This is a genomic window from Sulfurospirillum diekertiae (assembly GCF_002162315.1).
Lineage (GTDB): Bacteria > Campylobacterota > Campylobacteria > Campylobacterales > Sulfurospirillaceae > Sulfurospirillum.
The window spans coordinates 2,704,502-2,819,844 of record NZ_CP021416.1; the positions used below are offsets into that span (position 1 = coordinate 2,704,502).

Genomic DNA, 115,343 nt, shown 5'->3' on the forward strand with positions numbered 1-115,343 from the left:
TCCCGATGCCAAACTCGCACTGTATCAATTAGATTCGGCACGCGAAAGTATCGGTATAGCACAAGCCGCTACGTATCCCGAGCTAAGTCTTAATGCAGAATATTATCCCACAAAAACGCTCGTTTCGCAAAATAGTGGCAGTTTTGTAACCAGAGATCATTTTTCAACACATGTCGATGTGACACTGACCTATACCTTGTGGGATTTTGGTCGAACACAAAAACGCATTGATGCGGCACAGCAAGATGCAGAGTCTGCTTTAGCACTGAATGAAAATGCCAAAGCATTGCTGGGCGAAAGAGTCTGGCAAGCGTACTATTCACTCGCATACCTTCAACGCGTCAGCACAGCTAATGCCCTCTCGCTTGCCTTTTACCAAGCACTGTACGATCAATCGCGTCAAATGAAACATGTGGGATTGAAAACGGAAGCCGATAGCGAACGCTTTTATGCTTCGTTACTGGACGCTAAAGATTTACTGGAAACCAGTCGCAATGAGGAGCGTAAATTTACCCATTTGCTGAGCATGCTCACCGGTTTTTCGGAACAGGACATTAGCATTGAAGATGATTTTACAGCACTCTCACACACCACGTTACCTTCTTTTCCTGATGCACAATGGCGACACATGCTCAAAGAACATAACGCTGAGCTTGAAGCATTGGGCGCTAAAATAAAACAAAGTCACGCCTTATACGAATCATCGAAAGCAGAACACTATGGCACCATCCTCTCCGCAGGTTCGCTAGGAAGTGATACCTCCATCTCCTCTTATTCAAGCAATCAAATTGGCATTAAGGCCTCTATCCCTCTCGTAACAGGTGGTAGGATTTCCCATCAAATCGAAAAAGATAGAGTCAGTATTTTAATGGCAGAAGAAGCATTGCGAGCGCGTGAATTAACCCTTTGGCAAGAGTTGTATGAAGCCATTTTAGATACAAAGCGCTTGGATGCGACCATTCAAGCCAAACAGATGGCAGCACTCGCACTTGCCAAGACCGTTGCCATTACCAAAGGGCGTTACAAAGAGGGGTTAGCCACCTACATTGAAGTGCTTGAAGCCCAACGCGCCTATGACAATGCTTTGATTGCGCAAAGTGCTGCTATGTTGCAAAAAATAGCCTCTTTAGCCCATATTAAAAGACTCATTCCCAAAGGAGCTTCCCTATGAACAGGGCGTCTGTTATGAAAAATACATTGATTTTAGTGGTGGTGATGGCCATTGGAAGCTTTTTTTATTTCAAAGTGTATCTGCCGAAGATCACATTTGCTTCGATCTCGCCTATTTTCCAAGATGTCAATGAAACCGCTTTTGGAGTCGGAACGATTGAAGCGAAAGAGATGATCGTGTTAGCGCCTAAAACAACAACAAAAGTGCTCTCCCTTTTTGCCGATCAAGGCGAAATAGTTGTGAAAGGAAAGATTCTTGCGGTGATGGATCCTTCTGATCTGCTTGCATCCAAGGAAGAAGCCTTGATGGCGATGAAAAAAAGCCAGATGTCGCTTCTTTCCCAACAAAGTCTCCTGAAAGATTTGGAAGCCAAATATCATTTAGCACACACGACACTGACACGCTATCAGCATCTCATTTCGGAAGGTTTTGTGGCACAAGCGGAGTTAGATACGGCATTTTCCGTAGAACAAAGTGCCAAAGCTCAAGTGGAAAATGCAACGTGGCAAGTGAACCTTATGCAGGCCGATATCGCACGAAATGAAGCTCTTGTGAAAAGCAACAACGCCAAAATTGAGGATCTTACGTTAAAAGCTCCTGAGAATATGGTGGTTCTTTCTCGTGATGCCGAAGTGGGAAGCACCGTTCTTTCGGGCTCACCTGTCTTTCGACTGATCAATCCAAACTCCATTTGGGTTAAAATCTATATCAATGAACGACAAAGTGGAACTTTACATGTAGGAGCGTCTGCGTCTATTACATTGCGTTCACATCCTTCCACGCCTTATCATGGACATATCGCTCGAATTGGTTTGGAAAGCGATCGAACCACAGAGGAGCGAGAGGTCAACATTGCGTTTGATCAGCCACAACACCCTCTTTACGTGGGCGAACGTGCGGAAGCGACGATTGCGCTGGCACATCACACCCATGTCTTAACCCTTCCGCTCTTAGCGCTTGCAACACACAAAGGTGAAAAAGGCGTTTGGCTCGGCAATGAAGGTCATGCACATTTTAAACCACTGAGCTTTCAGTCCATCAGCGCCGATGGTCTCATCATCATAAAAAATGGCGTAACGGAGAAGGATACGATCCTTTTACCAGCAGGACGTGACATAACGGAAGGTATGCGGATTAAATTATGATCAGTTTAGCACAAAGAGACATCGCCCATTCTCTGGGTAAATTTCTCACAACATCGATGGGCATTGGGATGCTTTTAGGCGTTGTTTTAATTATGATTGGTGTCTATCGGGGATTGGTGGATGATGCCAATATTTTGCTCAAAGACACCCACGCCAATTTATGGATTGTGCAACAAGACACCCTAGGCCCTTTTGCGGAAAATTCGCGCCTGCATGAAGACATCAAGTACCAAATCAAAGCCTTTGAAGGCGTGAAAGATGTCTCAGCCCTCACCTTTCAAAACCTTCAACTTTACCGTAACAATCAGCCGATTAGGGTTTTTGCGATGGGGTACGATATTGGCTCCTTTTACACGCCCCATCATCTCGTAGAAGGAAGACCGATTCTTGCGAATCATTTTGAAATGATTGTCGATAAAAAAACGGGATTTAAATTGCATGATGAAATTTTGATTGGAAGAGATATGTTTAACGTCGTCGGCATTACGAAAGACGCTGTCTCTTCCAGTGGCGATTTGATGGTCTATTTTTCGCTTCCCGATGCACAAAAACTTCAATTTTTATCGAGCAATGAGCAAATTCGCAATGACCGTGCCAGAGGCACTAAAGCAACCGATACAACAACCATCAACGCGATCATCGCGACGGTGGAAGAAGGGGCGGATCTTAAAGCAATCGGGCAAGAAATCGAACGATGGAAACACGTTAAGGTCTTTACCCAAGAGGAACAATCCTCGCTCTTAACCAAAAATCTCATCGAACGTTCCGCCAAACAGATCGGTATGTTTACGGTGATTTTATTGCTCGTCGCTTCCGTGATTATCTCACTCATTATTTACACCATGACCATGGGCAAACTCAAGGAAATCGCCATTTTAAAACTCATCGGTGCTTCGAATGGGGTGATTATAAAAATGATTGTGCAACAGTCCGTGCTTTTAGGCATCTTATCGTTTATAGCAGGCAATCTCTTCTCACACAGTTTAATGGACTTATTTCCCAAACGCACTATTTTGATGAGCGCTGATGCGTTCAGTCTTTTGGAAATTGTCATCATCGTGAGTATCCTCGGTTCGCTTTTTGGCGTGCGTTCAGCACTCAAAATTGACCCCGCTAGCGCCATTGGAGGGTAATATGAAGCCATCGCATCAAAGTGTCATTAAAGTAGAGCAGCTTGCAAAAACCTATGGAAAAGGTGAAAATGCTGTCATGGCCATTAAAGCGTGCTCGTTTGAAATTTTCAAAGGCGAAACCGTTGCGCTTTTGGGCCCTAGTGGTTCGGGAAAAACAACGCTCATCACCATGATAGGGTGCATCACCGAACCAACACAGGGGAAGTTGTATCTGGATGGGGAACTGATTTTTGATCAACACTGGTGCATCAGCGACACACGGAAATTACGCCGTCAAAAGATCGGCTTTATCTTTCAGTCGCACAATCTCATCCCTTTTTTAAACGTCGAAGAGAACATAACACTCGTTCCGCTGATGAATAAAACCAACCCCAAAGAAGCGACTCAAAAAGCGAAAGAGTTGTTGGAGTATTTGGGTGTGGGGAACAAACTCACCGCGATGCCCTCACAACTTTCAGGCGGACAAAGTCAACGCGTGGCCATCGCAAGATCGCTCGCCAATAATCCAAAAATCATTTTAGCCGATGAACCAACAGCTGCATTGGATGGAGAACGTGCCCTTTCGGTGATGCAGTTACTTAAAAAACTTGCTACCGAACAAGAGGTTGCTATCTTGGTCGTCACGCATGATGAACGGATGATTCCGTTATTTGATCGAATTATTCGTGTGAATGATGGGGTTGTGAGCGAAGAGCTAAAATAAATATTTTGCCTTAAAAAGGTACCAAACTATGCGCATGATCTTAAGCTCCTATACTATAAAATAATTTTATCGATCATAGACAAGGAGTCCTTTTGGAAAATAACAAACATCATCTCATCGCCGAATATGAAAAAGAGCTCAAGCAATATGAGAACTTTAGTGACAAAATGGATATTTTACTCAAAGAACTCCTTGAGCAAGAGAAAATTTCGTACCACTCCATTGAAAACAGGGTCAAAGAAAAAAGCAGTTTAGCCAAAAAAATTGACGGGAAAAACAAATACCAAGACCTCAGCGAAATCACCGATATTGTGGGCTGTCGCATCATCAGCTACTTTGAAATTGATGTGGAAAAGATTGTCAATCTGATTTTTAAAGAGTTCAAAATTGACGAGGTCAACTCCATTGATAAAAAGAAAATCTTAGATCCTGATCGCTTTGGCTACCTCTCCTACCACATCATCTGCTCGATCAACGATGAAAGAGCACAACTCAGAGAGTATAAAAACTACAAAAATCTCAAATTTGAAATTCAAGTGCGAACCATTTTGCAACACGCATGGGCAGAGATAGAACATGACATCGGTTATAAGTCCAACATCGCCGTTCCAAGAGAGTTTCGCCGAAAATTCTCACGTATCGCCAGCATTCTTGAAATTGCCGATGATGAATTTAGCAGGCTCAAACTTGACATCCATAACTACGTTGAAACCATCTCCAAACAAGGGTTTGAGAACATTGACATTAACGCTGAAAGCCTCAAACTTTTCATCGAGCAATCGTATGATCTCGAAGAGATAGAAGCCTATATCATCGAAAAATTAGAACTCAAATCGGTTGCTTTTTCAGAGCAAATGCAATCGGCGAATATCAGCCTTTTTTTAAATATTATCAACACCTTTACGACCTTTAAAGAGATATTGGAGATTCAAAATTCCCTTCAAAAACACAAAGAGCTCATCAAAAAATTCATCGTCAAATGGGCACACGCCAGAGGCAAATTGCTGGAGCGATTTCGTGAAAATTTCGAGCAAAAAGATGGTTTTATCATCGGTTACGCTTTGATGATCGAGTTTTTAGAAACCAACCACAAGGAAGGGCTCGGAGCCTTTTTCCCAAGCCTTTCTATCCCTGAGAAAAATGAAGCGGTAGCATTGGCAGTGCATATTTACAAAGAAATCACAAGCAACTAAGCTGTCAAGGATGACTTCTTTATCTATCACGGACAAAATGGACGTATTTGCAGAGAATTTCACAGGGGTAAATCTGTGCAAACAAAAAATCACCAAAGCGGAATTTGACGACTGCACCTTTGTCTCCTGCGATTTTAGTGAAACCTTTTTCTCATCGTGCAGATTTATAGGGTGTCGTTTTGAAAACTGCAATCTAAGCCTTATGAAACTCACCGACACTAAACTAAACGCTGTTAACTTCTCCTCGTGCAAAATGATCGGGATTGATTGGACGATGGCAAACTGGGAGAGTCTTCTCTCTATCGAGCCCCTCCAGTTTCGAGACTGTCTTCTGGGTGACAGCAATTTTTTTGGCTTAACCTTGAACAAAGTGGTGATGAGTGAATGCCGTATCACCGAAGCTGACTTTCGAAATGCAAAACTCGAAAAATCAGACTTTCGAGGCTCTGACCTCAAAGGTACGCTCTTTGGCAACACCCATCTGGAATACGCCAATTTCACAGATGCAAGTAACACGACGATCGATCTGCGCACCAACCACCTCAAAGGAGCTATTTTTAGCCGATTTGAGGCGCTTTCTTTGCTTGAATTAATGGGAATTGTGTTGGTGTGATTGAGGGCTAAAAATCTTTACATGTAAAGGTTTGGATTAAAAATTTTACTTTTTTTCAAAAATAGATGGATATAAATCATTGATAAAAGCGATATGTCCTTTTTGAGAAATTAGTTTATCTATAACAAAAGAATCTAGTGCGCTATATGCCATTCCCATTCCTTTATAGCCACTCATCTCCTCTAGTGGTGAAATTATTTCACCGACTAGCCATCTTATAGTTTTTCCTACTTTAGAATTAGCCAAAGAAGCAATCTTGTTGCGATAATTATTTAGTTCATTTCTTATTTCTTGCTCATCTTTGAAATCTATAGTTTTTAGCCATTCCCTAAAAGCTTTACATTCAGAACTTTTTTGAATTTCTAATAACTTATGTACATCAACCTTAGCATAATCGTGGGATGTAGTGAATTTTGGGAAATCTTTAATTTCAAAAATTCTTCTTATTTGAGTTTCTTGTTTTTTAGGGGAGTGGTGTTCTTCTATAAAGTTTAACTTATCTTCAAATAAAGAAATTTCGTTCCCCATAAATCCTGAAAGAGCATTATGAAAACTCATCTCTTCAATTTTCATATTTAAAGCTCCTATACCAAGAAGTGCTCTCTCGATAATTTTATGAGAATCTTCTTTGCTTAAATGATATAAGCTTTCTAAATTACTTTCGACTAAAAAATCATCTTCATTTATTTGATGAATGCGAATACTCACATCATCTGATATATTTGTAATTTGAAACATCTGGAATAAAACTTTATTAATATGCCTCATTACTAAATCTTTCCGATGCACTTCTGATTTCATTTGCTCTATTGAAATACTTCCAAATTTTTCAGGTAAATGAGTTAAATTATCAATAACTGCATGTTTAAGTTTTATTTTTTGTTTTGTCGAAATACTTTCAATATCATCGGTAATTTTTAAACAACTACTAATATATTCCTTTTCGTCGGCAGATTGTAATGTAGAAAAAGAAAATGAGCCAAGTGGCAAAACATTTTTCCCTTGATGTGTTCGAATAAATGATTGTCCAATTTGAGCAATCGTATTTGCAGAAGCTTGAATTTTTAACACATCAGAATTAAGTAGCTCCATTAAACCTTCATATCCAAAATAATTGATTAAATATGGTATTTCTTTTAACCTAATGGAATCCAATATATGCGTATCAAACAAAAGAATTCTCTGTAAGAATAAATCGAAATCAAACTTGATCGTATCTTGGTCAATTATTTGTGAACTCCGACCAATAAGTCTATTTTGTAAACTCATATAAAGCCTTCCCTCCTAATCTTTATCATCTTCCTTCCATATTTTAGTATAATCCCAATTATTTTAAGGCAGGCGATGCAGACGATTTACGGTGATAGAGCGAAATGTTACAACTGTTACAGACCCAAAAGCTCGTGCATGTGTAGCCACATCCGCCCCATTGCGACACAGACAAAATTCATCGTCTTAATACACCCCAAAGAGTTTAAAAAAACCAAAAATGGTACGGGGCACTTGACGCATCTATCCTTACCCAACTCTGAGCTTTTTATGGGTATCGACTTTAGTGACAATGCGCGCATCAAAGAGATTATCGCAACATATGAGAGTTTTATACTCTATCCTTCAAAGCATGCCATCAACCTCAGTCATGCAAATCCTCTGGCTGAAAAAGCTTTACATGTAAAGAAGCCCATGGCTATTTTTCTTATTGATTCGACATGGGCATGTTCACTCAAAATGATGCGTGAGAGTAAGAATTTACATGGACTTTCTCACATTAGTTTTGACTCTACGAAACGTTCAGAATTTAAGATCAAAGAGCAACCCCTAGAGTATTGCCTCTCGACCATTGAGTCAACGCTTACAGTCTTGGAACTCCTGAACCAGTGGCAGATCGAAACGATAGCGCAAGAAAAATTAGAAATGTTTCTCACTCCTTTTCACGCGATGATCGACTATCAATTGCATTGCATACAAAATCCTCTGCATCAAGCCGTGAGATTCAAACCTAAAAAATCCTAACTGCGCTATAATTTTTAAAAAATAGAAGGATATTTTTTGCGCAAAATTATTCCCTTTTTGATGCTTTTACTACTCGCTACACTTCCCCTTCAAGCGATGCCAGACGATGCTGTTTTAAAAAAAAATGATAGGTCACATGCTCGTTGTTGGCTTTGATGATGCAACGATTGATGCGCAAAGTACCATCGTTAAAGACCTACAAAACTATGAACTGGGTGGGGTTATTTTATTTGATAGGTTTTACCGTGATAGAGAGCGTACAAAAAATATTAGCTCTCCCGCACAGCTGAGAGAACTTACCAAACAACTGAAACATTACGCGACAAAACCGCTTCTCATCTCCATCGACCAAGAGGGTGGCAGAGTGGCAAGGCTCAAAGCGCGTGATGGGTTCGAAGAAATTCCCTCCGCGTTTGCACTTTCTAAAATGTCGCTTGAACAGACCAAAGAGGTTTACACACATATGGCAGAAATGCTCAAAGAGCATGGCATCAACTGTGATTTCGGACCTGTGGTGGATTTGGCGTTGAACCCAGAAAATAGAGTCATCTTTAAACTAGAGCGCTCGTACGGCAAAGAGAGTGCCATAGTCGTGCAATACGCCACTGTGTTTATCAATGCGCTCAGAGAAAAAGGCGTTATCAGTGTGCTTAAACATTTACCAGGGCATGGCTCTTCCTTAGGTGACTCGCACGAAGGTTTTGTTGATGTGACTCAAACATGGAGCGAAAAAGAGCTAGAGCCGTACCAAAAGCTCATCAACACGAACAGTGTCTCTATGATCATGTCCGCGCATGTCTATAACGCAAAGCTCGATAACACTTACCCCGCAACGCTTTCTTACACCATAAACACTCAACTTTTAAGAGAAAAAATGCACTACACAGGTGTACTCATCAGCGATGATTTACAGATGGAAGCGATTGCAAAGTATTACACGCTTAAAGATACCGTGACCTTAGCAATTAACTCAGGCATTGATATGCTTCTCTTTGGAAACCAACTTTCAAAAACGAAAACCGACGAGATCGTCGAAACTATTTTGGCACAAGTCAAAAACGGTGCCATCCCACTTGAGCGTATCACTAAGGCCAATGAACGCATTGCAAGATTAAAGTTCTAAAAATAATTTTACATGTAAGGACAACCATGCGCTATCTCAAACACTTAAGCCTACTACTACTTTTGAGCTTTTTGGTAGGCTGTGCCCCCATGCCGAACCTACCGCAAAGCGATGATGAAGGCGCAACTTCGGCACTGTATGAGCGCTCTTTTGAGACGCATGTTCCCAATGTTGCCATGCTCAATCTCTTTTTCACCCAAATGCCCAAAGGTGGTGACTTGCACCACCACTATACGGGTTCTATTTATGCCGAAACGTACCTTGAATGGGTGAAAAACAAAGGTTGGTTTATCGACTCATGTACTTTCAAAATTGTTAAAGTCAAAGGCAATGAAACCTGTAAAAGTGTCAGCGTGGATGAACTCATCTCCAATGATACGCTCTATCGTAAACTGCTCACACTCTGGTCTGACAAAGACTTCGACAACCACAGCCATGAGCAACTCCCGCCCGATAGCAACTTTTTCAACACCTTTGGTTATTTTTCACCGATCTCTGATCAATATATGGACGTGGGACTGAACATCATCAAAGAGCGTGCACTCAATGAAAATGTCTCCTACATCGAAACCATGCTCTCGCGTGTGGGCGTCAATAGTGCTGAATTTTTCAGCGCCGAAGAAGCCAAAAATATCAATGCCGCCCTTCGCCATGCCACCACGCAAGAAGAGGTCAACGCTCTGTTAGATCGCATCAGTACGGTTTATACACAAAACCAATCCTTTGACGCAAAAGTGCACCATTTTGTCAGCGAGGTAGAACACCGACATGAAGGCATCGACACCGAAAACTTTACGATGCGCTTTCAAACCTATGCGGTGAGAGTGCTCGAACCACTTCAAGTCTATACCGATCTACTTGCGGGCTACAAAGCCGTACTTAGCTCACCGCTTATCGTGGGTGTGAACATCGTAGCACCAGAGAACAACACTGTGGCGATCAACGACTACACCCTTCATATGCGTATGTTCAACTACCTCGTAAGTCACTATCCACAAGTGCCTCACTCCCTTCACGCGGGAGAGCTGACCATTGGTATGGTGGAGCCAAAAGAGCTTCTCTTTCACATTACCCAAGCGCGTAAAATCGCAGGGGCAGATCGCATTGGGCATGGTGTGGATATTGCCTATGAAAAAGAGTCACTCTCGCTTCTTAAAGAGCTCAAAGAGCATGCCGCCGTGGAAATCAACCTCTCAAGCAATGAGTTCATCTTAGGCGTCGCAGGTAAGGAACACCCTTACACCATTTATGCCGCTTATGGCGTGCCTATCGTCATTTCTACGGACGATTCAGGCGTTTCGAGGGATAACTTGGCGCATGAGTATGTTCTACTTGCCAGTCGTTACCACCCAAGTTACGCCACCATTAAAACATATGTGTATAACAGCATCAATTATTCATTTTTAACACCTGCGGAAAAAGCTAAAGTAAAAATACAACTGGATAAAAAGTTTGAAGTATTTGAGAGAGAGATGAGTACGTTAGCAAAGAATTTGAAATAGAGGTTATTTTTTAAAAGAGACAAAGCTAGAAATTTGGCTTTGTCTCTTTACATGTAAAGCATTACCCAAACGCCAACCACACACCCACACCGAGCATCAAAGTACCTGCAATGCGGTTCATCAGCCTGACATTATTGCTTTTTTGCAGAAACTTACGCATGGTGCTACCGCCACTCGCGTAGATAATCAAACAGATAAATTCAAGCACTAAAATAATGGCTAAAAGCACCGACACCTGAGGAATCAGCGGCTTAGTTTGGTTGATAAAAGGCGGTAAAAGTGCGATGAAAAACGCCCACCCTTTAGGATTGGCAATGGCTGTGACAAAACCTTGCGTAGCTAAAGAAGCAGCAGAAATCGTGGCAGAACATTCGGTTTTTGAAAGTGCCATCTTGCCACGATTGAGCCAAAGTTGTAACCCCAAATAACCTAAGTAAAGTCCACCCGCGTACTTGAAAATCGTAAAGATATCAGGATGGTTGATCATAATTGCTGCCACACCAATCACCGAAGAGAGCGCTACAATCGCCACACCGACCAGTTCACCTGCCATCATATAAAACGTGCGCTTGAGCCCAATACTCATACCCAAACTCATTGCGAGTGTCATACACATGCCTGGCGTTACCGAGACAAAAAAGAAGGTGGGAAGAAAAATCGCCATAATTGAAAAATCAACTGCAGAAGCCACGTCAAATCCTTTAAAATAAAGAAGAATTATACCTCATCTTGTAACTGACCTTATACACTTAGTAAAAGTACCAAAGGTGCGTGGGCATTCCGCCGAGGAAAACTCAGTGTTAACGTAGTGTTTAGAGCTTTGCTTTAAACACGTGTTCAGAATAAAAAATGGAAGTTAATTTTAAACAGTTTCATTTAATTTCAAAAAAGTTTCGTAAAATAAATAAAACACGAAAGGGCTCTATTATGACCGTATCGGAAGCACTCAAAACACGAAAATCCACACGCGCTTTTTTACCCCAAGAGGTTTCGCAAACACTCATCGAAGCGATTTTGAACGATGCCAAACATGCACCTTCTGGTGTCAATATGCAACCGTGGCGTGTGTGTGTCGTCAGTGGAGACAAAAAACGTACATTAGAAACCAAAGTCATCGAAGCCTTTGAGCGTGGCGCCAAAGAGGTCATGGACTATGCCTACTACCCTTCCTCTTGGGAAGAACCTTATAAAAGTCGCCGAAAAGAGACAGGACTTTTGATGTACGCCACGCTAGGCATTTCCAAAGAGGATAAACAAAAGCAGATCGAGCAATGGAAACTCAACTACCGCGCCTTTGATGCACCCGTGGTATTCTACTTTTTTATCGACTCACGCTTAGAAAAAGGCTCTTATCTCGACTATGGCATGTTTTTGCAGTCCATTATGCTAAGCGCTACGGAAAAAGGACTAGCGTCCTGCCCACAAGCCGCACTTGCCGAATTCCCAAGCATTGTAAAACATGAACTTGGCATCACTGAAACTATGCTCTTACTTGGCGGTATGGCACTGGGTTACGAAGATACAAGCGCCCTTATCAACAGCTACCGAACACCTCGCATTAGTCTTGAGGAGTTTGTAACCTTTCATTCTTAAGCGCTTTGGCTGTGTCATAGACCAGTTCGTAATAGTCATTGTTATTGAACGAAAACTCTTGAATCATCTCAAGTCCAATTTTTTTCGTATGTGCGGCATAGGAGCGCGTGTTTATTTTGTTGATAAATGTCACCAAAATGGGGTACTTTTTTGACATCTGCTCTCGTGCAAAATCAAAGATGGCTTCCAGTACACCACTGCCTCGCACACTTTTATCAACACAAACGGGTCCATACTGATAGGAGTTTTCAGGTGTTATTTTTTGTCCCAAATACTCAAGATTCACTAAGTCATCCATCATGTACGCGAAAATCGGCCAAGAAGCTAAAAATTGCCATGAGGCAGACATGACATACGCCACCACCTCACCCTCGCTAATGGCGATGAAAAGCCCTTGCTCTTCGTTGATGAGTTTGGTTAACTCCTCTTTGGTGAGAGCAGTGGTGACAAAACCATCTTTTTTATCTTCCTCTTGAATCGTACTGATCTGGTATTTCGCGTGGAGTTTTAAAACGTTGTCGATGTCACTAAGTTCGGCTATTTTGAGCTGCATAAAGTATCCTTGTCTATCATTGTGCCCAAGTATAACGCAAAGTATCCTCTAGTGCAATCCAAAAATTGCTCTTTTTGAAGAGGTGTCTTCGAAAAAATCTTTACATGTAAAATGCTACAATTCCTTTATGAAAATCACCATCCTACCCTACACAGACGCATGCGCTACCGAAATCACAGACTTGCACCATGCTTGCGTGCATGCGATCGACCCACATATTTATTCACGCGAACAGCAAGAAGCATGGGCGCACACACCACCCAATTATCCCTATTGGGTCAAACGACTTGCCCTTAAAAAACCGTTTATGGCGATGGTGGAAGCAACCATTGTAGGCTTTATAGAACTCGAAGATAACGGGCATATCGACTGTGCCTACACCCATCCAGCGTATCAAAAACGTGGCGTGATGAGCGAGCTTTTTGCGTATACCCAAAATTTGGCAGAGCAAAAAGGCATAAAACGTTTATACCTCGAAGCCTCCATCGTGGCAAAACCTTTTTTTGAAAAACGAGGTTTTAAAACACTTCATCGCAATGAAATCAAGAGAAATGGGCAGATGATCGTCAATTTTTCGATGGAGAAAATGCTCAGCTGAATCTTTACATGTAAAACTATTTTAAACTCTTTTCTTCTTGTTCTTATAACGTGTTCGTACTATAATCGTCCTAACCCTATCGTAATAAGGAATGAACATGTATTTACTATTGGTTGCAAGTCTCAATGAAAATATGAAGTTGGCACAAAGAATAGAAAAAAGCCTAGAAACACTGGGTATAAAAAGTCAAATCATCAATTTAATCGATTTGAACATCACCTTGTATGACTCTTCAAAAGAGGTCAATGATGGCATTCCAAGCAAAATCCTTGAACTCTCAAACACTATGAAAACCGCCACAGGCTACATCGTCGTATCGCCCGAATACAACTACTCCATTCCACCGTCCCTTAGCAATGTCATCGCGTGGCTATCTAGAAGCGGTGAAGATTTTAGAGAACTCTTTGCACTCAAATACGTCCAACTCGCCACCCACTCTGGCGTGGGAGGAAATGATGTCTGCAACGCGATGCGTTTACAGTTTTCAAAACTCGGAGCCATCGTCGCACCTAGAGAGATTATAACGACACCTAACAAAGAAGTCGAAGAGGGAAGTTTAAAGAGAATTTTGACACAGTTTGTGGGAATTTCACAGAAATAAGGGTGGTTTTGAGATAGCAAAAGAAAGGATCAATTTTTACATGTAAAGTTGCCATTTCTTTCTTATTGTATATTTAATTGACTTATATATAATTGTCTTGACAATTATATATTCGATGGCTATAATTCATTGCAAGGAGTTACAATGAAATTTGATATGGACAATTCTCTAGGTTTTATTCTTAATAAAACTGCCCTACTTTCCAAAGTCAACTTTAATAATTATCTTAAAAAGTATGACATTTCACCTGAACAATGGTCGCTCATTTTTCGCGTTGTCGAACGTAGTGGTCTTACACAAAAAGAACTTTCAGATTCAACCTACAAAGATCAAGCGAATATCACTCGAAGTATTGATCGTTTAGAACAAAAAGGATTTTTAAAACGTATTGAAAATCCAAATGATCGTAGATCTTTTCAACTTATTCCTACACAAGAAGCCCTAACGTTAGTCGAATATGTGGCACCTCTTTCGCAAGCATTTAATCAACGCCTCACACAAGGATTTAGCGAAGAAGAAGCACACACACTCATTGTGTTACTCAAAAAAGTTCATGATAATTTAGAAGGAGAACCATCATGCTAACCAATAAAACCGTTTTAATCACTGGCGCAAACGGCGGGCTGGGACTGGCGTTGCTCAAAGAAGCGCTTGCTCACAATGCCAAAAAAATTCATGCGTGCGTACGCAATGTTGAAAATGCGACAGCATTAAAAGCGCTTGATCCTAGAGTGGAAATTCATAGCCTTGTCACAACCGATCATCAGAGCGTGCAAAATCTAGCCGATAGTATCAGCGAAATTAATATTTTGATTAACAATGCCGGCGTCAATAGTGAAAAAAGAGTTTTTGAACCATGCCGAAGCGATTTTGAAACCAACGTTTTTGGAACACTCAATATGTGTCAGGCCTTTGAAAACAAGATTGCCAAAAATGGTGCCGTGATCACTATAACGTCCATTTTAGCGTTGGTAAATTTACCCATTATGGGGTTATACTCTGCATCCAAAAGTGCGCTTCATTCGATCACACAAGCCTTACGAGCAGAATTTGCCTTAAAACAGATCGACGTTTACGAAGCATTCCCAGGGCCAATGGATACCAAAATGTCCCAAAATCAACACCTTGATAAAGCCAAACCTGAAGATATAGCACGAGAAATTTGGGCAGGATACAAAGCAAAAAGATTTGAAATTTATCCGGACATTGCATCCAAAGGCATTAAAGAAGGACTCCTTCACGATCCAGAAGCTGTTGCGGACGAGTGTGCAAAATCTCTTTTAGCATAACTTACATGTAAGGAAAAATCCTTACATGTAAAACCCTCTTACTCCTCGATTTTCTGCATCCGATAGTACAAAACAGGAATCACCAAAAGCGTCAAAATCGCCGAACTTACCACGCCACCGATCATCGGGGCGGCGATGCGTTGCATGACTTCGCTTCCGACACCGTTTAACCACATGATCGGTAAAAGTCCGCCGAGGATGGCAAACACAGTCATCAGTTTGGGGCGGACTCTCAGCACCGCGCCTTCAAAGATGGCTTCTTGCACTGCTTCTTTGGTTCTAACTTTTACATGTAAAATGGCTTCTTCAAGATAGATGATCATCACGATCGCCGTCTCCACCGCGATGCCGATGAGTGCTAAAAAGCCTACGATGACGGCAATGGAGAGGTTGAAATTCAGATAATCAACATACAAAAATCCACCTACAGCCGCAAGCGGTAAGGTCAAAAAGACCAAAAGCGCATTTTTAAACGAGCCTAGTCCTAAGTAGATGAGCATAAACGTGACCAAAAGTGTGAGCGGAAGAATGAACTGCAAGCGCTCCATAGCACTCTCTAAGTATTCGCTCTCCCCTGCCCAACCGATGTAAAAACCTGTTGGAAGCTCCACGCTCTCTTTGAGGATTTTGCTCGCTTCTTCTTTATAGGTTTTAGACGAAAAACCCTCTTTGAGTGTAATGTAGATGTAGTTGACTTTCTTGCCCATCTCAGACTTGAGCTCACTTGCCCCCACATCGTAACCAAGCTCCACAAAATGCCCAAGACGTTGAAATCCGTACGGTGTTTTGATGGTCAATTCACTGATGGCATTAATATCTTTACGACTCTCTTCTTCCAGTCTTAGCGTGATCGCATAGCGTTCGATGCCTTGGTAAAGTGTGGTCACTTTTGAACCACCGATGGCACTGTCCACAAAGTTTAGAACATCGTCTTTGGTAAGTCCATACGCGGCGATATTTTCAGGTTTGAGCGTCATATTGAGGTAGTAGCCGCTGTTCGCTTTGTCCGCAAAAACACTTTTAGTTCCCTCATAGTTGGCAAGCACACTGGCAATTTTATTGGCATTGTCTTCTAGCGCTTGGTCATTGTCGCCATACAGTTTGATGCCAAGCGGCGTTCGTATACCTGTGATGAGCATGTCGATGCGCCCACGAATCGGATATGTCCATGAATTGACAAGCCCCGTCATTTGAAGCTGTTCGTTCATCTCATCTCGAAGCTTTTCATACGTCATGCCCGCTCTCCACTGCTCTTTGGGTTTGAGCTGTATGATCGTCTCGATCATCGAAAGGGGAGCTGGGTCAGTCGCACTCTCCGCTCGTCCTGCTTTGGCAAACGTGCTTTCCACTTCGGGAAAGCTTTTGATGATCTCATTACTTTTTTGCGCGTACTCTTTGGCTAACTCGATGCTAATGCCAAAAGGAGTGACAGGCATATACATAAAGGTCTGCTCATTCAGAGGTGGCATAAACTCCCAACGCTGTTTGGTGAACGTATGATAACCGAGTACCAAAAAGCCAATGAACGCAACCATAGCGATATACCAAAAACGCATATGCAGTTTCAAAAGTGGCGCATAAACCCAGATAAAAAAACGGTTGAGCGGATTTTTATGTTCATCAAGAATTTTGCCTTTGACAAAAAAGAGCATCAAAAGTGGAACGAGCGTGATGGAAAGCACCGCGCCAATGAGCATCGCAAAGGTTTTCGTGTACGCCAACGGCTTAAAAAGCGCACCCTCTTGCCCACTAAGCGTAAAGATAGGCAGAAAACTCACCACGATCAGCAAAAGGGCAAAAAAGATCGGGCGACCGACTTGTTTGGACGAAGCGATGATGATGGCTTTGCGCTCCTCTTCGCTTTTAGGCTCGCCGTGCGAAAGCTTCTTGTGCACATTCTCGATCATCACGATACACGCATCGACCATCGCACCAATGGCAATCGCAATGCCACCCAAACTCATGATATTCGACTCCAACCCAAAAAGCTTCATCGCCAAAAAGGTCAAAGCAATGGTCAGTGGTAGAACGATGATGACGACCAAGGCGCTTCTAAAATGAAGCAAAAAGAGCATCACAACGGCTAAAACAACGATGCTCTCTTCAAAAAGAGCGCGCTTGAGATTATTGATTGCTTTGGTAATGAGATCGCTTCTATCGTACGTTGTGACCACTTCCACATCGTTTACATGTAAAGATGCCAGCTTCTCTTTTACCGCTTGAATAACCTTGTACGCGTTCTCTTTGTAACGCACCACAACGACACCACCAACGACTTCACCCTCACCATTTAGCTCTGCCATACCACTACGATACGTTGGCACGATACGCGCATCCGCAATGTCGGAAAGTTTCAGAGGAATGCCATTAACGGTTTTGATGGTGATGCCTGCTATCTCGTCCAAAGAACGCGCAAAACCTCTGGCTTGAACGATCTGCTCAAACCCATTTTCAAGCACGACTCGACCGCCGAGGTCATTGTTATTTTTGGAAAGTGCATTCATAAGATCATCGATGCTTAGGTCATATTTGTAGAGTGCATCTTGGTGCAATGTGATCTCATAGTCTTTGACATAACCACCCACACTCGCCACTTCACTCACTCCTTCAACACCAAAAAGTGCGTAACGGTAGAGGTAATCTTGAATGCTACGAAGATCCTCAAGACTGCGATTGTGAGACTTAAGTGCGTACTCAAATGCCCAACCGATGCCCGTTGCATCAGGCCCTAGCTTGATGGTCGCACTTTTAGGCGCATTTTTAGAGACATTTTGGATGACTTCATTGACCCGATCTCGTGCCCAGTAAAGGTCGGTACCCTCTTCAAAAATGATGTAAACGATGGCATTTTCATACGACGTAAAGGCGCGCACCGTTTTGGTTTTGGCTGTCGCTAAAAGCGCATTGGTCAGCTCATAAATGATCTGATCTTCGATGATTTTGGGTGACTGCCCCAAATACTTAACATTGACGATGACTTGCGGAGGGGTGAGGTCTGGCAAGGCATCCAATGGAGTTTGCCGAATCGCCCAGTATGACAGAAATGCACCAATGAGCAAAGCGATAAGAAGGAGTGCTTTGTTTTTGACACTCTTTTCAATGATGCTCTCGATCATTGCATTGCCCCGCCATTATTTTGAGCATCGGCATCAAACATAAAGAGTGCATTTGAGACAACCACATCGCCCTCTTTAAGCCCTGAGACAATCTCATACGTATCGTTGTTCAATCGTTTTGCTTCGATCTCTCGTGGTTCATATTCGCCCTCAAATTCGCCTTTGACAAACACGCTCGTTTTAGCCCCTTTGGTCATCACGGCACTTTTTGGAAGCGCTAAATACTCACGTTTGGCTGTTCCAAAACGCGCCTTAGCAAACGCATTTTCGTAGATTTCGAGGTCTTTGTTATCGATCACCAAACGCACGTCCACACTTTTGGTTTGCGGGTCAACTTTGGGGTAGATAAAATCAATTTTGGCTTTGTACGGTTTTGCACTCATATCAAAAAAGATGTCGGCCGTTTGGGTACGTTTAACAAAATCAAGGTCTTTTTCATACACTTTGACGATAAGCCATAGGTTCGTATAATCGCTGATCTCGTAAAGTTTCATCCCTTTGGGAACGAACGCACCTTGATTGATTGCTTTTTGGGTTACGATGCCACTGTAGGGCGAAACGATGGTGATGGACTCAGGCACATTTTTATCAGCCATAATCTTCGAGATGGTCTTTTCATCGACCCCTAAAAGTTTGAGCTTTTGCGTGATGCTCTGTACCATACTGTCACTTTTGATACGTAACGCGTTGATGAGTTCCAACTCTGCGGTGTAAATCTCTTGCGAATAGAGCTTCGCAAGTGGCTCACCTTTTTTTACATGTAAAAAGTTTTTGTTCACATAAAGCTGCTCGATAAACGCGTCATAACGTAAACTCACTTCTTTGACATTTTCTTCATTGGCTTTGGTATAGCCGTAAAAATCTTTGGCAGAACCTTCCAAAACTTTTTTCACTTCGATGGTTTTGACATTGAAAATCTGCTTGGCATCAAGCTGCGCACTTACGAGTAAAAGTGCTGTTAAAATAAGATAGGTGTATTTCATAGCTCGACTCCTAAAAGGGTGTAGATTTTGATGATAGACTCGTTATACGCGAACGTGTTAGCGTTGATCTGTTTTTGCGCTTCAATGATTTGCGTGAGTACATTGAGAAGGCTTAAGAGCGCGTCATTTTGAGACAATGCGGTGCTTTGGAGCACTTCATACATCTTTTCATTTTCATGTAACACCTCTTTTGCCAAAGAGATTTTGTCGTACTGCAACTTTTTGTTGAGAAGCTCGTCTCTTAGCTCAAACTGCAAACTTTTATGCACCGACTGCACACTCTGTTCGGAGGAAGCATGGGTGAGTGTGGCTTTTTGGATGGAGGCATTCTCTTTGCCGTAAATCGGAAGCGGTACAGAAACGCCTAAAAAGGCGTAGTCATCTCTTCCTTGCCTTCGATTGTAGCCAAGAGTTACCGTGACATCGGGTGTTTTATTTGCTTTTTCATAGCGTAAATTGAGCAGCTCTTTTTGGCTGATCATCATTTGGGTTTGAAGCTTCGGCGATTTTTCCAAAAGCTTCTCTTCATCGCTGAGTGTGTAAGGCAACAACCCTTCGTTTGCACTCATCTCAGGTACATGCGCTACAATGATGCTCTCTAACTTGCGCTCGATGGACGCTTTGTCACGAAGCAATGTTTTTTTCTCGATGGCTAGATTTTTTTGCAAAATCGTATTGTTCAGCGTATCGACATAGTGCGCACTCGTGGTGTTGTAAGCAAGGTGAGCATTTTTTAAGATCTTCCAACACTTTTTCGTACTTGTTCACTAAAGCAAGGTCTTGGTTGATACGAATGTAGCTTTGCTCCAACACACCAATTTCTTGTTGCATCTCTAGTTTTTTGGTTTTAAGTTCCAGCTTTTTAATCGCCAAATCTTGCAAAGCAATCGACTCTTTGATGTCGAGCTTTCCACCCATTGGTATCTTTTGAGAAAGGGAAATTGCCTCATTTTGGGCGTCTTTATCTCTTGTGAGAGGCTCATTTAAAAAGATGTCGTTGACCCCAAGAGAGAGCATAGGGTTTTCCCAAATCTTGCTTATATCAACCTCTTTTTCAAGCGCGCTCACTTCAGCTTCAAGCGCCTTTAACTCATAGTTATGCTCATACGCTAAAGAGGTCAATTCGCTTTGCGCCAAAGCGTAGCCCGCAAGGGCTACGAGTATTAAAATGACGCGTTTCATTAGAGGTTAACGCTTGATTTTAAGCGTTGTTTTTTGCCATCGCTCGTTTCAACAACGATGTTAAGCTGCCATGTACCATTCATTGAGAAAGTGACATGTGCCATATACGAACCATTGACAAACATCGCCTCAGAAGTTTGCTCCATTGCTGGCATTCCTGGCATCGCTGGCATCGCTGCCGTTACGCTTACTTTCGCATCTTTGATCTCTTTACCATTCTCTTTGACTTTGATGTTGATCATGTTCATGCCCTGAGAGAGTGGTTTCTCACTTCTGTACTCAACTTCTAATGGACCCGCCATCCCTTTTTTAGACAACGCCTCTGCCGCAAAAACAGCACTAAGGCTCAACGCCACCGCTAAAAACACACCTAAAATCTTCTTCATCACGCACTCCTTGTAAAGTTATAGGGAAAGTATAGAGGGCGTGTGTGGAATATTTGTGGAGTGGTGCATAAAAAAGTTTAGTTACAACTAAAGAGAAAATGATTATAATCTTTCAATCTTTTTAAAATAAAAGGAGCTTTAATGTCCGTTCCTATCAAAGAAGGGAAACTACTTTATCACTTAACTTCTCTGTCAAATATCGAATCAATTTTATTGAACGGCTTGCAATCTAGAGCTATTGTAACTAATTTTAAAGACATTGCTGATCCAGATATTGTCAAATTTAGGGATGAAAACAATATTTTAAATTCGGTACCATTTCATTTTTTTCTAGGGTCGCCCTTTGCAGGTAGAGCACAAATGAATAATCCTACTGAAGAATTCATTTATATTACTATTCATAGAGATACAGCAAAAAAAAGCAATTTTAAAATTATTCCTACGCATCCAAAGCATATGAATCCTTTAAAAATTTATAATTATGATGAAGGTTTTAAAATAATAGATTGGGAATTAATGGAGACTAGAAAATACGATAATCCTGAATGTAAGGAAGTATGTATGGCAGAATGTATTTCACCATCATCTGTCATTCAAGCAGACCAATTTCACTCAATAATTGTTAAATCTGATGATGTAAAAAAAGCATATTGAAAAGTCTTTTGTGAAAAAACTTTTTCAGCCATAACTGTAAAGCAAAGCTAAACATTTTTCATTAATGTTTCTAAAGAATCTTTTAAAAATGGATTTATAACTATGTTACAACTCATCACTGGGAACATCCTATCAAGCAATGCCGACTGTTTAGTAAATACGGTAAATTGCGAAGGTTTTATGGGGAAAGGGTTAGCATACCAATTTAAAAATCAATTTCCAGAGACAAATAAATCTTATATTGAAGCATGCAAACAAAATTTACTACACCCTGGAAAACTACACTACCATATCGAAAATGGGAAATTCATTGTAAACTTTCCAACAAAAGACAAATGGCGTGAAAATTCAAAACTCGAATACATTGAAAATGGTATGAAGTCCTTAATTAAGCTTATCAATTCAGAAAATATAAAATCAATAGCAATACCTCCATTAGGGAGTGGTAACGGAGGATTGCAGTGGGAAGAAGTAAAAAATATTATCTTAAATAATGTAAACCCTCTAATAAACAACATTGACATAACAATCTATGAACCTTCATTATCGTATAAAGCAACAGTCAAGCAAGTCCCTAAATTAAATATGTCTCATCTCATTTTAATGCATATAAAAAATGATTTGCAAAGATTTTCAAAATTTAGATTGCAAAAAACAGCTTTCTTCCTCAACGTTTTTAGCCACAACAATTATTTTAAATTTGAACCACATATCTATGGTCCATATTCTCATTCTTTAGAAATATTGTCTCGAGACATAAAAGAATTTCAAGAGTACCATAAGTTTAAAACAGATAAAGCATTAGAATTTGCAAAACAAACTCTTCTTAGTCAAAAAGTGGAAAAAGATTTAAAAAATTTTATACCATCGATTCAAAAAGCAACTTCTTTTATTAATAATATCTCATCAAATGAAGAACTTGAACTAATATCAACAATTTGTTTTATAGTTTATGAACATAGCAGTCTTGATAGCAACTCAATTATTGAAAAAATCCACACATGGTCAGAACTTAAAAAAGAAAAATTTTCAGACAAACAGATTAATAATGGATTATCTAAATTAACCGAACAAAATATTTTTCACAAGAATATCTTTGGTGCATTCAGCTTTAAATAATTATTTTAATCAATAATTGAGCAGAAATACTACCAAATCTATCTTTACATGTAAACCCAAAAGTGGCTATCTCTAGCCACTTTCCCCTCACAATTTTAGCTTACGCAACGGTTGGGGTTCGTTCCAGAGATAGCCTTGAAAGTAGTCGATTTTCTGCTCTTGGCATGCTTCGTAAATGTCAAAGTCTGAGACAAACTCAGCGACGGTTTCCATGCCCACTTTTTTGGCAAACGTCACAATGGCTTCGACGACGGCGCGGTGTGTTGCATTTTTGGTGATATTTCGAATCAAAGAGCCATCGATTTTGATGAAATCCGCTTGCAATTTTGCAACGTACTCAAAGTTAGAATAGCCCGTTCCAAAATCATCAATCGCGATTTTAACCCCTTGTTGTTTGATCGTCGTTAAAAACGCAATTACCTCAGGATGATTTTCGATGTGTTCACTCTCCACCAACTCTATCGTCAAGCGAGAGCCCACCGCGTAGGCATATATCTTTTCTATAATGAAATTTGCCGTCTCCTGATCTAAGATGTCGCTGAGCGTTAGATTGACCGAGAATTCCGCTTCTTTATCAGCAAAAAAGGCAAACGACTTTTCGATTACCACTTTGGTGATGCTGTTGTACAAATTGGCGCGTTTGGCTTGTTCTAAAAAATGATACGGCGAAATGACACCGCCATTGGTACTTTTCATGCGCACCAAACACTCAAATTTTTTGACTTTTCCACCTTGAATGCCCTGTGCATACACTTCAAAACGGTCTTTCAACAGTGCTTGACGAATCGCTTTTTGCCACTCCAAATCGGCTCTGGCACTGGAATGGGTTGGTCGACACAACGTGACACTGGATGAGTCATAAACCACGATGTCTTTACCGATACGTTTGGCTTGTTTGATGGCAAATTCGGCATTGAGAAACAGGTCAACATAGTCGATGGCGACACCCATACGAATCGCTACGTAAATTTTTTCCTCTTCAATCTCAATGGGCGAATAACCAAAATACCACATACACGCATTGATAGCTTGTATAAACGCCTCTTTACCGACTTCTTTACCCGCAAGAACGGCAAAATTATCGCCACCTAAGTGGAAAACAACGGAGTGTGGAAAGCGTTTTTGAAGCCTCCCAGAGATGATTTTTAAGATTTCATCACCAACGGCATAACCAAAAACATGGTTGAAATTCCAAAAGCCATTGACGTTTAAAAGGGCAAGTTTGTTGGCATTGGAATGTTTCAAGGTATTAAGAAAACGCTGTCTATCGGGCAGTTCCGTTATGGGGCTAATGCGCCCATATGTTAATTCATATTTGATTTCTTTTTTCATAGTTCTATCTCTTTACATGTAAAAACGAGTTTATCGTTAAAATGATATTGAATGGTTAGTGTAGCGTGTTAAAATGAAGGTATCAGCAGCAACGCATGAGGCGTAAAACAAGTGTAATTTTTCCATGTAGTGAGGCACTATAAACGGTCATGGTCGAACTCCTTGTTGAAAAATTGCCAAAATAATAGCACAAACACCGTTTTATGTCAACTATATCTACCTTTTTAATAATGTATATTTTTCGGGATGCGAAATTTGAATATTTATTATTTCAACAATAAATCGTTATACTTTGATAAACAAGGAATGTCATTGATGAAATGTAAAAATTTACTTTTAACGTTAGTGCTAACCGCAAGCTCTGTGTTCGCAACGGAAAATGTTCTCCAAAAAGAAGAGTACGATTTTGAGGGTTTAACACTTGGTGTTTCCTTATCTCTGTTTAATTCAACCACTAACGAATATCTTTATGATACGGATATCAATAGAAAAGTGAGTCAACTTGTATGGAAAGCAAAAAATGTCAAGCTATTAGGCGTAGAGACACGCTATAAGATTACGAATCCTTTAGAGGCTTACTTTGAATATAAAAAAAATATTTCAAGCAATAATAGTGTCATGGATGATTACGATTGGCAGGATGCTGACCCTACGATTGTATCATTGTGGTCACACCACGAAGAGACTAAAAATCCTAATGTTTCGCTTCTTGATATTGGATTGAAGTATTCTTTGAATTTCTTTGAAGATGTACCCCTCTGGGTTAGCCTTGGGTATAAAGATGAAAAGGCAAAATTTCAAAGCTATAATGGTTTCGGAATCTATAATGGGAACTATTTCGAGTTTGATAAGATAGGATACGGAGGATTACTGATCACATTTGAGCAAGAGTACAAAGGGCCTTATATTGGTATGGGGACATCGTACCAATACGATGATTTTATCTTCGATGCTAGCCTACAATACAGCCCATTTATGAACGTTTCCTATACGGATATACATCATTTACGCCCTTTTATCGAAACCAGTCATTTTGATGATACATCAATGATTTCCCTCCATCTCGGAACGACCTATCAGCTCAGTACACATCAAAACATCATTTTGTCTTATGCTTTGACCCGCTATGCTTTTGAAAGAGGTGATCGGTATAGAATCTTTACCGATGTAGGAGAGGCCTATTATTGGGAAAATATGGCTGCACTTAAGAGCAAAAATAGCCAAATCTCCTTAGCCTATCGTTACACTTTTTAGCATACACTTTGATACACATGTGAAAAAAATAGGGCTCATTTTTCAACCCAATTTTTTTTACATGTAAAAATAAAACAATGCCATAAGCCTCTGCTAGATTTCATGTATAATGCCTCTTATGAAAATCCTACTCCTTGAAGATGATCCAATTCTTAGTGAAATAATCGAAGAGTTTTTAGTCGAACATGGTTTACATGTAAAGCTCTTTTATGACGGTAAAACAGCGCTTGATGCCATTTTTGAGCATAAGTTTGACCTCTTGCTTCTTGACATCAATGTCCCAAGCCTGAATGGGTTTGAGCTTTTAAAAGAGATCAAAAATGCTCGCATTACCACACCTGTCATCTTTATAACCTCCTTAGATCAAATTAGCGATGTGAAAAAAGGATTTGCGCTAGGTGCGGAGGATTACCTCAAAAAACCGTTTGATCTTGAAGAGCTCTTAGTGCGCATTGAGCGTACAAAAAAACTTCACAACATCGATACAAACGAGCGCATCACCCTCACAAACGATCTCTTTTTTGATCCTTCCAATTACGAGATCATCACGCCCGAGACGTCGTATAAACTCCGCAAAAAAGAGGCGCAACTGCTGGAGTATTTTTTAAAACATAAAAACCGTGTGCTAAGTTTTGAAGAGATCATCGAAGAGGTGTGGCGTTTTGAAGAAGTACCGACGTATGCGACGGTGCGTACCTACATCAAAAATCTTCGCAGTTACGGACTTGAAGCATTGATCGAAAATACTAAAGGGGTCGGTTATGTCTTTAAGCCATTATGAAAAACGCTCTCTCCTTCGTTTTTTACTGATCTATCTCATCTCGATTTATACGTTTATTTTCATTCTCGCAGGCATGTTTTACAGTATCGAGAAAAAAAATCTGTATGAAAACCATTCATTAAAGATGAATACCATCGCCTCTTCCGTCTCACACAAAATCATCACAGCGCATATGATGGAAGATGAAAAGTTGGTTCATTGTCTGCATCAAGGCTTTATAGAACAGTGTTTCGATATCGAACAAGGATTTGAAATAGCGCTTTTTGGCGTAGGTCAAAAACCATTACATGTAACGTTTAGCGATGCACCTGATTTTACGAAAAAATTCTATCTCAAAGACAACAGCTTTTTTTATGTCGATGACAGCGTGCAACACCATCTTGGCGTGCAATACATTGTCATCAAAGAAAAACATATCTCACACCTTTTGAGTGCCATTTTATATGAGATTATTCTCTATCTTTTGCTCAGCCTTGCATTTGCGACACTGCTTGGGTATGTGCTTGCAAAACTCTTTTTAAAACCCATCAAAGCAGAAATTGAAACACTCGACACTTTTATCAAAGATTCAACGCATGAGCTCAACACGCCGATTACGGCGATTTTGATGAGCATTAGCACGCTTAAAGATGTAGATGAAAAGAAGCGCAAACGCATCGAACTAAGTGCCAAACGCATTGCGACACTCTATGGAAATCTTAGTTACATGCTTCTGCATGACAAGCAAAATGAAGAAAAAAATGATGTCGATGTGAAAAAACTGATCATTGAACGCCTCGAATACTTTGCAGATTTAATGGCAAGTAAACAGATCGACTTAAGCCTAAAACTGGAAGAAAAATCTTTACATGTAAATGAAGAGAGCCTCACCAAACTCATCGACAACCTGCTTTCCAACGCCATCAAATACAACCGTTTTCAAGGGAGCATCGAAGTGGCATTGGACTTTGAAAAGTTCCATGTCAAAGACAGTGGTATTGGCATCGACAACTCCAAACTAGGCGACATTACCAAACGCTATAAACGTGCCAACAGCGATAAAGGCGGCTTTGGCATCGGTTTAGACATCGTCAACACCATCTGCAAAGCCAATGGTTTTAGGCTTGAAATTCACTCCAAAGAACATAAAGGCTCAGATTTTAATATCGTTTTCTAATCAAACGCGATCACTTTTTTTTCATCAATCTCAAAGCCTATCATCTCGCCTACACTGAGCTATCATCAAAACTGTACGCCATCAGCGTTTCTTCTTCAAACGCCAAGGTGATTTCATAGAAATTGCCGTAAAACACAATCGCTTGAATGCGTGCTTGGTGGGAAAAACCCTTACCTAAAACGATGGCATCAAGTCTGCAATAGCGCTTTTGAAAACCTTGTGAAAAGCGTTGGGGTAAGATATTGATCTTGCCTAAGAAATTGGCGCAGTAAAGAGAATTGGGGCGATTGTAAATCTCTTTGGGCGTGCCGATTTGCAAAAGATCACCGCCGTCCATAATGGCAATGCGATCGGAGAGGTAAAACGCATCTTCTTTGTCGTGCGTGATGAACAGCGCTGTGATGCCAAACAGTTTGATCATCTCTTTAAGTTCGCTTCGTAAAATGGTTCGTAACTCCGTGTCAATGTTGCTCAGTGGTTCATCGAGCAGTAAAATTTTGGGCTTATCCAAGATGGCACGGGCTAACGCAACACGCTGTTGCTGACCGCCGCTGATCTCGTGCGGGTACTTGGAAGAGAGCGTTTCGATCTTGGTTTTTTGCATGACATGTAAAACTTCTTCTGAGCTTGCTTTGCTTCCAAACGCGATATTTTGAGCGATGTTTAAGTGCGGCAAAAGGGCATAATTTTGAAAAACGATGGCGATTTCACGCTGGTTAGGAGGCAGGTTTGTTTTGGCATCGTAAACAACCGTATTACCGATACAAATCGTACCACTATCAGGATTTTCAAGACCGCTAATCATACGCAAAAGGGTGGTTTTTCCACTCCCACTTCTGCCCAAAACGCTAAATATCTCGCCCTCGTTGATCGTAAAACTGATCTCATTGGCGACACACACACTGCCTTTGCAAAAACGTTTGTGCAAATGCTCAATACTTACGATAGGTTTCATCGTCGACCTCGTACAAATTTTGAATTAAGAAGTAACACCGCAATGGCGGTTGTGCCCACCAACAAAAGCGATGGTAACGCACTTTTATAAAGAATCTCGTTGCTCGCAAGCTCGTAAATGCGAATGGCTATCGTGTCGTAATTAAACGGTCTTAACAGCAAGGTTGCGGGAAGCTCTTTGGCAAGATCAATGTAGAGAATCAAAAAACCGCTCAAAAGGTAAGGTCGCATCAGTGGCAGGTAAACACGCATTATACGCTCCCAAAGACTCGTACCAAAAACCATCGTCGCATCATCGATACTTTTATCGATCTTGCTAAATCCATTTTCAACCGAGCCAATGCTGGCCGCAAAATAGCGTGTTAGGTACGCAAAAATAAGGGCAAAAAAGCTTCCCCCTAAAACGACTTTCCCCACACTTTGGTCAATAAAATTGGTAAAGAGTAAAATGCCAATACTCACAATGGCTCCTGGAATGGAGTACCCAAGGATGGAGAGTTTATGGCTGATGGCGCCCAGTCTGCTTGGGTAAAACCGAAGGGCATACACCATCATAAACGCTAGCGTGATAATGCAAAGCGCCGAGAAAATATTGAGGCTGAGCGTTCGAGAAAGATAGCTCAAAGCTCCCCAATCAAGGCTGTCCCAATCAAGATAGAACCAATATACCAACACACCTGTTGGAATCAAAAGTGTTGCCATGCAAATCAGAAGCGAAAGGCTAAAGGCTAGAACGTTGCGATAACCCTCTAAAACAATTTTCGGTGCCTTAGAAGCGCTGTGCGTTGAGCTGATAAAACGAAACCGAGCTCTAAGTCTGGCTTCTGCAAATAAAAGGACAAAAACAATCCCCAACATCACAATCGCAAGGTTGATCGCCTCACTCAAATTGCCATACCCAAACCAACTTTTAAAAATGCCCACACTAAACGTCTCGACACCAAAGTATGCCACCGTACCGTAGTCACTGAGCACTTCCATCATCGCAAGGACTAACCCCACAAAAATAGCAGGATACGCCAAAGGCAGATAGACGGTAAAAAAAGGCTTTGCAAAAAGAGAGCTGTTTGAGTGAAACGAGTTCAACCACCGTGGAAGAGATCGAAGCAAACGAAACACGCGCCAAGATAAAAACATACGGATACATCGCAAACGATAAAATCGCAACCACCCCATACACATTTAAAATATCCAGTTTTAATTTTGGAAGCGATACAAGCGTGGAAAGAATGCCATGAAATTCAAAAAAGCCCACATAGGTATAGCCAATGATGTACGCAGGAAATGCCAAAGGAAGGACAAACGCGAGGCTGAAAAAACGACTGCCAACATAAACATATCGTGCACTTAAAAAAGCACTGCTGATGCCTAAGAGCAGCACCAAAAAGGCGGTGCCTAAGAGCACAAACAGCGTGTTTTTACTGTAAAGCCATAACTCTGCTTGATTGATCGTTGCCACTCCAAAATCACTTTGCGCAATAAAATAAACGATCAGCGAAGCAATGGGAAGAAAGATGACCAGCCCCAAAAAAGGGGCTAGTAAGTAGTTGAACTTTTGCATTAGCGCCAGTTTGCTTTTGTGGCAATCTCAACGGCTTTTTTGGTGTATTTGCCCACTTCGGAAGGAGGTAAAGTGTCCTCTTTAAATGTTCCAAAGGTCGCAACCGTTCCAGAAGCCTTGACCGCAGGATTGGCAGGATATTCATAGTTCGCTTCCGCAAAAATGGTTTGCGCCTCAGCGCTGCTTAAAAACTCGATCAATTTGATCGCATTCTCTTTGTTTTTAGCATACTTCGTTACACCCGCACCACTGATGTTGATGTGTGTTCCCTCTGCCTTTTGCGCTGGGAAAAAGAGCTTTACACTTTTCGCAATTTCAACGTCTTTAGGATCTTTGCTATTGAGCATAATACCTAAATAGTAAGTATTCACAATCGCTAAGTCGCCCTCTCCGCTGGCAACCGCTTTAATCTGATCGCGGTCGTTTCCTTTAGGCTCTCTTGCCAAATTTGCGACTAACCCTTTGGCAAATTCCAACGCTTTGGCTTCACCGTGATTAGCGATAATGGAGGCTAAAAGCGATTTATTGTACGCTGCAGAAGAGCTACGGGTAAGAATTTTACCTTTAAATTTAGGATTGCTCAAATCCAAATAACTGCCCAGTTCTTTTTCAGAGATTTTTTCTGGATTATAGACAAAAATACGCGCACGCTTGGTCAGTGCGAACCATTCATGTTCATGATCTCTAAGATGCGCAGGAATATTTTCCTCCAGTGTTTTAGAAGCGATAGGCTGCAAAAGATGCGCCTCTTTGGCTTCGTATAAATTGCCAATATCAGAAGTCAGTAAAACGTCAGCCGGTGAGTTAGAGCCCTCAATTTTGAGCTTGGAGACAAGCTCTTCGGCTTTAGCGGTGATGACATTGACTTTAATGCCACTTTGTTTTTCAAACGCTTCAAACAGAAGTTTGTCACTGTCATAATGCCTGTGAGAGTAGACATTGACTTCACTGGCCATCGCAAAGCCAGACGTGATGCTAAGGCCTATAAAGAGTTTTAAAAGATGAGATGAAATGCTCATGGGTATATTTCCTTATACTAATTTTGTGAACAAAGCATACTTGAAAATCCTTTAATAAATCATAATAACCATTATCAAATAAAAAATTAAAGCTTTTTTGTTTTTGCTACACCCCAAATAATCTCACACCTAAGCAGATAAATTTATTCTTTATTTTTTCGTCTAATTTTTATCACTTAAACTAAACTTTTTGAGAAAAATCAATTGTAAATTTTATACATTACTATTCTAATAAACTTACTTGACAATACTCTACTAAAATGCTATGATTCTGAAAATTAAAAAGGAGGCAACATGGTAGAGGATAAAAAACGTAGTATCGTCAAAGCAATCTCATGGAGAACACTCGGAACGGTTGATACCATGTTGATCAGTTTTATCGTCACAGGAAGTCCACTTGCCGCCATCTCTATTGGCGGATTTGAGCTTATCACTAAAACGTTGCTCTATTACTTTCATGAGCGCGCATGGAACAAAATCGATTTTGGGCGAGAAAAAACACACTTAGAGTATCAGATATGAACCAAAACTATGAGGTAAAAGTCGCTGAAGCGATTAACACCCTTCAAGAACTTGTTGGAGCCAAAGCTCTTAAAGTCACATTGGCATTTAGCCATCAAAGTGAAGACGCCATCAACATCTCACTTGCGCAAAAAGCGGGCATTGATTTTGATATTTTTACGCTTGAAACACACAAACTTTTTGATGAATCGTTAGTATATGAAAAAGAGATCGAAGCCTTTTTTGGGCTTACCATCAAACGCTTTAGCGCAAGTGACGAACAGATCAAAGCTTTAGAAGCAAAGGTCGGAGAATTCGGCATCTTTGATGATATCAACCTTCGCAAAGAGTGTTGCCATGTACGCAAGCTCATCCCTTTAGCCCACGCACTTAAAGGGTATGATGGCTGGATCAGCGGTATTCGCATCGCGCAGTCCATTACTAGAAGCGACACAAAACTGGTCGAGTTTGATGGAAAGTTTGAGCTTTTAAAATTCAACCCTATCGCCTATTTTAGCGATGAAGAGGTGGCGCGTTATATGCGTGAAAACGCTATACCTCAAAATGCCTTATACGCCAAAGGCTTTAAAAGCATCGGCTGTAAGCCCTGCACACGCGCCATTTCTGAGGGCGAAGATATCAGAGCAGGCAGATGGTGGTGGGAGAACCCTGAACATAAAGAGTGCGGATTGCATCTGCATAAAAAGGATTGATATGGATCATTTAGACAGACTCGAAGCCCAGAGTATCTACATTTTGAGAGAAGCTTACAGAAGCTTCCCAAATCTTGCCATGCTTTGGAGCATCGGCAAAGATAGCACGGTACTTTTGTGGCTCACACGAAAAGCATTTTTTGGGCATGTGCCCTATCCGCTCGTGCACATCGACACCGCGTTTAAAATACCTGAGATGATCAAATACCGCGATGAAATCGCGATTCAATGGGACTTAAACCTCGTTGTTGGGCAAAACAAAGAAGCGCTGGCAAAGGGTGAAACCTTTGTCAATGGACTTGATCGCCTCAGCTGCTGTAAAAAGCTTAAAAGCGACGCGCTCAAAAATACGCTTGATGGAACATGGGCACGCCGTAAATGGAATCCTTACAAAAAAGTATGGGAAGATGAGCTAAACGGAGCACCGTATACGGGCGTGATCGTTGGTGTTCGTGCCGATGAAGAAGGCAGTCGCTCCAAAGAGCGTGTTTTTTCAGCACGTGATGAAAAGAGCGAATGGGATGCGAGTACCCAACCACCAGAGCTTTGGAACCAGTATAAAACCGATTTTGCACCTGGAACGCATGTGCGCATCCACCCACTTTTGGAGTGGACGGAGCTGAACATTTGGGAGTACATTGAGAGGGAAAATATTCCTATTATCAACCTCTATTTTGACCAAGGTAATGGTAAACGCTACCGATCACTCGGATGTTTTCCGTGTACGGCACCTGTGGACTCTGTGGCTCGTAATCCAAAAGAGATCATCGAAGAGCTTACCAGTGGTAAGTTTAAAGATATCGCGGAACGCTCAGGCAGAGCGCAAGATAAAGACGGCGGCGGCACACTTGAAGCACTAAGAAAAGAAGGATATATGTAATGCAAAGACTCAATATTGTCATCACAGGACACGTCGATCATGGTAAGAGTACGCTCATCGGGCGTCTTCTTGCCGACACCGACTCATTGCCACAAGGAAAACTTGAGAGTGTGAAAAAGATGTGTGAAAACAATGCACGTCCCTTTGAGTATGCCTTCTTGCTCGACGCACTAGCCGATGAGCAAAAGCAAGGCATTACGATAGACAGTGCGCGCGTCTTTTTTCAAAGTAAAAAACGAGAGTACATCATCATCGACGCTCCTGGTCACATCGAATTTTTGAAAAACATGATCAGTGGAGCGTCTCGCGCGGAGGCGGCTTTACTTCTCATCGACGCTAAAGAGGGCGTGGCGGAAAACTCCAAACGTCACGGAATGCTTCTTTCCCTTTTGGGCATCAAACAAGTGGCGATTGTGGTCAATAAAATGGACTTGGTAAACTTTAGTGAAATCGCCTTTACAAAACTGAAAGTGGAGTACAGCGAATACTTGGCGACACTTGGGATTAAAAGCGACATTTTCATCCCGATCAGTGCAAGAGAAGGTGTAAACCTCATCGAGCATGCCAAAGAGACCCCTTGGTACAAAGGACCAACGGTTTTAGAAATTTTAGATAGTTTCAAAAGCGTGGAAGAAAAAGAGAATGATGACTTTAGAATGCCATTACAAGATGTGTACAAGTTTACACGCGACAACGATGACCGTCGAATTTATGCGGGAACCGTCACCAGTGGCGAGCTCAATGTGGGTGATGAAGTGGTTTTTTATCCATCTTTGAAACGCTCCAAAGTCGCAAGCATCGAGAGTTTTAACACCGAAGTCAAAACGAGTGTTAAAGAAAGCGAAGCCATTGGCTTTACGCTTGAAACACAGATTTACGTGCGAAATGGCGATGTGGTAGCCCGTGCAGACCAGAGTGCGCCAAAAGTCAGTAACCGATTTGAAGCGAATCTCTTTTGGTTAGGCGCAAAACCGTTGGAACTGGATAAACCCTACAAGATCAAGATCGGTTCGGCGCAAAGTACCATCTATCTTGAAGAGATCAAACGCGTGATCGATGGCGATACGCTAGACCATGCCGATGAACCAAGTGTAGGTCGTCATGAAGCGGCGTGTGTCATCTTTAGAGTGCATGATCTTTTGGCAATGGAATTATTTTCCGAGAACCAAAAGTTAGGTCGTTTTGTCATCGTCGATGAATTTGACATCGCAGGTGGTGGTATCATCACTGAAGTGTTAGAGCAGTACACCACACGTCGTACAAAGTCTTTACATGTAAGCGATGTTTTGGTCGACAAAGCAAGCACCAGTGCAGAGTTTGAAGAGGAGCTTTTTGCCCTACTTCGTAAACATTTTCCACATCAGTTCCATTAAGGCGAGTTCTTGAAGAACTCTCTACACGCTTTGAGGGCAAAGCTCTCAAAGCTACGTTAACACTGGGTTTTCCTCGGCGGAATGCCCGCGCACCCTTGGTGCTTTTAAATTTGATACACAAAGGACAACCATGAAATTAACCATTAACGGCGACGTAAAAGAGATTAAGGATGGCGTTAGCTTACCTGAATTACTCATTATTGAAAATGTAGAGCAACCTGACATGGTCTCGGTACAGCTCAATGATGAATTTGTAAGACAAGACGAACACAAAAGTATTACCCTAAAAGATGGCGATGAGATCAACTTTTTATATTTTATGGGAGGTGGCGCGTGAAAGAGTTTAGCGATGAGGAATTAGAGCGTTATTCGCGCCACATCATCCTCCAAGACGTCGGTATTGAAGGACAAGAGAAGATTGCCAATTCAAAAGTTTTAGTCATCGGTGCAGGCGGGCTTGGCTCTCCTGTAGCGCTTTACTTAGCGGCCGCAGGTGTGGGTGAAATCGGTATCGTGGATGGCGATGTAGTCGATCTTTCAAACCTTCAACGTCAAGTCATTCACGCCACATCAGACATTGGTGTGCCTAAAGTGCTCTCGGCGAAAGCGAAAATGGAAGCGATCAATCCGAATGTTAAAGTGACCGTCTATCAAAAATTCTTAGACGCTTCCAACATTTTAGACATCGTCAAAGGCTACGACTTTGTCATCGATGGAACCGACAATTTTTCGGCAAAATTTTTGATTAACGATGCGTGTGTTTTAGCAAATGTCCCTTATTCTCATGGTGGTATTTTACGTTTTGGTGGACAAACGATGACGATTAAACCGCACGAGAGCGCATGTTACGCCTGTGTGTTTGACAGCCCTCCTCCTGCAAATGCCATTCCGACATGTTCAAGTGCGGGCATCTTAGGAGCGGTTGCAGGAATGCTTGGAACCATCCAAGCCGCAGAAGCACTCAAGTACATCGTGGGTGTCGGTGAGCCCCTTTACAACAGGCTCTTAACCTTTGATGCGAAAACAATGAATTTTAGAAATGTGAATTTCAAGAAAAACCCAAAATGTCGCGTCTGTGGTGGAGAGGGAATCAAAGAGATACGAGATTATGAAGCGGTTGTCTGTGAGGCAAAGCTATGATAAAAATCCCACAAAGCGTGTACGATGAGATCGTCGCACACGCGCTTAGAGATAACCCGATTGAAGCATGTGGTTATCTTGCGGGGATCAATGGCGAAGTGAAATACGCCATCCATATGAAAAATACGGATGCAAGCAATGAACACTTCAGCTTTGATCCGCAAGAGCAGTTTGACGCGTTTAAAAAGACGCAAAAAGAAGGGTTGAGACTGATCTCTGTTTATCACTCTCACCCAGAAACACCCGCACGTCCAAGCGAAGAGGACATTCGTTTAGCGTTTGATCCCAATGTCAGCTACATTATCGTCTCACTTGCAGGCGAAGTACCTGATATGAAGTCATTTATTATTAAAAACAAAACGGTTGAAAAAGAAGAAATTAACATTATTTAGAGTTATGAAGAAGGCGCGTAGAAAAAATCCGAGTAAAACACTTTGAGCCGATGGGACGAATAAGCGGAGCGTTTCGGGGCTCCCATCGTGCCTCAACCGTGTTGCAAGAGGATTTATTTCGGAAGCTGCCTTCTTCATTAAAACGTTTACATGTAACGATAAGGAGTTACGATTATGAGCCACTATATTATTCCCCAAATGGTCTACGATGACTTGGAAATTTTCAAAAAAAATCATGCCGAATTTTTAGCAGGCACACTGGATGATCTCACCTTTAAAACGATGCGCGTTCCCTTTGGCGTGTACGAACAACGTGAAGCCAATACCTTTATGGTGCGCATCAAACTGGCTGGCGGTATCCTAACCCCCAAACAACTTTTAACACTCTCAGACTTGGCAGAGAAGTACGCGCACGAGGCGATTCACATCACCACGCGTGGTGGCGCACAGCTCCACTATGTCAAGATTGAAGATATTATCAGTATTATCGAAACCTTGCACAGCATCGACCTCAGTGGTCGTGGTGGCGGAGGAAATACCGTCCGTAATGTCATGGCTGATCCACTTGCAGGCACAGCGAAAGATGAGATTTTCGATGTTTCACCTTATGCCCTTGCGATTACCTCTAAAATGCTAGAGCAAAAAGACTCGTTTGCGCTTCCTCGAAAGTTCAAAATCACCTTTAGTGGCTCAGAAGCAGACCGTGGTTATGCTACGATTCACGATGTTGGTTTTATCGCCAAGATTCAAGATGGCGTGAAAGGCTTTAAACTCTTTACGGCTGGCGGTATGGGTGCAAAATCTCGCTTAGGAACAAAGCTTCGCGATTTCGTGCCAGATACCGAAGTCTTTTTATACTCTCAAGCGATCAAACAAGTATTCGACAAATATGGCAACCGCAAAAATAAACATGCTGCGCGTCTTCGCTTCTTGTTTGAAGATCTAGGTCTTGAAGAGTTTAACAAACTCCTTGACGTGGAGCTTAAAGCGGTAAAAGCCAAAGGTGACTGGGAGATGCCAATCACTGAAATTGAACGTACGGTTGGCGACACAACGCATGAGCCTTTCGTTGTTCCTCAAAACATTAAAAAATGGTGGAACCGTTACGTTTACGCCCAAAAACAAGAGGGGCTTTACGGATGTAAAGTGCCTGTTCATTTAGGCGACATTCATTTCGAAAATGCACGCAACCTTGCCAATGCACTGCTTCCATTTGGCGAAGATGTGCTTCGTTTTACAGGAGATCAAAACCTTTACATCCGAAACCTTACAGCGCCTCAAATGGCAAGTTTGCACGACATCTTGCAAAAATTTTCTGTTGAAGTCTCTAAACCAACGCTCTTTGGCGATATGGTCGCGTGTACAGGTGCGGCAACGTGTCAACTCGGCATCGCTCGCCCCAGAGGTGCGGTGGATGCGATTCAAAAACGTCTCAATAAACTGATCGATGAGCGTGACTATGACGCCCTTCAAGGATTTAAAATCCATTTATCGGGTTGTCCGAACAGTTGTGGAAAGCACCTTATCGGCGATCTTGGATTTTTCGGAAAAGTCCAACGCAATGAGGGCTACTCCTACCCAGCGTACAACGTGGTAGCAGGCTCTCGCACGTCAGGTGATGGCAGTGTGTACGCGCAAAAAGCGGGTGATGTTGCCGCTTTTCATGTTCCTGCCTTTGTCGAAGAAGTTTTGGATACGTGGCTTTTACATGTAAAGGCTTACAAGAGTTTTGCAGACTGGATTGACGATGGCGGGCTTGCTATCATCACTGAAATCAGCAAAAAATACGTGGATATCCCTTCATTCAAAGAGGATAAAAACCCTTACTTTGACTATGATGCGGTGGAACTCTTCTCACTAAAAGGAAGAGGAACAGGAGAATGTAGTGCAGGTATGTACGACCTTATCGAAGCCGATAAAAAGGCACTTAAAGAAGCACTTGAAAAAGAGGAAAAAGACTATGAGTTGATTCGTCTTTTGGCGGCTCGTATGCTTTTGGTCACACGTGGAGAGGATGCGCGCGATAAAGCAGGCGTATTGAAAGCCTTTAAAACACTTTTTATTGACACGACACTGCTCAACGCCTATTTTGGAACGATGTTAGAGGGCGATGCCGATGAAAAATCCATCGAGCTGGCAGAAGAAGTTATCAAGCTTTACGAGACAATGGATAATACCCTTAAATTTGCCAAAGAGAAAGAGTTAGCGGCGGCAAATGCGCCTAAAGAAGAAAAATCAGCCCATTTTAAAGACCTTAGTGGCGTTGCGTGCCCGATGAACTTCGTGAAAACGAAGATGGAACTCTCTAAAATTGGAAGCGGTGAGGTCTTGGAGATTTTACTCGATGATGGCGCACCGATTGATAACGTGCCAAAATCGGTGGCAAGTGAAGGACACACCGTCGAAGCGACCACGAAAGAAGGCAATGGCTGGCGTGTCAGGATCGTGAAAAAATGAGCACTCTAGGCATCGCACTCACGCCAAAACGCACGCTTTTGATCGGGGCGGGCAAAGTCGCCGCACAAAAAGCGCGCGTACTGGACAGTCTTGATTTTGCGTACGAAATCGTCGCAGAATCAAGGCTCGATGCCTATTTTGATTCCAAAATCTTTACATGTAAAACGTTTGAGGACAGTGATGCTGAGGGTTTTGAGGTGATTATTGATGCGACGGGCAATGAGCAAGTGACCCAGCGTTTGGTCGCGCTCAAACCGATTCATCATTTTTGGCTCAACGTGGTTGATGTGCCAGAACTGTGCGATTTTTACTTTAGCGCACTCACGCGTCGTGGTGACATTCAAGTCGCTGTCAGCAGTGGCGGCAGTTCGCCCACCTTGGCACAAGTGATTCGTGATAAGATCGAGAAAATTTTACCGCGTGATTTGACTGCACTCATCGACAGACTGAAAACCGAGCGCAAAAAGCCAGACCGTGATTTGGATAAACTCAAAGAGATCGCCAAAGCAGGTGTGGGAAAAGTCTTTTTGATCGGCTGTGGAACGGGGTATGTGGGTAATCTCACATTAGATGCTTTAAATGCCTTTGAACTGCTCGATGTTGCGTTGGTGGATGCGTTGGTTTCAGAGGAAATTCGCGCCCTCATTCCGCTTACATGTAAAGTGGTCGATGTGAGCAAAAAGAAAGGATTTCACTCTAAAAGCCAAGATGAAATTAACGCGCTTTTGGTCGAATATGCCAAACAAGGACTTGTCGTTGGACGCCTTAAAGGTGGCGACCCGCTTCTGTTTGGTCGCTTGGGAGAAGAGAAACAAGTTTTGGCACAACATGGCATTGCATTTGAGGTGATCAATGGCATTACCTCAGCCCTAAGATCATGCACCGTTTCAGGTATTGTGCCCACGATTCGTGATATTTCCAAAGGGGTGACTATCGTCTCTGCGCACCTTCGTGAGACGCTTTTTAACGATGATTGGGTGAGCATTTTAAAACAGCCTTTGCATACGGTCATTGTTTTAATGGCGCACAGTTTTGCGAAAAAAATCGAAGATGCCATAGCCAAACAAAACATCGACCCCAACCTTCCTGCGGCATTTGTCTCGAAGATTGACCTGCCCGATCAAGTCACCATAGTGGGAACTGTGGGAAAATTAGATAAAATGAGCGCATTATGTGCCACACCAGCGGTCTTAATCATCGGTGAGTGCGTCGCACGTGAGAACATAGTACCCGCTGAGAATAGCGGAAAAATTATTTACATGTAAACGTAAATCAGCTATCGAAAAAACCCTTTCTCGACACGGTTGAGGCATGATGTGTTTCCCGAAACGCTCACGCTTTTCGTCCCATCGGCTCAAAGTGTCTCGTGCGGAATTTTTTCTACGCGATTTACCTACAAAGAAGGATATTTTATGGGATTTACCACCAAAGCATTGCACGCCAAACCTGCACACAAAGACCAACATGGCGCAATGCGCTTCCCCATCTACCAAAGTTCAGCCTTTGAGTTTGAAAAAGCGGAAGATTTAGAGGCTGTTTTTAAAGGTCAAAAGATGGGGCATGTCTACACACGCTCCTCAAACCCTTCCATCGAAGAGTTTGAACTCAAAATCAAAGCCATCAGTGGTGCTTTTGGGGTTATCGCTACGGCAACAGGTATGGCGGCGATCTCTAATGCGCTGTTTGCACTGGTGAAAAGTGGCGACAACATCCTCACCACTAAATTTTTGTTCGGCAACACGCTCTCGTTGTTTCAAACCCTTTTCAGCGATTTTGGAGTGGAAGTACGTTATGTCGATGTGAATGATCTTGAGGAAATCTCGAAAAATATCGATGCAAAAACACGTCTGCTTTTTTGTGAAAGCGTAAGCAATCCACAACTGATCGTGCCTGATTTTGCAGCAATTAAAAGTGTTTTAAAAGAACACAACGTTCCTTTAATACTCGATACAACGATGACACCATGGAATATTTTTGATGCGAAAAAACATGGCGCAGATATAGAGATTATCTCCGCAACCAAATACATCAGCGGTGGTGGGCATGTTTTGGGTGGTTTAATTGTCGACAATGGCACGTTTAACTGGAAAAACCATGTGAATTTGGAGCCTTTTTTCAAAAAATTTGGTCCATTTGCCTTTATGGCACGTCTTCGCAAAGAGACCTTTAGAAACCTGGGTGCTTCACTGAGCGCTCAAAGTGCTTATTTGCTCTCTCTTGGCTTGGAAACCATGGATCTGAGAGTCCAACGCAGCTGTAGCAATGCTTTGGCGGTGGCAAAACACCTTCAAAGCAAAACGGACGTCGTGAGCGTGGATTATCCATTTTTGGAAAATTCCCGCGCTTATGCCAATGCGTCCAAACAGTTCAGCGGTGGTGGTGCAATTGTCACCTTTAGTTTAGAAAATAAAGAGAAAGCTTATGCGTTTTTAAATGCTCTTGCCATCATTAAACGCGGAACTAACATTCAAGACAACAAATCGTTAGTGATTGCACCGTATCATACGATTTACGCGGAGTATACTGATGAACAAAAAGCTTCCTATGAACTAAATGAGGGCATGATTCGCCTCTCTGTGGGCATTGAAGACTTAGAAGATTTACTGGCCGACATTGACCAAGCCTTAGCACACTAAGGTTTTTGGGGAGTGAAAAAACGTTTTACATGTAAAATGGTTCATTCACTCCCCAAATGAGGATACTTTTAAAGTAATACAAGTAAACATGGGGTAAAATTTCATCGCGCTGGTGTAGCTCAGTTGGTAGAGCAGTTGATCCGTAATCAACAGGTCGGGGGTTCGAGTCCCTTCACCAGCTCCAGCCTCTTTTAAAATCCCCATGTTTTAACGCTAAACGTTTACCTTCCCTGCCTTTTTCGCTTTACATGTAAAGAAAAGTAAAAAGTTTAGCCCTGACTCCTTTTTTGATTTTTTGAGCGTAGCGTGGGCTCACTGCCGAAGTGAACTCAGCGTTAGCGTAGCTTTTAGAGCTTTGCTTTAAAAGCGTATCAAAGATTAATGGTGCCCTATTTTGGGTCAACACGAAACGTAAAGACTTTTACTCTTTAGACGTCGAAATTGTAAATAAAAGAGAACACATCTATGAAAATTGCACTCCTTATGAGCGGCGGTATTGACTCCAGTTATTCCGCTTATCTGCTCAAAAACCAAGGGCATGAGGTCATTGGCATCTATCTCAAACTCCATGAGGATGAGAAAAAACATGCGATTAACATCGCTAACATCGAAAAAGTCAGCCATCATTTGGGCATTGAGACCCATGTATTAGACGCTAAAGCCCTTTTTAAAGAGCATGTCTATGACTACTTTGTGAGATCGTATGAGCAAGGACTCACGCCCAATCCGTGTGCCTTTTGTAACCCTAAAATGAAATTTGGGTTTGCGTTTGAAAAAGCGATGGAGATGGGATGCGACAAAATTGCCACAGGACATTACGCACGCATTGAAAACGGTCATATCAAAGAAGCATTTGATATGAGCAAAGATCAAAGCTATTTCCTCTTTGGGCTTAAAAAAGAGGTGATCGATAAGATCATTTTCCCACTAGGAAACATGCTTAAAAATGATATTAAACCTATTGCACTCAAAGAATTACCGTGGCTGGGAACATTAGAAACCTACAAAGAGTCTCAAGAAATTTGTTTTGTCACCGACACCTATATTGAAGTGTTGAAAAAACATATCAACGTCGATCAAAAGGGATTGATCAAAGATGTGAATGGCAAGGTGATTGGTGAACATAAAGGGTACATGCACTACACGATTGGCAAGCGCAAAGGCTTAACCATCAACGGAGCACACGACCCACATTTTGTCGTCAATATCGATGCGAAGACCAATACCGTGATTGCAGGAACCAAAGAAGACCTGCTTCAAACCCAAGTGGTTGCCGAAAATTTCTCGTTAAGTAACGATTTTCAAGAGGGTGAATATGCGGTTAAAGTACGCTACCGAAGTCCTAAAACCAAAGCGTATGTGAAAATTGACAATGGCAAGATCATCGCCAATCTTGAAGAGGGCGTTTTTGGACTCGCAAGCGGGCAAGCGCTCGTTGTCTACCAAGATGACCTCGTTATCGGCGGCGGTTGGATCGAAGCGTAAAAGAACTAAGAGCCGTTTTACAATGGCTCTTCTGCTTTACATGTAAGCATATGTTCTACCTCTTTAACCGCATAAACCACATAAAGATCGCACTTACAGGTTTTGCAGTTGCCCTCTTTAAATTTTTCTCCTGCATCAGGAGAACTGAGTGAAAAGCCCAAAAGTTTGGCACATTCACAGCTTCCAAAGGCTTTTTCAAAACGCTCTTTAAAGAGTTGTACATTGTGATAAAGTGGATCTTTGGGTGCACTTGCATTTGTTCGTCCTTGAAGCAGGGAAAGTGCCATAACTCCACCACTATATGCTCCACAAAGTCCACCTTCGCTGCGTGACAAACCACTTCCAAATCCTGAGGCAATGGCAGGAATCAATGGCGAATCAATGTCATGTTTTTCTGCGATGGTTTTTAAAACTGCTTCACTGCACACATACCCATTTGAAAAATACTCTAATGCTTTTTGCTCAACCGATTCATTCATCATTTTTCCCTACCCTAAGAGTGCCACAATTTCATCGACACTTAACAATTTACCACTACTAACAACTTTGCCATCAATAACCAAAGCAGGTGTAGAAGTCACTCCATAATGCATAATTTGCATGAGATCTTCTACTTTTTCGATTTGTGCAAACAGCCCTTTTTTAGCCACAGCCTCTTTTACATGTAATGTCAACGCTTGACATTTAGCACAGCCTGTTCCTAAAATTTCAATCTTCATTTTTTCTCCTTGGAAGCTTGATATTCCTCTAAAAACTCTTTTGCATTATCCCCACGTAAAAACTCAGCCACTTTTAAAAGCCCATCGTTGAGATACTTTGCGTTATACCCATTTTGCACCAAAAAAAGACGTGCAAGGTTGGATCTGTCATTATGCGGACATGCGGTGATGATAAGCTTATCTTTGGGAAGCTCATTCAAACGTTTTGGCAGTTCATTGAGCGGAATATTTTTCGCAAAATTCATATGCCACACTTCAAACTCTTCACGAAAACGGACATCCACCAAGATGGCTTTCCCCTCTTCAATCAGAACCAACATATCCGGTGTTTTGATCTTCATATTTTCACGCTCTTTATAGTCAAAATGGAGAAGATACTCCTCAAAACTTACCTTTTTGAGCTCATCTGCATGCAGCAAACCCACCATCAATAAAACAGCTATCACTACGTTTTGCATACTTTTTTCCTTACGCAACAATGACTTGATCTTTGCCAGCTTTTTTAGCTTCATAGAGTGCATTGTCCACTTTATAGACCAACCCATCTTGACTCTCCAAACTGCTAAGATGTCCTACCCCAATACTCACCGTAAGAGGTCTTTGTAAAAGACTACTCAGCACTTTGTCCTCTCGAATAGCTTGGCAAATTTTCTGTGCAATTTCAACACTCTTTTCAGAACTCACATCAACGAAAAGCAGTGCAAACTCTTCTCCACCCCAACGTGCTACCATATCGGAAGAGCGAAGCTCCACGCGTAAAATTTCAGCAACCCTCACTAAAGCCTCATCGCCCACAAGATGGCCAAAGGTGTCATTGACCTCTTTAAAATCATCAATATCAATCAACATAAGCGTGAGTGAATTGATCCCTTTTTTGTAAAGCTTGTAGAATTTTTCAAAATGTTCATTAAATTTTCTTCGATTGGCAAGTCCCGTCAGTGAATCTTCACTTGCCATTTTAACAAGCTGTTTTTGATAAATATTGATCGTATAAATAATAATGAGCGTTACCAACAAGGTCACCAAAAGCGAAATCGCTAAATTGGCATAAAATGTTTTCTTAAGCTCTTTAAGATACTCTTTTTTGTCAATTTCGACAAAAAGTTGCAATTTGAGTTTTTCAATGTACTTGGTATTTAGAAGGTACTCTCCCTCTTTATTTTTATACTCAAACTGTGTCTGTTCACCCTTATAAATAGCTTCTTTGATACTTTTTAACCCATCAATGTTGGCAATATTGCCACGTTTATTGAGGGCTTGAGAGAAAAGCGTTATCTCTCCTTTTTGATCGACAAAGTAGACGTCATATTTATATTTGGTTTTAAAGGAGCTGAGCATCTTTTCAATGTTGAGAAGCCGCACACCCACACCCGTTACACCAATCATCTCATTTTTATAGTTCATCACTTTATAATTGATAAACATGATTAAAGTATCACTTAAATTGGCATTATGATCCAGATTGATTTCATAAGGCTCTGATTGATCTTTAAAGCGAAAATACCATGCATCGGCACTGTTATCCTTATTGACAACATCAATAAGCCCTCTAGGATGGTAATAGTTTTTTGTTTTATCGGAAACTAAAAACGTTGTAAAAATATCATATTTCTGTTGGATCTCCGTAAGATAGCGAACAATGCCATCCATATCTTTTTCGCCGTCCATCAGCCAGTCTCGCAAAAAAGTATCATGAGACATCAATGAAGAGACAAGCAAAGGCTCAATCATACGCTGTTGAATCTCAGTGTAGATATTGTCAACCGAAAGCGGCAATGAAGTATTTTGCAGTTGCGCTTGTGTATCCTGGACATTTTTCATGTAATTGATAATAGAACCTGTAATAGAAACACTCAAAAGCAATCCAGCTATGATCACAACCACTTTAGTTTTTAATCGCATAGTCTCTCCTTGAATACGCGATTATAACACAAAATGTACGACAAAAAAGCATCATAACAGTGCGTTAAACAGATACCCAACGCCCATAATTCCAAGGGCAACAATGCCAAAAAAGAGGGCAATCAGCTTTACATGTAAAATGCGCTTTAAGATCATCGCTTCGGGTAAACTAAGGGCTGTAATTGCCATCATAAAACTCAGAGCCGTACCAAGCAACATCCCTTTGCTGGTTAAGACCTCGATCAAAGGCATCACGCCTGCCGCATTAGAATACATCGGAACACCTAACAGTACAGCGAAAGGAACACTGTACCACGCATTGCTTCCTGCATATTTGACGATCAATTCTGTTGGAACATACCCATGAATAAATGCTCCTATACCAACACCAATCATCACATAGAGATAGATTTTTTGTAAAATATCCAGCGTGTAATCCCACGACTCTTTGACTCTTTTTTTCACCGTAAGTTTAATCTCAACCTCTTCCAAATCACCACTCATTGGCACAACAGGAATGAGAACATATTTTTCCATCCCCAGCTTACCAACAGTAAAACCGCCTAGAATGGCAACCAAAAGCCCAAAGCCAATGTACAGTGCCGTGATTTTCCAGCCAAAAAGTCCGAATAAAAGGGCAATCGCAATTTCGTTGTTCATTGGACTTGAAATCAAAAAACTAAAGGTAATACCAAGCGGAATGCGTGCTTGCATGAAACCTAAAAACAGAGGAATCGCAGAGCAACTGCAAAATGGCGTAATAATGCCAAAAAGTGCTGCTAAAACATTGCCTGTGAACTCACTTTTACCTTGCAAATAGACGCGTACTTTGTCGGTATTAAAATAGGTTCTCAAAAAACTCACTGCAAAAATAATCAGCACTAAAAGAATGTAAATTTTCACCGTATCAAAGATGAAAAAATGAACTACCTCTGCTTTTTGTGTCGAAGCATCCAGGCCGAACAACCCATAGACCAGATAATCTACCATCTTTTCCCATACATCAAACATCGCTTAGCTCTTTTTCAATGATAGGCAAAAGCTCTGCTTGAATTGCTTTATATGTAAGAATAAATGCCCCATAATCTTTACCATCAGGATCGGAAAACCCCACATGAATTTTAGGGATAGGACGAGGAAACATCGGACAGCTCTCTTTGGCATGATCGCATACCGTGACTACCAAATCGAAGTTTACATGTAAAACCTCATCGAGTGTTTTAGAGTGATAGCTCTCTTTCCAAATACCCTCTTCTTCTAAGACTTTTTTCGCATACGCATTGACATATCCGCTTGCACGAACTCCCGCACTATACGCTTCGATGCCTTTTAAATGTGCGTTTACCAAAGCTTCTGCAATAATACTTCGACAACTGTTGCCCGTACATAAAATCAGTACTTTTTTCATGATTGAACCTTTACATGTAACAATAATGAAATGGTAGCATAAAATTATCTTTATATCAAGATATATTGATATGTTTAATCCCTAAAGGGTAAGATAAGAGCACGAAATCTATTGCTCTTATGCGCCTAAAAGGGAGCTATAACGGACATCTTCCATGGCTCGCCCTGCTCCTAGAATAATATTTTGTAAAGGATTATCCACAACATTGACCGCTATTTCTAACTTAGCAGAAAGATAACAATCTAACCCTAGCAGCATTGAAGAGCCACCTGTCAGTAAAATACCCTGATCGTAAATATCTTGTGCAAAGGCAGGAGGAAGTTCTGAAAGCATGCGGTGAGTCAGTGAAACCATTTTATCTACTAAAGGCATAATCGCTTGATGCACATCATGAGAACTTGCCACAAAGCGCTCGGGAAGACGTGAGACGAGATTTTTGACATTGATCTGCATTGTTACTTCTTCACGATTGATAAGATTTCCAAGCTCTTTTTTTAAATGCTCTGCATCATTGTGTGAAATGAGAATACGCTTGTTCGCTTTAAAATACTCAATAATTGCCTCATCCAGGTCATTTCCAGCAACACGGAGAGACTTTGACATTACAATCCCATTACACGAAAGAAGTGAAATATCGCTTACCCCAGCTCCAATATCCAGCACCAAAACACCTTTCGGTAATTCTATCTCTTGCATGGAGCCAAGAGCGGCAGAAAAAGGGTCTTTAATGAGCATTACTTCACGAGCACCTCCATCTTTACACGCTTCCACCACAGCACCCCGTTCCATCGAATTAAGATCGCTTGGAACACTCACAAGAATCGTTGGTTTGAAAAATCGGCTCTGAGCGATACGCGCAATGACCTCTTTAATATAAGCTTTTGCAACGGTTAAATTGGCAATTGCTCCTTTGGAAAGAGGATGCATCACTTCGATATGTTGAGGATTTTTACCCCACATTCGCCTTGAAGAAGCGCCACTATCAAAAAAAGAACTTCGTTTTGTATCGAATGAAATAGAGGTAGGCTCATCTAAAATAATTCCACGACTGGGTTGATATACAAGTGTATTATTCGTGCCAAGATCAATGGCAAAGGCATTGGAAGAACGAAGGAGAGAAAACATATTACGCCTCTTTTTTTAGCTACTGATTTTTTTAGCTTTTTTTCTTACGACTGTAAATATTAATCGACTCAACGGCAAGAGAAAATGCCATCGCAAAATAAACATAGGCTTTTGAGATATGAAGCCCAAACCCTTCAGCAATAAGCGTCACACCAACTAAAATCAAAAAAGAGAGTGCTAAGATTTTAATGGTAGGATTAGCATCGATGAAATCAGAAATAGCCTTACTTGCGAACATCATCACTCCTACCGCAAGGACAACGGCCACAATCATAATAATAATATTGTTTGCCATGCCCACAGCCGTAATGACAGAATCAAGAGAGAAAACAATGTCCAAAACAGCAATCTGAATGAGTGTATTAAAAAAGCCACGTGAACCTTTTTTAAGCTCTTTTTCCTCTTCACCTACCTCTTCAATATCTTGATGAATTTCGGTTGTTGACTTAGCAAGGAGAAAGAGACCCCCCAGAATCAAAATGAGATCGCGTCCTGAAATAGCATAGGAAAAAAGAGTAAAAAGGGGTGTTGTCAGCTTCATAATCCAAAAGAGTGAAAGAAGGAGCATGATCCGTGTGATCATCGCAAGGCCTAGTCCAAAAACTCGACCTTTATCTCTTTGATGGGCAGGCAAACGTCCTACGAGAATAGCAATAAAAATAATATTATCAATTCCAAGAACAATTTCTAAAGCCGTTAATGTTAATAATGCCATAAGTGCTTCGGCGGTAAATAGTGATTCGAGCATAATGTACTATCCTCTTTTTTTCCTTTTATTGTACCTACTTTTGGGTATAAGTCTTCTTAGTAACCATCTTGTTAAGCAAGACAAGTTATAATACAAAACCTAGTAATAAGGAGTCTGTATGGTTTTTGGAAAGATAGACTATATCAATCTTCTTCCATTTCATGTTTTTTTAAAACGAGCCTCGCTACCCAACGCTTTTAAACGTTCATGTGAGCATCAGAAATCTGTTCCCTCCAGTATCAACCGTAAATTTAGAAAACGTGTTGTGGATGCCGCATTTATTTCCAGTATTGAAAGTAAACGCAAATCAATCACCCCTTTGCCTATTGGCATAGTGGCGCAAAAAAATGTTAAAAGTGTTATTTTAAAGAAGGGTGTTGCTAAAAGAGACCCAGCCTCTGCTACCTCCAATATGTTAGCCCGTGTTCTTGGGCTTGAAGGTGAAGTTTTCATCGGTGATCGAGCACTTAAGCTCTATCTGCAAGAGCCCGATGCGTATATTGATCTTGCTCAGATATGGCATGATAAATATCATCTGCCGTTTGTTTTTGCACGATTGTGTGTAAATGTGCGTCAAAGCTTTTATAAAAAAACTCTCAGCAAAAATTTGTTCAACGCCCAATCAAAATTCCAAACTATATTTTACATACCTATGCCAAAGAGCGTGGTATTGCAGCCCTTGACATCAAAGAGTATCTTAAACTTATCAGTTATTCTATTCAGAAAAAAGAACAGAAAGCACTGTTTATTTTTCTCAAAAAAGCCAAACGCCTCAAAAAGCCTTCGTCGTAAAATCCTCAAAGGAGTTGCCCGATGTCCGTGAAACGTTATATTGATAAAGTTCTTCAATCCACGATTGAGAGTACCCCTGGCCAAACTGAGTTTTACCAAGCGGTTGAGGAGGTTTTAACCTCGCTTGAACCGCTTTTACAGGCAGAATCCAAATACGATCAGTACAATATACTAGAGCGTATTGTCATTCCTGAACGTCAAATTCTCTTTCGTGTTGTCTGGATCGATGATCAAGGAAAAATCCAAACCAATATTGGTTACCGTGTACAGTTTAACTCTTCCATAGGACCCTATAAAGGCGGTCTTCGTTTTCATCCCAGTGTTAATCTTGGTATTATCAAGTTTTTAGGCTTTGAGCAGACCTTTAAAAACTCTCTGACAGGGCTTGCCATTGGTGGTGCAAAGGGTGGCAGTAATTTTGACCCTAAAGGTAAAAGTGAAGGTGAAATCATGCGCTTTTGCCAATCGTTTATGGTGGAACTCTCCAAACATATTGGAGAGACAAAAGACATCCCTGCGGGTGATATTGGTGTCGGTGGGCGTGAGATTGGCTATCTGTTTGGTGAGTATAAACGCTTAACGGGTCGTTTTGAAGGGGCATTAACGGGCAAAGGACTCAACTGGGGAGGTTCGCTCGCTCGAACAGAAGCGACAGGCTATGGTTCAGTCTATTTTGCAGAAAATATTCTCAACAAAGTGGGTGACTCCCTTAAAGGCAAAGTATGCACCGTATCAGGAGCAGGCAATGTGGCACTTTATACGATTCAAAAGCTCTATGATATGGGAGCGCTACCTGTGACATGCAGTGACTCTCGTGGGATGATCTACGATAAAAACGGCATTGATTTTAATGCACTTAAAGCCATTAAAGAGATTGCACGTAAAGATTTAAGTGAATACCTTAACGTTCATGCTGAAGCGACCTACATTCCTGTCAGTCAATATCCCGAGGGAACGAATGCTGTCTGGAGTATCCCTTGTTTTGCAGCATTTCCTAGTGCAACACAAAATGAACTCAACCTAAACGACATTCAAATTCTTTATAAAAACGGTTGTCGGCTGGTTAATGAAGGAGCGAATATGCCAAGCACCCCGCAAGCGATTGACTTCATGTTGGCTCACAAAATGTTTTACGGCCCTGCAAAGGCTGCCAATGCCGGTGGTGTTGCCACCAGTCAATTAGAGATGAGCCAAAATGCAAGCATGCAAAAATGGAGTTTTGCCGAAGTCGATAGTAAACTCAGAGGCATTATGAAAAATATTTTTGAGCTTTCCTATAAAACATCTAAAGAGTTTGGCGATGAAGGGAACTTGATGTTGGGTGCGAATATTGCAGGATTTCGAAAAGTGGCTGACTCGATGATTGATCAAGGGGCAGTATAGTAAAACGGGCTTCGCCCGTTTTACATGTAAACGTCAGAAAAGAGTTTTGATTAGCTGTTTACCGTATTAAAAACTCTATCTCCTGCATCACCAAGACCTGGAATAATGTAGCCATTTTCATTCAAGCCATCATCAATACACGTTGTAAAAACAGGTACATCAGGATGTATCTCACAAAAACGTTTAAGTCCCTCAGGTGCCGAAACCAACGCTAAAAAGCGTATATCTTTCACCCCTTTAGACTTTAAAAAGTTCACGGCATCAATCGCCGTTCCACCTGTAGCAAACATCGGATCGATAATAATCGCAATACGCTCTTTATGATCAGGTGGTAGCTTCGCATAGTAAAACTCTGCTTCAAGTGTTTTTTCATTGCGCTGAAATCCTAAAAATCCAACACTGGCATCAGGGATTAATTTAAAAATACCATCCAACATGCCAAGAGCTGCCCGAAGAATCGGACAGATCATGATTTTTGCATCTAATTTTTTAGTATTAGCCAACGCAACAGGTGTTTGGACTTTAATGTCACGAAGAGGTAAATCACGGGTTGCTTCAAATAACATCAAATGAGATATTTCATCGACTAAAAGTCGAAACTGAAATGGCTCTGTTTTTTCATCTCTCAAAATCGAAAGCTTATGCTCGATCAGAGGATGTTTGATGACATGAACGTTTTTTCACTTATTTTTGCTCCGCATCAATAATGGCTTGAAGTTTTGCACGATAGGCTTTCATATCAAAATCTTTTACACGCGCAACACCATCTTTGATTGCAGCTTCTGCAACCGCGGCAGAAATCCACACAAAGACCCTTCGATCAAATGGTTTTGGGATGATGTAATTGATACCAAATTTAAGATCTTCCCCGTTATAAGCTGCTTTGACATAATCAGGCACGTCTTCTTTGGCTAATTTTGCCATCGCAACGGCTGCAGCCATTTTCATGCCTTCTGTAATTTTGGTTGCTCTCACATCAAGCGCGCCTCTAAAGATGAAAGGAAAACCTAAAACATTATTGACTTGGTTCGGGTAGTCACTTCGACCTGTTCCCATCATAACGTCATCTCTTACTGCATGAACTTCTTCAGGTAAGATTTCAGGCGTTGGGTTTGCAAGGGCGAAAATAATTGGGTATGGATTCATGGATTTAACCATCTCTTGGCTGACAACACCCGGTTTTGAAAGACCTAAAAACATATCAGCCCCTCGCATTGCATCTTCTATGGTTCTATCACTTGTTTCCAATGCAAACTCTGCTTTGTATGTGTTAAGGTCTGTTCTACCAACATGGATAACACCCTTACTATCAAGCATCACAATTTTTTTAGCACCCAAGAGTTTGTACATTTTTGCACATGCAATTCCTGCAGCACCTGCACCAGAGACGACAATTTTCATCTCTTCAATTTTTTTGCCGCTGATTTCAAGGGCATTGATAAGTCCAGCAGACGTAATCATTGCTGTTCCATGTTGATCATCGTGCATGACAGGAATATCAACACATTCTTGAAGCTTTCGCTCTATTTCAAAACAACCGGGTGCTTTAATATCTTCAAGATTGATACCACCAAATGTTGGAGAAAGCGCTTTACAAATCGCAACGATTTTATCAATGTCATGTTCATCTAATTCAATATCAAACGCATCAACATCCGCAAATTTTTTGAAAAGGACAGACTTGCCTTCCATAACGGGTTTACCTGCAACGGCACCAATATCACCAAGACCTAGAACGGCTGTTCCATCACTAATGACGGCTACAAGATTACCTTTGTTGGTATATTTGTACGCTAATTCATTATCTTTTTCAATCTCTAAACAAGGATGTGCAACGCCTGGAGTGTACGCCATTGAAAGATCTCTAGCAGTATCACAACGCGTTTTAACACTAATTTCAATTTTCCCACCAATATGATATTCTAAAGACTCTTCTTTAGTAACTTTCCCCTTATTACTCACACTAACTCCTTTTATAAGATATTAATTTTTGAATTCTCTGTATAACATTGGCATATCCAATAATTTCCAACACTTCAAAGATAGAAGGACTCACAGAATTACCTACCATGGCAATACGAATGGCTTGCGCAAGATCTTTAAGTTTTAAACCCTTTTCTTCTAAAAATCCTTTGGTAACTGTTTCAAATTCACTCGCACTATTGAGCTCTTTTGCGTCTTTTAGCGCTTCAAGATACTGCTCTAAAACAGTTAGCCCTTCGGCAGTTAAGAACTTCTCAACCGCTTTTTCATCGTAACACATTGGTGCCTCTAAAATCTGTTTTACCATAGCAGCAAACTCCACTAAGGTCTTAGCACGATCACGAAGTGCGTCAATCAGTAACTCTTTCTTTACATGTAACGTAATATCGACATCAAAAAAGCGCAATTCATCAATTAAGCGCGCATGGCTTGCTTGTTTTATATAATGCGCATTAAGCCATACCAGTTTTTCTTGGTTATAAGCCGAAGCTGATTTATTGATATTTGAAGGATCAAACAGCTCTTGCATCTGCTCAAATGAGAAAATCTCTTGATCACCATGACTCCAACCTAAACGAATCAGAAAATTGAGCAGTGCTTCTGGCAGATACCCTTCCCTCTTATACTCCATCACATCAACGGCACCATCGCGTTTAGAGAGCTTTTTACCTTGAGGATTTAAAATCATAGGAACATGGTAAAATTTGGGAATATCGAAACCAAGCGCTTGATATAAAATGATCTGTTTAGGTGTGTTGGAAAGATGGTCATCCCCACGGATAACTTCATTAACGCCCATCAGCGCGTCATCGATGACAACAACAAAGTTATAGGTTGGTGTGCCATCACTTCTAGCGATGATGAAATCATCCAACATATCGCTCGCATTAAAACTGACTTCACCTTTAACGCCATCGACAAAAGAGATCACGCCACTTGTGGGTGCTTTGATACGAATAACAGGCTCAACGCCCACTGGAGGCGTTCCCGTAAAGTCACGGTATCTCCCATCATATTTTGGGCGTTCTTTACGTGCCATTTGAGCTTCTCGAAGTGCATCAAGCTCCTCTTTGCTCATATAACATTTATACGCTTTTCCAGCATCCAAAAGCTTTTGAACATAACTTTTATAGAGATCGAAACGCTCTGATTGATAAACAATCTCACCCTCATGCGCTAAACCAACCCATTTGAATGCCTCGACAATAGCATCTGCTGCTGCTTTGGAGTTTCGAGCAAGATCTGTATCTTCAATACGAAATAAAAATTTTCCATTATTTCTTTTTGCCCACAAATAACTGTAAAGAGCCGTTCTAAGCCCTCCAATATGCAGATATCCCGTAGGACTAGGGGCAAAGCGTGTCACAACCATAACTGTACCTTCATTCTTTATTTTATAAATTATGTATAAATTATGTATCATTTCGTTACGTAGTGATTAAAAAATCCACTGGAGCTGGAGAAAAAACATTTTTTTTTAATTTTTTTTGTCAAAAAAGATGTTATCATACGTAGCTTGTTTTGTATAATACAACACGATTATATAGCTATTTTTCTTAAAATAAAGGATTATTGATGAAGATTAAACTAAAGGTGTTAACTTTTGTAACGTTGTGTACAACCTTACTTTTTTTCACCTGTAAATGCAAGTACTGTTGATGGAGTTTCTATCATTATTAATAAAGAGCCTATTACATTATTTGATGTTTTCAAGTATTCACAGCGCTTTAACATCCCCAAAAAAGAAGCATTAGATATTTTAGTAAGACAAAAGCTTGAAGAATCTGAAATCAAAAAAACAAAAATATCGCTGTTGACAATTTTGAAGTCGATCAATATATCGAAAACTTAGCAATTAGTAACAATATGAATCAATATGATTTCCTTAATATGATCCGTTCAAAAAATATTGAAATTTCTGAGTATAAAGAGGATCTTAAAAAGAAATTACAACGTGATAAACTCTATAAAAAAAATTGTTAGTACCAAAATGCAACAAATGGGGGATAGTGACCTACAAGCTTATTATAATGAAAACCTTAATGAATTTTCACAAGCAAGCGCATTTGATGTTACAATCTACACCAGCGCTAATCAACAAAGCCTAACTGCTATTCAAAATAATCCCATGAGCGCCGTGAGTGATGTCCAGCTTCAAGAAGGAAAAATTGAAGCAGGCAAAACGGATCCAAAACTTTTAGCACTCCTCAATAAAACCGCTAAAGGTAAATTTACTGCGATCTCTAAAAACGATTCAAATTATGTGATGTTTTTTGTGAAAGAGAAATACAATGTTCAAACCGTCTCTTTTGCGGATGCTAAAAACTATATCTACTCAAAACTTGGAGAAGGTAAAGAACAAAAAGCAATTGAAGAGTATTTTGAAAAGTTAAAATCATCTGCTAACATTCAAGTTATCAGAGCACCATAGTCAAATAAGAAAGAAGTTAAAGGTCGCCATGTTGACCTTACTGTTATTTAGTAGCGTGAAAGATAGTTTGTATCAAATCTATTTTCGATAAAATCTTCATTATCCATCATATTCAAGTGAAAATCTCTTACCGTTTTAATACCCTCTATTTGTAACTCATTCAAAGCTTCTCTCATCTTTTTAATGGCACGGTCACGTGTTTCACCCCACACAACCAACTTGCCAATCATAGAGTCATAATTAGGAGGAACGATATAGCCTTGATACGCATGAGAATCCATACGAACATTGCGTCCACCAGGAATAATATACTTTGTAATTTTACCTGGACTTGGAATAAATTTGACAGGATCTTCTGCCGTAATACGACACTCAATCGAATGACCACGGAAAGTGAGTGCACTTTGATCAAAAAGTTTTTCACCTTCAGCCACACGAATCATCCACTCAATAATGTCGATACCGCTGACCATCTCACTGACACAATGCTCGACTTGAAGTCTGGTGTTCATTTCCATAAAATAGAAATTTTTATCGGCATCCAAAAGAAACTCAAACGTACCTGCATTTTCATATCCGATATATTTCGTTGCTTTAACGGCTACTTCATGAAGTCGTGCTCTTGTTTTGGCATCGAGTGCAATGGCTGGAGACTCTTCAATCAGTTTTTGGTGACGACGTTGCATCGAACAATCACGCTCACCAATATGGACAACATTGCCAAACGAATCACCAATCACTTGTACTTCGATATGACGTGGGTTTTTAATGTATTTTTCCATGTAAAGTGTACCATCGCCAAACGCACTGAGCGCTTCACTTTCTGCGGCAAGAAACGATTTTTCCAAATCTTCCATCTTTTCAACCACACGCATACCACGTCCACCACCGCCTGCACTAGCTTTCACAATGACAGGAAGTCCGATTTGCTCAGCAAGCTTTTTGGCTTCTTCAACACTTTCAAGCACCCCTTCACTTCCAAGAATAACGGGTACTCCAGCTTTTTTCATGACGTCTTTGGCTTTAGACTTATCGCTCATCAAAACCATAGAATCAACGGAAGGCCCAATAAATTTGATATTGTGGTGTTGGCAGACTTCAACAAAGGTTTGGTTCTCACTTAAAAAACCATACCCTGGGAAAATGGCATCACAGCCACTGATCTCAGCCGCACTGATGATCGCAGGAATACTTAAATAACTCTCAGATGATTTTGCACCACCAATACAAATACTCGCATCGGCATATTGAAGATAGAGCGCATCTTTATCCGCAGTGGAATAAACCGCAATCGCTTGTTTTCCCATCTCTTTGATGGTGCGTATTGCGCGAAGGGCGATCTCACCACGATTGGCAACAAGAATTTTCTCAATCTTCATTACACTTTCTCCACCGCGAAGATTGGCATATCGTATTCTACAGGCTGACCATCTTCAACAAGGATATCTAAGACTTTACAGTCAAACTCTGCTTCAATTTCATTCATAATTTTCATCGCTTCGATAATACCGATAGGTTGACCTTTACGGATCACATCGCCTACTTTTGCAAATGGAGCCGAACCAGGAGCTGGAGATCGATAGAAAGTTCCTACCATAGGTGATTTCATACATAAGCCTACCGCTACTGGCGCTGCATTAACACTCGCCTCGCCTCCAACTTGAGCAATAGGGGCTGCTACGGGAGCAACGTTTGGAGCTTGCATAACTGGAGCTGTTGCATACGTAACAGGACCATCAAAACCTTTTTGCAGTTCAATGCTAAAATCACCCTCTTTGATTTTGAGTTTTGTAATATCACTTTTATCAAAAATACGTATTAACTCTCTAATTTCATTTTTATCCATTCGGTTTCTCCTAAATATTTGCCATTTTTTGGCATAACATAAAATGTGTTATAATACCATACTAAATATATACGATCACTTAAGGGAAATTATGGGTTTAAAAGCAGACAGTTGGATACGAGAAAAATCGCTCAAAGAGCGTATGATAGAGCCTTTTTGCGACGATCAGGTCGGTAAAGATGTCGTCAGTTATGGTGTCAGTAGTTATGGGTATGACATTCGCGTAGGACGTGAATTTAAGATTTTTACCAATGTAAACTCCACCGTAGTTGATCCCAAAGAATTTGACGATAAAAATGTGATTGATTTCGTAGGTGACATCTGCATTGTTCCACCTAACTCTTTTGCCTTGGCACGCACCGTGGAATACTTTAGAATTCCTAAAAACGTCCTTGCCATTTGTCTAGGGAAAAGTACGTATGCACGTTGTGGTATCATCGTCAATGTCACGCCCTTTGAGCCAGAATTTGAAGGACACATTACCATCGAAATTTCCAATACAACACCACTCCCCGCCAAAATTTATGCCAATGAAGGCATCGCGCAAGTGCTCTTTTTAGAGGGTGATACCGCATGTGAGACCACGTATAAAGATAAACACGGTAAGTACCAAGGGCAAACTGGCATTACCTTACCACGTATTTTAAAATAAGCAATTATGGCTTTACATGTAAAAGCTTTAGAGCAACATAACACACACGAGTTTGATGGTTTTTATGCCATCTACTCGACCGCTTTCCCTCTTTCAGAACAAAAATCTCGCGATGCACTTTTAGCGATGCAGCATGCCTCTTTTTACACGATCTATCTAGCGTATAATGACGAAAAAATTGTAGGATTTTGTATCATGTATCATCCGCACCATGAAGATTTTTTTCTGCTGGAATACATGGCGATTGATGAAACGCAAAGAGGTATTGGGCTTGGCTCAACGCTTTTAAAAAGGAGCATTGATCAACTGTTTCAAACACATGGCATACGTGCGCTTCTGATTGAAATTGACTCACCCGAGAAGAGCTCATCGGAGCAAGCAATTCGCGAAAAACGAGAACTCTTTTACCGTCGTTTGGGTGCATTGAAAATTGACCCCTTTGATTATATTTTAGCACTGCAAAGTAATGAAGAACCTCCACCTATGGAGCTTTTAGTGTATCATCCTAGCATGAGAGAAGTCTCAAAAGCCACCTTACAAGTATGGATTGAAAAACTCTATGTGGATGTTTATGGATGCACAAAAGATGACCCACGCATTGCTCAAATGCTTGAGCTTGTACCACCGATTTTAAACCTCATTTAAAAGGATTGTTGATGGAAATTTTTTTAAGCGATGAATATGAAACTCTCTGGACTGCCATTAGTGCTATCATGAGTATTTTAGCTACGATGATGGCTATCTTTGCACTGATTTATTCGATACGGATGTACCGTAAAACGATGCAAATCGTCCATTACGGGGAGATTGATAAAATGTATTTTGAAATTCTCAAAGAAGCCCTCAATAAGCCTTTTCTGCTGAGACAAGACCGTGAACGCACTTTAGATGAAGAGATTCAATACAACACCTACGCTTTCATTGTCTGGAACTTTTTAGAGTCCATTTACGATCGTTGCATGTTAGATCACGCTTTGCAAAGAACATGGTTTCCCATCATCGAAGCCGAGCGTAAAATCCACCTACTTTGGATACAAGAAGATGAAAATAGAGCTAAATTTAAAGCAGAATTTTTGAGTTTTATTGAGAAAGGGACGTTTGAGGTAGTGTAGATTTTAGTGATAGCTTTTTCAATTTTCAATAAAATCTGGTTTTGGAACATCAGGCATATTTTCATATGCTTTTAAAATGGTCTCTAAAGGACTTAACGTACGATTGTCATGCCAATAGACATTTTTAAGCCACATCGCCGCACGAATGTTTTGTCCTACGCCCAGCCAATTGTTATCCAGATGAGTTTGAAGCATCTTGCGCCCTGCTTGAAACAGTTTTTCAGGATCAAATTGTGGTTTGATATGATTAAGGCAGAAAGCATACGCCCATTTTCTTGGAGCCATAGAACCTCCAAACGAAACTTTAGAGACGCCGTAGTATTTTTCATACTCCATTACACCTGCTTCATACTGCTCTGCGTGAATACAACAACTCATGTAATCATCTAGTCCTAGCGTTTTAGCACTTTTTTTGATATGCACCGCCATTCACAATAGATAAGTTAAATTGTCTTGCTTTATTCCATATTTCTATCGCAGGATCAGCACTTTGAAGCCACAGTGCCAATGCTTTTGCCTCATGCAATTCCCAACGATGAAAATCTGGACGCACGTGATCTCCCCATTCATCCTGTTCAATGGCAAGATTGAGCCATTCAAGGGAACGGGCAATAACGGGTTGTATCTCTTTAGAAAGTCCGCAAAGATAGCATTTAATAATGCTCCCAATATGGCTTGCAGCCATATTCCCCATAGGATCTCCAGGTTCATATTGTCTTGCTAGAAATGATTTTAGCATATACATATCCTCTTCCAGATATACCTCTCTTCCTCTTATTGGATTAAATCTCATTGGTTATTCTCCACATATTTTTCCGTTACAAATTTTCGTTGTAACACTGTTTTACATGTAAAAAGTAGTTCCCATTTTATGCTCTATATTTCTTACTTCTCCACCCTCAACAACAACCCATTCAGATAAAACGATGCGGAAGCGTTAATCAAACACGGGTGATCTGAGTCTTGTTGCATTTGCTCTAAGAGGATGTATTGCACTTTAAGGTCATGTGAGACTTCCATCGCGATCTCTAAAAGCTCTTTTTTGCCGACGTGAAAGGAACAGGAGAAGAGTGCAATTAAACCGCCGTCTTTCACCGCTTTCGTGGATTCCATCAAGAGATGTTTGAAACCTCGTTTGGCGCCACTGGCTTGCTCTTTGGTTTTGGCGAAGGATGGTGGGTCAAGCACGATGAGATCAAAACTATTTTTATACTTTTTCTCTTTCATAAACGTAAATGCATCGGCCGTGTAGGTTTCATACGTTTCTATTGCATTGGCGGCTAAATTGGCTTTGGTTTGCTCTATGGCTGATTCGGAGATGTCTACAAAGACGGCATTTTTAGCACCCTTGGCAAGCGCATAGATACCAAATCCACCTGCGTTACAGCAGATGTCAAGTACGGTATCGCCTTCTTTAATGTAACTCGCACAAATCGCTCTATTTTTACGTTGGTCAAGGTAAAAGCCTGTCTTTTGGGCATCTTCAATGTCCACTAAAAAAGTCAAACCATTTTCACTTAGCTCAAATTGCTTGGTTGGTGTGCCAAAAAGTGTGCCATTTTTACTCTCTAAGCCTTCGATTTCACGTGAGTGTTCATCAGATTTTTCAACGATCCACGAAGGATTTACGAGCTGTTTAAGCGTGCTCAAAATAAGCTCACGAAACGTTTCCATGCCAGCGGTGTTGATCTGAATGGAGAGTGTGTCGCCGTATTTATCCACAATAAGCCCTGGCAAGAAGTCTGCTTCGGAGTGGATGAGACGTACGGCATTCGTTTGAGATAGAAGTGCTTCACGTTTTGCAATGGCTCTTTTGATGCGGTTGTGGAAAAACTTTTTGCCGATCTCCTCTTTGCCAAAGCTAAGAACGCGTGCAAAAATAGCGCATTTTGGATTGACATAGGCTGTTCCTAAAAAACCATCTTTTTTGGAAAAGAGTGCGACGACTTCACCGCTTTGAAACTCCTCTAGACTAGAGTCGATTTCGTTGGCATAAACCCATGGGGTAAAGCGTCTTAGTTTGGGAACAACGGAGTGTTTAATATAGACTTTATTCAATGATTTTTCCTAATATAGTTTGTAGCTCTTTCGCAAAGGCAGGGTGTTCAAATACGTTATTATGTGTTGTATGGCTCAAGATTACATGTAAAGGACGACTCGGCATTACTTCTAAGAGTTTTTCGAGATGATAATGAGGAATGACTGTGTCATTTTCGACTTCCATTACCGCTATTTTTGACTTGACTAAAGGAAGGTACTCAATGGTTTCAAATTTATTTTTTAGCATCAGATCAACCGGGAAGAAAGGATACTTTATTTTGGCGATAGAGAGAATCGAATCATAAGGACTAATCAGCACCAACCCATCTACAACCCTTTGCGAAGCAAGATAGGTTGCAACGCCCGTTCCTAAACTTCGCCCAATCAACACCACTTTACGCCCTTTTGCGTACGTATCGTAAATCTTGAGCGCATCTTCAAACAAGGCTTGCTCACTTGGTGTTCCTGTACTTTCGCCATAGCCTCGATAATTAAAAGCGATGATGTCGTAACCTTGAATATCCTTTACATGTAAAAGAAATTGGGTAGCATCATCCGCATTACCCCCAAAGTAAAGAATCACCCCTGCATCACTCTGTGCATCGTGTCGCAATACTCCTTCTAAGTCAACGCCCTCTTTGACATGTAAAGAAAGAGCCTCAATCGTTTCCCCACTCACTTTGGCTTGCTTTGCAATCGCCTTAATATTGAACACTTGCGCATCTTGGGTAAAATAGAGATACCCCATCGCCACCAAATAGAGCCCAACAATTCCAAGTAAGAGCTTTTTCATACATCTTCCTTCTTCAAAAATACGGTGAAATCACCTTCCATATAGTCCTCGTACATTTCAACATCGTAAGCAAACTCACTCGTATACGCTTCAATCTCATGAGGTAAAAAATAGTTAAAATGCCCTTGCTTCTCTTCACCCTTAAGCAGATTGAACACGAAACCTTTTTTAGAAGCTTCATAACAACGGCGAATAAATAAGAACGTCTCAAAACGGTTTAAAATATTCATCGACCCACTGGCGATATAAAAGTCCGCCAATTCAAGCTCGTCGTTTAAAATATCTTTATGAACAAAATGCTGTTTAGTCCGTTTATGCGCCACAAAAATGGCCTCTTGGAGCGTATCATACCCAATATATTTGCGAGGTAAAGAGCCTTTTTGCTGTAGAAAAAGATAAAGATCGCCAAAACCACATCCTGCATCGACAATCTTACTCGAAGGTAAGTGTGCTTCCAAAAGTGTATGAATCACTTCAAAACGCGTGTGTTGCGACTGTTTTGAATTCCAATTCAACCCTCTGGCCGTACAACCATACCGTTTGATAGCATTTTCATAAAAAGTTTGATTATTGATACGTGGCATGAAAGAAGGCTAAAAAAAGAGCGACACTTAAACTAAAAGTGCCGAAATATTTTGTTGCATCATACTATTTTGATGAATTTGAGTTAAAACCGAACTGGTCAGCTTGATTTGATCGTTGTTGATTGCGGCAATCTTTTGATCGAGGGGCGTTTCAGACATTTGAGAATTGGCACTGCTTAAGTTCGTCATCGTCGTTAAAGAACTGCTGATGCTGCTACTAGCGCTGTTGATCTGAGAACTGATAGTAGACGAAAGAGCGCTCATATTGTCTCTAAAACTTGCGATGCCTGCTTGATCACTAATTTTGAGATCACTTAAGCCTGAAACATCGAGTCCATAGTTGCTACTGAGAAGATTTTGACCATTATACGTTGTTTGGTTTGCAATATCTTGCATGGCAGTGCTAACGTCCGTAAACTCTTTTTGTAAACTTGTTTTTTGTTCACTTCCAAGCGTAGCATTATTGTAACGAACGGAGAGGTCATTTAATTTATCGGTTCCTGCTTGAATTGCCTGCACAGAAGCATCGGCAATTTGGTACATACTGACCGTTTCATTCGAATTTTGCACCCCTTGGCTTAAGGCTGCCATCTGAGAAGCCAATGTATTAGAAACAACCAAAGTAGCGCCATCGGTGCCATTGATTTCTTTAGTCGCATTGATTTTTTCTAACATCATATCGGTTTGGGATTTATTTTGAGTGATTAAATTGAGTACTTGCGTATTGGAACTACTGGAAACGTTCATCAGATGCTCCTCGTTTAAAGATACATTCATTATACTACTCCTATTATACGAATGTCAAATTAAGAAACGGTACTAAAATTGCTTTTGAGAAGCAAAGCATGCCCCAGTGGCAAGCATCGTCAATTTGACGTATTAACGACTTCAATCAAAAAGGTTTATCGTGTTTAATGGCAAAAATATTCTTATCACGGGCGGAACAGGCAGTTTTGGCAAAAAATATACCGAGATTCTTTTAAAAAATTATAAACCCAATAAAATCATCATTTATTCTCGCGATGAACTCAAACAGTATGAAATGGCACAGCAATTCACCGACCCTTGCATGCGTTTTTTTATAGGCGATGTACGTGATGTTGATCGGCTTAAAAATGCGATGTATGGCGTCAATTATGTCATTCATGCTGCGGCACTCAAGCATGTTCCTATTGCCGAGTACAATCCAATGGAATGCATTAAAACCAACATCAATGGTGCTGGAAACGTGATTGACGCTGCTCTTGAATGCGGTGTTGAAAAAGTCATCGCTCTCTCCACTGACAAAGCGGCCAATCCTATCAATCTTTATGGTGCAACCAAACTGGCGAGCGATAAACTTTTTGTTGCGGCCAATAACATCAGAGGTGCGCGTAGAACAGAATTTGCCGTTGTTCGTTATGGCAATGTTGTAGGCTCCCGTGGCTCGGTTGTTCCTTTCTTTAAAAAGCTGATGGCAGAGGGAGCTAAGGAGCTTCCTATTACGGAAGCTGAGATGACACGTTTTTGGATTACGTTGGAGCAAGGGGTCAATTTTGTGCTTAAAAATTTCCAACGAATGCAAGGTGGCGAAATCTTCATTCCTAAAATTGCTTCGATGAAAATGGTCGATTTAGCCAAAAGTATGGCACCGCATTTGGGCGTTAAAATCATCGGTATTCGTCCCGGTGAAAAGATGCATGAAGTGATGGTTCCCAAAGATGACAGCCACTTAACACTTGAATTTCATGACCACTATGTCATTCAACCAAGCATCCTGTTTACCCAACGCAATGACTTTACATGTAACGCAATTGGAGAGAAGGGAACGCCTGTTAAATACGGCTTTGAGTATAGTTCAGAGACGAATACACAATGGCTTGATGCCAAAGGCTTAATGGAGATGATAAACGCATGATTCCGTATAGCAGACAAAGTATCGATCAAAGCGATATCGATGCGGTTGTAGAGACACTGAAAGGCGATTTTCTCACCGGTGGGAAAAAAGTCAGCGACTTTGAAGAGGCCTTGGCACACTACCTTGGCGTTAAACATGTGTGTGTCATGAACTCCGCCACTTCTGCTCTGCATGTCGCTTATCAGATTATTGGACTTCAAAAGGGTGATGAAGTCATCACAACACCTCTCACATTTGCTGCAACCTCTAACACTGCCATCCAATGCGGAGCAACCCCTATATTTTGCGATATTCGTTATGATGGCAATATTGACGAACGCAAAATAGAGGCGTTAATCACTCCTCAAACGAAAGCAATAGCGCCTGTGGATTTTGGCGGAAATCCACTGCCTATTGATACCCTTAAAGCACTGTGCGACAAGCATAAACTCTTTTTAATCGAAGATGCTAGCCATGCACTGGGAAGCCAAATCAATGGTAAAAAAGTAGGCGTAACGGCAGATATGACCATCTTTAGTTTTCATGCGATTAAGCCTATTACGACCTTTGAAGGTGGCGCTATTGCCACGAATAATACTGCTTTTTATGAACAAGCCAAACTGTTACGCTCACATGGCATTATTAAAAAAGAATTATGGAATTCTGACATGGTTACATTGGGCGAAAACTATCGCCTTAGTGATGTAGCATGCGCCTTGGGACTTTCACAACTCAAACGATTGGAGCATTTTATTGATAAACGCAACGAAATCGCGCACTATTATGATAAACGATTTGCAAACAATCCCTACTTCACCACGATTGCGATTGATCAAACCAAGCGAAGCACCTACCATCTCTACCCTCTTTTGCTCGATCGTTCCCTTTGGTGCTCCAAAGAAGAGATCTTCCAAGCGTTACATGTAAAAGGTTTAGGGGTGCAAGTTCACTATAAACCTGTCTATCAATTTAGCTACTACAAAAAGCTTTTTGGCGAACAACGTTTGGAAACAACGGAAGATTTTTACAAAGCAGAACTCTCCATCCCCTGCCATCAAGGCATGAGCATGGAAGATGCACGTATGGTTGCAGACACCCTGCTTGAAACACTCGCTTCAATTAAAGGATGTAAACGATGAGACTGGCTATTATTCCTGCGCGAGGAGGAAGCAAACGCATTCCTCGTAAAAATATTAAAGAATTTTGTGGCAAACCCATGATCGCTTACAGCATTGAAGCCGCCAAAAAAAGTGGCTGTTTTGACAAAATTATTGTGAGCACTGACGATGAAGAGATTGCCGCATTGGCACGAACATTAGGTGCTGAAGTTCCCTTTATGCGTCCCAAGGAACTCAGTGATGACCACACGGCAACCATTCCTGTCATCGCCCATGCGATAAGAGAAACATGCCATAAAGAGTTATCACAACTAGATGCTATCTGTTGTATTTATGCGACGGCTCCTTTTGTGCAAGCGATGTTTATCAAAGAGGCATACGAAAAACTCAAACTTACCAAAGCATCGTATGCGTTTAGCGCCACGAGTTTTCCGTTTCCTATTCAACGTGCGATTCGCCTGACCAAAGAGGATCGTGTCGAGATGTTTTCACCTGAAAATTTTAATACACGAAGTCAAGATTTGGAAGATGCTTACCACGATGCGGGACAATTTTACTGGGGAACGCCCGAGGCATGGTTGGAAGGCAAAATCATTTTTGCACCCCACTCTACCGCTGTTCTTTTACCTCGCCATTTGGTGCAAGACATTGATACGCCCGAAGATTGGATGAGGGCTGAGTTTATGTTTAAAGCACTTGGACTTCATGAAAACACTCATAAGAGCGGATAGTTCAAGCACCATCGGGCTTGGGCATATCATGCGAGATTTAGTGCTTGCCAAAAGTTTTGAGGGTGAAGTCTTTTTTGCGTGTCAAAATTTGGAGGGCAATATCATCGCCTCCATTCCCTACGAAGTCAAAATATTAAAATCAAACGACGCAGAAGAGCTAATAGCCCTCATTAAAGCTTTACATGTAAAACTTTTAGTGATTGATCATTACGGCATTGATGCACATTTTGAGCGAAGCGTCAAAGAGGCTACAGGAGTGAAAATCCTAAGCTTTGATGACACCTACCAAGCGCATCACTGTGATATTTTACTCAACCACAATCTCTCCGCAAATGCAGCGCGGTACACAAATCTTGTACCCAAAACATGTGAATTACGTTGCGGAAGTGTCTACACACTTATCCGCGAAGAGTTTAAACTCGAAAAAGAAAAATCCTGTGAAAAAATCTACGATGTGCTGGTCGCCATGGGTGGTACAGACGCATCGAACATCACCCTTTCCATCTTAAAAACCCTCCCAAAATCTTTACATGTAAGCGTTCTGACAACGAGCGCCAATGCACATCTTCATGAGCTTCAAAACTACACCCAAGATAAGCCCAATATCGCTTTACATGTAAACTCGAACGAAGTAGCCAAACTGCTACACCAAAGCCGTCTTGCCATCGTGACACCGAGCGTTATGGTGCATGAAGTACTCTTTATGGAAATACCCTTCATCGCGATTAAAGTGGCAAGCAATCAAGACGATATATTTGCATACCTTCAAGCACAAGAATATACGGTGTTAGAAGCATTTAATGACGCTTTATTAAAAAATGAAATTCAAAGGCTTTTCCAATGAAAATTGCCATTCTTACCTCACCAAATCAATGGTTTATCGCTTATGCACAAAAGCTTGAAACAACAATCCAAAATTCTAAACTTTTTTTTGATCATCAAGCAATAGACGAAACCTATACGCTTGTTTTTATTCTAAGTTACCACCGTATTATCGAAAAAAAATACTTACAACAACACCAACACAACATCGTTATTCACGCTTCTGCCTTACCTCAAGGCAAAGGATGGGCACCCATGTTTTGGCAAATACTTGAAGGTAAAAATGAGATTCCTTTTTCGATGTTCGAAGCTTCCGAAGGTATAGATGATGGGGATATTTATATGCAAAAAATCCTTCACCTAAATGGTTATGAGCTCAATGCTGAATTACGAAATAAGCAAGCTGAATTTATTATGCAAATGTGTTTAGAATTTTTAGAACATTATGAGCTCTACAAAACCCCACACCAGCAAAAAGGGGAATCAACAGTGTACGCGAAACGAAGTGCCAAAGATAGTAAGTTGGATATTCACAAAACTATTCACGACCAATTCAATCTCCTGCGCATCGTAGATAATGAATCATACCCCGCCTTTTTTGAGATTGAAGGGAATCGTTATACATTAAAAATAGAGAGAGCCGATGAAAATAGGAAACTTTGATTTAACAGGAATGAAAACACTCATTATTGCCGAACTCTCTGCCAATCATGGGCACAGCCTAGACATTGCAAAACAAACTATAAAAGCGGCTAAAAAAGCAGGCGCTGATGCTATTAAACTTCAAACCTACACCGCTGACACCTTAACGCTTAACTGCGATAAAGAAGATTTTGTTGTCAAAGGTGGCACTCTGTGGGATAACAAAACATATTATGAACTCTACAAGGAAGCGTATACCCCATGGGAGTGGCATAAAGAGCTTTTTGAGGTTGCCAAAGAAGAAGGACTCCTCTGTTTTTCAACACCGTTTGACAAAAGTGCTGTGGATTTTTTAGAGACGCTGAACCCTCCTGCGTATAAAGTGGCAAGCTTTGAGGTGACTGATTATGAGCTCGTGCGCTACATCGCTTCCAAACAAAAACCCATCATCATCTCCACAGGAATTGCAACACTTCAAGAGATCGAAGATGTAGTTGCTCTCTGCAAAAAAGAGGGAAACAACGACATTGTTTTACTGCAATGCACCTCCTCTTACCCTGCCCCACTTGAGAGTGCAAACCTTCTCACCATACCAGACCTCAGCAAACGTTTTGGTGTCATTGCAGGCTTTTCAGACCACACTCTTGGCATCACTGCACCGATTGCCGCAGTCGCACTGGGTGCTAAAGTCATCGAAAAGCATTTTATTTTAGACAGAGCCATTGGTGGAGCAGATGCAAGTTTCTCTTTGGATGAGGAAGCCTTTACGCAAATGGTTCAAGCCGTACGTGAGGCTGAAAAATTACTGGGTAAGCCTACTTATAACACCAATGAAAAAACCATCAAAGGCAGACAGTTTTCAAGGAGCCTTTATGTGGCAAAAGATATTACAAAAGGTGACATTTTTAGCGAAGAAAATATCCGCTCCGTCCGCCCAGGGTATGGTCTTCACCCCAAGTATTTGAATGAGATTTTGGGTAAATGTGCCAAAAGAGATTTAAGCTTTGGAGACAGACTCAACATTGAGGATGCTGAGTGAGAAAAATTGCTCTCTTTGCCCACGATGCCGGAGGAGCTGAAATTCTTTTAGAACTCCTCAAAGCCTCTTTGCAAGTAGGAGAATTTCGTATCTTCTCTTTAGTAGATTCACCATGCTACACTCTCATCAAAACTAAAAAACTAAAACATTTTTGGCATAAAATAACCCCAGAAAAAAACGATATAGAAGCAAAACTTGCTTTATTTAAACCTTCTATTGTCCTTTATGGTACAGGCTGGCAAAACCACTTTGAGTACTACTTTTTAGACTATACTAAAGCACATAATATTCCTAGCGTCGCCTTTTTAGACCACTGGACAAATTACCGCGAACGCTTCGGATACCCTGAAAAAAACTGGGAGAACAACCTCCCCCCCTTCATCGCGGCACACGATCAAACAAGCTTCGATAAAGCCAAAACCTTGGGGCTTCCTAACATCATCGCCATAAAAAACTATGCCTTGGCGGCTCAACACAAAGAAGCTCAAAGTGTTTTAGCAAACATACCCGAAAATGACACTCTGCTCTTTTTAAGCGAACCTACCGCCAAAGTGGCGACGCGATCTTTTGGAGATGCCTACGGCTGGGGTTTTACCGAAAAAGAGGTTTTTACAGATATTCTTACATTTAAAAAAAAATTTGGGTGCAAAAACATCCTAATTCGCCTTCACCCCTCCGATACGCATGAAGTGTATCAAGCGATTGACCCAAGTGCTACGTTTAGCCACTCCACGCTTTTAGAGGACATCGCACATGCCAAAGTGGTCATCGGTATCGATACTGTAGCACTTTATACCGCTTATTTGCTCGGCAAATATGTCCTCTCTTACATCCCGTCCAACACAAGAGAATGTTGCGTACCCCTTCCTAAAGAAAACCAACTCAAAAGATTGGAACATTTCAAAATCTTGCAACTCAAAACTATCAAAGAGAACCCTGAAAATTTCGGTATGGATTTTGCTTTATTCTTAGAAAAACAGTTGTAAAAAGGCACTTTTTATGCAAAGAACTCTCTCATGTGCCATTGTTGGAGCAGGCAGTATTGGCGGTCTTATCGACTCGCCTAATAGTGCGAACATTGCATCACATGCCCATGCATTTTTAAAACATCCCAGCTGTAAACTTGTCGCTATTTGCGAACCCAACAGTGCAAACCAAAATGCGTTTATTGGGCGTTGGGGACAAATGGGCGTTTACCATTCGCTGGATGCTCTTTTGCAGTATGAAACTATCGATCTACTTGCTATTGCTTCGCCGACGCAATTTCATGCAAAAGCGTTGGAAGAGGCTTTACATGTAAAAAGTGTGCAAGCCATTTTGTGTGAAAAACCTTTGGTTGCAACGGCTAAAGAGTTGGCGCATATCGCACCAATGCTTCTTTCTAGCGAGAAAAAAATTCTGATTCATCTTATGAGACGGTATGACCCCTCTTTTATCAAACTTGCCAATGACATTGCCGCACAAAAATGGGGCAAAGCCGTGCGCTTTCAAGGCGTTTTCACCAAAGGCTTGCTTCACAATGGTGTACATATGCTAGCCGTTTTGAGTCACTTTTTTGGTGAGATAGAGAATATAAAATCTTTACATGTAAAACGTTTACACGAAGACATCAGTGGCGATTTTGAGGTTACCTGTAAAGAGGATAGAGGTGTGCTGAGTTGCATGGAAGAACTTCCTTATTCGGCATTTGAGCTTACCCTCTGGTTTGACAATGGTAAGGTAGAAATCAAAGAGGGAGGCTCTCGCATTGAGTCGTTCATCAAAATACCCTCACCTTTGTATGAAGGCTATTTTAGTTTGGAACATGAAGAGACTTTGCCCAACACATTAAAAGACTATGCTCTGCATTCCCTTGAATTTTTACTCCAAAATGACGATATAACCTGCAAACAGATCTTGCAAGAACACATCAATGTTCATACAAAAATTTTTGAAACCATTGCAAAAGAGAAATAAAAATGAAAAAATTAGCCATCAACGGCGGAGAGAAACTCAGAACTAACCCTTTTCCAGCTTATAACACCATAGGGACAGAAGAAGAGGAAGCGGTTCTCCGTGTGCTTCGTAGTGGAAAACTCTCTACCTATCTTGGTGCTTGGCATGAAGATTTTTACGGTGGAAGTGAAGTGCGCGCTTTTGAGAAAGCGTGGGCAACGTTTTTTGGTGTCAAACATGCCATCAGTGTCAACTCCGCAACCTCAGGGCTTATTTGCGCTGTAGGAGCAGCTGGGATCGAAGCGGGCGATGAAGTCATCGTGAGCCCCTACACTATGTCAGCCTCAGCCGTTGCACCGCTTTTTTACGGTGGTATTCCCGTGTTTGCCGATATCGAAAAAGATACTTACTGCCTAGACCCCAAAAGCGTTGAGCGAAAAATTACTCACAAAACGAAAGCCATCATCGTGGTGGACATCTTTGGTCAACCTTATGATGTAGAAGCCATCAATGCGATTGCTAAAAAGCACAACCTCATCGTCATCGAAGATGCGGCGCAAGCTCCAGGTGCTATGTACAAAGAAAGCTATGCTGGCACACTGGGCGATATGGGTGTTTTCTCGCTCAATTACCACAAACATATCCATTCAGGTGAAGGTGGTGTCATCGTCACCAATGATGACGCACTCGCCAATAAACTGCAACTTATCCGTAACCACGCCGAATCCGTCATCGCTAATAAAGGCTTTAGCTCTTCAGCTGAGCTTGTCAACATGGTTGGCTTTAACTTTCGTATGACAGAGATGGAGTGTGCCGTAGCACGTGAACAGCTTAAGAAACTTCCCTCTTTACTTCAAACACGCCAAGGAAATGTCGCCTACATCAACGAGGCACTGAAAAGCATTCCCTGCCTTAAAACAACAAAGACCAGAGAACATGCAAAACACGCTTTTTACGTGCATCCTTTAGAGTTTGACGCAAGCCTTGCAGGTGGTGTTCACCGTGATATTTTCATCAAAGCAGTCAAAGCAGAGCTTCCTCGCACCATCATGCGTGATGATTCTGATGTTTTAATCGGATGTGGTTATGTGAAACCCATCTATCTGCAACCTATGTTTGCACATAAAATTGCCTTTGGAAGTAAAGGCTATCCGTTTAATTTCTCTTCCATAACCTATCAAAAAGGCGACTGTCCCGTATGCGAAAACCTGCACTTTGAGCGTCTTTTTACCCATGAGCTGATGCGCCCCGGTATGAGTAGAAATGATATGGACGATGTGGTAAAAGCGTTTGTTAAAGTCTGGGAAAATAGAGAGGAATTGGTGTGAAATTAATTGGTGAACATCTCTATCTTCGCCCTTTACATGTAAACGATGCTTTGGGTGATTATCCCTCATGGCTAAACGATCGCGTGGTCTGCCAGTATAACTCTCATGGAGATACGCTCTATACCCAAGAGATGGCACTTTCCTACATTCAAAGCATGCAAAACAATCTTACATGTAAAGTTTTTGCCATGTGCGATAAAACAAGCGATAAACATATTGGAAACATTGCATTGCAAGCGATTTCTCCTAAAAATAAGAGTGCAGAATTTGCCATTTTATTGGGCGATAAAGCCTATTGGGGGAAAGGTCTCTCTAAAGAAGCAGGGAAACTTTTGCTAGACTATGGTTTTGACTTTTTAAAGCTACACCGTATTTATTGTGGAACCAGTGAAGCCAATGTTCCAATGCAACATTTAGCACGTTCCTTAGGCATGGAACTTGAAGGCAGGCGCAAAGAAGCGCTGTTGAAACATGAAAACTTTTACGACGTTTTAGAATACGGCATCGTTCAGAAGCCTATACAAAACCGCTCAACATCCGATATAGAGTCATAGTGTCACAAGGAGTATACATGTCACAATCAAATGAATCTAAATATAATTACGGACAACCTTTATACCCTGAACATTTAATTTATTGTGTACGCTGTTGTATGCCAAGTTCTAATGAAGGAATGCAGTTTGATGAAATGGGCGTTTGTCTTGCGTGTCAAGCGCAAGAGCAGAAAATGCACATTAACTGGAAAGAACGTGAGAGTACACTTCGTTCCATTTTAGAAGAGTACAAAGTAAAAGCTGGCAATAACTATGACTGTATTATCCCTATTAGTGGCGGTAAAGATAGCGTTTTTCAACTACATGTTCTAACAAAAGTCTATGGCATGAAACCACTCGCGGTAACGTTTAATCACAACTGGTATAGCGAAGTTGGAAAATTTAATCTTGAAAATTGTCTTGAAAAACTGGGGGTTGATCATATCATGTTTACACCCAACAAACCTCTTATTAAAAAACTTTTTGTTAAGTCGTTTTATAAAATCGGAGACTCTTGTTGGCACTGCCACGCAGGTGTTGGTGCATTTCCATTACAAATTGCCGTTAAATTCAATATTCCCTTACTTATTTGGGGTGAATCAGTCTGTGAGGTAAGCGGTAGAGCAAACTTTACCGATAAAGCGGTTAAATTTGACAGAGACTATTTTACAAAGGTTTCGGCAAAACTCTATCCTGAGCAAATGATTGATGATGAAATTACCGCAAAAGATCTCAAACCTTTTGAACTCCCAAGTTACGAAGATATTGAACGTGTTGGTGTCGTAGGCATTCATCTAGGCGATTATCTTTTCTGGGATGATGAGCGTCAAATGGAATTCATTAAAAAAGAGTATGAATGGAAAGAAGAGTTTAGAGCTGGGCATTACAAAGGATTCAAAGGCAATGAATGCAAATTTGAAACATTACATGACCATATGAAATTTGTCAAACGTGGCTTTGGTAGAGGAACCGATCAGGCAAGTTCCGATGTTCGCTATGGACTTTTAACCAGAGAAGAGGGATTTGAAGTCGCTAAAAAATACGACCAACAACGCCCTGCTTATTTAGACGATTTTCTCGATATGGCACATATCAGTGAAGAAGAATACACCACTGTCCTCAAAGCCATGCGCGAGGGTAAGTTCAAAGAAGCAAAATGAAAACACATTTAACACACTGTGATGCCACAGAACTCATCGGTTTATTAAAGGCTAAAAAAGTTAGCCCCAGAGAAGTTTCCGAAGCGTTTTTAAATGCTATCGCCCAAAAAGACCCTGTACTTCATGCCTGGGAATACATCAATCAAGAGGCTATTGATAGACAATTACGTAAAATTGAAACGCTTGATCCTAAAAGCCATCCTCTTTGGGGTCTACCTATTGGAATTAAAGACAACTATAACACATTTGATATGCCAACACAGATGGGTTCACCGCTTTGGAAAGACTTTACGCCTGGAAATGATGCAAGAGTTGTACACTACCTAAGACGTAGCGGTGCATTAATTCTTGGCAAAACAACAACCGCGGAGTTTGCTGTACACTACCAAGATAAAACGCGTAACCCTCACGACCTTGAACGCTCTCCAGGGACAAGTTCCAGCGGTTCAGCCGTTGCAGTCGCTGCTGATATGATTCCCGTGGCATTTGGAAGCCAAACAGCAGGTTCAATTGGCAGACCTGCAAGTTACTGCGGTGTATATGGATACAAACCCACCTTTGGCATCCTTCCTCGTGTTGGTGTGCTTAAAACAACCGATACACTCGATACACTTGGATTTTTAACCAAAAGTGCCAGAGATTTAAAGCTGATTTTGGATGCTTCTAGAGTACATGGGAAAAACTACGAATATGTCTATGAACATCTGGACAATTATAGCTCTACCCCAAAGAAAAGCTTTAAAATAGGTATTATCAAACATCCAAAATGGCATCTTGCTGACCACGTTGCCAAAGAAGCATTTCAACACTTTGTAGACAAGCTTAATCCTACTTTTTTTGAGGTTGAAGAACTAAAATATCCTGCTGAAATGGAAAAAATTTATGAGATTCATGGTCTCATTTACGATAAAACACTCTCCTACTATTTTAGAGAAGAGTTTAAACAAGGCACACTCATTAGTCCTATTTTTCATGAGATTATCACTCAAGGGCAAAAAACAACCCTAGATGCTTACAAACAATCGCTACAAAAACAAGCGTGCTTGACACTTGATTTTCATAACTATTTTGCATCGTATGATGTCTTACTAACTCTTACAACAGCCGATGAAGCACCTATTGGATTAACCACACCTGATATACCAGATTCAAATCTTATTTGGACATTTTTGGGGATGCCTACGGTTTCCATACCGGCACTAAAAGGCAAGCATGGCCTTCCTATAGGAGTACTTGCTATTGCTAAAAAATATGACGACTACTTGCTTTTAGAATGTGTAGAAAAAATTCAAAAGGAAAACAATGAAACATTATAAAACCGAACAAGAACATTTTTGGGCAGGTGAGTTTGGAAATGACTATGTACAACGTAACAAAGACCAAGAAATTATCGCTACGAATATCGCTCTTTTTTCAAAAATCATTGCCAAAGCGCCACATGTCAATTCTATCATAGAATTTGGCTCCAATATAGGGCTCAACCTTAAAGCGATCAAGCAGCTCCTTCCATCAGTTAGCCTTTCAGCGATTGAAATCAACCAGCTTGCCGTTGAACAATTAAAAGCTATGGGAGATATCCATGTGTATCATCAATCTATTTTAGACTTTATGCCCGATACACAAAGAGATTTAACCTTTATCAAAGGGGTTTTCATTCATCTTAACCCAGAATGGTTACCAATGGTTTATGAAAAATTGTATGAAAGCTCAAAACGCTATATTTGTGTTGTTGAATATTATAATCCAACACCAATTGAACTCTCATATCGAGGATTTGAAGGGAAATTATTTAAACGAGATTTCGCAGGAGAATTGATGGACAAATACCCTGATTTAACGCTGATCGATTATGGTTTTTGCTACCACCGCGACCCTGTGTTTCTTCAAGATGATTTGACATGGTTTTTGATGGAAAAAAAGGCTCTTTATGCATAGTATAGAAGCAGTAGCATTAAAAACATTTCAAGAAAACCTCACATACTTTGAAAAAAACCATAAGCCCCTTTATGAAAAACTTCTCATTTTAAACCAACTCATCGATGGGGGGCTTTATAAAGAACATTATGCTCTTGAATATAAAGAAGAGGGATATTTTGATATCTTAGAGATAAACAGTAATGAATGGCTCTATGGAGAAAACAGCATAGAATATTCAAAAAGAATAGTTGACAATCTCAATCTAAAACGTACAGGTGGAGTTTTCAAAGCACATAAATATATTTATGCAACCGAAGAGCAAGCTGACTACATCGATAAAAGTGAACTTTCATTTCATAACTCACTGTGGGCGACAATTAAAATCATTAATTACGCACAAGCCTATAATGGTTCAGAAACGTACATGTCTAGAGTTCATAAAGTTATTTTTTTAGATCTTGGATTAGGGCTTCATCTAGATGGTGTTCTTACAAAATTGAATCCTCAAGTGGCTTTTATTCAAGAGAAAAATCTTGAACTCTTTAGACTTTCATTGTTTGTGACCAATTATAAAAATTTAGCACAAAATCGTTTTGTTTATTTTTCGATTGCAGATGATGAACTCTCAGAAAAAACAACCTTTCTTCAGTTTTTGGATAAAGGGAATAATTATAATCTTACGATGAAACATATTCCTTTTAATCTCAATTATGAACCATCCCTCAGACGACTTCAAGGGTATGTTCTTTCCCAAAGCTATATTAGCTATGGATATAGCGCTATGCTTCTTCGATTTATTGATTCACCTCATTATTTATCGCAAAACTACTCTTTTTTAAATGTCAATAAAATGCATTCAAACAATCTCTTATCAGAAAAACCTATTTTACTTCTTTTTTCTGGACCTTCCACCTTGAAAAATATTGAGTGGGTTAAAGCAAATCGCCATCATTTTATCGTAGTTTCAGCACTTTCTACATGTAGACTTCTGCAACACAATAACATCTCCCCTGATGTTGTTGTGCATATTGATCCAGGAGCAGACGCTACAGCATCTCTTTTCGAGGGCATTGATGTAAAAGAGTACTTTAAAAACTCTATCGTGCTTTTAGCCTCCAATGTAGATGAGACGACTGTTCAAGAATTTGAACGCTCAAAAATACATTTTATAGAGCAAGGGACACTCTATAAAAAAGGTTTTGGAAGACTTTCAGCACCCAGTGTTGGTGAGTACAGTTATGGACTTTTTCTAGTCTTTGGAGCAAAAAAAATATTTTTATTAGGTATAGATTTAGCCCTAGATAGTGAAACACTTCAAACCCATGGAGGCTTTCACGTTGACCAAACACAAGGTAAAATCGATGAAAAAAATGCTTCTCTTGATCCTTCAGCTTCAGTTGAGTATGTGCGTGGAAATTTTTTAGATCAAGTACCTGTTCTCTCTCCTTATAAAATATCTCATATGCAATTTGAAGCTTTTACTGATATATTAAAAGATGCGACTACATCTGTTTATAACCTTAGTAATGGAGCATACCTTAAAGGTGCGGAACCACTTCATGTTGAAAACTATAACTGGGAACAATTTGCAATACTTGATCAAAGTGAGATACATCATAATTTGGGTCAGTTTTTTAATAGTATTGGCGAAGCAGAGTTTAATGAAGCAGATAAAAGACAAATTAAATACCAAGTTTCAGAAGCCAAGAAGCTCGAAAAAATCATCAAACAGTTCCAAAAAAAGAAATTTGCACATGTTGAAGCATTCTTAAATACACTAAGCCAGCTCTCTTGGGATCTTAGTGATATGGATTATAAGCGTAACTCTGATTTAGCCCAAGTATATTACGAATATTTTCCTATTATACTAAGCTATATCTTTGACCTTTTCAACACAAAAGACCTTGCCAATCCTCATAAGCACATGGTGCAAATTAATGCTATATTGGTCAAACAACTGCTTAAAATATCAACACTGTATATTTCTAAACTTGAGGGTTATGTAAAATAATGCTAAGAGAATAAAGAAGGAAACCGAGCCAAAAGGCTCGGTCATTTAAGGAAACGTATCTAAGACTGCTATGCGACCTTAGGCATTGTCACTATTGTAACAATTTTAATACGTTTTGTTGTACAGAATTCGCTTGACTCATTGCATAACTTCCTGATTGAGCAAGAATGTTATATTTTGAGAAGTTAGCTGATTCTGAAGCAAAGTCAACATCACGAATATTAGACTCAGCACTCTTAACATTTACTTGTGTTACAGAAATATTATTGATAGTTGAAGTGATTTGATTTTGAACAGAACCTAAATCTGAACGAATAGTATCAAGGTTTGTCATCGCTGCACTAACTGTATCAATAGCTTTCATCGCACCTTCAAGTGTTGTAACATCAATTTTTGAAAGGTTGCTAAACGTTGTATCTGTTAAAGAAGCACTATTTTGGTTTCCACCATTGGCTGCAAGTTTTGAACCTGCTTGAATACTACCAGCAGTGCCAGTGCCTTTAAGCAACGTCATGTCATTCTGTGTATAAATATCAGCTGTTGTTGTAAGATCGGTTCCTAGAACTGTACCCGCTTTGATACCAACACCAGCATTACCCGCTTGTGCAGCAGTAAGATCTTGTGTTATAACTGTACCCGCTTTTAACACTGTACCTGAAATCAACAATGAACCTGCTTTAACAAGCATATCACTATTTAGTGATGTAGCACTCACCATAGTAACCTCTCCACCTAAAGAAGAGCCTTCTTTAATGATAGAAGCCGATGTAAGGATTGAACCTACTTTAAGATCCGTTGCTTGTGTTGTAACATGAGCAGCAGATGTAATAACAATACTTTGACCAAGAACACTTCCAGCCGCCATTGTAGAACCAGCACTAAGAACACTACCTGTTTTAAGAGTCATATCTGTTGCAAGTGTTGAAGTAGAAGATAGCGTTATATCAGCTCCCGTAATAGTTCCTGCCAATAAAGTACTACCATCACCTATTTGCGCAACATTACTCGTTGAAGCTACATTGATTGTCATATCTTTTGAAAGAATGACGCTAGAGCTTAATGTTAAGGCTGCGGTTAAGGTCATCCCTGATTTGTAAGAAACACCCGCAACTGTCATGTCTTGTTGAAGCACAGTGCCAGCATCGAGCTTTGTATTAGCCGCTAATGTTGAACCGGCTTTAACAAACATATCACTGCTTAATACTGTATCAGCACTAACACCAATTTTTGATGCAAGAACAGTATCTTTGTTAACTACACTACCAGAAGCAAGAGTAGAGCCAACCGCTAGAGTCATATCAGCTGTTGAGGAGTCTGTAACTAAACTCATACCTGCCGTTGCTGTAATAATTACACCTGTTTTTGTTCCTGCAGCAAGAGTACTACCGATACCAAGTGTACTACCAATTGCCAACTGAGAATCTTGAACCATATTCGTTGAACCAGTCGTTGTGATATCTGCACCAGCAGCTTTACCAAGATCAGAACCTGTAATTTGGAATGTAGCAGAACCTGCTTGAACGACTTCAAGATGACCAATTGTACTCATTTTGTCAGATGTAGTTCCCAAAACAGCAGAAGCATCACCCGTAACACTAATGGCACGACCATCACTTGCTGTCAATGTGAGTTTACCTGCAGATGTGGTTGCAGAAACACCTGTTTGAGTTGTTTTGCTGTTGATCGCTGTTAATAATGCACCATCACTGTCGTTAGCAGATACATTGATAGCACCAATATTGATGCCATTGATTGAAAAATCATTGCCTGTAGTACCTGCAGCAACTGCTGTATCTGTTGTTGTACTAACAACTGCTTTTGCTGTAATACCTGTTTCAGCACTGTGTTTATTAATAATGCCGGCAAGATTACCAAGACCATTTTCAGGATCATTGTTTGACAATACATTTACTGACTCAAGCGTAATTGATTTACCACTAATCGCACTTTTCAACGTTAATTGATTTTCACCAGCAGCAACGGTAAGTGTTGCACGACTCGTTTGACCAATTTGACTTGTCTCTGCAGAAGAGATTGAAGCTTTAATCGTCTCATTCGCATTTGCACCAACTTGGAACTCTTTATTGGTAAAGGTACCAGAAAGAAGTTTTTGACCGTTGAACGATGTTGTTTTAGCAATAGTGTTCAAGTTCTCAAGTAGACGGCTGATGTCTTTTTGAATGGCTAGACGAGAAGTAGAGTTTTGACCATCAGATGCTGCTTGTACAGATTTAGTCTTGATAGTATCAAGAACGTTTGAGTACTCGCTAAGCGCACCATCGGCAGTCTGAATCAAACCGATTGCATCGTTACCATTAGAGACAGCTTGACCAAGTGAACTTGCTTGTGCACGAAGTGAGTTTGCAATTGCAAGACCAGAAGCATCATCTGCTGCTTTATTGATACGAAGACCTGAAGACAATTTGGCAAGTGAACTGTCCAAATTTCTGTTGTTGACTGCAGCACTTGTTTGTGCAGTAAGTGATGCAACGTTTGTGTTAATACGGAAACCCATGATAAATCCTTTTATCTTTTGTATTTCGCAGGCATCCTTGCCTTTGATAGAAACAAGATCGTCTCCTCAAAAAAAAAACTTTAATCCAAGAGACTATTTTTTAAAAAGATTCTTTTTTAGATAGAATACACAAAAAATGTTTACATGTAAAGATGGAAAATAAGTGAAAAAATCTCATTATTGTCGAATCCCCGACTAAAGCAAAAAACGATTAAGAATTTTTTAGGTAAAGACTATACAGTTGTCGCTTCTAAAGGACATATCCGCGATCTTCCCAAAAGCAGTTTTGGTATTAAGATCGACAACCAAACTTTTGTTCCAGAGTACCGTATCCCCAAAGATCATGCTGCGGTGGTTAAAGAGATCAAAGATCTTGCCAAAGTTGCGGATCAAGTCTATATCGCGACCGATGAGGACCGTGAGGGGGAAGCCATTGGTTTTCATATTGCCACAGCTATTGGAAAAGACCCACAATCGCTCCCACGTATTGTGTTTCATGAAATTACGAAAAATGCCATTACGCATGCTTTAGAAAATCCAAGAGTTTTAGATGCGAGTAGTATTAATGCACAACAAGCCAGACGCTTGCTTGACCGCATTGTGGGCTATAAGCTCTCTCCTCTGCTCTCTTCCAAGATCCAAAAAGGGCTCAGTGCGGGACGCGTTCAATCCTCCACACTTAAAATCGTTGTAGATCGTGAAAAAGAGATAAGAGCATTTAAAGAAGAAGAGTTCTGGAGCATCGACGCACTGTTTAATAAAACGATTGAATCCTCTTTGGTAGAGTTTGAAGGGGGCAAAATCGAAAAAATGACAATTTCTAATAGTGAACGTGCCCATACTATTAAAGATAAGCTTTTGAAGGAAACGTTTAAAGTGGCTCTTTTGGAGAAGAAAGAACGTGAAAGCTCTCCAAGCCCCGCTTTTATGACGTCAACGCTTCAGCAAAGTGCTTCAAGTGCTTTGGGTTATTCGCCTAAAAAAACAATGATGGTTGCACAAACCCTCTATGAAGGTGTTAAAACGCATCAAGGGGTTATGGGTGTTATTACGTACATGAGAACGGACTCCTTAAATATTTCCAAAGAAGCCATCGAAGCAGCTCGCGATCAAATCAAAAAACATTATGGCAACGCTTATTTACCTGAAAAACCACGTTTTTATGCGAATAAATCTAAAAGTGCCCAAGAAGCACACGAAGCGATTCGCCCTACAATATTAGAATTTACACCCCATATTGCTAAAGAGTTCCTCAAACCGGATGAACTTAAACTCTATACATTGATTTATAACCGCTTTTTAGCGTCTCAAATGAACAATGCGCGTTTTGAATCGCAAACGCTTATGTTTGAAAGCAATAGCGGTAAGTTTAAAGCAAGCGGTCGCAAACTCCTTTTTGATGGTTTTTATAAAGTCTATGGCGACAATGACAAAGATAAACTCTTACCAGATCTAACATTAGGTCAAGAGGTAAAACTAACCAAAATTGATGCAAACCAACACTTTACAGAACCGCCATCACGCTATTCAGAAGCTAGCCTCATTAAAAAACTGGAAAGTTTAGGTATTGGTCGTCCATCAACGTATGCACCAACGATTTCGGTATTAACAGCGCGTGATTACATCACGATTGAGAAAAAGCAACTTATTCCAAGTGAAATAGCGTTTAGCGTCACTGAACTTTTAGAAAAACACTTTCCTCAAATTGTCGATTCATCTTTTACCTCCACTATGGAAGAAACTTTAGACTTAATTGCTGAAGATAAAGAAGATTGGCAAACAACCTTATGGAATTTTTACGAACCATTTGAACAACAAGTAGTTGCAGGTAAGACGAATATTGAAAGTCAAAAAGTCGTCGTTTTCACAGGTGAAATGTGTCCAGACTGCGGGAAAGAACTTGTTAGACGCAAAGGTCGCTTTGGTGAATTTATTGCATGTAGTACCTATCCTACCTGTAAATACACTCAAAATATCAAAAAAACGAGCGATGTAGCGCCAAAAGAGCAGATTACCTTAACGGTTCCATGTCCTGAATGTGGTGGTTCTATTATTGAGCGAAGTTCACGCAGAGGAAAATTCTTTGGTTGCGGGAACTACCCAAAATGTAAATTTATTTCTAATCATGAACCAACCGATAAAAAATGCCCAGAGTGTGGTTACATTATGTCAAAAAGAGAACTTCGTAAAAAAGAGATTTTTGAATGCATCAAATGTAAACACAAAGAGGAAGCTTAAGAAGCTCCTCTTGATTTCTCTCTTCTAAATTATACCGATCATAAGGAATACTCACTCATGAAAAAATCAATTTTTTTATGTGCTATATCAAATATCTCTAGTGGAAGCTGTGCGGAAGATTGTGGATTTTGCACACAAAGTGCTCGTCACCATGTCGATATAGCGCGTTACAAATATAAACCAGTCGAACAAATTGTTTTTGAGGCAAAAAATGCTGCAAACAATGGTGCTATTGGATTTTGTCTTGTTACATCTGGGCTTGGACTTGATGATAAAAAACTCGCTTTCGTTTGCGAAGCAGCACGTGCTGTTAAAGCAGAACTTCCTGATTTGAATTTGATCGCTTGCAATGGAATTGCGACTGTTGAGCAACTCAAGATGCTCAAAGATGCGGGTATCAACTCATACAATCACAACCTAGAAAGTTCTGAAACCTTTTATACTAAGATTTGTACCACTCATTCTTGGGAGAGTCGTTACCAAACCTGCATGAATGTTAAAGAAGTAGGCCTCTCTTTATGTAGTGGTGGTATTTTTGGACTTGGTGAGAGCCAAGAAGAGCGAACTGCATTTATACAAAATGTTAAGTCATTGAGTCCAGATACAATGCCTCTTAATTTTTACATTCAAAACCCTGCACTGCCACTGAAAGCTGCACCTTTAAGTGAAAAGGAAGCATTAAAAATTATTACTGAAGTAAGAACGGCTCTCCCAAATACACGACTGATGGTAGCTGGGGGACGTGAAACAACATTTAAAAGCAAAGAATGCGATATATTTGCAGCAGGTGCTGATGCTATCGTCATCGGGGACTATCTAACCACCAAGGGGGAGCTCCCAGCAAGTGATCGTGAGATGATCGAACGCTTGGGCTATGAGATTGCCACAACCTGTCATGCGTAGCAGATTTACTGCTACGCTCTACCTAAAACTTTCAAACTAACTTTTATACTATTCTTCTCTCTAATATAATAATGCTTACAATTTATTAAGCAGGCAAAACAAAATTTGATATAATATTTTATTATTTAATAAAGGATGCGTATGAGTAAAGAGTCAGTTACCCTTATCGACAATCGTACGGGCACAGAGTATGAATTTCCGATCCTTAAGTCAACACTAGGACCTGATGTTGTTGATATTTCAACATTCTATGGTAGCACAGGTATGTTTACCTTAGATCGTGGTTTTACCTCCACAGCAAGCTGTAGGTCACGTATTACATATATTGATGGTGATCTTGGAAAGTTGATGTATCGTGGTTATGATATTGCGTATCTTGCAACCAAAAAATCATTCTTAGATACTGCTTTTTTACTCTTACACAAAGAGCTTCCTACAAAAGATGAATATAAAAACTTTTTAATGGAGCTCAAAAAGCGTTCCTTTATTCATGAAAGTATGCGTAAACTTTTTGATGCCTTTCCTGATAATGCACACCCAATGGCAATTCTATCAGCAGCTGTTTCAGCACTCTCAACCTTTTACTTTGATCACCTAGATATGGATTCACCGGAAGAAGCAAAAGAGATGGCGCACCGCATTGTTGCTAAAATTCCAACAATTGCTGCCTTTTCATATCGTTATTCTCAAGGCCTACCCATCATCTACCCTGATTTAGATAAAGGGTTCACAGAAAACTTTCTCTATATGATTAGAGGGTATCCTCATCATCACATTGACCTTAAACCAATCGAAGTCAAGGCGCTTGACACCATCTTTACCCTCCATGCAGACCACGAACAAAATGCCTCTACCACTGCCGTTCGCGTTGTTGCATCTACACATGCACACCCTTATGCGGCTATTTCAGCAGGTATTGGTGCTTTATGGGGACGAGCACATGGTGGAGCCAATGAGTCGGTTATTCGTCAACTTGAACTTATTGGAAATGTGGATAATGTGGATAAATATATTGCAAAAGCAAAAGATCCTAATGATCCATTTAGATTGATGGGCTTTGGTCACAGAGTGTATAAAAACTTCGATCCACGTGCAACTATTTTGAAAAATCTCCAAAAACAGTTGGTCAATGAGCTTTCGATTGATAGTGAATTGATGGAAGTTGCCCATCGTATTGAAGAGATTGCTTTGAATGATGAATACTTTATTAAACGTAAACTCTACCCAAATATTGACTTTTACTCAGGACTTATCTTGCAAGCACTTAAAATTCCAAAAGAGATGTTTGCGGTTATCTTTGTTATTGGTAGAACACCTGGTTGGATTTCACAATGGCTTGAGCTTAAAGAGCAGCCTGATATGAAAATTGCACGTCCTCGTCAACATTACCTTGGACCACTTGAGCGTACACCTAAATACGAGATATAACACTCTTTACATGTAAGGATTTTTCCTTACATGTAAAGCCTCTTTTTACTTTAACTTAATAATATATCCACCCTTAAAAGCTTCTATATCATAACGATAATGACCATCCAACAAAATAGCAATCCGATAAAAATCATCATGATCGCCAAGGGTTGCTGAAACAAAAGGAGCTTTTTTAAAATCCAATGTTCTCGTGGCATAAGAATTGACCTTTTTGAAATCAACAACCACTTTATAGGGATCTGCTATCAAAAAATCGCGCACTTTAGTATCTTTAGTAAAAATAGTAATCTCATTCTGATTGATATAAAAAGAGAGGTCATCTATCAATTTAAATGTATTCCCCTCCACATTTGTATTCGGGGTAATGAGACTTGCAATTTTTTTCCTCTTTAAGGGCAGGTACTTTTTTTTCAGCACTTTTTTTAGAGTCAGAAACATTCACAGGAAGCACAATGGGTGAGGAGGCATTGGCATCAGCTTTTGCATTGCTTAAGATAAGGGGGAGATGCCAATCAATATTTTTTTCAATCCCAACAACTTCTTCACTAATAGAGCCATCTAAATTTTGGAAAGTAACAGAAGCACTTTTTAAAATCCGCGCACTGCTTGGAAGGGTTAAACTAGCATTGACAAAATCTGTTCGCTCCTCTTTAATCTGTGTTGTTTGTCCAACGTCTTGAGGAGACATATTTGTCTCAAAAGGATTTTCTCTCGCCTCTAGTATCACTGCAAGAGATAGAAAAAGCCAAAGAATCTTCTGCATATGTTCTCCTTAATTTATCTATCAGGGTCCAACTGTCGTAACTCAAAATACTCTTTTTGTAATACAGCATTCTCTTCTTTGAGATTTTTTATTTTTACAGTTAAGGTGTCTTTATCAGCTTGAAGATTTAAAAGCACGTCGAGTGAACTTTTACCAAAGAGAACATCACCAATATACAGACCAAATCCTACAACAAGAACAACTAAAGATAAAACCTTAAGATAAAAGAGAGCAGAGCTTCCACTCTCTTCGGTTTCTTCTTCAAATTCGTCTAAAACTTCACTCATTTAATAAAGAGCTGTTTTCCTATGTAATCGCCAAATTCTAACTCTTTATCAATTTCTAATAAACGGTTGTACTTGGCGGTTCGCTCACCTCTGGCAGTTGCACCTGTTTTGATTTCACCTGTATTCAGAGCTACCGCAAAATCAGCAATAAAGGCATCTTCACTTTCACCACTTCGATGGCTCATAACACATTTATAATTATTGCGTTGAGCTAAGCGTACTGTCTGCATTGTCTCTGTCACAGTACCAATTTGATTTGGTTTAATCAAAATAGCATTACCAATACCTTTTGCAATACCTTCACTTAAGATTTTTTTATTGGTTACAAAGAGATCATCGCCAACCAATTGAACTTTTGAGCCCAATTTTTCAGTCAAAAGTTTCCACCCATCCCAGTCATCTTCGCTTAACCCATCTTCAATAGAAACAATTGGGTATTTTGCGCAAAGATTTTCATAATAAGAAACAAGCTCTGCACTACTCAATGTTCTTTTTTCAGACTCAAGTCTATAGCCACCACCATCAGCTACAAGCTCGCTACTGGCAACATCTAATGCAATGCCAATATCAACACCCGGTTTATAACCCGCTTTTTCGATTGCTTGCATAATCACTTTGATAGGTTCTTCATTATCTTTCAAATTCGGCGCAAAACCGCCCTCATCGCCAAGTGCGGTGCTTTCACCCATAGCTGCAATGATTTTTTTCAACTGATGATACACTTCCACACAAGATCTTAATGCTTCTCCAAAATTCTCAAAGTTGAGAGGCATAATCATATATTCTTGAAAATCAACGCTATTATTGGCATGGCTACCACCGTTGATAATATTAAACATCGGTGTTGGAAGCGTCATTGCATTTGCACCGCCAAGATAGCGATAAAGAGGAATGCCAAGACTTAGTGCAGCCGCACGTGCAACAGCCATAGAAACACCAAGCACCGCATTTGCTCCTAGTCGACCATAGTTCTCGGTACCATCCAATTTTAACATCGTTTCATCAATAAATGCTTGATTGAAAGGACTCAGCCCAATCAACTCATCCGAAATTTCAGTATTGACGTTTTCACATGCTTTGAGTACGCCTTTGCCCATATAACGACTATCGCTATCTCTGAGTTCTAATGCCTCACGCTTACCTGTGCTTGCCCCACTTGGTACAATTGCACTTGCAACAGTGCCATCACTTAAGGTTACTTTTGCCCGAACGGTTGGATTTCCTCTACTATCTAAAACTTCGTCTGCCGCAATATCTTCAATATAGATCATTCATCTTCCTTTATATCATCAACGCCACATGCCATTACCATTGCATTGCCACTGATGGCTTGTTTTATTTTTTCCTCAATTTCCAACGATGTTTCTTTGTTCTCTTTTAAAAATGCTTTCACATTCTCGCGACCTTGCCCTAATTTTGTCTCATTATAGCTAAACCAAGCGCCGCTCTTATCGATGATATCTAGTTTTACACCATAATCAACGATCTCGCCCTCTTTCGAAATACCTTCGCCGAACATAATATCAAACTCTGCTTGACGAAACGGAGGTGCCACTTTATTTTTAATGACTTTTGCTTTAACTCTGTTACCAATCTGCTCTTCGCCTTGTTTCAGTGTCGCGATTTTTCGCACATCAATACGCACTGAAGCATAAAACTTCAAAGCATTACCACCGGTAGTCGTTTCAGGAGAGCCATACCCCATCGTACCAATTTTCATACGGATTTGGTTAATAAAAATAACCGTCGTGTTCATTTTATGTACGACTGCCGTTAACTTACGAAGTGCTTGACTCATGAGTCTTGCTTGAACGCCCATGTGCGAATCGCCCATATCACCTTCAATCTCGCTTTTTGGTGTCAATGCCGCTACGGAGTCAATAACGATGACATCTACCGCACCACTACGCGCCAATGTCTCCACAATATCAAGAGCCTGCTCACCAAAATCAGGTTGAGAAACCAAAAGATTTTCAATGTCAACGCCTAGATTACCAGCATATTTCACATCAAGCGCATGTTCTGCATCAACAAAGGCACAGACGCCACCATTAGCTTGCGATTCTGCAATGATTTGAAGTGATAATGTCGTTTTTCCTGAACTCTCAGGTCCATAAATTTCAATAATACGCCCTTGTGGAATACCACCGATTCCCAGTGCAAGATCAAGTCCAATAGAGCCTGTGCTAATTGAAGCCATGGGCTCAACTACTTTATCCCCTAGTCTTACCAGTGCCCCTTTACCAAAGGCTTTGTCAATCTGTTTGATCGCAAGATCAAGTGCTTTTTTCTTATTTTCATCGATTTGCATTGTACTACCTCTTTTATAGTGTTAATATTTTATCATTTCGAGCTTGAAAAAGCCCTTTGAAGCAATTCTATACGATTTCTTTGAAAGCAGTTCAAAATATTTCAATATGGAATATGTTAAAATGATTTAAAATTTTCCAAGGATACTTTTGAAAACGATTACTGTAGCACATTCACCGGATGCTGATGATATTTTTATGTATTTTGCCATCAAATTTGGCTGGGTTAGCACACAAGGTTTGAGTTTTGAAAACATCGCCCTCGACATTGAAACTCTCAATCTTGAAGCCCTCAAAAATAGCTATGATATCACCGCTATTAGCTTTGCTCTCTACCCTAAAATCCGCAATGAATATGCCCTTTTACGTACAGCAGTAAGTTTTGGTGAAGGATATGGTCCCAAACTTGTAAAACGTAAAGAGACCAAACTCAAACGTAATTTTAAAGTAGCTCTCAGTGGCACACATACAACGAATGCTCTTTTATTTAAAATCGCCTACCCTGAAGCGCGCATTATCTATAAAAATTTTTTAGAGATTGAACAAGCCGTTATTGATGGAGAAGTGGACGCGGGTGTTTTGATTCACGAAAGCATTTTAAATTTTAGTGATACCCTTGTGGTTGAACGAGAATTGTGGGATATCTGGAGAGAGCTTTGCAAAGAAGAACTTCCTTTACCACTAGGAGGCATGGCTTTGCGTCGTTCTATGCCAATTTTACGTGCGATTGCATGCGAAGATGCCCTCATTCAGGCCGTGGATGTTGCGCATACCCATCAAGGAATTCTTTCCAAAATGCTATTGGAACGAAACCTCGTACGAGTCGATCAAGCCACACTTAAAAAATACTTGGGACTCTATGCCAATGAAAATTCGATCGATATGAGCGACATTCAATACCAAGCAATCGACAAACTTTTTGAACTTGGATACAATCACGGTTTTTATGACCAACAAATCAAAGCGCGTGACTATCTTATTCCCAAAGAATACGAAGCATTGCGAAATAGCTAGAGAGGTATTTTATGGAAGCTAAACTCATCGGACTCGGCGTTGAAACGTTTAAAATAGCGCTTTATCTCTCCATGCCGATGCTCCTCTCAGGACTCATAGCAGGTCTTGCAATTAGTATTTTTCAAGCGGTTACCCAAATCAACGAATCCACACTGAGCTTTGTTCCAAAGATCCTTGTCACCATCGTTGTCGCTATCTTTACGATGCCATGGATGATGAACATGATGATTGAGTTTACAACGCGAATGATTGATATGATCCCTTCCTTTGTTTTTTAAATGACAAAATCGATTAACTTTTCGACTTATTCAAGTATTAAGATTGGTCCAACATTGGATGTTTTGTTACTTGATTCCATCATTCCGTTGCCTTCAGACTATCGCCTGATTGGTGGCGCAAATAACCTTCTTGTCAGCTCCACCCCTCAACCACTTGCCATGCTCGATAAGTGTTTTGACTTTATACGCTTAGAAGAAAATGTTTTGCATATAGGAGGTGCCACACCCAGTGGCAAAATCCTCTCGTTTGCCAAGAAGCATGATCTTGCGGGTTTTGAGCTGATGCAAAAACTCCCCGGAACGCTAGGTGGCATGGTGGCTATGAACGCGGGGCTAAAAGAGTGGGAAATTTTCAATGACCTCATCGCCATTCGAACCGAAAACGGCTGGAGCGAAAAAGCACAGATAGAACATGGCTACCGCTTCGCAAAAATAGAGGGTATTGTCTATGAAGCGACCTTTACATGTAAAAAAGGTTTTGATGAAAATCTGCTGGCGATGTTCAAAAAAATGCGTGACAATCAACCCAAAGAACCGAGTGCAGGAAGCTGTTTTAAAAATCCTGTTGGGCACTTTGCGGGAAAGCTTATTGAAGAGGTGGGATTTAAAGGAAAACGTGTTGGCAATATGATGTTTAGCAATGTCCATGCCAACTTCTTAGTCAATCTTGGAGGTGGCACGTATGAAGAAGCCATCACACTTATAACGGCCGTCAAAGAAGAAGTATTAAAACGCTTTGGCGTAAAACTTGAAGAAGAGATCATTATTTTGTAACGACCAAAAAGGAAAATAGATGCAAAAAACAGCTTTAGTCACGGGGGGAAACAAAGGTATAGGTCTTGAAGTCACAAAAGCTTTTTTAGCCTTAAACTATGATGTCATTATCCTTGCACGCGACTTTAAAAATTTTGAGCTATCAACACACCCTAACGTCAAAACTATCGTGTTCGATTTAATACAAGTCGATGCGATTCCTGCACTCATTGCCTCACTTCCAGCGATTGATATTCTCATCAACAATGCCGGCATTATGTACGCGATTCCTTACCAAAACTACAAAAATGATCACATTAATACCATGCTTAAAATCAATCTTGAAGCACCCGTGAAGCTCATTGAAGAGGTGGCAAAAACCATGCTTGAAAAAGGTGGTCGCATTGTCAACAATACCTCTATTGCTGGGCAAATTGGGCATCCTGATATTTGGTATGGTATCACTAAAGCAGGACTTATTAATGCCACGAAGAGCTTTTCAAAAATATTTGAAGGTAAAATCATCATCAACGCCGTAGCACCGAGTCCCGTTGCAACGGATATGCTTAACACCATCCCCCAAGCACGCCAGGAAGCTTTTTTAAAATCCGTCATTTCAAAACGATTCGCACAGCCTGAAGAGATTGCTAAAACCATTGTTTGGCTTTCTACGGAGTCACCTGAGTACATCAATGGCACCGTTATTGACATCAACAACGGATCGTTTCCACGTTAATGCTCAATATAATGAAGTGTTAAAATAATCCCATACATCCACGATGAATAAAGGAATGTATAAAATAAGCTGTATTGCAAACTCAATGCCAAGTTTCCTTTACATCGCATAGCATACTTGAGAACTAAGCGTGTGGCACGAAAAAAAAAATCCAATAAAGCATCGCCGCTAGAAAAATAATCAAATACCATGATACTAAAACAATAGCCCAACCAAACAATATTAAAATAAGAGCAGCAAGAATTGCAAAAATAAAACCTCCCAACCCCTCAAAAATACTACCTACGCCTTCTATTAATGCAGATATATCAGGCGTTCCTCCTGAAAAATCTGGTAGTTTTTTTATATCAATGTGATCAGTTAGTTTGCCAATATTATCTTTAACCTTTAGCCCAAAATAAAGCCCATAGCTCATCAATACAAATAACATAATAGATACAAAAGAGAGAACCAACAGAGCATTCTCATAAAGAGCTCGAGGAGTTTTTATATTAAGAAAATAATCGAGTCCACAAGAGAGGATAATCACAAAAGAGATTAAAAGAACAACGCTTTTAGAAAAAATATGCTGACGGGCTACCATCTATTTTCCTTATACCCTTGCTAACCAATTTACACTTAAAACGTAATAAATTAAAAGAAAATAATCTTTCGTATGTGCTGCGTACTTTTAAATCAACTATGCTTACAAAAGTGCCTTTAGCATAGGCTTCCACGGCACAGCGACCTATCATTGCGGCATTATCAGAGCAAAATTCCATTTTTGCAGTATGCAGTGTCGCTTTTTTGGAAGCACAAAACGCTTCGAGTTCGCCTCGTAAATAGAGATTTGCACTCGCTCCTCCCACTACTCCAAAATGCTCCACAGAACGCTCTTTATACGCTTTTTTGATCTTTTGCATCAGATGCGCAACGGCCACACGCTGAAACGATGCACAGATATCGCAGATGGTCTGTTCATCCAACTTTTCTTGCGCTTCAACGCAAAGTCTCACTTGGTTTTTAAGACCCGAATAACTAAAGGCCAGTAGCGAAGTAGAAGTGCCTTGTAAAGGAATCGTAAAATCAAATCGTTTGGCATTGCCTTTTAAAGCATACGCCTCGATAAGAGGTCCAGCAGGATATGGAAGTCCTAACATTTTTCCTACCTTGTCAAAACTCTCGCCAAAGCTGTCATCCATCGTTGTTGCAAGCAATGTTATTTCTTCTAAGCTCTTTACATGTAAAAGCTGTGTGTGTCCTCCTGAGACCAATAAAACATCCATCGGAAAACGTATTTCATCTTCGATAAAGAGGGAGCAGATATGCCCTTTGAGATGATTAATCCCCAGTAGTGGAAGATGAAGAGCAACGCTGAGTGCCTTTGCCATGCTGACACCTTCGACCAAGCTAACGGAAAGTCCTGGCTCATTGGTTACGGCAATGGCTTTTAGTTCACTAAAATAAGGCTGTGCTTCTTCAAGTATTTTGGGAAGCGTTACCGCGTGAAGACGTGCCGCAAGTTCGGGTACAACACCACCGTATTTAGCATGTTCCGCGTCTTGTGAAATTTTTTTGTGAAAAAGAAGTTTTTTATCGCTTAAACGTGTGATCGCAATCGAGCTATCATCACAGCTACTTTCAATGCTTAAGATCATCTATACAATCTTCACATGCCATGGCTCATACCGAACACCATCTCCATTACCAATGGTATAGCGTGTCGAAACGTAAGAGAGCTTTTGCAAATTCCAAAACTCTTCCGTACGTGCAAAATTAGCTGTAAAATTTTGACGTCCCCAGCCACGTTTTCCCACATCAAAATCACCTACTGAATGGTAAGAAAATCCGGGAGGGACTAAAGAACGTGTCGCAATGGTAATATTGCCATTTTCATTTTTAATTTTTTCCATATGAAGGCTGAGTTGCTTCATGACACTGCGAACACCCGATGTTAAAATCAGTGTTGGCCCAATATCTTTCATTAAGCGCGTTAAAAGCTCTTGTGAAGTCTCTCGGTAGACATAATGCCCTGTACCATCAATTTTAGTGACATCTTTTTCAGGAATACTATGACTCAAATCTTCAACCGTTCGTTTCCCATAAAAACCATAAATTACAGGATCGGTATAAAAAATTTCTTCAATGTAAGCAATTTCAGCAGGTGTAAAGGCGCCTATTTTAGGATAATTTTTAGCAATCTTAAGTGTTTCATCAAAAGAGATGAGATTAAAGTTAGCGTAACCAACTGTTCGCTCAACCATATCAAGCTTTTTCATCACAGCGTCAAAAATAACCTTTTGCTCATCTTTAAGCCAAATATCGGGATGTTTTAACTCATCAGCCTGTGCCAAACTTCCTACTAACGTTGCACCCATTAATCCTAAAAAATATCTTCGTTTCATACTCTGCCCTGTTTCATTGTTTCCTGCTATGATTATAACATGTGCATTTGATTTTTTAATAAAAGCTCTGCATCTGCGGCGGCGATAGGCTTACTAAAGAGATAACCTTGCATTAACTCACACCCACTGCTATAGATAAACTCTTTTTGACCTTGTGTCTCAACACCCTCTGCTAAGACTTTGAGCCCCAAACCACGCCCAAGCTCAATGATCGTTCGAGCGATTGCACGATCTTCCCCGCTCTCTTCTAAATTCTGAACAAAACTTTGATCGATTTTTAGCTTTGTAATCGGGAGTTGTTTAAGATACGCTAGCGAAGAGTGTCCCGTTCCAAAATCATCAATCGAAATATCAACCCCTAATTCTCGAAACCGTTTTAACAGTGCTATGGATTTAGTAGTATCTTTCATAATAAATCGTTCAACAATTTCCATTTCTATCCATTCAGGCTTACACCCACTCTCGCGTAAACTTTGAATCATAAAAGCGACTAATCCAGCCTCTTCCAGCTGTTTTCCCGCAATATTAATCGCAGTTTTTCCAGGATCAAGCCCCATGTCATACCAAACTTTGATCTGACGCATCACCTCTTTAATCACCCAATTTCCAATCTCAATGATGAGCTCGCTCTCTTCTGCAATATTGATAAAATATCCCGGTGCCGTCAAACCTCGTGTTGGATGATTCCAACGAATAAGTGCTTCAAAACCCACAATTTTTTCACTTTGAAGATTAATTTGTGGCTGATAGAAAATCACAAACTCATTTTTATCCAGTGCTTTACGCAAGCTCTTTTCAATTTCCAGATGTTCATTTGTCTCTTGGTTCATCTCTTGATCAAAAAAGACATAACGATTGCGCCCTTTTGATTTAGCTTTATACATCGCAATATCAGCATTTTTGAGGAGTTTACTCGCGACTTCACCATCATTTGGATAAACGCTCACACCAATACTCATGGTGATTTTAAAACTCTCATTTCCCAAAAGGAAAGGTTCTTGAAAGGCAGAAACCAATTTCTTAATCGCAATAAAGATATCACTCACATCTTTACACCCATCAAGCAATACAATAAACTCATCACCACTTAATCGTGCTACCGTATCTGTCTCGCGTACACTACTTTTCATACGTGTGGCAATCGTTGTTAAAAGGATATCACCTGCATCGTGGCCTAAAGAGTCATTAACACTTTTAAATTTATCAATATCCACAAACATAACACCTAAAACTTTACCATCGCGACTCGCTTTTTTGATCGCTTGAGTGAGCCTATCTTGTAAAAGATTACGATTGGGAAGTCCTGTGAGAGTATCGTGTTCCACTTGATGAATTAAAAGTTTTTTCTGGTTTTTATTCTCGTCTTCAAGTGCTTTACGAATGGTAATATCGCGCACAGAGCAGTGTTGAATGATGCCTTTATCCATATGAATGGTTGTCATCATGACACTAATCCAAAAAAGCTTCCCATCACATGCTCGCGCTTGCCACTCAAATTTATGGACACTTTGTTGTGATGCCAATGCATTCATCCAAAGAGCTTTTTCATAAGAACTCTGTTCATCTGGCTGAAATTCTGGTGAGAGATCTGCTAAAGTCACATTGATAAGTTCTTTTTTGTCTTTGGCTTTGAACATCTTCATAATTGCTTCGTTACAGTCTACAAAAACACCCTCTTTCAACAACCAAATTCCATCGGCAGATTTTTGATACAGCGTTTCAAAAACCATTTTTTGTTCTCTAATTTGCTTGTTACTTAAAAGTAAGTGGTTTTCATAACGTGCGAGAACTGAACGAAGTTTTGTTGAGATAAAAAACATAATTCCCATGACCAAAAGCATAATAATCAACGAGACTGCCAACATGTTAATAATTGTTGATTGCATTTTGTCTTTAAGGATCTGTTCTTGTTCTAACATCGCATTATTTTCTTCATACAAGTATGCACCTGTGCCAATCACCCACCTAAACTGTGGAATTGCGCGAATAAAAGAGACCTTGCTACGATCTTGCGCCGTAGGATGATAAGAGGCAATATAGCTCATAAAGAAGCCCTCAGGATTGCGCTTACCCCCTTCGACAATATCTTTGATAATAAATTGATGGTTGGTGACAACGTCCAGTCTATTTTTGCCAACCAGCGAATGGTCGCCATGTGAAATGGTATTGCCATCATAATCGTAAGCGAAAATATAGCCATACTCGCCATACTTCGTATTGAGAAGCAGTTTTTGAGTCTCTTTTTTAATCCGCTCTCTCAGCTCATCTTCATAACGCCCACTGGCAACATAGATATTTAAAGGAGCAAATTGTTTAGTATAGCCTATTTTATTACGAACTTTTTCATCTTGAGGATTTTTCCAAGGATAAATCAGCGAAAAAGCTTCCTCTTTTTTAAGCCGTTCAATTCCCTCTTTAATATAATATTGGCCTGCCGCATCTTGTGCATCAAGAAAATTTTTTCCTTCTAACTCTTTATTGGCACCATGCATGATACACGTTCCATCCAAACCAAAAATGACATAATACCCGCTAAGATCGTTAAAAAGCGCGTATCTCTTAACTTTTTTTTTAATTTTTTCTAAAATTTGATCTCGTGGAAGGTTGGGGTTTTCAATATAAATATCATTAATGCTTTTATAGGCAAAATTGACAATGTTTTTAACTTCGTCTTTCGCTTCATTCATCAAAAATTTTTCATTTTCATTGATATAATCGATCAATTTATCAATGCGCTCTTGTGCTTGAGCTTTAGAGCGTTTCACATAAGCAACACGTGTATTTTCAAGTGATTTGTAATACTCAGCACGCTCAGCGGAGATAATAATCGCCAAGGTAATCGAAAAAGTAAGTAGAATTGCGAAGGCAGGTAAAAAAACAATCCATTTGGTAATATTTTGTTTTTTTAAGCTTAACAATTCATACTCCAGTTGGGTTATTTTATAGTTATTACTTTATCAAAATATTCTAAAATTTTGCCTACCCTCGCCTGCCACAAACGTGAAAAAAGCATTTTTTTCTTCCGCATTGAGTGTTTCAGTAAGTAACTTTTGCATTAAGGGTTGCATCAGAGGGTCAACCTCAATACCACTAGGATTATAAGCGACATCCACAAATTTACCCGTATCCATGCGCTGCATTCTTACATGTAAAGGTATTTGAGCATTAAAAAACATCAAATCTGTGCGTTTGTAATGAGCCCCTAAACCTTTAAATCCCCAAGAATCAGTTGCTCCTGTTATCAGTGAAAAGACATTAGCAACGACACTTGTTGTTCCTTCCTTTTGCGCCTCTTTAAAGAAAACTTTGATACCGCCTCGCTCGGGTATCGCGTTAGGATAAAGCACTTTAAGCCCTTCTCTTACCATCAAGTAAGCGCCTGCAATCGTTGGACAACTATGCCCTGCACTTTTGACAACATCCAAATAACTAAAAATAATTTCTCCCTTTTCAAAAGCACCTAACACTTCCGAGAGAGGGTCATACAGTGTGATGGTTTCTATCGTATCAAAAAAAGTAGGGTATTTCATTGTGACTCCTTCGTATGATGAAAAGATTTTAACGAAAATAAAAAAGAATGTCATTGATTTAAATTGTGTTACAATAAACTGATAATAACGATAAAAACAAGGGTGCAGATGCAAGCATTTTGGAATGAAAAATTTCAAACAAACCATTTTATCTACGGTGAAGCACCCAATAATTTTATTAAAGAGAACAGTGACCTTTTGCTTCAAGCAAAAAAAGTGCTTTGCTTGGGTGAAGGAGAAGGGCGTAATGCCATTTTCTTAGCCGATAAAGGCCTTGAAGTCGAAGCTTTGGATGCTTCAGATGTAGCACTTTTCAAACTACGCAAACGTGCAAAAGAGCATTATGTCTTTATCAAAATTCGTCATACACTTTTGGAGTATTGGCAACCTGACACGCTCTATGATTCCGTTATCTGCACCTATCTACATCTCGCCAAGCCCTATCAAAAAATGCTTTTTGAAAAATCGGTCGAAGCGCTTGCCCCTCAAGGTTATTTTATTGCCGAATTTTTTAGTGAAAGCCAAATCCATTTCGAGAGTGGAGGACCAAAAGATCTTACTTTTCTCTACGATGTCAATGATATTCTAGATACGGTAACAAACCTCTCTTGCAAAATTTTGAAACTGGCGCAAGAAGTTGTTACCCTGAATGAAGGGGATAAACATATCGGAAGGGCGAGTGTTATTCGCATCATCTTACAAAAGACAGCTTAGCGTTCAACCGTCCCATAATAACGACTTCGCTCTAAATTTTCAACCCATTTATAATCTGGATCGTCCCCTATTTTTGCCCAATAAAGCACACCAGAGTTGCGCCACGGGTCGATCAAAATACCCGTACGGAACGGTGCACCTTTCGCAACAACGACGACGGAATTGTGCTCATTAAATTCACCCTTATTCGCCACACCCCAGCGCAAGTCAAAGCTTTGGTACTTCAAACTTTTAAGATGCGTGATCATATCTTCACTCCACTGATAACAAAGCCCTCGATCTTTAAGCCCTGTATTAATCAAAAAATTATGAAACGTTGGTGGATAGACAAGCCCATAACGTTCCGCTAAAATTTGAGGGTACAGCAACGATTCATAGGCAAACATACGTGCTTCTTGGTAGTCAACATCGGGGCTTAACTGTGTCAGTTCGGAGGTGAGAGCAGAGACTTGGTCAGGCATTACATGTAAAGCGTCTTGTTTGGCACTACAGCCACCTAAAATAATAGAAACCAAGAGAAGAAAAAGAAACTGTTTCATGCTTTTTTGACTTTAAGATTAATTTTGACGATTTCACTAGGCGCCATAATACGCACTGCTGGCCCCCAAAAACCAGCACCATTACTGACAAAGACTTGTGTGTGCTTTGAATGTTGATACAGACCGCTTAAATAAGGTTGATCAAGGAGAACCAAAAGACCAAAAGGAAAAATCTGCCCTCCATGTGTGTGACCGCTGAGAATCAGATCAATCTTTTCACCGCTCATTTCTTTGACAATTTTAGGTTGATGAGAGAGTAAAATTGTTGGTAATTCTGGCTTTACATGTAAAAGTGCACGCTTTAGATCAGGTGGCTCAAAATCGAAACGTTTGCCTGACATATCCATCACACCCGCAAGATTAATCGTATGATTAATGACCATAGAACGATTGGAGAGAACATGAACGCCCAAAGTGTGCACATGCTCCATAATTTTGTGAACCCCATAAAAATACTCATGATTTCCTGGCACATAGTAAACCCCCAAACGACTCTGAATGGCACGCAAAGAGTCAAGTTTGTCACCAATTTGATTGACCGGCATATCGATCAAGTCGCCAGTAATGACAACCATGTCCGCATCTAAAGCATTCACTTGCTTCACAACATCATCCATAAAGGACTTTCCAAGGGTTTTACCGATGTGCACATCCGTAATCTGAACAATGCTAAGCTCCGATTCCAAACCATCGATGAAAATATCCACCTCTTTAATACGTGGTGCTTTCATACCATTGAGAAAGCCTTTGGTGATGTACGAGAGTGCGAGAATAAGCATCGTGACATCAAATACCATTTTGATAAACAATCGTCTGGAGTAATCATGAGGGATTTTGGCATAAGGAATATGAAAGAGATCGTAAAGGAGTGCCACACAAAATAACATAAAGGAGACACCAATCATCGCCGAAAAGAGTGTGTATAAAATGGGATCAAGGTTGTCCAAACGAAGGACTAAGAAGTAACATATTTCACATAGGGTAATGACGATCATCGCCCATTTGATTACATCTTGAATCTTAAAAAACAGATCCAAGCGTTTGAGAAAACGCTTGTAACTGTAGAAATTAATAAGCGATAAAACCGCAATAGCAGCAAATGCGAACGAAAGGCGAAACATACCCTGTTTTTCCTTACTTGAGACTCTCAAAATAACGCTTACTCTCAGCCGAAATGACACGAGAGAGTAGCAGCAGTGCTATAAGGTTCGGAATTGCCATCATACCATTCATAAGATCTGAAAAATTCCAGACAAACTCAAGTTTCAGCATCGAGCCAACCATCACACCTCCAATAAACAAAACACGGTATAAACGAATAAATCGCTCACCGAAGATGTACTCAAATGCCTTTTCACCGTAGTAACTCCACCCCAAAATCGTCGAATAGGCAAATAAAACAGTTGAAATCACAACTACAATTCCGCCAAATGTTCCTAAATGAAGCTGAAAGCTCTGCATTGTCAGTGCACTTGGACTGACCCCTTGTTGCCAAAATGGCGAGATCAAGATAATGAGTGCTGTCATCGTACAAACCACTAAAGTATCAATAAATGTTTGAGTCATGCTGACTAAGGCTTGACGCACGGGATCGTTTGTTTTGGCTGCCGCTGCCGCAATAGGCGCTGAGCCAAGACCTGATTCGTTGGAAAAAACACCACGTGCGACACCGTAGCGAATAGCTGCTGCCATTGTAGCCCCTACAAATCCACCACCCGCAGCAATAGGGCTAAAGGCATAATGGAAAATAAGACCAAAGGCATCGCCTAATTTATCAAGGTTCATTGCTAAAATAACCAAAGAAACAGAGACATACGCCAAAATCATGAATGGGACAAGAAATGAGGTAAAGTTACCAATCGATTTAATCCCCCCCAAAATAACCACGGCTGTTAGGGTCAAAAGAACCACGCCTGTTACCCATGTTGGAATGGCCATTTCACTGCTTAAAATCTGAGCGACGGCATTGGCTTGTGTCATATTACCAATACCAAATGCTGCAATGGCAGTAAAAATAGCAAAAGCCATACCCAGTTTCGGCATATTAAGACCATACGTAAGGTAGTACATCGGACCACCTTTAAAGCCATGATGATGTCCTTTTTGGCGGTATTTCACTGCGAGAACTGCCTCAGAGTATTTCGTTGCCATTCCTACAAGTCCCGTCATCCACATCCAAAAAACAGCTCCAGGGCCACCCAGAGTAATTGCTGTAGCAACACCTACAATGTTACCAATACCTACCGTTGCGGCAAGGGCTGTCATAAGGGCGGCAAAGTGACTGATTTCACCTTCACCATCACTCTCTTTGTGAAAAATAAGTTTTAACGCATGGGGCAACGCCCAAAACTGCATACCCCGTAAAATAACTGTCAAATAAAGACCTGTACCTACTAGCAATACAAGCATTGGGGCACCCCAAACAATACCTGAAAGCGTCGCTACCAATTTTTCAATCATCTCCATCTATTTTCCTTATTTATTGTTCGCTAATATGATGCCCTTTAGGCAACACCAAATTGAGTACAATACCCACAATCGCACCTAAACCAATACCGCTAAATGCAACTCCCCCCATATCAACCACCATACCACCAATGGCTAAAACCAAAATCATGGAGACAATAATCATATTGCGAGGGTCATTCATATCGACTTGCTCTCTCACCATCGTTCCCAAACCAATGGAAGCGATAATACCAAAAAGAAGTAGCAAAATCCCGCCCATAACAGGAACAGGAATCGTGGCTAAAAGACCGCCCAATTTTCCCACAAACGCTAAAATAATCGCAAAAAGTGCTGCCCAGGTCATAATGGCAGGATTGAATGCTTTAGTAATCGTAACCGCACCGGTAACTTCAGAATAGGTTGTATTTGGAGGGCCGCCTAGCATCGATGCCGCCGTTGTAGCAATCGCATCGCCTAAAAGAGTCGTTTTTAACCCGGGTTTTTTCAAATAATCGGTTTTAGTGACATTGCTGATGGTTAAAATACCACCCACATGCTCAACTGCTGGGGCAATAGCAATCGGTAAAATGTAAAGAATCGCTTCAAGATTCCACTCAGGGGTTACAAAATTTGGTATGGCAAACCATGCCGCTTTGGCTACCGAGTCAAAACTCACAATGCCCAAAATAAGCGAAACAGTATACCCAGCGATAATTCCACATAAAATAGGCAGTAACTTCAGCACACCTTTGCCTAAAAGCGCTACCAAAAGGGTTACGATCAGCGCTGACATTGAAACCATCATCGCTTGATGAAGCGGGACTAAAACAATCGCACCATCACCCGTTTTTCCCATTGCCATATTCACCGCTACAGGAGAGAGAATCAAACCAATCGTCATAATAACAGGGCCTACGACCACTGCGGGAAAAATCTTATGCAAAAAGTCTGAGCCTTTAATACGAACAAGAATACTTAAGAAAAAATAGAATAACCCTGCCGCCGCAAGCCCGCACAGCGTACCCGCTAATCCCCATGTTTTAAGCCCGTAAATAATCGGCGCTATAAACGAAAAAGATGACGCTAAAAAAATAGGAGGGATCTGCTCGCGTGTGGTGAGTTGAAACAAAAGCGTTCCGAGACCTGCGGTGAAGAGCGCAACATTGGGGTCTAATCCTGTCAAGATTGGCACTAAAACTAATGCACCAAAAGCAACAAATAAAAACTGCAACCCAATAATACTGTCCTTAAACCTAAAATTGTAATCTGTTTTGTGTAACATCAATACCTCTTGATGGAGAATTTTTCTGTTTGGAAATCTTTACATGTACCGTTAAAAGGATAAGCAGTAACGTCTCACTTCGCGATCAATTTCAAAGACCTCATCCAAGCTTTTGGGAATGGCATCTTCAAAGTGTCGATACGCTTTAATCGTTCGTTCTGCGAGCTCTAAAATATTAATCTCTTGATTAAAAAACTTTGCGATGCCCACTTCATTGGCTGCATTGATCACAACGCCGCGTGTTGGATGGGCTAATACGTCCTCTTTGATCTCCCAAATCGGATAACGTGCTGCTTCAATTTTTTGAAACGAAAAGGAGCCAATAGAAGCAAGATCAAGGGAAGGTAAAATAGGCTCTTCCACTTCGCCTACCAGAGCAAACGCAATGGGTAGTTTCATATCTGCAACCGCTAAATGAGCTGTTGTACTACCATCTTTAAAATTAATAAAGGCATGTATTAGGGATTTTGGTTCGATGATGGCATCAAGTCTATCAACACCAAAAAGCCATTTAGCCTCTAAAAGTTCAAAGAGTTTATTGGTCATGGTCGCACTATCAATGGTTATCTTCGCGCCCATACTCCAATTAGGATGTTTGAGAGCATCCTGAAAAGACATCTTTCCAAGTTCTTCAAGGGGGGTGTCACGAAAAGCGCCACCACTCGCAGTAATCGTCATGCCACGAACTGGGCGTTTTCCTAAAAGATACCACAGCCCAAAATGTTCACTATCAATAGGGGTAATATGAGAGGTATCCAACAGATGCCCTGCCACGACAAGAGATTCTTTATTGGCAAGTGCTAAGCGTTTTCCAAGTCGCAATGCTTCAATGCTAGGAGCTAGCCCAACAAATCCAACCAAAGCATTGACAACCAAATAGCTCTGTGTTTTTTGTAAGAGCTCTAAAATACCCTCTTTACCGACAAATACATTGGTATGATTGACCAATTTACGATCATTTGCGTCACTAATGGCAACGTATTTGGGGTGGTGCTCTTTAATTTGTTCATTAAGAAGTGCAATATTTTTACCCGCAACTAGGGCTTCTACCATAATACCAAAACGTTTTGCAATGATCAGCGCATTGACGCCAATGGAGCCTGTTGAGCCTAAAAGTACCACTTACGCGAGCCCCCGAAGCAAGATGACCATGACCACGCCACCAAAAAGGTAACCATCGAGTCTGTCTAACATTCCACCATGCCCAGGGAAGAGCGTACCACTGTCTTTTAGCCCCGCTTCTCGTTTGAGATAACTCTCAAAAAGATCACCAAATACAGATGACACAGAGGTCACAAAGGCAATGAGCGCCGAAAGCCACAATGGAATCAAAAACGTGCCATAGAGCGCACCCACGACGGTAGCAATCACCACACCACCAACAACACCTTCAAGTGTTTTATTGGGAGAAGTTGGGGAAAAAGGTGTTTTACCAATGCTTTTACCTACGCAATATGCACCTGTATCGGTAAGGGCTACGACGATCACAAGCCATACCAAAACGGACATGCCAAAATCATGGTAAAGAGCGTAAAGAAATAGCATCGAAACCGAAGGGTATAAAAAAGGTGCAAGAAGTTTATAATTCACATTTTTAGTGTAAGCCATAACTGCCAAAAATCCAATCAGCGCTAAATAGATCAGATCATCAGGATTGGGGTAGACAAATGCTGCCAACCATAAAAGTACCGCATACACATACAGTTTATTGTCTTTGACATCAAAAAGGTTCATCGCCTCATAAAAAGCGAGTAAATACATAGCACCAAGAATGAGCCATGTGAGGAGTGTGTTGTTTAAAAATGCGACCACTATAGCAAATGCGAGCATCACAAAGCCCGTGAAAACGCGCTGCTTATTTGATTCGTAGAGTGCTTTAAAGTTCATAGGGACTCTTTTAAGGATGTTGTCTAAAGAGGCAATCATAGCAAAGTCAAGGTGAGGCTAAGCTTTAACGTCTAAATGACCATCATGTACGGCAGGGACTTCCTCTTCTTCGGCTTCAGGATGCTTTTTCATCTCCTCTTGTTGCTTCATTTGCTCTTCCGTCGCACCATTTTCTTCTTCACCTCTTTGGCGCTCATGCTCATTTTCAGGATCAATTTTATAGGTCTCTTCAGCAGGTCTTACATCCTCAACAACCTCTTCTTTTTCATTCTGCATTGCTTCAGCTATCATACTTTGCATCTGAACACTATTTTGATAGTCCATCTGTTTTGCCGCTTGCACGGTTACCATTTGGTTAGCATAAACAACATTTCCAATAGGACCAACACTTGCCATAAAAGCCTCCTGTTTGCATACATTTCACAAGCAAAAGCTCGTAAAACTACGTTAGCCACGAGGGCACTGAAGCTTGGTTCACTTTTATTTTTTACACGCTTCTTAAGCAAAGCCTAAAAAGCTACGCTGCGCTATGCACTAAAGCTTGGCTCTTTCGAGCCAGAACCAGAATTCTACTCTTTGTATATTTTAAGCGTTTGATACTCTTCATAAGCAACATTCGCTCCATCAAAAGGCTTCACGTTTTTACGTTTCGTATAATCGACCAAATAGCCGCCTTTTTGAGAGAGGCTAAACTCCACACACAATTTTGCAGCAAATATAAGCACCGATTCGGGAACGCTCTGTTTTTCGGTGCAAATGATGACATGAGAGGAAGGTATATCTTTTACATGTAACCATATATCGTTCTTTTTCGCCTCTTGCAAGAGCGCGATGTTCCCTTTTTCATTTTTACCGAGCAAAATGCGATACCCCTCTAACAAAAAGGTCTCATACAAATTGCTTTCATCGCCTTTTTGCTTTGATTTGCGCTGTTTTGGCACTAAAATATGTATCTCTTCAGGATCATGTGCCGCGTTAATAACCCCCACCATTCGCTCCAAAAAGAGTCGTTTCTCTTCCAAGTTTTCTTTCTGACGATGCACAGAGAGTGCTTTTGACGTAGTTTCTTCGACTTTTTTAAAGAGCATATTCGCTGCCATTTGCGGCGTTTGTGCTTGTGGCAGATTGATCGTCACATCATGCCCTTCAAAATCTTGCAACGTCACGCTCTCTTGATACCCTTTGATCGCATTGGTGTGCAAATAGGCCAAAACCAAGGTTGCCTCTTTTTGCACCTCGTCACTTTTCACCATCAACTCTTCTTCATTTTCGAGTGCATCAATTGCTTGGGAGAGCTTCGTGATCTTTTTCACCACCTGTGCAATCTTCTGTTTTTTGATCTCTTCAAGCTTTACATGTAAGCGTTTTTCGTACGCATCTTTAAGATACTCCTCCAAGGTTACGTTTAGGTCAAATGGCTTCTCTTTGAGCTCTTTGGGCGGCAATTTCTCCAGGACTTCACCCACTTTAACACTGCGAAACGAAACACTCGCGTCAATATGGCGCATTGCCTCTAAAACCACTTCGTTTTCATCCAAAATAATCACATTGGTATTGCGCCCCGTAAATTCCAATTGCAACGTTGTACGCATCGCTTTGTAACTCGAACTCGCCAACACCCCAATGCGCCAGATGCGGTTCCCCTCTTCCACGTCCATCGACTCGATCTTCGCATTGGAAAACCGTTTGGCAAGCAGAACATCAAAAGGTGCGGTATAACGCTTGGCTTGTTTGAAATCTTCTTTAAAGAACATAAAAGAGTCCCCGCGCCCAAGGTCAATAAACAGTGGCTCTCCCGCTTCAAAAATAATGCGCAAAACACTATCATCCACACGGTAAATCGAGGAAATTTTACGGTATTGCTTTAAATAGTCATTGATACAAACCAGTTCACTGTGTTTCATACATCTCTTTTTTCATTTTTAATTGGAGTTCTTAGCAGAACTCTTGACACGTTTTTAAAGCAAAACTCTAAAAACTACGTTAACACTAGGTTTTCTTTGGCAGAATGCCAACGCACCTTTGGTGCTTTTGCCTCTTATGAGGCAGAATTTTTTATTAATTTGATCAGTCTAAATATCTCTTTTACACTCTGTTTTACTAGTTTTTCAGCCCTTGATTTTTCCATCGCCTCTTCCAAACTCATGGGGTAGCGCATCACTGAAAAAATGGCATCCACACCCTCATGCTCTTCAAGCTCATCGGCAATGCCACCACCTAAGGCGATGAGGGGCACACCTGCTTTTTTACAGCGCTTGGAGACGCCACTGAGCACTTTGCCCATCAACGATTGTCTATCGATGCGTCCTTCTCCTGTCAACACAAGCGTTGCATTGTTAAGATGGGCATCAAAGCCGATCTGATCTAAAATAATCTCAATGCCAGAGCGAAGGGTCGCATTTAAAAAGGCTTGCATACCGCCACCCATGCCGCCCGCCGCGCCTGAGCCTGCATTCATTGCGACATCTTTGTCTAGTGTATTTTTCAAAACCTGTGTAAAATGTTTCATTCCTGCATCAAGGCGTTCGATCATCGCCTCATCTGCCCCTTTTTGCGCGGCATACACATGCGCTGAACCGCTTGGTCCATACATCACGTTATCGACATCGCACGCGACAATAAATTCACAGGTTTTAAGCTCGGGTAAAACATGGCTTTCATCGATATGATGCACACTCTCCAAAATCGCGCCACCCAAACCAAGCTCTTTACCAGATGCATCCAAAAAGCGATACCCCAGTGCTTGAAGCATTCCAAGGGCGGCATCATTGGTCGCACTACCGCCAATGCCGACAATAAACTTTCGACACCCTTTTTCAATCGCATCTTTGATCTGCTCACCTACGCCAAACGTTGTCGTAAGAAGTGGATTGCGTTTTTCTTTGGGAACGAGCGGAAGCCCACCTGCTTGTGCCATCTCAATGACAGCGGTGGTGCCATCTTCCAAAATGCCATACTGCGCGCTGATCGGATTCATCAATGGGTCATGCACCTTACATGTAACGATCTTGCCTTTCACATTTTGCATCAGCGCTGAGAGCATTCCCTCGCCGCCATCGGCAATATAACACGAATGCACATCCGCCTCGGTATAAACTTCTTTAATACCCTCTTCTATCCACGCGGAGAGCTCCTGAGAACTCGCACATCCTTTAAATGAATCAATTGCTAAAACCACTTTCATCGATATTTCTGCTCCAATGCTAATAAATATTCTTTACGCCACAATCCTCCACCATACCCTCCAATGCCGCCATCTTTGGCGATCACACGGTGGCAGGGAATCACAATGGCAATTCTGTTTTTGCCATTGGCATTTGCAACTGCGCGTGTGGCTTTGGGATGCTTGAGCAGTTCGGCTTCACGGCTGTACGAAATGGTCTCGCCGTAAGGAATGTTTTGAAGTGTTTTCCAAACACTCTCTTGAAACGGTGTCCCTTTAGGATGCAAAGGCACGCTAAATGTTTTGAGTTTACCTGAAAAGTACGCTTCCAACTCATGTTTTAAAAGCTCAATGTGAGGGTTTGAGTCTTTCATAATCTCGCCATTGTCATCAAAATCAAGCCCGCAAATGCCTTTCGCATCTGCGCTGATCAACAACAATCCCACCGGTGAAGAAAAAGTGCAGTGTACCATGCTAGCTCCTTAGTGCTTTGCGCATACAGACGCTATTTTCCATCCCCACATAAGGTCCATAATTGGGAATGACCGCATACCCCATTTTGGCATAAAGCGCTATCGCTTCGGGCTGCCCCTTTCCTGTTTCCAAACGCGCTTCACAAAACCCAAGTTCGCTTGCCCACGCTTCTAATTCACCTAAGATACGCGAAGAAAATCCACGTCTGCGATGTGCAGGCTGTACAAACATGCGTTTGATCTCAACCGTTGTCTCATCAATCTTTTTAAAACATCCGCAGGCAACGGGAATATCCTCTTCATAACCGATTAATGCTGTCTCTATTGGGTCAATCACATTGTGTTTGTCATACAGCGCTTGCTCTTTGCCATAACGTGCATTCAGCTCTAAATCCAATGCATGCGTCAGGGCGCAAAAATCTTCATGCATGTTGGTTGTTTTACATGTAAACATTAAGAAACCTTGGATGATTTCTTATTATTATACCCTCTTTGCATAATTTTTGAGCAACCAAGCGGTGACAAAAAGTGGTATCATTTTCAATCAAGGAGTAGCGTATGGCACATCTTTTCACGTATGGATCATTAATGTTTGAAGACGTCTGGAATAGACTCATCAAAGGAAATTATCTCTCACAACAAGCAAGCTTGGCAGGCTATGCAAGACGTTCTGTCAAAGGAGATGAATACCCCGTTATTTTTAAAGCCAATGAACTTGTGGAAGGAGTCGTTTATTACGATATCAATGAAGAAGACATGGCTATTTTAGATGCATTTGAGGGTGAGTATTATGAACGCACGGAAGTAGAACTCCTAGTCAAAAATGAGCCCATTCAAGCCTGTGTGTATGTTTTAAAAGAGAAGCATTTTGATATTATCGACCCCAAACCTTGGAGCGAAGCACTTTTTGCAACCGAGGGTATTAAACGCTTTTTAGCACACTACAAAGGGTTCGCATAGTCCATTCCATGAGATTACGATTTTGAGCATTTTGGGTAAAATTTTTGTACAATAAAGCATTCTTACATGTAAAGGTAAATAATGCTGAGTTTGAACGAGTTTGAATTTGCCAAAGCCTTAAGCCACGAAGAATTTGAATATCTTATGCGCCATGCAAAACGCGTTTCCATCCCTAAAAATACCATACTTTTTTATCAAGAAGATATTTGTAAAGATATTTTGCTTTTAGGCAAAGGCGAAATAGAACTTTATATGTATGGCGAAAACGATAAAAAAATCCCTTTGTATGCACTCAAAGAGGGAGAACAATGCGTCATTAACACTTCAAGCACGATCTCTCAAACACCCGCCATTGGCACAGCACAAAGCTTGAGCGATGTTGAAGGGTGGATGGTCAGTGAAGAGGTCGTTAAGCATCTAATGCACCAATCCCCTACGTACCTCAACTATGTTTTTTCACTCTTTACGATCAAACTTGATGCGCTTGCGACACTTATTCAAGACATAAAATTTAAAAAACTCGATAGCCGCATTCTTGAATGGCTCAGAACACATCATTCAAACCTTGTACAAGCGACCCATGAAGAGATTGCAGAGGCATTAGGGACGTCACGTGTTGTGGTAAGTCGCGTACTTAAAGACCTCGAAAAACAAAATCTCATTCGCCTCCATCGTAAAGAAATAGAAATTTTGTCATAGATTTGTAACGTATGTTACTGACAAATAAAGCTTTTTTGTTTTATAATAACCAAAATCAAAATAAAGGATTTAACATGAAATGCAATGTAGGAAAAACAGACAAGATGATTCGCGCGATTGCAGGTATTGCTGTCATTATTGTAGGAGTGATCTATAGCAGTTGGTTTGGGTTAATTGGTGTCGTTTTATTAGGAACAGCACTGATTCGCTTTTGCCCAGCGTACCTTCCATTTTCTATCGATACCTCAAAAAATGATGATTCAAGCTCATGCGGTAGCGGTGGTTGTGGTTGCGGTAGATAATCATTTCTAGCACTTTATAGACACATATTTCTTTCATAGAAGGGCTACCACCAAGGTAACTCTTCTCCTCTTTTTTTTTCTTAAACCTTTTTTTGCTAAAATATTCCTATTTTACATGTAAACAAAAGGCGTATCATGGGACAAACTATCACTGAAAAGATTTTTAGCGACCACGTGGGTCATGCGGTCAAAGCAGGCGAGATTATTAAAAGTAAGATCGATATGGTTATCGGCAACGACATTACCACACCTATTTCGATTCGTGCATTTGAGCAAAGTGGTGCGACCAAGCTTGCAAACCCAGATGGTTTTAGCATCGTCATGGATCACTACATTCCTGCCAAAGATATTGCCAGTGCCAATCAAGCCAAAATCAGCCGTGAATTTGCGTACAAACATGACCTTAAACACTATTTTGATGAAAAAGATATGGGTATTGAACATGCGCTTTTACCCGAAAAAGGGCTGGTGGTTCCAGGCGATGTCATCATTGGTGCAGATTCACACACCTGTACGCATGGAGCACTTGGCGCTTTTGCAACGGGTATGGGCTCTACTGACCTTGCGTTTGCGATGATCACTGGTGAAAACTGGTTTAAAGTACCCGAATCCATCAAAGTGGTCTTTAGCGGAAAACCCAAACCTTATGTCTATGGGAAAGACCTTATCCTTGAAGTCATTCGTATTTTAGGTGTCGATGGTGCATTGTACCGTACCCTTGAATTTACAGGTGACACGATTGGTTATTTGAGCATGGATGATCGTTTTTCACTGTGCAATATGGCAATCGAAGCGGGTGCCAAAAGTGGTATCGTCGCAGTTGATGACATTACCAAAGCATTTTTGAAAGACAAAAATCTTGCACGTGAGCCAAAATTCTTTTACTCAGACAATGATGCTACCTATATACAAGAGCTTCACATCGACGTGGCAAATCTTGATCCTGTGATTGCGTATCCATTTTTACCATCAAACGGCAAATCCATCAATGAAGCCGTCAAAGATGATCTAAGCATCGATCAAGTCTTTATCGGCAGTTGTACCAACGGTCGTTTGGAAGATTTACGCATCGCTGCAAAGATTCTTAAAGGTCGCAAAGTCGCACGTAAAACACGCCTTATCATCACACCAGCAACACAGAAAATCTCCTTGCAAGCGCAAAAAGAGGGTTTGGTTGAGATTTTTATTGAAGCAGGAGCGGTCTTTAGTAACCCAACCTGTGGTGCGTGTTTAGGGGGCTACATGGGAATTTTGGGCGAAGGCGAGCGTTGTGTTTCCACCACCAACCGTAACTTTGTAGGACGTATGGGCGCTCGTACCAGTGAGATTTATCTTGCTAACTCTGCTGTAGCAGCTGCAAGTGCGATTATGGGCAAAATTACCGATCCAAGAACTCTTTAATGCTTTTTATCCCACTGCCTTTAGTCATTGTCGCTGGGGGGAAAAGTTCACGTATGGGAAGCGATAAAGCCTTGCTTCCCTTTGGTGATTTTAAAACACTGACTGAGTACCAACTAAATAGGCTCAAACCCTATTTCCCCAGTTTACATATCAGCGCAAAGAACAGTGCAAAATTTCAGTTTGAAGCCTCTTTTATTGAAGACATTAGCAGTTATAGTGAGCATTCGCCACTTATTGCGCTCCTCTCTATTTTAGAACACTTCCAAACACCAGTATGTATCCTCAGTGTTGATACCCCTTTTGTAACACCGGAAGTCTTTGAAAAACTTTATAAGCAACTAGATCATCATGATGCCGTTATTGCTACTTCACCGTGTTCGTCACACCAACTCTGTGCGATCTATGCACCTTCCATAACAGAAAAGATTCGCGAATTACTCTCACACAATGAGCACAAAATACGCCTTGTATTGCAGCAAAGCAATACCCACTATGTGCCTTTCGAAGATGATACGTTGTTTCTAAATCTTAACTATCCCGAAGAATACAACAAAGCACAGGAGCTTTTATGATTGATGCCCTCACCAAAGTCTCTTCTCATAGCGCCTTTGAAGACAAATTGCTTACATGTAAAAGTCCCAAACTCTTTTTGGTCGATATTAAACAGTTTAAAAATATCAATCTTGCTTTTGGCGACGAAGGTGGAAATTTTGTCTTGTGTGCCTTTTCTTTAACACTACAAAGCTTTGCAAAAGCTCATGAAATGGAGCTTTTTCGTATCAAAGATGATAAATTTATATTACTGCTAGACACACCCTTTGAACTCTCAAAAATGGAGTGCATTACGTTATCTCTCCGAGATACGATACAACGCCTAAGCTATGCCTACCAAAATCAGAATATTGATCTAGCAGTGCATATAGGGATTAGTTTTGACCACTATGAACCTTTGGAAAAAGCACACAAAGCACTTCTGGTTGCCAAAGCTGAAAATCAACCGTTTGTGACCTATTCAGAATTTGCTAATATGCTCATGAATGAAAATGAAGAAGCTATCGAATCCATGATAAAAGGTGCGATTGATAATGGGCAAATAGTCCTTCATTTTCAAGCCATCGTTGATCACAATGAGCAACCTTCTTACTATGAAGCGCTTCTTCGCCTAGCTTATCATCAAACCGTACAATCACCCAAACTCTTTTTAAAAATTGCAAAAGAGCGCAACCTCTATGATGCTCTCTTTAAAAGCATTGCCAACAAAGTAGCACAACTAAGTGATCAAACACATCTACGCCTTGCGCTAAACCTTTCTTCCGAAGACATTGTAAATCCTGAATATTTGAGCTTCCTAAAAACGTGTTTTTCGGGCAAAGATATTGTCTTAGAGATTCAATACGATCAAAGAACCTCTCTTGATGTTTTACAAAATGCGATACGTGAACTCAAAGAGATGGGGTTAAGCATTGCTTTGGATAATGTGGATAACGAAGAACTCATTCATACATTTGAAACGGAAATGATTGATATCGTCAAGGTATACGGTGAGCTGATCCGACATCTCGCTCTTGATGCTTCTGCTCAGTTTACATGTAAAGCGATGGTTGCATTCTGTAAAAGCAAAAATATCCAAATTGTAGCGACACAGCTTAACGCTAAAGCCGTCGTAGAAGCTGCCCGAGAACTTGATTTTGACTTTTTTCAAGGCTATATCTTCGAGCAACCTCACACACTAACATAAATACCTATTTCTCTTGTGCCTCAATTAAAGCTTCATCGATTTTAGAAAATTCGATTACTTGTAACCCTTTATGGTCTTTCATAAAGGTTTGGGCACTCTTGAACGTTTTAAAAGGAATAAATTCTTTGCCCATAGGACCCATGGCATCGCTTCCAACTACATAAAATGCTTTCTGCCCATCAATGGCTTCCCCCGTGTAGTAATCACTCACTAAGATCTTAAGCTCCGTATCTTTATGTTTTGTATAATTTCCCCATTTTGTGGGATCTTTATAGAACTTCAACATATCTTTTACACCATCAAACGCATGGCTGATTTGTTTACCGTTCTCAACATAATTCATTCGAGCTGCCCATTTAGGATATTTATAGGCAAACATGCCACATACGGGGCACTTTTCATCTTTTTCCACATGGATGGTTGTTGTATGATCATGCACTTCAAGGCGTACAACTTCCCATAGATAAAGTGAAACAGCTTGCAATTCTTGTTCATTTACCGCTCCACAAAGCTGTGTTTTTTTCAAGCCAACTTTGAGTTCAGCAATGGTATTAAAATCGTGCAAATGGATTTGATCTTTTTGGCATTTTGCATTGTAAATCTTCTCCCCCATTGGATATGCACCTTTTTGCTTTTTCTTAACAAATTCGTCCACATCATCATTCAAAGAAGCTTTCGCTTTTGCAAACGCCGCATCAAAGCCCATCACATCGCCACCATTTTCAGCTGCAAAGGCTTTTGCATCGGCTTCATGGGCAAAAGCAAGCTTACTGACCATACTCATCGTTCCAGGAACTTTGGAGCCTACAACATAAAATGCACTTTTGACATCGATCAGTTTTTCACTTTTGACATCCGTAACAACAATTTGCTTGACTTGAGACTCAATGGACTTCCAATCTGCCGCAAGGCAACGCATTGAACAGTATTGTTTTGCCGTACCATCTTTTAAGATAGCACTATGTGATGTTTTGTAAAACATTTTCAAGCTCATGCCACAAACGGGACAATACGCTTTTTCATCACCTTTTTGTACTAACTCAGGTTCACCCGTTGCCATCTTATTGAACTCTTCCGCATGCAATCCCAATGCTAACATGATTGTGAAAAACAGTGCCCATATGCTTTTTTGCATACCTTTCTCCTTTTAAATAATATCGTTGAGTTTATTCCCAAAGTGTTAAATTAGTGTTAAATGTCACACATAATACCATCATCTTTTTGGCATACGAATGCGCTATAATTATTTTAAAATTAAGGAGAAAAAATGGTTAAACATATTGTATTTTTCAAACTACCTGATAATTCTGAAGCCAATAAACAAGCGGTGAAAGATCGCATCATGAGTATGCAAGGTAAGCTCGCTTTTGTCAAACATCTTGAAGTGGGTATCAATTTTTCACCCGAAGAGCGTGCGTTTGATATTGCCTTGATTAGTGATTTTGAAACGAAAGAAGACTTGCAAACCTATGCAACACACCCTATTCATCTAGAAGTCATTCACTTTATCAAATCACTCGATGCTGTCTCTAAAGTGGTCGATTACGAGTACTAATTTTTTGCCACATCCCCGCCAATAAAGAGAATGACGAAACGACAGAGCCCAGGACGATCAAAAAGCATGCAATCCAAATTGCACTATTTGGAGCGGATCGTCCAAAGAGAACGAGCATCAGCGTTGAAAGCAGTGGTGTCGCATACGATAGAGAGCCTATCAATTTGATATCACCTTGCTTCATTCCATAATCCCATACGAAAAAAGCGATACCAACAGGTCCAAGCCCCAATCCAATTGCCGCTAACAACTCTTGTGTATTTGGAATATAGGTCTGCTCAAACACGAGATGTGCCACAAGGGAGAGCAGTGCACTTGCGCCACAAAAACCGCCAACGGAAAGTGTGGGAATAGCACCAAAGTAGCGGGAGAGTACAGAGTAGCTACTCCAAATCAACGCACAGAAAAGAGCATACATGTAACCTTGTGCATGTTGAGAAGAAAAAGCAATCTCTTTGTCAAAACCTAAGAGCATAAAGACTCCCAAAAAGCCTAAGAATGCTCCCATAAAGTGAAACCACTTCAATTTTTCACGTGGCAAGAAGCTACTGAGGAGTACAATGAGTAAAGGCCAAAGGTAATTAATAAGATTGGCTTCCAAAGCAGGAGCACTTTTGAGAGCTAAAAAATAGAAGAAGTGGTAACCAAAGAGACCGTAAATACCAAGTAACCAAACTTTCCATGGTAATTTGAGATGAATGCCAATACCTTTTCCCTCTTTAATCCACAAAAAAAGTCCCAGTGTAAAGGCAATGCTAAAAGCAATAAACGTTAATTCAAAAGGAGGAATCCGGTTGGTAAAAACTGTAAATAAAGCTAAGGTTGCCCAAAGTAATATGGCAATAATGCCTGCAATGTTTCCTTTTTGTGCACGATTCATTTTCATATCCATCATTATTGCGTTATAATTTGATCTTTTGAAAGGTAATATGTGAAAAAAATACTTCTCTGTGCTATTGTAGCACAAATCCCTTGGGCACTTTTGGCGAGCGACACCAGTGTTCTGGAGGAAAAAGCAACGCATGGTGACGCACACGCTGCTTATGAATTGGCTAAATTCTATGAAGCACAACATGAATCTGATCGTTCATTCTTATGGTATAAGCAGGCTGCTATTTTAAGCTTGGAAACGAAAACGACACAAAATAAGGCACTTGAAAGTGGTTTAACAGAGCAACTTCAAAAAATAGAGCGTAAAGAAACTGTGTATAGCTCATTTTTAACTCCGTACAATGATGATGCGGAAACCAAAAGTTCAGTGCAACAAATGGTAACACAATCCTTCGACATTGCTCCGTATAAGATGAACTATCTTTTACCAATTACCTATGATGCTGTTAGCCATGACAACAGAGATCATCAAGAGACAAAATTCCAAGTAAGTTTCCAAAAAGGTTTGACCGATAACCTCTTAGGCTTACATGAAAGTTTTGTTGTTGCCTATACCCAAACATCATGGTGGCAAACAGCCGCAGAATCAGCACCATTTCGTGAAACAAACTATCAACCTGAGCTCTTCATGATTATGCCTCACTTTGATAAAGACAGTTTTATGAAAGCCTACCAATTTGGTATTTTGCATGAATCCAATGGACAAGGCGGAGAAAAATCACGCTCTTGGAACCGTTTATATGCTAAAACATTTTTACAAGCAGGTGGTTTAGTCATTGCGCCACGTATTTGGTATCGTATTCCAGAAAATAGTGCCACAGATGACAATCCAAATATAGATGACTATCTTGGCTCTGCAGATCTTGAGCTTATTTATCCGTGGAAACAACAGACATTTAAAATGCTCTTAAGAAATAATCTACAATCAGAAAACAACAGAGGTGCTGCTCAGTTTGATTGGACATTCCCACTTTGGGAAAAAGATTTATTTGGATATGTACAACTGTATAGTGGTTATGCAGAAAGTCTTATTGACTATGATAAACGAAGTAATCGTATCGGTCTGGGTTTTGCACTTTCCCGATAATTAAACGTAAAAGAAACTCCACAAAGCGATGTGGGGTTTCTTTACATGTAAGCGTTAGTTAAAGTCTCTAGGAGATCTTCTTGGACGCTCTTCTCTAGGTCTAGCTTCATTAACTTTTAAAGTTCTTCC

The 115,343-nt window shown here is 40.6% G+C and carries 120 protein-coding genes, 1 tRNA gene and 3 pseudogenes (2 of these 124 running past the window's edge); 67 read left to right on the forward strand and 57 right to left on the reverse strand.

All coding sequences use genetic code 11. The annotated features are described in order from the left end of the window. The 6 genes from Sdiek1_RS13850 to Sdiek1_RS13875 all read left to right on the forward strand — a co-directional run. Positions 1-1,171 carry the 3' portion of a TolC family protein gene (locus tag Sdiek1_RS13850; protein ID WP_087439641.1) on the forward strand. The gene continues 107 nt to the left of window position 1, outside the view, so only the last 1,171 of its 1,278 coding nucleotides appear in the window; the start codon falls outside the window, past its left edge; its stop codon occupies positions 1,169-1,171. Then, the gene (locus tag Sdiek1_RS13855; protein WP_087439642.1) at positions 1,168-2,316 is read left to right on the forward strand and encodes an efflux RND transporter periplasmic adaptor subunit; all 1,149 of its coding nucleotides are present in this window, start codon (positions 1,168-1,170) and stop codon (positions 2,314-2,316) included. The genes Sdiek1_RS13850 and Sdiek1_RS13855 overlap by 4 nt, the downstream gene beginning before the upstream one ends. Beyond that, complete coding sequence (locus tag Sdiek1_RS13860; RefSeq protein WP_087439643.1) at positions 2,313-3,449, forward strand: ABC transporter permease; 1,137 nt, start codon at positions 2,313-2,315, stop codon at positions 3,447-3,449. Before Sdiek1_RS13855 ends, Sdiek1_RS13860 begins: the two co-directional genes overlap by 4 nt. 1 nt (position 3,450) lies before the next feature. Further along, a complete protein-coding gene (locus tag Sdiek1_RS13865) occupies positions 3,451-4,152 on the forward strand; it encodes an ABC transporter ATP-binding protein (RefSeq protein WP_087439644.1) in 702 nt (233 codons plus the stop codon). Between the two features lie 92 nt (positions 4,153-4,244). Further along, positions 4,245-5,345 (forward strand): GTP pyrophosphokinase, encoded by a 1,101-nt coding sequence (locus tag Sdiek1_RS13870; RefSeq protein ID WP_087439645.1) that lies wholly within the window; start codon positions 4,245-4,247, stop codon positions 5,343-5,345. Positions 5,346-5,355: 10 nt separating this feature from the next. Next, on the forward strand, positions 5,356-5,958 hold the full coding sequence (locus Sdiek1_RS13875; protein WP_087439646.1) for a pentapeptide repeat-containing protein: 603 nt from the start codon (positions 5,356-5,358) through the stop codon (positions 5,956-5,958). A 45-nt stretch (positions 5,959-6,003) separates the two neighbouring features. Here the strand turns inward: Sdiek1_RS13875 and Sdiek1_RS13880 are convergent, their stop codons facing one another. Then, the gene (locus Sdiek1_RS13880; RefSeq protein ID WP_087439647.1) at positions 6,004-7,227 is read right to left on the reverse strand and encodes a hypothetical protein; all 1,224 of its coding nucleotides are present in this window, start codon (positions 7,225-7,227) and stop codon (positions 6,004-6,006) included. Between the two features lie 138 nt (positions 7,228-7,365). Here Sdiek1_RS13880 and Sdiek1_RS13885 point away from each other — a divergent pair, with 138 nt between their 5' ends. The 3 genes from Sdiek1_RS13885 to Sdiek1_RS13895 all read left to right on the forward strand — a co-directional run bounded on the left by Sdiek1_RS13885 (position 7,366) and on the right by Sdiek1_RS13895 (position 10,596). Next, on the forward strand, positions 7,366-7,971 hold the full coding sequence (locus Sdiek1_RS13885; RefSeq protein WP_238099030.1) for a tRNA-uridine aminocarboxypropyltransferase: 606 nt from the start codon (positions 7,366-7,368) through the stop codon (positions 7,969-7,971). A 136-nt stretch (positions 7,972-8,107) separates the two neighbouring features. Then, on the forward strand, positions 8,108-9,094 hold the full coding sequence (locus tag Sdiek1_RS13890) for a glycoside hydrolase family 3 protein (protein ID WP_238099032.1): 987 nt from the start codon (positions 8,108-8,110) through the stop codon (positions 9,092-9,094). Between the two features lie 26 nt (positions 9,095-9,120). Beyond that, entirely contained in the window at positions 9,121-10,596 is a 1,476-nt protein-coding gene (locus Sdiek1_RS13895) for an amidohydrolase family protein (RefSeq protein WP_087439649.1), read from the forward strand. Between the two features lie 61 nt (positions 10,597-10,657). Here the strand turns inward: Sdiek1_RS13895 and Sdiek1_RS13900 are convergent, their stop codons facing one another. Then, complete coding sequence (locus tag Sdiek1_RS13900) at positions 10,658-11,287, reverse strand: LysE family translocator (protein WP_087439650.1); 630 nt, start codon at positions 11,285-11,287, stop codon at positions 10,658-10,660. 236 nt (positions 11,288-11,523) lie between these two features. Between Sdiek1_RS13900 and Sdiek1_RS13905 the strand changes: the two genes are divergently transcribed. Continuing rightward, a complete protein-coding gene (locus Sdiek1_RS13905; protein ID WP_087439651.1) occupies positions 11,524-12,189 on the forward strand; it encodes a nitroreductase in 666 nt (221 codons plus the stop codon). Here Sdiek1_RS13905 and Sdiek1_RS13910 read toward each other — a convergent pair. Then, positions 12,155-12,742, reverse strand: a complete 588-nt coding sequence (locus Sdiek1_RS13910; protein ID WP_087439652.1) for a GNAT family N-acetyltransferase — start codon at positions 12,740-12,742, stop codon at positions 12,155-12,157. The two genes, Sdiek1_RS13905 and Sdiek1_RS13910, sit on opposite strands and share 35 nt — an antisense overlap. An 82-nt stretch (positions 12,743-12,824) precedes the next feature. Between Sdiek1_RS13910 and Sdiek1_RS13915 the strand changes: the two genes are divergently transcribed. From Sdiek1_RS13915 to Sdiek1_RS13930, 4 genes are all read left to right on the forward strand, one after another. Then, on the forward strand, positions 12,825-13,340 hold the full coding sequence (locus Sdiek1_RS13915; RefSeq protein WP_202819568.1) for a GNAT family N-acetyltransferase: 516 nt from the start codon (positions 12,825-12,827) through the stop codon (positions 13,338-13,340). A gap of 97 nt (positions 13,341-13,437) precedes the next feature. Beyond that, on the forward strand, positions 13,438-13,941 hold the full coding sequence (locus tag Sdiek1_RS13920; protein ID WP_087439653.1) for an NADPH-dependent FMN reductase: 504 nt from the start codon (positions 13,438-13,440) through the stop codon (positions 13,939-13,941). A gap of 144 nt (positions 13,942-14,085) precedes the next feature. Then, a complete protein-coding gene (locus tag Sdiek1_RS13925; RefSeq protein ID WP_087439654.1) occupies positions 14,086-14,526 on the forward strand; it encodes a MarR family winged helix-turn-helix transcriptional regulator in 441 nt (146 codons plus the stop codon). Then, a complete protein-coding gene (locus Sdiek1_RS13930; protein WP_087439655.1) occupies positions 14,520-15,230 on the forward strand; it encodes an SDR family NAD(P)-dependent oxidoreductase in 711 nt (236 codons plus the stop codon). Before Sdiek1_RS13925 ends, Sdiek1_RS13930 begins: the two co-directional genes overlap by 7 nt. Before the next feature lie 38 nt (positions 15,231-15,268). Here Sdiek1_RS13930 and Sdiek1_RS13935 read toward each other — a convergent pair whose 3' ends face one another. The 5 genes from Sdiek1_RS13935 to Sdiek1_RS13955 are packed head-to-tail and all read right to left on the reverse strand — an operon-like array spanning position 15,269 to position 20,897. Continuing rightward, complete coding sequence (locus Sdiek1_RS13935) at positions 15,269-18,346, reverse strand: efflux RND transporter permease subunit (RefSeq protein ID WP_087439656.1); 3,078 nt, start codon at positions 18,344-18,346, stop codon at positions 15,269-15,271. Beyond that, entirely contained in the window at positions 18,343-19,329 is a 987-nt protein-coding gene (locus Sdiek1_RS13940; protein ID WP_087439657.1) for an efflux RND transporter periplasmic adaptor subunit, read from the reverse strand. The genes Sdiek1_RS13935 and Sdiek1_RS13940 overlap by 4 nt, the downstream gene beginning before the upstream one ends. Further along, on the reverse strand, positions 19,326-19,997 hold the full coding sequence (locus Sdiek1_RS13945) for a TolC family protein (RefSeq protein ID WP_151897994.1): 672 nt from the start codon (positions 19,995-19,997) through the stop codon (positions 19,326-19,328). The genes Sdiek1_RS13940 and Sdiek1_RS13945 overlap by 4 nt, the downstream gene beginning before the upstream one ends. Next, the gene (locus Sdiek1_RS13950; protein WP_087439659.1) at positions 19,954-20,511 is read right to left on the reverse strand and encodes a TolC family protein; all 558 of its coding nucleotides are present in this window, start codon (positions 20,509-20,511) and stop codon (positions 19,954-19,956) included. Before Sdiek1_RS13950 ends, Sdiek1_RS13945 begins: the two co-directional genes overlap by 44 nt. Then, complete coding sequence (locus tag Sdiek1_RS13955) at positions 20,511-20,897, reverse strand: FixH family protein (protein ID WP_087439660.1); 387 nt, start codon at positions 20,895-20,897, stop codon at positions 20,511-20,513. Before Sdiek1_RS13955 ends, Sdiek1_RS13950 begins: the two co-directional genes overlap by 1 nt. 141 nt (positions 20,898-21,038) lie before the next feature. Between Sdiek1_RS13955 and Sdiek1_RS13960 the strand changes: the two genes are divergently transcribed. After that, a complete protein-coding gene (locus tag Sdiek1_RS13960) occupies positions 21,039-21,551 on the forward strand; it encodes a DarT ssDNA thymidine ADP-ribosyltransferase family protein (RefSeq protein WP_087439661.1) in 513 nt (170 codons plus the stop codon). Between the two features lie 102 nt (positions 21,552-21,653). After that, positions 21,654-22,670, forward strand: coding sequence for a type II toxin-antitoxin system antitoxin DNA ADP-ribosyl glycohydrolase DarG (darG, locus tag Sdiek1_RS13965; RefSeq protein ID WP_087439662.1), 1,017 nt, complete (start codon positions 21,654-21,656; stop codon positions 22,668-22,670). Between the two features lie 87 nt (positions 22,671-22,757). On the opposite strand, the gene Sdiek1_RS13970 is transcribed toward darG, so the two are convergent. Next, the gene (locus Sdiek1_RS13970; protein WP_087439663.1) at positions 22,758-24,002 is read right to left on the reverse strand and encodes an EAL domain-containing protein; all 1,245 of its coding nucleotides are present in this window, start codon (positions 24,000-24,002) and stop codon (positions 22,758-22,760) included. Between the two features lie 315 nt (positions 24,003-24,317). Between Sdiek1_RS13970 and Sdiek1_RS13975 the strand changes: the two genes are divergently transcribed. The 3 genes from Sdiek1_RS13975 (at position 24,318) to Sdiek1_RS13985 (ending at position 27,193) form a co-directional block, all read left to right on the forward strand. After that, positions 24,318-25,256 carry an omptin family outer membrane protease gene (locus Sdiek1_RS13975; RefSeq protein ID WP_161492055.1) on the forward strand — a complete coding sequence of 313 codons (939 nt, stop codon included), beginning with the start codon at positions 24,318-24,320 and terminating at the stop codon, positions 25,254-25,256. A 118-nt stretch (positions 25,257-25,374) separates the two neighbouring features. Further along, on the forward strand, positions 25,375-26,037 hold the full coding sequence (locus Sdiek1_RS13980) for a response regulator transcription factor (RefSeq protein WP_161492056.1): 663 nt from the start codon (positions 25,375-25,377) through the stop codon (positions 26,035-26,037). Continuing rightward, positions 26,018-27,193: a sensor histidine kinase gene (locus tag Sdiek1_RS13985; RefSeq protein WP_087439666.1), complete on the forward strand. Its 1,176-nt coding sequence runs from the start codon at positions 26,018-26,020 to the stop codon at positions 27,191-27,193. Before Sdiek1_RS13980 ends, Sdiek1_RS13985 begins: the two co-directional genes overlap by 20 nt. Positions 27,194-27,242: 49 nt before the next feature. On the opposite strand, the gene Sdiek1_RS13990 is transcribed toward Sdiek1_RS13985, so the two are convergent. The 4 genes from Sdiek1_RS13990 to Sdiek1_RS14000 are packed head-to-tail and all read right to left on the reverse strand — an operon-like array spanning position 27,243 to position 30,727. Then, positions 27,243-28,148, reverse strand: coding sequence for an ABC transporter ATP-binding protein (locus Sdiek1_RS13990; protein WP_238099034.1), 906 nt, complete (start codon positions 28,146-28,148; stop codon positions 27,243-27,245). After that, positions 28,145-29,131: an ABC transporter permease gene (locus tag Sdiek1_RS15640; RefSeq protein ID WP_369688510.1), complete on the reverse strand. Its 987-nt coding sequence runs from the start codon at positions 29,129-29,131 to the stop codon at positions 28,145-28,147. Before Sdiek1_RS15640 ends, Sdiek1_RS13990 begins: the two co-directional genes overlap by 4 nt. Next, positions 29,112-29,708 (reverse strand): ABC transporter permease family protein, encoded by a 597-nt coding sequence (locus tag Sdiek1_RS15365; protein ID WP_238099037.1) that lies wholly within the window; start codon positions 29,706-29,708, stop codon positions 29,112-29,114. Before Sdiek1_RS15365 ends, Sdiek1_RS15640 begins: the two co-directional genes overlap by 20 nt. Next, positions 29,708-30,727: a Fe(3+) ABC transporter substrate-binding protein gene (locus tag Sdiek1_RS14000; RefSeq protein ID WP_087439667.1), complete on the reverse strand. Its 1,020-nt coding sequence runs from the start codon at positions 30,725-30,727 to the stop codon at positions 29,708-29,710. The genes Sdiek1_RS15365 and Sdiek1_RS14000 overlap by 1 nt, the downstream gene beginning before the upstream one ends. Before the next feature lie 294 nt (positions 30,728-31,021). Between Sdiek1_RS14000 and Sdiek1_RS14005 the strand changes: the two genes are divergently transcribed. The 12 genes from Sdiek1_RS14005 to mnmA all read left to right on the forward strand — a co-directional run bounded on the left by Sdiek1_RS14005 (position 31,022) and on the right by mnmA (position 42,304). Beyond that, positions 31,022-31,249 (forward strand): DUF2061 domain-containing protein, encoded by a 228-nt coding sequence (locus tag Sdiek1_RS14005; protein WP_087439668.1) that lies wholly within the window; start codon positions 31,022-31,024, stop codon positions 31,247-31,249. Further along, the gene (locus Sdiek1_RS14010; RefSeq protein WP_087439669.1) at positions 31,246-31,941 is read left to right on the forward strand and encodes a phosphoadenylyl-sulfate reductase; all 696 of its coding nucleotides are present in this window, start codon (positions 31,246-31,248) and stop codon (positions 31,939-31,941) included. Before Sdiek1_RS14005 ends, Sdiek1_RS14010 begins: the two co-directional genes overlap by 4 nt. Position 31,942: 1 nt before the next feature. Next, a complete protein-coding gene (gene cysD, locus Sdiek1_RS14015; RefSeq protein ID WP_087439670.1) occupies positions 31,943-32,821 on the forward strand; it encodes a sulfate adenylyltransferase subunit CysD in 879 nt (292 codons plus the stop codon). Next, positions 32,821-34,194: a sulfate adenylyltransferase subunit 1 gene (locus Sdiek1_RS14020; protein WP_087439671.1), complete on the forward strand. Its 1,374-nt coding sequence runs from the start codon at positions 32,821-32,823 to the stop codon at positions 34,192-34,194. Before cysD ends, Sdiek1_RS14020 begins: the two co-directional genes overlap by 1 nt. A gap of 130 nt (positions 34,195-34,324) precedes the next feature. After that, a complete protein-coding gene (gene thiS / locus Sdiek1_RS14025) occupies positions 34,325-34,531 on the forward strand; it encodes a sulfur carrier protein ThiS (RefSeq protein WP_087439672.1) in 207 nt (68 codons plus the stop codon). Beyond that, complete coding sequence (locus tag Sdiek1_RS14030) at positions 34,528-35,334, forward strand: HesA/MoeB/ThiF family protein (protein WP_087439673.1); 807 nt, start codon at positions 34,528-34,530, stop codon at positions 35,332-35,334. The genes thiS and Sdiek1_RS14030 overlap by 4 nt, the downstream gene beginning before the upstream one ends. Beyond that, a complete protein-coding gene (locus Sdiek1_RS14035; protein WP_087439674.1) occupies positions 35,331-35,726 on the forward strand; it encodes a M67 family metallopeptidase in 396 nt (131 codons plus the stop codon). The genes Sdiek1_RS14030 and Sdiek1_RS14035 overlap by 4 nt, the downstream gene beginning before the upstream one ends. Positions 35,727-35,900: 174 nt before the next feature. After that, positions 35,901-38,183: a ferredoxin-like domain-containing protein gene (locus Sdiek1_RS14040; RefSeq protein WP_087439675.1), complete on the forward strand. Its 2,283-nt coding sequence runs from the start codon at positions 35,901-35,903 to the stop codon at positions 38,181-38,183. Then, complete coding sequence (cobA, locus tag Sdiek1_RS14045; protein ID WP_087439676.1) at positions 38,180-39,448, forward strand: uroporphyrinogen-III C-methyltransferase; 1,269 nt, start codon at positions 38,180-38,182, stop codon at positions 39,446-39,448. Before Sdiek1_RS14040 ends, cobA begins: the two co-directional genes overlap by 4 nt. 147 nt (positions 39,449-39,595) lie before the next feature. Further along, a complete protein-coding gene (locus Sdiek1_RS14050; protein ID WP_087439677.1) occupies positions 39,596-40,819 on the forward strand; it encodes an aminotransferase class I/II-fold pyridoxal phosphate-dependent enzyme in 1,224 nt (407 codons plus the stop codon). Between the two features lie 108 nt (positions 40,820-40,927). Beyond that, positions 40,928-41,003 (forward strand) — tRNA-Thr (locus tag Sdiek1_RS14055). A 281-nt stretch (positions 41,004-41,284) separates the two neighbouring features. Further along, a complete protein-coding gene (mnmA, locus tag Sdiek1_RS14060) occupies positions 41,285-42,304 on the forward strand; it encodes a tRNA 2-thiouridine(34) synthase MnmA (protein ID WP_087439678.1) in 1,020 nt (339 codons plus the stop codon). Between the two features lie 17 nt (positions 42,305-42,321). Here the strand turns inward: mnmA and Sdiek1_RS14065 are convergent, their stop codons facing one another. The 8 genes from Sdiek1_RS14065 to Sdiek1_RS14100 form a co-directional block, all read right to left on the reverse strand. After that, complete coding sequence (locus Sdiek1_RS14065) at positions 42,322-42,783, reverse strand: C-GCAxxG-C-C family protein (protein WP_161492057.1); 462 nt, start codon at positions 42,781-42,783, stop codon at positions 42,322-42,324. A 9-nt stretch (positions 42,784-42,792) separates the two neighbouring features. Next, the gene (locus tag Sdiek1_RS14070) at positions 42,793-43,023 is read right to left on the reverse strand and encodes a thioredoxin family protein (protein ID WP_087439680.1); all 231 of its coding nucleotides are present in this window, start codon (positions 43,021-43,023) and stop codon (positions 42,793-42,795) included. Then, positions 43,020-43,481 (reverse strand): rhodanese-like domain-containing protein, encoded by a 462-nt coding sequence (locus tag Sdiek1_RS14075; RefSeq protein WP_087439681.1) that lies wholly within the window; start codon positions 43,479-43,481, stop codon positions 43,020-43,022. The genes Sdiek1_RS14070 and Sdiek1_RS14075 overlap by 4 nt, the downstream gene beginning before the upstream one ends. 10 nt (positions 43,482-43,491) lie before the next feature. Then, on the reverse strand, positions 43,492-44,925 hold the full coding sequence (locus Sdiek1_RS14080) for a sensor domain-containing diguanylate cyclase (protein ID WP_087439682.1): 1,434 nt from the start codon (positions 44,923-44,925) through the stop codon (positions 43,492-43,494). 51 nt (positions 44,926-44,976) lie between these two features. Next, a complete protein-coding gene (locus Sdiek1_RS14085; protein ID WP_087439683.1) occupies positions 44,977-45,936 on the reverse strand; it encodes a permease in 960 nt (319 codons plus the stop codon). After that, complete coding sequence (locus Sdiek1_RS14090) at positions 45,929-46,333, reverse strand: arsenate reductase ArsC (protein WP_192866753.1); 405 nt, start codon at positions 46,331-46,333, stop codon at positions 45,929-45,931. The genes Sdiek1_RS14085 and Sdiek1_RS14090 overlap by 8 nt, the downstream gene beginning before the upstream one ends. Before the next feature lie 117 nt (positions 46,334-46,450). Continuing rightward, positions 46,451-47,458: a rod shape-determining protein gene (locus tag Sdiek1_RS14095; RefSeq protein WP_087439685.1), complete on the reverse strand. Its 1,008-nt coding sequence runs from the start codon at positions 47,456-47,458 to the stop codon at positions 46,451-46,453. A 31-nt stretch (positions 47,459-47,489) separates the two neighbouring features. After that, complete coding sequence (locus Sdiek1_RS14100) at positions 47,490-48,206, reverse strand: TerC family protein (protein ID WP_087439686.1); 717 nt, start codon at positions 48,204-48,206, stop codon at positions 47,490-47,492. Positions 48,207-48,324: 118 nt separating this feature from the next. On the opposite strand from Sdiek1_RS14100, the pseudogene Sdiek1_RS14105 reads away from it, so the two are divergent. Next, positions 48,325-48,998: pseudogene (locus Sdiek1_RS14105) on the forward strand (MqnA/MqnD/SBP family protein). A gap of 21 nt (positions 48,999-49,019) precedes the next feature. After that, on the forward strand, positions 49,020-50,381 hold the full coding sequence (gene gdhA, locus Sdiek1_RS14110) for an NADP-specific glutamate dehydrogenase (RefSeq protein WP_087439687.1): 1,362 nt from the start codon (positions 49,020-49,022) through the stop codon (positions 50,379-50,381). Between the two features lie 50 nt (positions 50,382-50,431). Here the strand turns inward: gdhA and upp are convergent, their stop codons facing one another. The 3 genes from upp to gltX are packed head-to-tail and all read right to left on the reverse strand — an operon-like array spanning position 50,432 to position 53,736. Next, complete coding sequence (gene upp / locus Sdiek1_RS14115; protein WP_087439688.1) at positions 50,432-51,046, reverse strand: uracil phosphoribosyltransferase; 615 nt, start codon at positions 51,044-51,046, stop codon at positions 50,432-50,434. A 19-nt stretch (positions 51,047-51,065) separates the two neighbouring features. Continuing rightward, complete coding sequence (locus Sdiek1_RS14120; protein ID WP_087439689.1) at positions 51,066-52,343, reverse strand: malic enzyme-like NAD(P)-binding protein; 1,278 nt, start codon at positions 52,341-52,343, stop codon at positions 51,066-51,068. A gap of 1 nt (position 52,344) precedes the next feature. Beyond that, positions 52,345-53,736, reverse strand: a complete 1,392-nt coding sequence (gltX, locus tag Sdiek1_RS14125; protein WP_087439690.1) for a glutamate--tRNA ligase — start codon at positions 53,734-53,736, stop codon at positions 52,345-52,347. 582 nt (positions 53,737-54,318) lie between these two features. Here gltX and Sdiek1_RS15370 point away from each other — a divergent pair. Then, entirely contained in the window at positions 54,319-54,795 is a 477-nt protein-coding gene (locus Sdiek1_RS15370; protein ID WP_238099039.1) for a peptidylprolyl isomerase, read from the forward strand. Positions 54,796-54,842: 47 nt separating this feature from the next. On the opposite strand, the gene Sdiek1_RS14135 is transcribed toward Sdiek1_RS15370, so the two are convergent. After that, entirely contained in the window at positions 54,843-56,174 is a 1,332-nt protein-coding gene (locus Sdiek1_RS14135; protein ID WP_087439691.1) for an acetyl-CoA carboxylase biotin carboxylase subunit, read from the reverse strand. Further along, complete coding sequence (gene accB, locus Sdiek1_RS14140; protein WP_087439692.1) at positions 56,174-56,641, reverse strand: acetyl-CoA carboxylase biotin carboxyl carrier protein; 468 nt, start codon at positions 56,639-56,641, stop codon at positions 56,174-56,176. Before accB ends, Sdiek1_RS14135 begins: the two co-directional genes overlap by 1 nt. 91 nt (positions 56,642-56,732) lie before the next feature. Between accB and dcd the strand changes: the two genes are divergently transcribed. From dcd to Sdiek1_RS14155, 3 genes are read left to right on the forward strand one after another with little or no spacing between them, the layout of a single operon-like run. Next, positions 56,733-57,293: a dCTP deaminase gene (gene dcd, locus Sdiek1_RS14145; RefSeq protein ID WP_087439693.1), complete on the forward strand. Its 561-nt coding sequence runs from the start codon at positions 56,733-56,735 to the stop codon at positions 57,291-57,293. 6 nt (positions 57,294-57,299) lie between these two features. Next, positions 57,300-57,938 carry a GNAT family N-acetyltransferase gene (locus Sdiek1_RS14150; RefSeq protein WP_087439694.1) on the forward strand — a complete coding sequence of 213 codons (639 nt, stop codon included), beginning with the start codon at positions 57,300-57,302 and terminating at the stop codon, positions 57,936-57,938. A gap of 11 nt (positions 57,939-57,949) precedes the next feature. Further along, positions 57,950-58,405, forward strand: coding sequence for a hypothetical protein (locus Sdiek1_RS14155; protein ID WP_087439695.1), 456 nt, complete (start codon positions 57,950-57,952; stop codon positions 58,403-58,405). 18 nt (positions 58,406-58,423) lie between these two features. On the opposite strand, the gene Sdiek1_RS14160 is transcribed toward Sdiek1_RS14155, so the two are convergent. The 6 genes from Sdiek1_RS14160 to Sdiek1_RS14185 all read right to left on the reverse strand — a co-directional run bounded on the left by Sdiek1_RS14160 (position 58,424) and on the right by Sdiek1_RS14185 (position 62,569). Beyond that, the gene (locus tag Sdiek1_RS14160) at positions 58,424-58,828 is read right to left on the reverse strand and encodes a hypothetical protein (RefSeq protein WP_151897995.1); all 405 of its coding nucleotides are present in this window, start codon (positions 58,826-58,828) and stop codon (positions 58,424-58,426) included. Beyond that, entirely contained in the window at positions 58,806-59,144 is a 339-nt protein-coding gene (locus Sdiek1_RS14165; RefSeq protein ID WP_151897996.1) for a hypothetical protein, read from the reverse strand. The genes Sdiek1_RS14160 and Sdiek1_RS14165 overlap by 23 nt, the downstream gene beginning before the upstream one ends. 146 nt (positions 59,145-59,290) lie before the next feature. After that, positions 59,291-60,463: a class I SAM-dependent rRNA methyltransferase gene (locus tag Sdiek1_RS14170; protein ID WP_087439698.1), complete on the reverse strand. Its 1,173-nt coding sequence runs from the start codon at positions 60,461-60,463 to the stop codon at positions 59,291-59,293. Continuing rightward, complete coding sequence (locus Sdiek1_RS14175; RefSeq protein WP_087439699.1) at positions 60,456-61,238, reverse strand: alpha/beta hydrolase; 783 nt, start codon at positions 61,236-61,238, stop codon at positions 60,456-60,458. The genes Sdiek1_RS14170 and Sdiek1_RS14175 overlap by 8 nt, the downstream gene beginning before the upstream one ends. Further along, positions 61,235-61,822 carry a methyltransferase domain-containing protein gene (locus tag Sdiek1_RS14180; protein WP_087439700.1) on the reverse strand — a complete coding sequence of 196 codons (588 nt, stop codon included), beginning with the start codon at positions 61,820-61,822 and terminating at the stop codon, positions 61,235-61,237. Before Sdiek1_RS14180 ends, Sdiek1_RS14175 begins: the two co-directional genes overlap by 4 nt. Before the next feature lie 27 nt (positions 61,823-61,849). Then, positions 61,850-62,569, reverse strand: coding sequence for a flagellin (locus tag Sdiek1_RS14185; RefSeq protein ID WP_087439701.1), 720 nt, complete (start codon positions 62,567-62,569; stop codon positions 61,850-61,852). Between the two features lie 160 nt (positions 62,570-62,729). Between Sdiek1_RS14185 and pseB the strand changes: the two genes are divergently transcribed. Genes pseB through Sdiek1_RS14255 form a run of 14 tightly spaced genes read left to right on the forward strand, consistent with a single transcriptional unit; the run spans position 62,730 to position 76,934 of the window. Beyond that, positions 62,730-63,719, forward strand: coding sequence for a UDP-N-acetylglucosamine 4,6-dehydratase (inverting) (gene pseB / locus Sdiek1_RS14190; RefSeq protein WP_087439702.1), 990 nt, complete (start codon positions 62,730-62,732; stop codon positions 63,717-63,719). After that, complete coding sequence (pseC, locus tag Sdiek1_RS14195; RefSeq protein ID WP_087439703.1) at positions 63,716-64,837, forward strand: UDP-4-amino-4,6-dideoxy-N-acetyl-beta-L-altrosamine transaminase; 1,122 nt, start codon at positions 63,716-63,718, stop codon at positions 64,835-64,837. Before pseB ends, pseC begins: the two co-directional genes overlap by 4 nt. Continuing rightward, positions 64,834-65,547 carry a pseudaminic acid cytidylyltransferase gene (pseF, locus tag Sdiek1_RS14200; protein ID WP_087439704.1) on the forward strand — a complete coding sequence of 238 codons (714 nt, stop codon included), beginning with the start codon at positions 64,834-64,836 and terminating at the stop codon, positions 65,545-65,547. The genes pseC and pseF overlap by 4 nt, the downstream gene beginning before the upstream one ends. Then, a complete protein-coding gene (pseG, locus tag Sdiek1_RS14205; protein ID WP_087439705.1) occupies positions 65,522-66,391 on the forward strand; it encodes a UDP-2,4-diacetamido-2,4,6-trideoxy-beta-L-altropyranose hydrolase in 870 nt (289 codons plus the stop codon). The genes pseF and pseG overlap by 26 nt, the downstream gene beginning before the upstream one ends. Next, positions 66,388-67,032, forward strand: a complete 645-nt coding sequence (locus Sdiek1_RS14210) for a formyltransferase family protein (protein ID WP_087439706.1) — start codon at positions 66,388-66,390, stop codon at positions 67,030-67,032. The genes pseG and Sdiek1_RS14210 overlap by 4 nt, the downstream gene beginning before the upstream one ends. Beyond that, positions 67,013-68,050 carry a pseudaminic acid synthase gene (pseI, locus tag Sdiek1_RS14215; protein WP_087439707.1) on the forward strand — a complete coding sequence of 346 codons (1,038 nt, stop codon included), beginning with the start codon at positions 67,013-67,015 and terminating at the stop codon, positions 68,048-68,050. The genes Sdiek1_RS14210 and pseI overlap by 20 nt, the downstream gene beginning before the upstream one ends. Continuing rightward, positions 68,047-69,036: a glycosyltransferase family protein gene (locus Sdiek1_RS14220; RefSeq protein ID WP_087439708.1), complete on the forward strand. Its 990-nt coding sequence runs from the start codon at positions 68,047-68,049 to the stop codon at positions 69,034-69,036. The genes pseI and Sdiek1_RS14220 overlap by 4 nt, the downstream gene beginning before the upstream one ends. Positions 69,037-69,049: 13 nt before the next feature. After that, complete coding sequence (locus Sdiek1_RS14225) at positions 69,050-70,006, forward strand: Gfo/Idh/MocA family protein (RefSeq protein ID WP_087439709.1); 957 nt, start codon at positions 69,050-69,052, stop codon at positions 70,004-70,006. A gap of 2 nt (positions 70,007-70,008) precedes the next feature. Further along, a complete protein-coding gene (locus Sdiek1_RS14230) occupies positions 70,009-71,313 on the forward strand; it encodes a DegT/DnrJ/EryC1/StrS family aminotransferase (RefSeq protein WP_087439710.1) in 1,305 nt (434 codons plus the stop codon). After that, positions 71,310-71,867, forward strand: coding sequence for a GNAT family N-acetyltransferase (locus tag Sdiek1_RS14235; RefSeq protein WP_087439711.1), 558 nt, complete (start codon positions 71,310-71,312; stop codon positions 71,865-71,867). The genes Sdiek1_RS14230 and Sdiek1_RS14235 overlap by 4 nt, the downstream gene beginning before the upstream one ends. A 17-nt stretch (positions 71,868-71,884) precedes the next feature. Next, positions 71,885-73,006: an N-acetyl sugar amidotransferase gene (locus Sdiek1_RS14240; protein WP_087439712.1), complete on the forward strand. Its 1,122-nt coding sequence runs from the start codon at positions 71,885-71,887 to the stop codon at positions 73,004-73,006. After that, positions 73,003-74,322 carry an amidase gene (locus Sdiek1_RS14245; protein ID WP_087439713.1) on the forward strand — a complete coding sequence of 440 codons (1,320 nt, stop codon included), beginning with the start codon at positions 73,003-73,005 and terminating at the stop codon, positions 74,320-74,322. Before Sdiek1_RS14240 ends, Sdiek1_RS14245 begins: the two co-directional genes overlap by 4 nt. Then, positions 74,309-74,941, forward strand: coding sequence for a pseudaminic acid biosynthesis-associated methylase (locus tag Sdiek1_RS14250; protein WP_087439714.1), 633 nt, complete (start codon positions 74,309-74,311; stop codon positions 74,939-74,941). The genes Sdiek1_RS14245 and Sdiek1_RS14250 overlap by 14 nt, the downstream gene beginning before the upstream one ends. Continuing rightward, the gene (locus tag Sdiek1_RS14255; protein WP_087439715.1) at positions 74,934-76,934 is read left to right on the forward strand and encodes a 6-hydroxymethylpterin diphosphokinase MptE-like protein; all 2,001 of its coding nucleotides are present in this window, start codon (positions 74,934-74,936) and stop codon (positions 76,932-76,934) included. Before Sdiek1_RS14250 ends, Sdiek1_RS14255 begins: the two co-directional genes overlap by 8 nt. Before the next feature lie 91 nt (positions 76,935-77,025). On the opposite strand, the gene Sdiek1_RS14260 is transcribed toward Sdiek1_RS14255, so the two are convergent. After that, entirely contained in the window at positions 77,026-79,449 is a 2,424-nt protein-coding gene (locus Sdiek1_RS14260; RefSeq protein WP_087439716.1) for a flagellin N-terminal helical domain-containing protein, read from the reverse strand. A 176-nt stretch (positions 79,450-79,625) separates the two neighbouring features. On the opposite strand from Sdiek1_RS14260, the pseudogene topA reads away from it, so the two are divergent. The 3 genes and pseudogenes from topA (at position 79,626) to Sdiek1_RS14275 (ending at position 84,018) form a co-directional block, all read left to right on the forward strand. After that, a pseudogene (gene topA / locus Sdiek1_RS14265) lies at positions 79,626-81,687 on the forward strand (type I DNA topoisomerase). A gap of 57 nt (positions 81,688-81,744) precedes the next feature. Beyond that, positions 81,745-82,590 carry a biotin synthase gene (locus Sdiek1_RS14270; RefSeq protein ID WP_087439717.1) on the forward strand — a complete coding sequence of 282 codons (846 nt, stop codon included), beginning with the start codon at positions 81,745-81,747 and terminating at the stop codon, positions 82,588-82,590. A 141-nt stretch (positions 82,591-82,731) separates the two neighbouring features. Then, positions 82,732-84,018 (forward strand): citrate synthase, encoded by a 1,287-nt coding sequence (locus Sdiek1_RS14275; protein WP_087439718.1) that lies wholly within the window; start codon positions 82,732-82,734, stop codon positions 84,016-84,018. Between the two features lie 45 nt (positions 84,019-84,063). Here Sdiek1_RS14275 and Sdiek1_RS14280 read toward each other — a convergent pair whose 3' ends face one another. Genes Sdiek1_RS14280 through recA form a run of 5 tightly spaced genes read right to left on the reverse strand, consistent with a single transcriptional unit; the run spans position 84,064 to position 87,376 of the window. Further along, positions 84,064-84,348, reverse strand: a complete 285-nt coding sequence (locus Sdiek1_RS14280; RefSeq protein ID WP_161492058.1) for an AMIN domain-containing protein — start codon at positions 84,346-84,348, stop codon at positions 84,064-84,066. Between the two features lies 1 nt (position 84,349). Then, positions 84,350-84,784: a hypothetical protein gene (locus Sdiek1_RS14285; protein ID WP_087439720.1), complete on the reverse strand. Its 435-nt coding sequence runs from the start codon at positions 84,782-84,784 to the stop codon at positions 84,350-84,352. A gap of 14 nt (positions 84,785-84,798) precedes the next feature. After that, positions 84,799-85,071, reverse strand: a complete 273-nt coding sequence (locus Sdiek1_RS14290; protein WP_087439721.1) for a septum formation initiator — start codon at positions 85,069-85,071, stop codon at positions 84,799-84,801. Then, positions 85,068-86,342 (reverse strand): phosphopyruvate hydratase, encoded by a 1,275-nt coding sequence (gene eno / locus Sdiek1_RS14295; RefSeq protein WP_087439722.1) that lies wholly within the window; start codon positions 86,340-86,342, stop codon positions 85,068-85,070. The genes Sdiek1_RS14290 and eno overlap by 4 nt, the downstream gene beginning before the upstream one ends. After that, entirely contained in the window at positions 86,339-87,376 is a 1,038-nt protein-coding gene (gene recA / locus Sdiek1_RS14300; protein ID WP_191342104.1) for a recombinase RecA, read from the reverse strand. The genes eno and recA overlap by 4 nt, the downstream gene beginning before the upstream one ends. A gap of 154 nt (positions 87,377-87,530) precedes the next feature. Here recA and Sdiek1_RS14305 point away from each other — a divergent pair, with 154 nt between their 5' ends. From Sdiek1_RS14305 to Sdiek1_RS14320, 4 genes are read left to right on the forward strand one after another with little or no spacing between them, the layout of a single operon-like run. Further along, the gene (locus Sdiek1_RS14305) at positions 87,531-88,394 is read left to right on the forward strand and encodes a menaquinone biosynthesis family protein (protein ID WP_087439724.1); all 864 of its coding nucleotides are present in this window, start codon (positions 87,531-87,533) and stop codon (positions 88,392-88,394) included. An 11-nt stretch (positions 88,395-88,405) separates the two neighbouring features. Then, positions 88,406-88,672: a flagellar biosynthesis protein FliQ gene (gene fliQ, locus Sdiek1_RS14310; RefSeq protein ID WP_087439725.1), complete on the forward strand. Its 267-nt coding sequence runs from the start codon at positions 88,406-88,408 to the stop codon at positions 88,670-88,672. Beyond that, complete coding sequence (locus Sdiek1_RS14315) at positions 88,673-89,446, forward strand: UDP-N-acetylmuramate dehydrogenase (RefSeq protein ID WP_087439726.1); 774 nt, start codon at positions 88,673-88,675, stop codon at positions 89,444-89,446. A 19-nt stretch (positions 89,447-89,465) separates the two neighbouring features. Continuing rightward, positions 89,466-90,161, forward strand: coding sequence for an SDR family NAD(P)-dependent oxidoreductase (locus Sdiek1_RS14320; protein WP_087439727.1), 696 nt, complete (start codon positions 89,466-89,468; stop codon positions 90,159-90,161). Between the two features lie 124 nt (positions 90,162-90,285). Here Sdiek1_RS14320 and Sdiek1_RS14325 read toward each other — a convergent pair whose 3' ends face one another. The 5 genes and pseudogenes from Sdiek1_RS14325 to Sdiek1_RS14345 all read right to left on the reverse strand — a co-directional run bounded on the left by Sdiek1_RS14325 (position 90,286) and on the right by Sdiek1_RS14345 (position 96,075). Beyond that, on the reverse strand, positions 90,286-90,744 hold the full coding sequence (locus tag Sdiek1_RS14325; RefSeq protein ID WP_087439728.1) for a hypothetical protein: 459 nt from the start codon (positions 90,742-90,744) through the stop codon (positions 90,286-90,288). Positions 90,745-90,817: 73 nt separating this feature from the next. Next, positions 90,818-91,798: pseudogene (tsaD, locus tag Sdiek1_RS14330) on the reverse strand (tRNA (adenosine(37)-N6)-threonylcarbamoyltransferase complex transferase subunit TsaD); the annotation flags it as partial. Next, positions 91,799-92,545: a M15 family metallopeptidase gene (locus Sdiek1_RS14335; RefSeq protein WP_087439730.1), complete on the reverse strand. Its 747-nt coding sequence runs from the start codon at positions 92,543-92,545 to the stop codon at positions 91,799-91,801. 32 nt (positions 92,546-92,577) lie between these two features. Next, positions 92,578-95,463: a bifunctional diguanylate cyclase/phosphodiesterase gene (locus tag Sdiek1_RS14340; protein WP_087439731.1), complete on the reverse strand. Its 2,886-nt coding sequence runs from the start codon at positions 95,461-95,463 to the stop codon at positions 92,578-92,580. Positions 95,464-95,502: 39 nt separating this feature from the next. Continuing rightward, positions 95,503-96,075 (reverse strand): hypothetical protein, encoded by a 573-nt coding sequence (locus tag Sdiek1_RS14345; RefSeq protein ID WP_238099041.1) that lies wholly within the window; start codon positions 96,073-96,075, stop codon positions 95,503-95,505. Positions 96,076-96,183: 108 nt separating this feature from the next. On the opposite strand from Sdiek1_RS14345, the gene Sdiek1_RS14350 reads away from it, so the two are divergent. Continuing rightward, on the forward strand, positions 96,184-96,789 hold the full coding sequence (locus Sdiek1_RS14350; RefSeq protein ID WP_087439732.1) for a class I SAM-dependent methyltransferase: 606 nt from the start codon (positions 96,184-96,186) through the stop codon (positions 96,787-96,789). On the opposite strand, the gene Sdiek1_RS14355 is transcribed toward Sdiek1_RS14350, so the two are convergent. The 11 genes from Sdiek1_RS14355 to Sdiek1_RS14405 form a co-directional block, all read right to left on the reverse strand. After that, entirely contained in the window at positions 96,786-97,328 is a 543-nt protein-coding gene (locus Sdiek1_RS14355) for a hypothetical protein (RefSeq protein ID WP_087439733.1), read from the reverse strand. The genes Sdiek1_RS14350 and Sdiek1_RS14355 overlap by 4 nt on opposite strands. Continuing rightward, the gene (locus Sdiek1_RS14360) at positions 97,325-98,449 is read right to left on the reverse strand and encodes a metallophosphoesterase (RefSeq protein WP_087439734.1); all 1,125 of its coding nucleotides are present in this window, start codon (positions 98,447-98,449) and stop codon (positions 97,325-97,327) included. Before Sdiek1_RS14360 ends, Sdiek1_RS14355 begins: the two co-directional genes overlap by 4 nt. Positions 98,450-98,462: 13 nt before the next feature. Beyond that, positions 98,463-99,794: an alanine/glycine:cation symporter family protein gene (locus Sdiek1_RS14365; protein WP_087439735.1), complete on the reverse strand. Its 1,332-nt coding sequence runs from the start codon at positions 99,792-99,794 to the stop codon at positions 98,463-98,465. 13 nt (positions 99,795-99,807) lie between these two features. After that, positions 99,808-101,058, reverse strand: coding sequence for a uracil-xanthine permease family protein (locus tag Sdiek1_RS14370; protein ID WP_087439736.1), 1,251 nt, complete (start codon positions 101,056-101,058; stop codon positions 99,808-99,810). A gap of 51 nt (positions 101,059-101,109) precedes the next feature. After that, the gene (gene dxr / locus Sdiek1_RS14375) at positions 101,110-102,180 is read right to left on the reverse strand and encodes a 1-deoxy-D-xylulose-5-phosphate reductoisomerase (RefSeq protein ID WP_087439737.1); all 1,071 of its coding nucleotides are present in this window, start codon (positions 102,178-102,180) and stop codon (positions 101,110-101,112) included. Continuing rightward, positions 102,181-102,945: a phosphatidate cytidylyltransferase gene (locus Sdiek1_RS14380; protein WP_087439738.1), complete on the reverse strand. Its 765-nt coding sequence runs from the start codon at positions 102,943-102,945 to the stop codon at positions 102,181-102,183. It abuts the gene before it with no gap. A gap of 57 nt (positions 102,946-103,002) precedes the next feature. Continuing rightward, the gene (locus tag Sdiek1_RS14385; protein ID WP_087439739.1) at positions 103,003-103,341 is read right to left on the reverse strand and encodes a hypothetical protein; all 339 of its coding nucleotides are present in this window, start codon (positions 103,339-103,341) and stop codon (positions 103,003-103,005) included. A 173-nt stretch (positions 103,342-103,514) separates the two neighbouring features. Beyond that, positions 103,515-104,849, reverse strand: a complete 1,335-nt coding sequence (locus Sdiek1_RS14390) for an NFACT RNA binding domain-containing protein (RefSeq protein WP_087439740.1) — start codon at positions 104,847-104,849, stop codon at positions 103,515-103,517. 134 nt (positions 104,850-104,983) lie between these two features. Then, positions 104,984-106,129, reverse strand: a complete 1,146-nt coding sequence (locus Sdiek1_RS14395) for a glycerate kinase family protein (protein WP_087439741.1) — start codon at positions 106,127-106,129, stop codon at positions 104,984-104,986. Then, on the reverse strand, positions 106,126-106,581 hold the full coding sequence (locus Sdiek1_RS14400; protein WP_087439742.1) for a methylated-DNA--[protein]-cysteine S-methyltransferase: 456 nt from the start codon (positions 106,579-106,581) through the stop codon (positions 106,126-106,128). The genes Sdiek1_RS14395 and Sdiek1_RS14400 overlap by 4 nt, the downstream gene beginning before the upstream one ends. A gap of 1 nt (position 106,582) precedes the next feature. Next, positions 106,583-107,035, reverse strand: coding sequence for a GNAT family N-acetyltransferase (locus tag Sdiek1_RS14405; RefSeq protein WP_087439743.1), 453 nt, complete (start codon positions 107,033-107,035; stop codon positions 106,583-106,585). 104 nt (positions 107,036-107,139) lie between these two features. Between Sdiek1_RS14405 and Sdiek1_RS14410 the strand changes: the two genes are divergently transcribed. The 6 genes from Sdiek1_RS14410 (at position 107,140) to Sdiek1_RS14435 (ending at position 111,681) form a co-directional block, all read left to right on the forward strand. Further along, on the forward strand, positions 107,140-107,541 hold the full coding sequence (locus tag Sdiek1_RS14410) for a gamma-glutamylcyclotransferase family protein (protein ID WP_087439744.1): 402 nt from the start codon (positions 107,140-107,142) through the stop codon (positions 107,539-107,541). Positions 107,542-107,622: 81 nt separating this feature from the next. Next, positions 107,623-108,240 (forward strand): Crp/Fnr family transcriptional regulator, encoded by a 618-nt coding sequence (locus Sdiek1_RS14415; protein ID WP_087439745.1) that lies wholly within the window; start codon positions 107,623-107,625, stop codon positions 108,238-108,240. A gap of 74 nt (positions 108,241-108,314) precedes the next feature. Continuing rightward, positions 108,315-108,542, forward strand: a complete 228-nt coding sequence (locus tag Sdiek1_RS14420) for a YgaP family membrane protein (RefSeq protein WP_087439746.1) — start codon at positions 108,315-108,317, stop codon at positions 108,540-108,542. Between the two features lie 135 nt (positions 108,543-108,677). Further along, positions 108,678-109,943 (forward strand): 3-isopropylmalate dehydratase large subunit, encoded by a 1,266-nt coding sequence (leuC, locus tag Sdiek1_RS14425; RefSeq protein WP_087439747.1) that lies wholly within the window; start codon positions 108,678-108,680, stop codon positions 109,941-109,943. Continuing rightward, a complete protein-coding gene (gene mobA, locus Sdiek1_RS14430) occupies positions 109,943-110,515 on the forward strand; it encodes a molybdenum cofactor guanylyltransferase (protein WP_087439748.1) in 573 nt (190 codons plus the stop codon). Before leuC ends, mobA begins: the two co-directional genes overlap by 1 nt. Further along, entirely contained in the window at positions 110,512-111,681 is a 1,170-nt protein-coding gene (locus Sdiek1_RS14435) for an EAL domain-containing protein (RefSeq protein WP_087439749.1), read from the forward strand. Before mobA ends, Sdiek1_RS14435 begins: the two co-directional genes overlap by 4 nt. Before the next feature lie 4 nt (positions 111,682-111,685). Here the strand turns inward: Sdiek1_RS14435 and Sdiek1_RS14440 are convergent, their stop codons facing one another. Then, entirely contained in the window at positions 111,686-112,816 is a 1,131-nt protein-coding gene (locus Sdiek1_RS14440) for a nitrous oxide reductase accessory protein NosL (protein ID WP_087439750.1), read from the reverse strand. Positions 112,817-112,948: 132 nt separating this feature from the next. Between Sdiek1_RS14440 and Sdiek1_RS14445 the strand changes: the two genes are divergently transcribed. Beyond that, positions 112,949-113,236, forward strand: coding sequence for a Dabb family protein (locus tag Sdiek1_RS14445; RefSeq protein WP_087439751.1), 288 nt, complete (start codon positions 112,949-112,951; stop codon positions 113,234-113,236). On the opposite strand, the gene yddG is transcribed toward Sdiek1_RS14445, so the two are convergent. Then, a complete protein-coding gene (gene yddG / locus Sdiek1_RS14450; RefSeq protein ID WP_202819569.1) occupies positions 113,211-114,116 on the reverse strand; it encodes an aromatic amino acid exporter YddG in 906 nt (301 codons plus the stop codon). The genes Sdiek1_RS14445 and yddG overlap by 26 nt on opposite strands. Before the next feature lie 51 nt (positions 114,117-114,167). On the opposite strand from yddG, the gene Sdiek1_RS14455 reads away from it, so the two are divergent. Beyond that, a complete protein-coding gene (locus tag Sdiek1_RS14455; protein WP_087439752.1) occupies positions 114,168-115,214 on the forward strand; it encodes a phospholipase A in 1,047 nt (348 codons plus the stop codon). 54 nt (positions 115,215-115,268) lie between these two features. Here the strand turns inward: Sdiek1_RS14455 and rbp are convergent, their stop codons facing one another. After that, positions 115,269-115,343, reverse strand: partial view of an RNA-binding regulator gene (gene rbp / locus Sdiek1_RS14460; protein WP_087439753.1) — the 3' end only. Its footprint extends 204 nt past the window's final position; 75 of the gene's 279 nt are visible here — the last part of the coding sequence; its start codon lies beyond the right edge, outside the window; it ends in the stop codon at positions 115,269-115,271.

Bases quoted from the DNA above. Each gene is read 5' to 3' on its own strand.
- eno (WP_087439722.1), bottom strand. From the start codon at position 86,342: ATGATCTATATTGAAGATATTGCGGCAGACGAAGTTTTAGATAGTAGA.
- Sdiek1_RS14165 (WP_151897996.1), bottom strand. From the start codon at position 59,144: ATGCTAAAATCATTTCTAGCAAGACAATATGAACCTGGAGATCCTATG.
- Sdiek1_RS14040 (WP_087439675.1), top strand. From the start codon at position 35,901: ATGAGCCACTATATTATTCCCCAAATGGTCTACGATGACTTGGAAATT.
- pseI (WP_087439707.1), top strand. From the start codon at position 67,013: ATGAAAATAGGAAACTTTGATTTAACAGGAATGAAAACACTCATTATT.
- gltX (WP_087439690.1), bottom strand. From the start codon at position 53,736: ATGGTTGTGACACGCTTTGCCCCTAGTCCTACGGGATATCTGCATATT.
- pseC (WP_087439703.1), top strand. From the start codon at position 63,716: ATGATTCCGTATAGCAGACAAAGTATCGATCAAAGCGATATCGATGCG.
- Sdiek1_RS13880 (WP_087439647.1), bottom strand. From the start codon at position 7,227: ATGAGTTTACAAAATAGACTTATTGGTCGGAGTTCACAAATAATTGAC.
- Sdiek1_RS14150 (WP_087439694.1), top strand. From the start codon at position 57,300: ATGGCTTTACATGTAAAAGCTTTAGAGCAACATAACACACACGAGTTT.
- Sdiek1_RS14335 (WP_087439730.1), bottom strand. From the start codon at position 92,545: ATGAAACGAAGATATTTTTTAGGATTAATGGGTGCAACGTTAGTAGGA.
- Sdiek1_RS13895 (WP_087439649.1), top strand. From the start codon at position 9,121: ATGCGCTATCTCAAACACTTAAGCCTACTACTACTTTTGAGCTTTTTG.
- Sdiek1_RS13960 (WP_087439661.1), top strand. From the start codon at position 21,039: ATGTCCGTTCCTATCAAAGAAGGGAAACTACTTTATCACTTAACTTCT.
- Sdiek1_RS14355 (WP_087439733.1), bottom strand. From the start codon at position 97,328: ATGAAACAGTTTCTTTTTCTTCTCTTGGTTTCTATTATTTTAGGTGGC.
- Sdiek1_RS14090 (WP_192866753.1), bottom strand. From the start codon at position 46,333: ATGAAAAAAGTACTGATTTTATGTACGGGCAACAGTTGTCGAAGTATT.
- Sdiek1_RS14000 (WP_087439667.1), bottom strand. From the start codon at position 30,727: ATGAGCATTTCATCTCATCTTTTAAAACTCTTTATAGGCCTTAGCATC.
- Sdiek1_RS14100 (WP_087439686.1), bottom strand. From the start codon at position 48,206: ATGCTCGAATCACTATTTACCGCCGAAGCACTTATGGCATTATTAACA.
- Sdiek1_RS13855 (WP_087439642.1), top strand. From the start codon at position 1,168: ATGAACAGGGCGTCTGTTATGAAAAATACATTGATTTTAGTGGTGGTG.
- Sdiek1_RS14275 (WP_087439718.1), top strand. From the start codon at position 82,732: ATGAGTAAAGAGTCAGTTACCCTTATCGACAATCGTACGGGCACAGAG.
- Sdiek1_RS14075 (WP_087439681.1), bottom strand. From the start codon at position 43,481: ATGCAAAACGTAGTGATAGCTGTTTTATTGATGGTGGGTTTGCTGCAT.
- Sdiek1_RS14240 (WP_087439712.1), top strand. From the start codon at position 71,885: ATGTCACAATCAAATGAATCTAAATATAATTACGGACAACCTTTATAC.
- Sdiek1_RS14260 (WP_087439716.1), bottom strand. From the start codon at position 79,449: ATGGGTTTCCGTATTAACACAAACGTTGCATCACTTACTGCACAAACA.
- Sdiek1_RS13860 (WP_087439643.1), top strand. From the start codon at position 2,313: ATGATCAGTTTAGCACAAAGAGACATCGCCCATTCTCTGGGTAAATTT.
- Sdiek1_RS13935 (WP_087439656.1), bottom strand. From the start codon at position 18,346: ATGATCGAGAGCATCATTGAAAAGAGTGTCAAAAACAAAGCACTCCTT.
- Sdiek1_RS14370 (WP_087439736.1), bottom strand. From the start codon at position 101,058: ATGTTACACAAAACAGATTACAATTTTAGGTTTAAGGACAGTATTATT.
- Sdiek1_RS14020 (WP_087439671.1), top strand. From the start codon at position 32,821: ATGCAAAGACTCAATATTGTCATCACAGGACACGTCGATCATGGTAAG.
- Sdiek1_RS15640 (WP_369688510.1), bottom strand. From the start codon at position 29,131: ATGATGGAAGTGCTCAGTGACTACGGTACGGTGGCATACTTTGGTGTC.
- Sdiek1_RS14410 (WP_087439744.1), top strand. From the start codon at position 107,140: ATGGCACATCTTTTCACGTATGGATCATTAATGTTTGAAGACGTCTGG.
- Sdiek1_RS14050 (WP_087439677.1), top strand. From the start codon at position 39,596: ATGGGATTTACCACCAAAGCATTGCACGCCAAACCTGCACACAAAGAC.
- pseF (WP_087439704.1), top strand. From the start codon at position 64,834: ATGAGACTGGCTATTATTCCTGCGCGAGGAGGAAGCAAACGCATTCCT.
- Sdiek1_RS13885 (WP_238099030.1), top strand. From the start codon at position 7,366: ATGTGTAGCCACATCCGCCCCATTGCGACACAGACAAAATTCATCGTC.
- Sdiek1_RS13875 (WP_087439646.1), top strand. From the start codon at position 5,356: ATGACTTCTTTATCTATCACGGACAAAATGGACGTATTTGCAGAGAAT.
- Sdiek1_RS14010 (WP_087439669.1), top strand. From the start codon at position 31,246: ATGAACCAAAACTATGAGGTAAAAGTCGCTGAAGCGATTAACACCCTT.
- Sdiek1_RS13985 (WP_087439666.1), top strand. From the start codon at position 26,018: ATGTCTTTAAGCCATTATGAAAAACGCTCTCTCCTTCGTTTTTTACTG.
- Sdiek1_RS14210 (WP_087439706.1), top strand. From the start codon at position 66,388: ATGAAAATTGCCATTCTTACCTCACCAAATCAATGGTTTATCGCTTAT.
- Sdiek1_RS13950 (WP_087439659.1), bottom strand. From the start codon at position 20,511: ATGAAACGCGTCATTTTAATACTCGTAGCCCTTGCGGGCTACGCTTTG.
- Sdiek1_RS14185 (WP_087439701.1), bottom strand. From the start codon at position 62,569: ATGAACGTTTCCAGTAGTTCCAATACGCAAGTACTCAATTTAATCACT.
- Sdiek1_RS14285 (WP_087439720.1), bottom strand. From the start codon at position 84,784: ATGCAGAAGATTCTTTGGCTTTTTCTATCTCTTGCAGTGATACTAGAG.
- gdhA (WP_087439687.1), top strand. From the start codon at position 49,020: ATGTCCGTGAAACGTTATATTGATAAAGTTCTTCAATCCACGATTGAG.
- Sdiek1_RS14135 (WP_087439691.1), bottom strand. From the start codon at position 56,174: ATGAAGATTGAGAAAATTCTTGTTGCCAATCGTGGTGAGATCGCCCTT.
- Sdiek1_RS14350 (WP_087439732.1), top strand. From the start codon at position 96,184: ATGCAAGCATTTTGGAATGAAAAATTTCAAACAAACCATTTTATCTAC.
- accB (WP_087439692.1), bottom strand. From the start codon at position 56,641: ATGGATAAAAATGAAATTAGAGAGTTAATACGTATTTTTGATAAAAGT.
- leuC (WP_087439747.1), top strand. From the start codon at position 108,678: ATGGGACAAACTATCACTGAAAAGATTTTTAGCGACCACGTGGGTCAT.
- Sdiek1_RS14315 (WP_087439726.1), top strand. From the start codon at position 88,673: ATGACAAAATCGATTAACTTTTCGACTTATTCAAGTATTAAGATTGGT.
- Sdiek1_RS14255 (WP_087439715.1), top strand. From the start codon at position 74,934: ATGCATAGTATAGAAGCAGTAGCATTAAAAACATTTCAAGAAAACCTC.
- Sdiek1_RS13980 (WP_161492056.1), top strand. From the start codon at position 25,375: ATGAAAATCCTACTCCTTGAAGATGATCCAATTCTTAGTGAAATAATC.
- Sdiek1_RS14345 (WP_238099041.1), bottom strand. From the start codon at position 96,075: ATGAAATACCCTACTTTTTTTGATACGATAGAAACCATCACACTGTAT.
- Sdiek1_RS13925 (WP_087439654.1), top strand. From the start codon at position 14,086: ATGAAATTTGATATGGACAATTCTCTAGGTTTTATTCTTAATAAAACT.
- Sdiek1_RS14385 (WP_087439739.1), bottom strand. From the start codon at position 103,341: ATGGCAAGTGTTGGTCCTATTGGAAATGTTGTTTATGCTAACCAAATG.
- Sdiek1_RS14180 (WP_087439700.1), bottom strand. From the start codon at position 61,822: ATGCCACGTATCAATAATCAAACTTTTTATGAAAATGCTATCAAACGG.
- Sdiek1_RS14005 (WP_087439668.1), top strand. From the start codon at position 31,022: ATGGTAGAGGATAAAAAACGTAGTATCGTCAAAGCAATCTCATGGAGA.
- Sdiek1_RS14175 (WP_087439699.1), bottom strand. From the start codon at position 61,238: ATGAAAAAGCTCTTACTTGGAATTGTTGGGCTCTATTTGGTGGCGATG.
- Sdiek1_RS15365 (WP_238099037.1), bottom strand. From the start codon at position 29,708: ATGCAAAAGTTCAACTACTTACTAGCCCCTTTTTTGGGGCTGGTCATC.
- dcd (WP_087439693.1), top strand. From the start codon at position 56,733: ATGGGTTTAAAAGCAGACAGTTGGATACGAGAAAAATCGCTCAAAGAG.
- Sdiek1_RS14290 (WP_087439721.1), bottom strand. From the start codon at position 85,071: ATGAGTGAAGTTTTAGACGAATTTGAAGAAGAAACCGAAGAGAGTGGA.
- Sdiek1_RS14320 (WP_087439727.1), top strand. From the start codon at position 89,466: ATGCAAAAAACAGCTTTAGTCACGGGGGGAAACAAAGGTATAGGTCTT.
- Sdiek1_RS14080 (WP_087439682.1), bottom strand. From the start codon at position 44,925: ATGCGATTAAAAACTAAAGTGGTTGTGATCATAGCTGGATTGCTTTTG.
- Sdiek1_RS13890 (WP_238099032.1), top strand. From the start codon at position 8,108: ATGCTCGTTGTTGGCTTTGATGATGCAACGATTGATGCGCAAAGTACC.
- Sdiek1_RS14245 (WP_087439713.1), top strand. From the start codon at position 73,003: ATGAAAACACATTTAACACACTGTGATGCCACAGAACTCATCGGTTTA.
- Sdiek1_RS14390 (WP_087439740.1), bottom strand. From the start codon at position 104,849: ATGAAACACAGTGAACTGGTTTGTATCAATGACTATTTAAAGCAATAC.
- Sdiek1_RS14440 (WP_087439750.1), bottom strand. From the start codon at position 112,816: ATGCAAAAAAGCATATGGGCACTGTTTTTCACAATCATGTTAGCATTG.
- Sdiek1_RS14085 (WP_087439683.1), bottom strand. From the start codon at position 45,936: ATGTTTGATGTATGGGAAAAGATGGTAGATTATCTGGTCTATGGGTTG.
- mnmA (WP_087439678.1), top strand. From the start codon at position 41,285: ATGAAAATTGCACTCCTTATGAGCGGCGGTATTGACTCCAGTTATTCC.
- Sdiek1_RS13940 (WP_087439657.1), bottom strand. From the start codon at position 19,329: ATGAAATACACCTATCTTATTTTAACAGCACTTTTACTCGTAAGTGCG.
- Sdiek1_RS14035 (WP_087439674.1), top strand. From the start codon at position 35,331: ATGATAAAAATCCCACAAAGCGTGTACGATGAGATCGTCGCACACGCG.
- Sdiek1_RS14380 (WP_087439738.1), bottom strand. From the start codon at position 102,945: ATGAACTTTAAAGCACTCTACGAATCAAATAAGCAGCGCGTTTTCACG.
- Sdiek1_RS13865 (WP_087439644.1), top strand. From the start codon at position 3,451: ATGAAGCCATCGCATCAAAGTGTCATTAAAGTAGAGCAGCTTGCAAAA.
- Sdiek1_RS14095 (WP_087439685.1), bottom strand. From the start codon at position 47,458: ATGTTTTCTCTCCTTCGTTCTTCCAATGCCTTTGCCATTGATCTTGGC.
- Sdiek1_RS14405 (WP_087439743.1), bottom strand. From the start codon at position 107,035: ATGTTTACATGTAAAACAACCAACATGCATGAAGATTTTTGCGCCCTG.
- Sdiek1_RS14415 (WP_087439745.1), top strand. From the start codon at position 107,623: ATGCTGAGTTTGAACGAGTTTGAATTTGCCAAAGCCTTAAGCCACGAA.
- Sdiek1_RS13955 (WP_087439660.1), bottom strand. From the start codon at position 20,897: ATGAAGAAGATTTTAGGTGTGTTTTTAGCGGTGGCGTTGAGCCTTAGT.
- Sdiek1_RS14270 (WP_087439717.1), top strand. From the start codon at position 81,745: ATGAAAAAATCAATTTTTTTATGTGCTATATCAAATATCTCTAGTGGA.
- yddG (WP_202819569.1), bottom strand. From the start codon at position 114,116: ATGAATCGTGCACAAAAAGGAAACATTGCAGGCATTATTGCCATATTA.
- Sdiek1_RS14155 (WP_087439695.1), top strand. From the start codon at position 57,950: ATGGAAATTTTTTTAAGCGATGAATATGAAACTCTCTGGACTGCCATT.
- Sdiek1_RS13920 (WP_087439653.1), top strand. From the start codon at position 13,438: ATGTATTTACTATTGGTTGCAAGTCTCAATGAAAATATGAAGTTGGCA.
- mobA (WP_087439748.1), top strand. From the start codon at position 109,943: ATGCTTTTTATCCCACTGCCTTTAGTCATTGTCGCTGGGGGGAAAAGT.
- Sdiek1_RS14420 (WP_087439746.1), top strand. From the start codon at position 108,315: ATGAAATGCAATGTAGGAAAAACAGACAAGATGATTCGCGCGATTGCA.
- Sdiek1_RS14225 (WP_087439709.1), top strand. From the start codon at position 69,050: ATGCAAAGAACTCTCTCATGTGCCATTGTTGGAGCAGGCAGTATTGGC.
- thiS (WP_087439672.1), top strand. From the start codon at position 34,325: ATGAAATTAACCATTAACGGCGACGTAAAAGAGATTAAGGATGGCGTT.
- Sdiek1_RS14435 (WP_087439749.1), top strand. From the start codon at position 110,512: ATGATTGATGCCCTCACCAAAGTCTCTTCTCATAGCGCCTTTGAAGAC.
- Sdiek1_RS13970 (WP_087439663.1), bottom strand. From the start codon at position 24,002: ATGAAAAAAGAAATCAAATATGAATTAACATATGGGCGCATTAGCCCC.
- Sdiek1_RS13930 (WP_087439655.1), top strand. From the start codon at position 14,520: ATGCTAACCAATAAAACCGTTTTAATCACTGGCGCAAACGGCGGGCTG.
- Sdiek1_RS14360 (WP_087439734.1), bottom strand. From the start codon at position 98,449: ATGTTTCGCCTTTCGTTCGCATTTGCTGCTATTGCGGTTTTATCGCTT.
- Sdiek1_RS14395 (WP_087439741.1), bottom strand. From the start codon at position 106,129: ATGAAAGTGGTTTTAGCAATTGATTCATTTAAAGGATGTGCGAGTTCT.
- Sdiek1_RS14250 (WP_087439714.1), top strand. From the start codon at position 74,309: ATGAAACATTATAAAACCGAACAAGAACATTTTTGGGCAGGTGAGTTT.
- Sdiek1_RS14070 (WP_087439680.1), bottom strand. From the start codon at position 43,023: ATGAAGATTGAAATTTTAGGAACAGGCTGTGCTAAATGTCAAGCGTTG.
- cysD (WP_087439670.1), top strand. From the start codon at position 31,943: ATGGATCATTTAGACAGACTCGAAGCCCAGAGTATCTACATTTTGAGA.
- Sdiek1_RS13910 (WP_087439652.1), bottom strand. From the start codon at position 12,742: ATGCAGCTCAAAATAGCCGAACTTAGTGACATCGACAACGTTTTAAAA.
- fliQ (WP_087439725.1), top strand. From the start codon at position 88,406: ATGGAAGCTAAACTCATCGGACTCGGCGTTGAAACGTTTAAAATAGCG.
- Sdiek1_RS13905 (WP_087439651.1), top strand. From the start codon at position 11,524: ATGACCGTATCGGAAGCACTCAAAACACGAAAATCCACACGCGCTTTT.
- Sdiek1_RS14365 (WP_087439735.1), bottom strand. From the start codon at position 99,794: ATGGAGATGATTGAAAAATTGGTAGCGACGCTTTCAGGTATTGTTTGG.
- Sdiek1_RS14400 (WP_087439742.1), bottom strand. From the start codon at position 106,581: ATGGTACACTGCACTTTTTCTTCACCGGTGGGATTGTTGTTGATCAGC.
- cobA (WP_087439676.1), top strand. From the start codon at position 38,180: ATGAGCACTCTAGGCATCGCACTCACGCCAAAACGCACGCTTTTGATC.
- pseG (WP_087439705.1), top strand. From the start codon at position 65,522: ATGAAAACACTCATAAGAGCGGATAGTTCAAGCACCATCGGGCTTGGG.
- Sdiek1_RS14325 (WP_087439728.1), bottom strand. From the start codon at position 90,744: ATGGTAGCCCGTCAGCATATTTTTTCTAAAAGCGTTGTTCTTTTAATC.
- Sdiek1_RS13990 (WP_238099034.1), bottom strand. From the start codon at position 28,148: ATGAAACCTATCGTAAGTATTGAGCATTTGCACAAACGTTTTTGCAAA.
- darG (WP_087439662.1), top strand. From the start codon at position 21,654: ATGTTACAACTCATCACTGGGAACATCCTATCAAGCAATGCCGACTGT.
- Sdiek1_RS14445 (WP_087439751.1), top strand. From the start codon at position 112,949: ATGGTTAAACATATTGTATTTTTCAAACTACCTGATAATTCTGAAGCC.
- Sdiek1_RS14230 (WP_087439710.1), top strand. From the start codon at position 70,009: ATGAAAAAATTAGCCATCAACGGCGGAGAGAAACTCAGAACTAACCCT.
- Sdiek1_RS13975 (WP_161492055.1), top strand. From the start codon at position 24,318: ATGAAATGTAAAAATTTACTTTTAACGTTAGTGCTAACCGCAAGCTCT.
- Sdiek1_RS14065 (WP_161492057.1), bottom strand. From the start codon at position 42,783: ATGAATGAATCGGTTGAGCAAAAAGCATTAGAGTATTTTTCAAATGGG.